Source organism: Stenotrophomonas sp. YJH_SMC_119 (assembly GCF_059368315.1).
Genome location: NZ_JCAFRP010000004.1, coordinates 57,000 through 167,321 on the forward strand (window position 1 = coordinate 57,000; position 110,322 = coordinate 167,321).

The 110,322-nt window shown below is 66.8% G+C and carries 107 protein-coding genes and 1 other RNA gene (2 of these 108 running past the window's edge); 63 read left to right on the forward strand and 45 right to left on the reverse strand.

The window, feature by feature from the left end; genetic code table 11:
* On the reverse strand, nucleotides 1–402 hold the 5' portion of the coding sequence (locus AC5P6S_RS07820; RefSeq protein ID WP_005409063.1) for a response regulator transcription factor. The gene continues 162 nt to the left of window position 1, outside the view; the window shows 402 of its 564 coding nt (coding positions 1–402); its start codon is at nucleotides 400–402; its stop codon lies off the left edge, out of view.
* Nucleotides 399–1,625, reverse strand: a complete 1,227-nt coding sequence (locus AC5P6S_RS07825; protein ID WP_005412965.1) for an ATP-binding protein — start codon at nucleotides 1,623–1,625, stop codon at nucleotides 399–401. Before AC5P6S_RS07825 ends, AC5P6S_RS07820 begins: the two co-directional genes overlap by 4 nt.
* Before the next feature lie 114 nt (nucleotides 1,626–1,739).
* Here AC5P6S_RS07825 and ispG point away from each other — a divergent pair, with 114 nt between their 5' ends.
* The 3 genes from ispG to AC5P6S_RS07840 all read left to right on the forward strand — a co-directional run bounded on the left by ispG (nucleotide 1,740) and on the right by AC5P6S_RS07840 (nucleotide 4,583).
* Nucleotides 1,740–3,005, forward strand: coding sequence for a flavodoxin-dependent (E)-4-hydroxy-3-methylbut-2-enyl-diphosphate synthase (gene ispG, locus AC5P6S_RS07830; protein ID WP_049402624.1), 1,266 nt, complete (start codon nucleotides 1,740–1,742; stop codon nucleotides 3,003–3,005).
* On the forward strand, nucleotides 2,986–3,735 hold the full coding sequence (locus AC5P6S_RS07835) for a phosphatase PAP2 family protein (RefSeq protein ID WP_099498285.1): 750 nt from the start codon (nucleotides 2,986–2,988) through the stop codon (nucleotides 3,733–3,735). Before ispG ends, AC5P6S_RS07835 begins: the two co-directional genes overlap by 20 nt.
* Before the next feature lie 200 nt (nucleotides 3,736–3,935).
* On the forward strand, nucleotides 3,936–4,583 hold the full coding sequence (locus AC5P6S_RS07840) for a response regulator (RefSeq protein WP_005409067.1): 648 nt from the start codon (nucleotides 3,936–3,938) through the stop codon (nucleotides 4,581–4,583).
* 295 nt (nucleotides 4,584–4,878) lie between these two features.
* Here the strand turns inward: AC5P6S_RS07840 and eda are convergent, their stop codons facing one another.
* The 5 genes from eda to zwf all read right to left on the reverse strand — a co-directional run bounded on the left by eda (nucleotide 4,879) and on the right by zwf (nucleotide 10,879).
* Nucleotides 4,879–5,538, reverse strand: a complete 660-nt coding sequence (gene eda, locus AC5P6S_RS07845; protein ID WP_005409068.1) for a bifunctional 4-hydroxy-2-oxoglutarate aldolase/2-dehydro-3-deoxy-phosphogluconate aldolase — start codon at nucleotides 5,536–5,538, stop codon at nucleotides 4,879–4,881.
* Between the two features lie 206 nt (nucleotides 5,539–5,744).
* Nucleotides 5,745–7,661, reverse strand: coding sequence for a phosphogluconate dehydratase (gene edd / locus AC5P6S_RS07850; protein ID WP_495204554.1), 1,917 nt, complete (start codon nucleotides 7,659–7,661; stop codon nucleotides 5,745–5,747).
* A gap of 58 nt (nucleotides 7,662–7,719) precedes the next feature.
* Nucleotides 7,720–8,442, reverse strand: a complete 723-nt coding sequence (gene pgl, locus AC5P6S_RS07855; protein WP_005412970.1) for a 6-phosphogluconolactonase — start codon at nucleotides 8,440–8,442, stop codon at nucleotides 7,720–7,722.
* On the reverse strand, nucleotides 8,439–9,446 hold the full coding sequence (glk, locus tag AC5P6S_RS07860; protein WP_005412971.1) for a glucokinase: 1,008 nt from the start codon (nucleotides 9,444–9,446) through the stop codon (nucleotides 8,439–8,441). The genes pgl and glk overlap by 4 nt, the downstream gene beginning before the upstream one ends.
* On the reverse strand, nucleotides 9,443–10,879 hold the full coding sequence (gene zwf, locus AC5P6S_RS07865; protein ID WP_005409072.1) for a glucose-6-phosphate dehydrogenase: 1,437 nt from the start codon (nucleotides 10,877–10,879) through the stop codon (nucleotides 9,443–9,445). The genes glk and zwf overlap by 4 nt, the downstream gene beginning before the upstream one ends.
* 352 nt (nucleotides 10,880–11,231) lie before the next feature.
* On the opposite strand from zwf, the gene AC5P6S_RS07870 reads away from it, so the two are divergent.
* Complete coding sequence (locus AC5P6S_RS07870; protein ID WP_005409073.1) at nucleotides 11,232–12,314, forward strand: ABC transporter ATP-binding protein; 1,083 nt, start codon at nucleotides 11,232–11,234, stop codon at nucleotides 12,312–12,314.
* A 124-nt stretch (nucleotides 12,315–12,438) separates the two neighbouring features.
* Here the strand turns inward: AC5P6S_RS07870 and ygfZ are convergent, their stop codons facing one another.
* Nucleotides 12,439–13,314 carry a CAF17-like 4Fe-4S cluster assembly/insertion protein YgfZ gene (gene ygfZ / locus AC5P6S_RS07875; protein ID WP_043035021.1) on the reverse strand — a complete coding sequence of 292 codons (876 nt, stop codon included), beginning with the start codon at nucleotides 13,312–13,314 and terminating at the stop codon, nucleotides 12,439–12,441.
* A 39-nt stretch (nucleotides 13,315–13,353) separates the two neighbouring features.
* Between ygfZ and AC5P6S_RS07880 the strand changes: the two genes are divergently transcribed.
* The 10 genes from AC5P6S_RS07880 (at nucleotide 13,354) to AC5P6S_RS07925 (ending at nucleotide 20,419) form a co-directional block, all read left to right on the forward strand.
* Nucleotides 13,354–13,524 (forward strand): DUF1674 domain-containing protein, encoded by a 171-nt coding sequence (locus AC5P6S_RS07880; protein WP_005409075.1) that lies wholly within the window; start codon nucleotides 13,354–13,356, stop codon nucleotides 13,522–13,524.
* 56 nt (nucleotides 13,525–13,580) lie between these two features.
* A complete protein-coding gene (gene sdhC / locus AC5P6S_RS07885; RefSeq protein ID WP_005409076.1) occupies nucleotides 13,581–13,973 on the forward strand; it encodes a succinate dehydrogenase, cytochrome b556 subunit in 393 nt (130 codons plus the stop codon).
* Nucleotides 13,970–14,356 (forward strand): succinate dehydrogenase, hydrophobic membrane anchor protein, encoded by a 387-nt coding sequence (gene sdhD / locus AC5P6S_RS07890; protein ID WP_005409077.1) that lies wholly within the window; start codon nucleotides 13,970–13,972, stop codon nucleotides 14,354–14,356. The genes sdhC and sdhD overlap by 4 nt, the downstream gene beginning before the upstream one ends.
* A gap of 31 nt (nucleotides 14,357–14,387) precedes the next feature.
* On the forward strand, nucleotides 14,388–16,178 hold the full coding sequence (sdhA, locus tag AC5P6S_RS07895; RefSeq protein WP_005409078.1) for a succinate dehydrogenase flavoprotein subunit: 1,791 nt from the start codon (nucleotides 14,388–14,390) through the stop codon (nucleotides 16,176–16,178).
* Nucleotides 16,179–16,244: 66 nt separating this feature from the next.
* Nucleotides 16,245–17,030 (forward strand): succinate dehydrogenase iron-sulfur subunit, encoded by a 786-nt coding sequence (locus AC5P6S_RS07900; RefSeq protein ID WP_005409079.1) that lies wholly within the window; start codon nucleotides 16,245–16,247, stop codon nucleotides 17,028–17,030.
* Nucleotides 17,031–17,128: 98 nt separating this feature from the next.
* The gene (locus AC5P6S_RS07905) at nucleotides 17,129–17,377 is read left to right on the forward strand and encodes an FAD assembly factor SdhE (RefSeq protein ID WP_005409080.1); all 249 of its coding nucleotides are present in this window, start codon (nucleotides 17,129–17,131) and stop codon (nucleotides 17,375–17,377) included.
* Nucleotides 17,328–17,777: a hypothetical protein gene (locus AC5P6S_RS07910; RefSeq protein WP_044569841.1), complete on the forward strand. Its 450-nt coding sequence runs from the start codon at nucleotides 17,328–17,330 to the stop codon at nucleotides 17,775–17,777. Before AC5P6S_RS07905 ends, AC5P6S_RS07910 begins: the two co-directional genes overlap by 50 nt.
* 23 nt (nucleotides 17,778–17,800) lie before the next feature.
* A complete protein-coding gene (locus AC5P6S_RS07915) occupies nucleotides 17,801–19,042 on the forward strand; it encodes a lipoprotein-releasing ABC transporter permease subunit (RefSeq protein ID WP_005409082.1) in 1,242 nt (413 codons plus the stop codon).
* Nucleotides 19,035–19,748: a lipoprotein-releasing ABC transporter ATP-binding protein LolD gene (gene lolD / locus AC5P6S_RS07920; protein ID WP_005409083.1), complete on the forward strand. Its 714-nt coding sequence runs from the start codon at nucleotides 19,035–19,037 to the stop codon at nucleotides 19,746–19,748. The genes AC5P6S_RS07915 and lolD overlap by 8 nt, the downstream gene beginning before the upstream one ends.
* Nucleotides 19,749–19,969: 221 nt before the next feature.
* On the forward strand, nucleotides 19,970–20,419 hold the full coding sequence (locus AC5P6S_RS07925; protein WP_005409084.1) for a DUF6491 family protein: 450 nt from the start codon (nucleotides 19,970–19,972) through the stop codon (nucleotides 20,417–20,419).
* 74 nt (nucleotides 20,420–20,493) lie between these two features.
* Here AC5P6S_RS07925 and AC5P6S_RS07930 read toward each other — a convergent pair whose 3' ends face one another.
* The 3 genes from AC5P6S_RS07930 to ftsY all read right to left on the reverse strand — a co-directional run bounded on the left by AC5P6S_RS07930 (nucleotide 20,494) and on the right by ftsY (nucleotide 23,295).
* Nucleotides 20,494–20,763, reverse strand: a complete 270-nt coding sequence (locus AC5P6S_RS07930; protein ID WP_005409085.1) for an oxidative damage protection protein — start codon at nucleotides 20,761–20,763, stop codon at nucleotides 20,494–20,496.
* Between the two features lie 5 nt (nucleotides 20,764–20,768).
* Complete coding sequence (gene mutY / locus AC5P6S_RS07935) at nucleotides 20,769–21,893, reverse strand: A/G-specific adenine glycosylase (protein WP_049395489.1); 1,125 nt, start codon at nucleotides 21,891–21,893, stop codon at nucleotides 20,769–20,771.
* Nucleotides 21,894–21,978: 85 nt separating this feature from the next.
* Nucleotides 21,979–23,295 carry a signal recognition particle-docking protein FtsY gene (gene ftsY, locus AC5P6S_RS07940; protein WP_099561638.1) on the reverse strand — a complete coding sequence of 439 codons (1,317 nt, stop codon included), beginning with the start codon at nucleotides 23,293–23,295 and terminating at the stop codon, nucleotides 21,979–21,981.
* A gap of 129 nt (nucleotides 23,296–23,424) precedes the next feature.
* Here ftsY and AC5P6S_RS07945 point away from each other — a divergent pair, with 129 nt between their 5' ends.
* Complete coding sequence (locus tag AC5P6S_RS07945) at nucleotides 23,425–23,724, forward strand: hypothetical protein (protein ID WP_099561637.1); 300 nt, start codon at nucleotides 23,425–23,427, stop codon at nucleotides 23,722–23,724.
* A gap of 197 nt (nucleotides 23,725–23,921) precedes the next feature.
* On the opposite strand, the gene htpG is transcribed toward AC5P6S_RS07945, so the two are convergent.
* Nucleotides 23,922–25,814 carry a molecular chaperone HtpG gene (htpG, locus tag AC5P6S_RS07950; protein ID WP_138969703.1) on the reverse strand — a complete coding sequence of 631 codons (1,893 nt, stop codon included), beginning with the start codon at nucleotides 25,812–25,814 and terminating at the stop codon, nucleotides 23,922–23,924.
* 640 nt (nucleotides 25,815–26,454) lie between these two features.
* On the opposite strand from htpG, the gene rsmD reads away from it, so the two are divergent.
* From rsmD to AC5P6S_RS07980, 6 genes are all read left to right on the forward strand, one after another.
* On the forward strand, nucleotides 26,455–27,051 hold the full coding sequence (rsmD, locus tag AC5P6S_RS07955; RefSeq protein ID WP_308150307.1) for a 16S rRNA (guanine(966)-N(2))-methyltransferase RsmD: 597 nt from the start codon (nucleotides 26,455–26,457) through the stop codon (nucleotides 27,049–27,051).
* A gap of 26 nt (nucleotides 27,052–27,077) precedes the next feature.
* Nucleotides 27,078–27,587, forward strand: a complete 510-nt coding sequence (gene coaD / locus AC5P6S_RS07960) for a pantetheine-phosphate adenylyltransferase (protein WP_005409091.1) — start codon at nucleotides 27,078–27,080, stop codon at nucleotides 27,585–27,587.
* Nucleotides 27,588–27,647: 60 nt separating this feature from the next.
* Nucleotides 27,648–28,139: a hypothetical protein gene (locus AC5P6S_RS07965; RefSeq protein WP_005409092.1), complete on the forward strand. Its 492-nt coding sequence runs from the start codon at nucleotides 27,648–27,650 to the stop codon at nucleotides 28,137–28,139.
* A 132-nt stretch (nucleotides 28,140–28,271) separates the two neighbouring features.
* The gene (locus AC5P6S_RS07970) at nucleotides 28,272–28,553 is read left to right on the forward strand and encodes a YfhL family 4Fe-4S dicluster ferredoxin (protein ID WP_004153175.1); all 282 of its coding nucleotides are present in this window, start codon (nucleotides 28,272–28,274) and stop codon (nucleotides 28,551–28,553) included.
* Nucleotides 28,550–30,280, forward strand: coding sequence for a gamma-glutamyltransferase (gene ggt, locus AC5P6S_RS07975; RefSeq protein ID WP_049395944.1), 1,731 nt, complete (start codon nucleotides 28,550–28,552; stop codon nucleotides 30,278–30,280). The genes AC5P6S_RS07970 and ggt overlap by 4 nt, the downstream gene beginning before the upstream one ends.
* A 121-nt stretch (nucleotides 30,281–30,401) precedes the next feature.
* The gene (locus AC5P6S_RS07980) at nucleotides 30,402–31,289 is read left to right on the forward strand and encodes an MBL fold metallo-hydrolase (RefSeq protein WP_005412984.1); all 888 of its coding nucleotides are present in this window, start codon (nucleotides 30,402–30,404) and stop codon (nucleotides 31,287–31,289) included.
* A gap of 308 nt (nucleotides 31,290–31,597) precedes the next feature.
* On the opposite strand, the gene AC5P6S_RS07985 is transcribed toward AC5P6S_RS07980, so the two are convergent.
* Nucleotides 31,598–31,891: a PsiF family protein gene (locus AC5P6S_RS07985; RefSeq protein WP_005409096.1), complete on the reverse strand. Its 294-nt coding sequence runs from the start codon at nucleotides 31,889–31,891 to the stop codon at nucleotides 31,598–31,600.
* Nucleotides 31,892–31,951: 60 nt separating this feature from the next.
* Here AC5P6S_RS07985 and AC5P6S_RS07990 point away from each other — a divergent pair, with 60 nt between their 5' ends.
* Both AC5P6S_RS07990 and AC5P6S_RS07995 read left to right on the forward strand, forming a co-directional pair.
* Nucleotides 31,952–32,377, forward strand: coding sequence for an ArsR/SmtB family transcription factor (locus AC5P6S_RS07990; RefSeq protein WP_227415832.1), 426 nt, complete (start codon nucleotides 31,952–31,954; stop codon nucleotides 32,375–32,377).
* The gene (locus AC5P6S_RS07995) at nucleotides 32,358–32,837 is read left to right on the forward strand and encodes an SRPBCC family protein (protein WP_495204555.1); all 480 of its coding nucleotides are present in this window, start codon (nucleotides 32,358–32,360) and stop codon (nucleotides 32,835–32,837) included. Before AC5P6S_RS07990 ends, AC5P6S_RS07995 begins: the two co-directional genes overlap by 20 nt.
* A 63-nt stretch (nucleotides 32,838–32,900) precedes the next feature.
* Here the strand turns inward: AC5P6S_RS07995 and upp are convergent, their stop codons facing one another.
* Nucleotides 32,901–33,533, reverse strand: a complete 633-nt coding sequence (gene upp, locus AC5P6S_RS08000; protein ID WP_005409099.1) for a uracil phosphoribosyltransferase — start codon at nucleotides 33,531–33,533, stop codon at nucleotides 32,901–32,903.
* A 216-nt stretch (nucleotides 33,534–33,749) separates the two neighbouring features.
* Between upp and AC5P6S_RS08005 the strand changes: the two genes are divergently transcribed.
* Genes AC5P6S_RS08005 through AC5P6S_RS08020 form a run of 4 tightly spaced genes read left to right on the forward strand, consistent with a single transcriptional unit; the run spans nucleotide 33,750 to nucleotide 39,391 of the window.
* Nucleotides 33,750–36,284: a TonB-dependent receptor gene (locus AC5P6S_RS08005; RefSeq protein WP_495204566.1), complete on the forward strand. Its 2,535-nt coding sequence runs from the start codon at nucleotides 33,750–33,752 to the stop codon at nucleotides 36,282–36,284.
* Nucleotides 36,281–37,399 (forward strand): phytase, encoded by a 1,119-nt coding sequence (locus tag AC5P6S_RS08010; RefSeq protein ID WP_495204556.1) that lies wholly within the window; start codon nucleotides 36,281–36,283, stop codon nucleotides 37,397–37,399. Before AC5P6S_RS08005 ends, AC5P6S_RS08010 begins: the two co-directional genes overlap by 4 nt.
* 14 nt (nucleotides 37,400–37,413) lie before the next feature.
* The gene (locus AC5P6S_RS08015; protein WP_495204567.1) at nucleotides 37,414–38,763 is read left to right on the forward strand and encodes a purple acid phosphatase family protein; all 1,350 of its coding nucleotides are present in this window, start codon (nucleotides 37,414–37,416) and stop codon (nucleotides 38,761–38,763) included.
* 13 nt (nucleotides 38,764–38,776) lie between these two features.
* Nucleotides 38,777–39,391: an inorganic diphosphatase gene (locus AC5P6S_RS08020; protein ID WP_012479786.1), complete on the forward strand. Its 615-nt coding sequence runs from the start codon at nucleotides 38,777–38,779 to the stop codon at nucleotides 39,389–39,391.
* 19 nt (nucleotides 39,392–39,410) lie between these two features.
* Here AC5P6S_RS08020 and AC5P6S_RS08025 read toward each other — a convergent pair whose 3' ends face one another.
* Nucleotides 39,411–39,995, reverse strand: a complete 585-nt coding sequence (locus AC5P6S_RS08025) for a hypothetical protein (RefSeq protein ID WP_062606080.1) — start codon at nucleotides 39,993–39,995, stop codon at nucleotides 39,411–39,413.
* 109 nt (nucleotides 39,996–40,104) lie between these two features.
* Between AC5P6S_RS08025 and AC5P6S_RS08030 the strand changes: the two genes are divergently transcribed.
* Together AC5P6S_RS08030 and AC5P6S_RS08035 are read left to right on the forward strand one after the other, a co-directional pair.
* Entirely contained in the window at nucleotides 40,105–41,520 is a 1,416-nt protein-coding gene (locus AC5P6S_RS08030) for a cryptochrome/photolyase family protein (RefSeq protein ID WP_065183326.1), read from the forward strand.
* Nucleotides 41,521–41,659: 139 nt separating this feature from the next.
* The gene (locus tag AC5P6S_RS08035) at nucleotides 41,660–42,355 is read left to right on the forward strand and encodes a YiaD family glycine zipper/OmpA-like lipoprotein (protein WP_005409106.1); all 696 of its coding nucleotides are present in this window, start codon (nucleotides 41,660–41,662) and stop codon (nucleotides 42,353–42,355) included.
* A 182-nt stretch (nucleotides 42,356–42,537) separates the two neighbouring features.
* Here the strand turns inward: AC5P6S_RS08035 and AC5P6S_RS08040 are convergent, their stop codons facing one another.
* Nucleotides 42,538–43,569, reverse strand: coding sequence for a LysR family transcriptional regulator (locus AC5P6S_RS08040; protein ID WP_005409107.1), 1,032 nt, complete (start codon nucleotides 43,567–43,569; stop codon nucleotides 42,538–42,540).
* Nucleotides 43,570–43,716: 147 nt separating this feature from the next.
* On the opposite strand from AC5P6S_RS08040, the gene AC5P6S_RS08045 reads away from it, so the two are divergent.
* From AC5P6S_RS08045 to AC5P6S_RS08070, 6 genes are all read left to right on the forward strand, one after another.
* Nucleotides 43,717–43,944, forward strand: a complete 228-nt coding sequence (locus AC5P6S_RS08045; protein WP_005409108.1) for a hypothetical protein — start codon at nucleotides 43,717–43,719, stop codon at nucleotides 43,942–43,944.
* On the forward strand, nucleotides 43,941–44,711 hold the full coding sequence (locus tag AC5P6S_RS08050) for an SDR family NAD(P)-dependent oxidoreductase (RefSeq protein ID WP_005412995.1): 771 nt from the start codon (nucleotides 43,941–43,943) through the stop codon (nucleotides 44,709–44,711). Before AC5P6S_RS08045 ends, AC5P6S_RS08050 begins: the two co-directional genes overlap by 4 nt.
* Before the next feature lie 91 nt (nucleotides 44,712–44,802).
* The gene (locus tag AC5P6S_RS08055; RefSeq protein ID WP_005409110.1) at nucleotides 44,803–46,026 is read left to right on the forward strand and encodes an efflux RND transporter periplasmic adaptor subunit; all 1,224 of its coding nucleotides are present in this window, start codon (nucleotides 44,803–44,805) and stop codon (nucleotides 46,024–46,026) included.
* A gap of 112 nt (nucleotides 46,027–46,138) precedes the next feature.
* Nucleotides 46,139–49,309 carry an efflux RND transporter permease subunit gene (locus AC5P6S_RS08060; RefSeq protein ID WP_005409111.1) on the forward strand — a complete coding sequence of 1,057 codons (3,171 nt, stop codon included), beginning with the start codon at nucleotides 46,139–46,141 and terminating at the stop codon, nucleotides 49,307–49,309.
* Between the two features lie 64 nt (nucleotides 49,310–49,373).
* Nucleotides 49,374–50,111 carry an SDR family oxidoreductase gene (locus tag AC5P6S_RS08065; protein WP_005409112.1) on the forward strand — a complete coding sequence of 246 codons (738 nt, stop codon included), beginning with the start codon at nucleotides 49,374–49,376 and terminating at the stop codon, nucleotides 50,109–50,111.
* Nucleotides 50,105–51,526 (forward strand): efflux transporter outer membrane subunit, encoded by a 1,422-nt coding sequence (locus AC5P6S_RS08070; RefSeq protein ID WP_076739253.1) that lies wholly within the window; start codon nucleotides 50,105–50,107, stop codon nucleotides 51,524–51,526. Before AC5P6S_RS08065 ends, AC5P6S_RS08070 begins: the two co-directional genes overlap by 7 nt.
* A 41-nt stretch (nucleotides 51,527–51,567) precedes the next feature.
* Here AC5P6S_RS08070 and AC5P6S_RS08075 read toward each other — a convergent pair whose 3' ends face one another.
* Nucleotides 51,568–51,945, reverse strand: coding sequence for a VOC family protein (locus AC5P6S_RS08075; RefSeq protein ID WP_285309887.1), 378 nt, complete (start codon nucleotides 51,943–51,945; stop codon nucleotides 51,568–51,570).
* A 139-nt stretch (nucleotides 51,946–52,084) separates the two neighbouring features.
* Between AC5P6S_RS08075 and AC5P6S_RS08080 the strand changes: the two genes are divergently transcribed.
* On the forward strand, nucleotides 52,085–52,348 hold the full coding sequence (locus tag AC5P6S_RS08080) for a hypothetical protein (RefSeq protein WP_005409115.1): 264 nt from the start codon (nucleotides 52,085–52,087) through the stop codon (nucleotides 52,346–52,348).
* Nucleotides 52,349–52,367: 19 nt separating this feature from the next.
* On the opposite strand, the gene AC5P6S_RS08085 is transcribed toward AC5P6S_RS08080, so the two are convergent.
* From AC5P6S_RS08085 to AC5P6S_RS08110, 6 genes are all read right to left on the reverse strand, one after another.
* The gene (locus AC5P6S_RS08085) at nucleotides 52,368–53,222 is read right to left on the reverse strand and encodes an endonuclease/exonuclease/phosphatase family protein (RefSeq protein ID WP_099526956.1); all 855 of its coding nucleotides are present in this window, start codon (nucleotides 53,220–53,222) and stop codon (nucleotides 52,368–52,370) included.
* Between the two features lie 138 nt (nucleotides 53,223–53,360).
* On the reverse strand, nucleotides 53,361–53,588 hold the full coding sequence (locus AC5P6S_RS08090; protein WP_229298723.1) for a hypothetical protein: 228 nt from the start codon (nucleotides 53,586–53,588) through the stop codon (nucleotides 53,361–53,363).
* A gap of 59 nt (nucleotides 53,589–53,647) precedes the next feature.
* Entirely contained in the window at nucleotides 53,648–53,884 is a 237-nt protein-coding gene (locus AC5P6S_RS08095; protein WP_024956430.1) for a hypothetical protein, read from the reverse strand.
* A gap of 86 nt (nucleotides 53,885–53,970) precedes the next feature.
* Nucleotides 53,971–54,675, reverse strand: a complete 705-nt coding sequence (locus tag AC5P6S_RS08100; protein WP_049397841.1) for a PA1136 family autoinducer-binding transcriptional regulator — start codon at nucleotides 54,673–54,675, stop codon at nucleotides 53,971–53,973.
* 5 nt (nucleotides 54,676–54,680) lie between these two features.
* Nucleotides 54,681–55,553, reverse strand: coding sequence for a glyoxalase III HchA (gene hchA, locus AC5P6S_RS08105; protein ID WP_024956432.1), 873 nt, complete (start codon nucleotides 55,551–55,553; stop codon nucleotides 54,681–54,683).
* An 84-nt stretch (nucleotides 55,554–55,637) separates the two neighbouring features.
* Nucleotides 55,638–57,659, reverse strand: coding sequence for an esterase/lipase family protein (locus AC5P6S_RS08110; RefSeq protein WP_049397840.1), 2,022 nt, complete (start codon nucleotides 57,657–57,659; stop codon nucleotides 55,638–55,640).
* Nucleotides 57,660–57,812: 153 nt separating this feature from the next.
* On the opposite strand from AC5P6S_RS08110, the gene AC5P6S_RS08115 reads away from it, so the two are divergent.
* On the forward strand, nucleotides 57,813–58,274 hold the full coding sequence (locus AC5P6S_RS08115) for a methyltransferase family protein (protein ID WP_005409122.1): 462 nt from the start codon (nucleotides 57,813–57,815) through the stop codon (nucleotides 58,272–58,274).
* Nucleotides 58,275–58,287: 13 nt separating this feature from the next.
* Here AC5P6S_RS08115 and AC5P6S_RS08120 read toward each other — a convergent pair whose 3' ends face one another.
* Nucleotides 58,288–58,770: a hypothetical protein gene (locus AC5P6S_RS08120; RefSeq protein ID WP_044569880.1), complete on the reverse strand. Its 483-nt coding sequence runs from the start codon at nucleotides 58,768–58,770 to the stop codon at nucleotides 58,288–58,290.
* A 154-nt stretch (nucleotides 58,771–58,924) separates the two neighbouring features.
* Nucleotides 58,925–59,278, reverse strand: a transfer-messenger RNA (tmRNA) gene (ssrA, locus tag AC5P6S_RS08125).
* A 219-nt stretch (nucleotides 59,279–59,497) separates the two neighbouring features.
* Between ssrA and AC5P6S_RS08130 the strand changes: the two genes are divergently transcribed.
* The gene (locus tag AC5P6S_RS08130) at nucleotides 59,498–60,070 is read left to right on the forward strand and encodes a hypothetical protein (protein WP_495204557.1); all 573 of its coding nucleotides are present in this window, start codon (nucleotides 59,498–59,500) and stop codon (nucleotides 60,068–60,070) included.
* A 124-nt stretch (nucleotides 60,071–60,194) separates the two neighbouring features.
* On the opposite strand, the gene smpB is transcribed toward AC5P6S_RS08130, so the two are convergent.
* Nucleotides 60,195–60,698: an SsrA-binding protein SmpB gene (gene smpB / locus AC5P6S_RS08135; protein WP_005409231.1), complete on the reverse strand. Its 504-nt coding sequence runs from the start codon at nucleotides 60,696–60,698 to the stop codon at nucleotides 60,195–60,197.
* 57 nt (nucleotides 60,699–60,755) lie between these two features.
* On the opposite strand from smpB, the gene AC5P6S_RS08140 reads away from it, so the two are divergent.
* Together AC5P6S_RS08140 and AC5P6S_RS08145 are read left to right on the forward strand one after the other, a co-directional pair.
* Nucleotides 60,756–61,181 carry a type II toxin-antitoxin system RatA family toxin gene (locus AC5P6S_RS08140; RefSeq protein WP_005409232.1) on the forward strand — a complete coding sequence of 142 codons (426 nt, stop codon included), beginning with the start codon at nucleotides 60,756–60,758 and terminating at the stop codon, nucleotides 61,179–61,181.
* 3 nt (nucleotides 61,182–61,184) lie between these two features.
* Complete coding sequence (locus tag AC5P6S_RS08145) at nucleotides 61,185–61,442, forward strand: RnfH family protein (RefSeq protein ID WP_005409233.1); 258 nt, start codon at nucleotides 61,185–61,187, stop codon at nucleotides 61,440–61,442.
* Between the two features lie 34 nt (nucleotides 61,443–61,476).
* Here AC5P6S_RS08145 and AC5P6S_RS08150 read toward each other — a convergent pair whose 3' ends face one another.
* On the reverse strand, nucleotides 61,477–61,869 hold the full coding sequence (locus AC5P6S_RS08150) for an outer membrane protein assembly factor BamE (protein ID WP_005409234.1): 393 nt from the start codon (nucleotides 61,867–61,869) through the stop codon (nucleotides 61,477–61,479).
* Nucleotides 61,870–61,972: 103 nt separating this feature from the next.
* On the opposite strand from AC5P6S_RS08150, the gene fur reads away from it, so the two are divergent.
* Nucleotides 61,973–62,380, forward strand: a complete 408-nt coding sequence (gene fur / locus AC5P6S_RS08155) for a ferric iron uptake transcriptional regulator (protein ID WP_005409235.1) — start codon at nucleotides 61,973–61,975, stop codon at nucleotides 62,378–62,380.
* A 63-nt stretch (nucleotides 62,381–62,443) separates the two neighbouring features.
* On the opposite strand, the gene AC5P6S_RS08160 is transcribed toward fur, so the two are convergent.
* The gene (locus AC5P6S_RS08160) at nucleotides 62,444–63,700 is read right to left on the reverse strand and encodes an SGNH/GDSL hydrolase family protein (protein ID WP_495204558.1); all 1,257 of its coding nucleotides are present in this window, start codon (nucleotides 63,698–63,700) and stop codon (nucleotides 62,444–62,446) included.
* A 97-nt stretch (nucleotides 63,701–63,797) separates the two neighbouring features.
* On the opposite strand from AC5P6S_RS08160, the gene AC5P6S_RS08165 reads away from it, so the two are divergent.
* A complete protein-coding gene (locus tag AC5P6S_RS08165; RefSeq protein ID WP_005409237.1) occupies nucleotides 63,798–64,715 on the forward strand; it encodes a LysR family transcriptional regulator in 918 nt (305 codons plus the stop codon).
* 109 nt (nucleotides 64,716–64,824) lie between these two features.
* Here the strand turns inward: AC5P6S_RS08165 and recN are convergent, their stop codons facing one another.
* Nucleotides 64,825–66,486: a DNA repair protein RecN gene (gene recN, locus AC5P6S_RS08170; protein ID WP_076739238.1), complete on the reverse strand. Its 1,662-nt coding sequence runs from the start codon at nucleotides 66,484–66,486 to the stop codon at nucleotides 64,825–64,827.
* Nucleotides 66,487–66,601: 115 nt separating this feature from the next.
* Between recN and hrcA the strand changes: the two genes are divergently transcribed.
* From hrcA to dnaJ, 4 genes are all read left to right on the forward strand, one after another.
* Nucleotides 66,602–67,666, forward strand: a complete 1,065-nt coding sequence (gene hrcA / locus AC5P6S_RS08175; RefSeq protein ID WP_005409239.1) for a heat-inducible transcriptional repressor HrcA — start codon at nucleotides 66,602–66,604, stop codon at nucleotides 67,664–67,666.
* Between the two features lie 63 nt (nucleotides 67,667–67,729).
* Nucleotides 67,730–68,245: a nucleotide exchange factor GrpE gene (grpE, locus tag AC5P6S_RS08180; RefSeq protein ID WP_049460534.1), complete on the forward strand. Its 516-nt coding sequence runs from the start codon at nucleotides 67,730–67,732 to the stop codon at nucleotides 68,243–68,245.
* Between the two features lie 182 nt (nucleotides 68,246–68,427).
* Entirely contained in the window at nucleotides 68,428–70,350 is a 1,923-nt protein-coding gene (dnaK, locus tag AC5P6S_RS08185; protein WP_059034049.1) for a molecular chaperone DnaK, read from the forward strand.
* A gap of 154 nt (nucleotides 70,351–70,504) precedes the next feature.
* Nucleotides 70,505–71,629: a molecular chaperone DnaJ gene (gene dnaJ, locus AC5P6S_RS08190; protein ID WP_005409242.1), complete on the forward strand. Its 1,125-nt coding sequence runs from the start codon at nucleotides 70,505–70,507 to the stop codon at nucleotides 71,627–71,629.
* 59 nt (nucleotides 71,630–71,688) lie between these two features.
* Here dnaJ and AC5P6S_RS08195 read toward each other — a convergent pair whose 3' ends face one another.
* Nucleotides 71,689–72,486: an AraC family transcriptional regulator gene (locus AC5P6S_RS08195; RefSeq protein ID WP_235643324.1), complete on the reverse strand. Its 798-nt coding sequence runs from the start codon at nucleotides 72,484–72,486 to the stop codon at nucleotides 71,689–71,691.
* A gap of 72 nt (nucleotides 72,487–72,558) precedes the next feature.
* On the opposite strand from AC5P6S_RS08195, the gene AC5P6S_RS08200 reads away from it, so the two are divergent.
* The 3 genes from AC5P6S_RS08200 (at nucleotide 72,559) to AC5P6S_RS08210 (ending at nucleotide 76,356) form a co-directional block, all read left to right on the forward strand.
* Complete coding sequence (locus tag AC5P6S_RS08200; RefSeq protein WP_235643323.1) at nucleotides 72,559–73,758, forward strand: MFS transporter; 1,200 nt, start codon at nucleotides 72,559–72,561, stop codon at nucleotides 73,756–73,758.
* Between the two features lie 568 nt (nucleotides 73,759–74,326).
* Nucleotides 74,327–75,235: a pyridoxal kinase gene (gene pdxY / locus AC5P6S_RS08205; protein ID WP_049395743.1), complete on the forward strand. Its 909-nt coding sequence runs from the start codon at nucleotides 74,327–74,329 to the stop codon at nucleotides 75,233–75,235.
* Nucleotides 75,232–76,356, forward strand: a complete 1,125-nt coding sequence (locus AC5P6S_RS08210) for a prephenate dehydrogenase (RefSeq protein ID WP_049395742.1) — start codon at nucleotides 75,232–75,234, stop codon at nucleotides 76,354–76,356. Before pdxY ends, AC5P6S_RS08210 begins: the two co-directional genes overlap by 4 nt.
* 230 nt (nucleotides 76,357–76,586) lie before the next feature.
* On the opposite strand, the gene AC5P6S_RS08215 is transcribed toward AC5P6S_RS08210, so the two are convergent.
* The 5 genes from AC5P6S_RS08215 to AC5P6S_RS08235 all read right to left on the reverse strand — a co-directional run bounded on the left by AC5P6S_RS08215 (nucleotide 76,587) and on the right by AC5P6S_RS08235 (nucleotide 80,785).
* On the reverse strand, nucleotides 76,587–76,781 hold the full coding sequence (locus tag AC5P6S_RS08215; protein WP_033834407.1) for a hypothetical protein: 195 nt from the start codon (nucleotides 76,779–76,781) through the stop codon (nucleotides 76,587–76,589).
* Between the two features lie 70 nt (nucleotides 76,782–76,851).
* On the reverse strand, nucleotides 76,852–78,624 hold the full coding sequence (locus tag AC5P6S_RS08220) for an ABC transporter transmembrane domain-containing protein (RefSeq protein ID WP_049395741.1): 1,773 nt from the start codon (nucleotides 78,622–78,624) through the stop codon (nucleotides 76,852–76,854).
* A complete protein-coding gene (locus tag AC5P6S_RS08225) occupies nucleotides 78,617–79,213 on the reverse strand; it encodes an IMPACT family protein (protein WP_005409249.1) in 597 nt (198 codons plus the stop codon). The genes AC5P6S_RS08220 and AC5P6S_RS08225 overlap by 8 nt, the downstream gene beginning before the upstream one ends.
* Nucleotides 79,214–79,253: 40 nt before the next feature.
* Nucleotides 79,254–80,270 (reverse strand): hypothetical protein, encoded by a 1,017-nt coding sequence (locus tag AC5P6S_RS08230; RefSeq protein ID WP_012479923.1) that lies wholly within the window; start codon nucleotides 80,268–80,270, stop codon nucleotides 79,254–79,256.
* Nucleotides 80,267–80,785: an RNA polymerase sigma factor gene (locus AC5P6S_RS08235; protein WP_229295586.1), complete on the reverse strand. Its 519-nt coding sequence runs from the start codon at nucleotides 80,783–80,785 to the stop codon at nucleotides 80,267–80,269. The genes AC5P6S_RS08230 and AC5P6S_RS08235 overlap by 4 nt, the downstream gene beginning before the upstream one ends.
* Nucleotides 80,786–81,077: 292 nt before the next feature.
* On the opposite strand from AC5P6S_RS08235, the gene AC5P6S_RS08240 reads away from it, so the two are divergent.
* Complete coding sequence (locus AC5P6S_RS08240) at nucleotides 81,078–83,876, forward strand: bifunctional diguanylate cyclase/phosphodiesterase (protein WP_224119423.1); 2,799 nt, start codon at nucleotides 81,078–81,080, stop codon at nucleotides 83,874–83,876.
* 19 nt (nucleotides 83,877–83,895) lie between these two features.
* Here AC5P6S_RS08240 and AC5P6S_RS08245 read toward each other — a convergent pair whose 3' ends face one another.
* A complete protein-coding gene (locus tag AC5P6S_RS08245; protein WP_005409253.1) occupies nucleotides 83,896–84,489 on the reverse strand; it encodes an LOG family protein in 594 nt (197 codons plus the stop codon).
* A gap of 183 nt (nucleotides 84,490–84,672) precedes the next feature.
* Nucleotides 84,673–86,169: an aminotransferase class III-fold pyridoxal phosphate-dependent enzyme gene (locus tag AC5P6S_RS08250; protein ID WP_049395739.1), complete on the reverse strand. Its 1,497-nt coding sequence runs from the start codon at nucleotides 86,167–86,169 to the stop codon at nucleotides 84,673–84,675.
* A gap of 211 nt (nucleotides 86,170–86,380) precedes the next feature.
* Here AC5P6S_RS08250 and queA point away from each other — a divergent pair, with 211 nt between their 5' ends.
* From queA to fabV, 6 genes are all read left to right on the forward strand, one after another.
* Nucleotides 86,381–87,448, forward strand: a complete 1,068-nt coding sequence (gene queA, locus AC5P6S_RS08255; RefSeq protein ID WP_012479927.1) for a tRNA preQ1(34) S-adenosylmethionine ribosyltransferase-isomerase QueA — start codon at nucleotides 86,381–86,383, stop codon at nucleotides 87,446–87,448.
* A gap of 177 nt (nucleotides 87,449–87,625) precedes the next feature.
* On the forward strand, nucleotides 87,626–88,756 hold the full coding sequence (gene tgt, locus AC5P6S_RS08260) for a tRNA guanosine(34) transglycosylase Tgt (RefSeq protein ID WP_005409256.1): 1,131 nt from the start codon (nucleotides 87,626–87,628) through the stop codon (nucleotides 88,754–88,756).
* Nucleotides 88,757–88,889: 133 nt separating this feature from the next.
* Nucleotides 88,890–89,234, forward strand: a complete 345-nt coding sequence (gene yajC, locus AC5P6S_RS08265) for a preprotein translocase subunit YajC (protein WP_005409257.1) — start codon at nucleotides 88,890–88,892, stop codon at nucleotides 89,232–89,234.
* Between the two features lie 62 nt (nucleotides 89,235–89,296).
* Entirely contained in the window at nucleotides 89,297–91,153 is a 1,857-nt protein-coding gene (gene secD, locus AC5P6S_RS08270; protein ID WP_180872412.1) for a protein translocase subunit SecD, read from the forward strand.
* 16 nt (nucleotides 91,154–91,169) lie between these two features.
* Nucleotides 91,170–92,150 carry a protein translocase subunit SecF gene (secF, locus tag AC5P6S_RS08275; RefSeq protein WP_005413022.1) on the forward strand — a complete coding sequence of 327 codons (981 nt, stop codon included), beginning with the start codon at nucleotides 91,170–91,172 and terminating at the stop codon, nucleotides 92,148–92,150.
* A gap of 688 nt (nucleotides 92,151–92,838) precedes the next feature.
* Nucleotides 92,839–94,098: an enoyl-ACP reductase FabV gene (fabV, locus tag AC5P6S_RS08280; RefSeq protein WP_005413023.1), complete on the forward strand. Its 1,260-nt coding sequence runs from the start codon at nucleotides 92,839–92,841 to the stop codon at nucleotides 94,096–94,098.
* A 106-nt stretch (nucleotides 94,099–94,204) separates the two neighbouring features.
* Here fabV and AC5P6S_RS08285 read toward each other — a convergent pair whose 3' ends face one another.
* From AC5P6S_RS08285 to AC5P6S_RS08295, 3 genes are all read right to left on the reverse strand, one after another.
* Nucleotides 94,205–96,274 (reverse strand): EAL domain-containing response regulator, encoded by a 2,070-nt coding sequence (locus AC5P6S_RS08285; RefSeq protein ID WP_005413024.1) that lies wholly within the window; start codon nucleotides 96,272–96,274, stop codon nucleotides 94,205–94,207.
* A gap of 91 nt (nucleotides 96,275–96,365) precedes the next feature.
* Nucleotides 96,366–97,550 (reverse strand): BaiN/RdsA family NAD(P)/FAD-dependent oxidoreductase, encoded by a 1,185-nt coding sequence (locus AC5P6S_RS08290; protein WP_005409262.1) that lies wholly within the window; start codon nucleotides 97,548–97,550, stop codon nucleotides 96,366–96,368.
* Nucleotides 97,547–98,095, reverse strand: coding sequence for a YaeQ family protein (locus AC5P6S_RS08295; RefSeq protein WP_005409263.1), 549 nt, complete (start codon nucleotides 98,093–98,095; stop codon nucleotides 97,547–97,549). The genes AC5P6S_RS08290 and AC5P6S_RS08295 overlap by 4 nt, the downstream gene beginning before the upstream one ends.
* Nucleotides 98,096–98,220: 125 nt before the next feature.
* Here AC5P6S_RS08295 and AC5P6S_RS08300 point away from each other — a divergent pair, with 125 nt between their 5' ends.
* Nucleotides 98,221–99,099, forward strand: coding sequence for a pseudouridine synthase (locus tag AC5P6S_RS08300; RefSeq protein ID WP_235643672.1), 879 nt, complete (start codon nucleotides 98,221–98,223; stop codon nucleotides 99,097–99,099).
* 6 nt (nucleotides 99,100–99,105) lie between these two features.
* Here the strand turns inward: AC5P6S_RS08300 and AC5P6S_RS08305 are convergent, their stop codons facing one another.
* A complete protein-coding gene (locus AC5P6S_RS08305) occupies nucleotides 99,106–99,594 on the reverse strand; it encodes a YaiI/YqxD family protein (protein WP_005409265.1) in 489 nt (162 codons plus the stop codon).
* A gap of 301 nt (nucleotides 99,595–99,895) precedes the next feature.
* On the opposite strand from AC5P6S_RS08305, the gene AC5P6S_RS08310 reads away from it, so the two are divergent.
* The 4 genes from AC5P6S_RS08310 (at nucleotide 99,896) to AC5P6S_RS08325 (ending at nucleotide 103,785) form a co-directional block, all read left to right on the forward strand.
* Nucleotides 99,896–100,105: a cold-shock protein gene (locus AC5P6S_RS08310; RefSeq protein ID WP_004153307.1), complete on the forward strand. Its 210-nt coding sequence runs from the start codon at nucleotides 99,896–99,898 to the stop codon at nucleotides 100,103–100,105.
* Between the two features lie 183 nt (nucleotides 100,106–100,288).
* On the forward strand, nucleotides 100,289–100,978 hold the full coding sequence (locus AC5P6S_RS08315) for a glutathione S-transferase family protein (RefSeq protein WP_033834915.1): 690 nt from the start codon (nucleotides 100,289–100,291) through the stop codon (nucleotides 100,976–100,978).
* Between the two features lie 32 nt (nucleotides 100,979–101,010).
* Complete coding sequence (locus AC5P6S_RS08320) at nucleotides 101,011–102,576, forward strand: protein adenylyltransferase SelO (protein ID WP_049395144.1); 1,566 nt, start codon at nucleotides 101,011–101,013, stop codon at nucleotides 102,574–102,576.
* Nucleotides 102,577–103,248: 672 nt separating this feature from the next.
* Nucleotides 103,249–103,785 (forward strand): adenine phosphoribosyltransferase, encoded by a 537-nt coding sequence (locus AC5P6S_RS08325; RefSeq protein ID WP_032964924.1) that lies wholly within the window; start codon nucleotides 103,249–103,251, stop codon nucleotides 103,783–103,785.
* A gap of 175 nt (nucleotides 103,786–103,960) precedes the next feature.
* Here AC5P6S_RS08325 and dbpA read toward each other — a convergent pair whose 3' ends face one another.
* The gene (gene dbpA, locus AC5P6S_RS08330; RefSeq protein WP_049397767.1) at nucleotides 103,961–105,337 is read right to left on the reverse strand and encodes an ATP-dependent RNA helicase DbpA; all 1,377 of its coding nucleotides are present in this window, start codon (nucleotides 105,335–105,337) and stop codon (nucleotides 103,961–103,963) included.
* 152 nt (nucleotides 105,338–105,489) lie between these two features.
* Nucleotides 105,490–106,569 (reverse strand): YeiH family protein, encoded by a 1,080-nt coding sequence (locus AC5P6S_RS08335; RefSeq protein ID WP_012479937.1) that lies wholly within the window; start codon nucleotides 106,567–106,569, stop codon nucleotides 105,490–105,492.
* A 102-nt stretch (nucleotides 106,570–106,671) separates the two neighbouring features.
* Here AC5P6S_RS08335 and AC5P6S_RS08340 point away from each other — a divergent pair, with 102 nt between their 5' ends.
* Nucleotides 106,672–107,547: a LysR family transcriptional regulator gene (locus tag AC5P6S_RS08340; RefSeq protein ID WP_038645894.1), complete on the forward strand. Its 876-nt coding sequence runs from the start codon at nucleotides 106,672–106,674 to the stop codon at nucleotides 107,545–107,547.
* 150 nt (nucleotides 107,548–107,697) lie between these two features.
* Nucleotides 107,698–109,575: an ATP-binding cassette domain-containing protein gene (locus AC5P6S_RS08345; RefSeq protein ID WP_049397764.1), complete on the forward strand. Its 1,878-nt coding sequence runs from the start codon at nucleotides 107,698–107,700 to the stop codon at nucleotides 109,573–109,575.
* Nucleotides 109,576–109,756: 181 nt separating this feature from the next.
* Here the strand turns inward: AC5P6S_RS08345 and AC5P6S_RS08350 are convergent, their stop codons facing one another.
* A complete protein-coding gene (locus tag AC5P6S_RS08350; protein WP_012479939.1) occupies nucleotides 109,757–110,218 on the reverse strand; it encodes a c-type cytochrome in 462 nt (153 codons plus the stop codon).
* A 9-nt stretch (nucleotides 110,219–110,227) separates the two neighbouring features.
* A protein-coding gene (locus AC5P6S_RS08355; protein ID WP_005413034.1) for a c-type cytochrome crosses the window boundary here: on the reverse strand, nucleotides 110,228–110,322 show its end. Its footprint extends 295 nt past the window's final position; 95 of the gene's 390 nt are visible here — the last part of the coding sequence; its start codon lies off the right edge, out of view; it ends in the stop codon at nucleotides 110,228–110,230.

The window sequence follows — 110,322 nt, forward strand, 5'->3', positions numbered from 1 at the left end:
CGCGTCGGGCACTTCCATTTCGCCATCGTCGGCCGGGCCGTCATCCTCCTCGCCCAAAGCGCGAAGGATCATCGGTACCGTGGCTGGCTTGGGCAGGTAATCGTCCGCACCGAGCTTGATCGCTTCCACCGCAGTGGCGATGCTGGCGTAGCCGGTCACCAGCAGGATGCGCATGTCCGCGCGCAGCGCACGCAGCGGCTGGATCAGCGCCAGGCCGGAATCGCTGCCCAGCTTCAGGTCGATCAGGGCGAACGCGGGTGGGTGCTGGCGGGCCAGTGCCAGCGCGCTGGCGGCATCCTGCGCGGTCTGCGTTTCAAGCCCCTTGCGGGCCAGGCTGCGCTGCAGGGTGCGCAGGTACAGTTCGTCGTCGTCGACCAGCAGGCCGAGGGTTGAGGCGCTCATGGGGTTTCCTCGCGTGGGGCCAGCGGCAGGCGGAAGCCGACGCGGCTGCCGGCCCCCTGGGCCGGGCGCATCCACATCTCGCCGTCGAGGCGTTCGATCGTGGCATGGGACAGGGCCAGGCCGACCCCCATGCCTTCACTCTTGCTGCTGCCGAACAGCTTGCCCGGCAGCACCGCGGCGCGCGCGTTGAAGCCGTGGCCGTAGTCGCGTACTTCGCCGATCAGATCGTCGCCTTCGATGCGCAGGTCCAGGTCCACGCGCGGCCGGCCGGCCTGTTCGCCGGCATCGGCGGCATTGTTGAGCAGGACCATCAGCAGGTGGCCCACGCCCGGGTCGAGCGGCAGCCGCAGCGGCGCATCGTCGTTGCGGTGCAGGTCGATGGTCGGTCGCACCAGGCGCCATTGCTCCAGCACCTGCTGCGCGCTGGAATGGCTGCGTCCGGGCGCATCGGCCGAGGCCGGTGCGGCCAGCGCCAGCACGCGCTCACGGCACTGCACCAGCAGCTCGCGCAGGGTTTCCATGTCCTCGCGCACTTCCGGCTCTTCACTGCGTTCGGCCACGTCGTCGGCGAGCAGGGTCATGGTTGCCAGCGGCGTGTTCAGCTCATGCGCCACCGAGGCGGCATGGGTGGCCAGAGCGACGATGCCCTCGTTGCGGGCGAAGCGTTCGCGCAGGGCCGAGAGTTCCAGTTCGCGCTGGCGCAGCGCCAGCGCCAGGCGGGTGGAGAAGGCCAGTACGACCGCCGCGGAAATCAGGAAATTGGCGACCACGCCCCAGCGGTTGAGGTCCTGCGCGCGGAAATAGCCGTCCGGCAGGGGCTGGCCGAAGATGCCGCTGGCGGCGTAGCCGAGCAGGCAGGCCAGCGCGACCGCCAGCGCCCAGCGCAGGGGCAGGGCGAACGCGGCCAGTGCGATCAGGATCAGGAACAGCGAGCTGAACGGATTGGCCATGCCACCGCTCCAGCCGACCATCCAGGTCAGGATGATCACGTCCACCAGAATGTGGCCGAATGCAGTCAGCGGTGCGGTGTCGGCCGCTTCCGGGCGCAGCTGGGTATAGATGTTGAACAGGGCCAGCACCGCCACGCCGGCCCACAGCGGCAGCTGCGGCAACGGCAGCCCCAGCACCCAGGTGGCGACCAGGATGGTGGCGGCCTGGCCGCCTACTGCAAGCCAGCGCAGGCTGCACAGGGTTCGGAGAAACGGGGCGTCGGGACCGGTCATTCACGCTCATCGTATGCGTTCGCGCGTGACCGTGCCTGCGACAATCGGCCGCAGCCGTGCCGCCGGCTGAATGCGAGTCACCCCGAATGCAGGGCCGGGCGGTAGAATGCGCCCATGCACGACGCCGTCACCCGCCCGACTCCGCCCTCCGATGCCACTGCCTGGCCGCGCCGCCAGACCCATGCCGTCCAGATCGGCGGAGTCACCGTGGGCGGAGGCAAGCCGGTGGTGGTGCAGTCGATGACCAACACCGACACCTCCGACGTCGCCTCCAGCGTGAAGCAGGTGGCCGAGTTGTGGCGTGCCGGTTCGGAGATGGTGCGGCTGACCGTCAATACCGTGGAAGCCGCTGCGGCGATCCCGCGCATTGTCGACAAGCTGGCGATGATGGGTATCGACGTGCCGCTGATCGGCGATTTCCACTACAACGGCCACCAGCTGCTGACTGCCGAACCGGCATGTGCCGAAGCACTGGCCAAGTACCGCATCAACCCGGGCAACGTCGGCTTCGGCAAGAAGAAGGATCTGCAGTTCGCCCAGCTGATCGAATTCGCCATCCGTTACAACAAGCCGGTGCGCATCGGCGCCAACTGGGGATCGCTGGACCAGGCCCTGGCGGCGAAGCTGATGGACGAGAACAACCTGCGCGAACAGCCCTGGGACGCCGGCCGCGTGCTGCGCGAGGCGCTGATCCGCTCGGCGCTGGATTCGGCCGAGCAGGCGGTGGAGCTGGGCCTGCCGCGCGATCGCATCGTGCTGTCGGCCAAGGTCAGTGGCGTGCAGGAGCTGATCGCGGTGTACCGCGACCTGGCGCAGCGCTCCGACTTCGCCCTGCACCTGGGCCTGACCGAGGCCGGTATCGGCAGCAAGGGCATCGTGGCATCGTCCGCGGCGCTGGGCGTGCTGCTGCAGGAAGGCATCGGTGACACCATCCGCATCTCGCTGACCCCGGAGCCGGGCCAGTCGCGCACGCAGGAAGTGATCGTCGCCCAGGAACTGCTGCAGACCACCGGCCAGCGTGCCTTCACGCCGCTGGTCACGGCCTGCCCGGGCTGCGGCCGTACCACCTCCGAGTTCTTCCAGGAGCTGGCCAAGGTGGTGCAGAACCACGTGCGCGAGAAGATGCCGCTGTGGAAGGTCCACCACCCGGGGGCGGAGAACATGACCCTGGCGGTGATGGGCTGCATCGTCAACGGGCCGGGCGAATCGCGTCACGCCAACATCGGCATCTCGCTGCCGGGCACGGGTGAGACGCCTGCGGCGCCGGTGTTCGTCGATGGTGAGAAGAAGGTGACCCTGCGTGGCGACAACATCGCCCAGGAGTTCGTCGCTCTGATCGACGATTACGTCGAACACACGTATGTCCGAAGCGCCGGATAAGCCTGCGATCCTCGCCGCACCGGAGTCAGCCTCCGGCTTCCGCCACTGGATGGCGCGCAACGCCTGGCGCCTGGTCCTGTTGTTCGGTGGCGTGCTGCTGCCGTTGGCAGGCTTTGTTGCCCTGGCGGACGAAGTGCACGAGTTTGAATCGTTCCATTTCGACGCGCCCCTGCTGTGGCAGATGCATGGCCTGCATTCGCCGTGGCTGGACCGCTTCTTCGTGCTCATCTCGAAACTGGGCTACGAGTGGTTCCTGATCCCGGCCGACGTGCTGATCATCGGCGTGCTGCTGGGCTACCGGCGCTGGCGCGAGGCGACCTTCGTCGCGGTCAGCTTCGTAGGGTCGGCGCTGCTGAACATGGGCAGCAAGCAGTTCTTCCAGCGGCAGCGCCCCAGCCTGTGGGAATCGATCGCGCCGGAATCGACGTTCAGCTTCCCCAGCGGGCATGCGATGGGTTCGATGACCCTTGCCATGACCTTGGTACTGCTCGCCTGGAACACCCGTTGGCGCTGGCCGGTACTGATGCTGGCACCCGCGTTCAGCCTGCTGGTAAGCGTGTCGCGGGTCTATCTGGGGGTGCATTACCCCTCCGACATCCTGGCCGGATGGTGTGCCGCGCTGGTTTGGGTGGTAGGGTGCTATCTGGTCATGTTCAGTCGCCGGCACCCTTGGCGACGTCACGGCCCGCCGCCAGCGAAGGCCAGCGAAGCACCAACACAGGGGGTTTGACGTGGATGGCCCTTGAGGGACGTCTACGTGATAGATCAGTTGTTTCGTTGCAGCAGGTTCTGCAAGACAGGGGGCAAGCACAACGCGCGGTACTGTGATGCGCAAGGCAGATCGCCGATGCCGCATTCCGGACGCGCTTGCAGGGTATCGGCACCCTGCCTAGCTTGACCTGCAATGGCCGCATTCGAAGAGGTACATGAATGACGATTCGAGTCTACCTGGTGGATGACCACGCGCTGGTCCGCACCGGTATGAAGATGATTCTGTCGGGGGAAACCGACATCGAGGTGGTGGGCGAAGCCGAGACCGGCGAAGACGCGCTGCGTGAAGTCCGCCAGCTGCTGCCGGATGTGGTGCTGTGCGACCTGCACCTGCCGGGCGTGAGCGGCATGGAAGTGACCGAGCGCATCGTCCGCAGCCACCGCAATACCCGCGTGGTGATCGTGTCGGTACTGGAAGACGGCCCGCTGCCCAAGCGCCTGCTCGAAGCCGGTGCGGCCGGTTACATCGGCAAGGGCTGCGATGCGCAGGAACTGCTGCGTGCGGTGCGTGATGTGGCGGCCGGTCGTCGCTACCTGGGCACCAGCATCGCGCAGAATCTGGCGCTGTCGACAGTGGAAGGCAATGGTTCGCCGTTCGACAACCTGTCGCCGCGCGAGCTTGAGGTGGCGCTGTTGCTGACCCAGGGCCTGCGCCAGGAAGACATCGCGCGGCGCCTGAGCCTGAGTGCGAAGACGGTGAACACGCACAAGGCGCGGTTGTTCGAGAAAATGGGGATCCACGACAACATCGCGCTGGCGCGGATGGCCAGCCAGTACGGGTTGGTGGATCCGGCACGGCCGCTGTAAGGGGTTCGGCCAACGGCTGAGCCCCTCGCGGTGGTGGTTCGGTTGGATTCTGGGGGATGGTCGGGCGGATGGGTTGAGCAGGGGACGCTGCAAGTACGTCCCTGTAAGCTCGGTCGCCGCATCCATGCGGCTCACGCCCCTGCACAACCCATCCGCCCGGCCACGGACAGTTTCCGTGCGCGTCCACCGCGGAATGAAGAAGGAAGAGCGGGAGCGGGTCGCGCGCTTTGCGCGCTCGTAGCTTGGAGTCGAATCCCTTTCCCGACGGGAAAGGGCTCTGACCCCGATCCTCTTGTCAGTGGCCGCGAACGCGCTGGATGATCTTCGCGGCGTCAGCGGCGCTGGCGCGCACCTTGTCCCATTCGCCATTGGCGATCCAGTTGCCCGGCACCATCCACGAGCCACCAATGCAGACCACGTTCTTCTGTTCGAGGTACTCGGCGGCGGTGTTTTCGGTGATGCCGCCGGTAGGGCACAGCTTGAGATCGGCGACCGGGCCGGCCAGGCCCTTGATCATCGCCAGCCCGCCCACGGCCGTGGCCGGGAACAGCTTGCACACGCGGAAGCCGCGGGCGTAGAGCGACAGCAGCTCGGTCGGGGTGGCCGCACCCGGCACCACCGGCAGCGGTGCAGCGGCCAGTGCATCAGCCAGTGCCGGCGGCGTACCCGGGGTCACCAGGAAGTCCGCACCCGCATCGATCGACTGCTGCATCTGCTCCACGGTCAGCACCGTACCGGCACCCACCACCACGTCCGGCAGCTCGCGCTTGAGCATCGCCAATGCTTCCATCGCCACTGGCGTACGCAGGGTCAGCTCGATCGCCGGCAAACCACCTTCCAGCAGCGCCGCACTGACCGCCCGCGCCTGGTCCAGCGTATGAATCGTCACCACCGGCAGGATGCCCGCCGCACGCAACAGCTCCGCCGCCTTCACCTGATGTTGTTCGATACCCATGCTTTTGCCCTTGCCTTTTGCTCTTCTTGATTCAGTGGCCGCAGCGCAAATGACGCGCCGGGAATTGTCCAAGGGCAGTAGAGCGCCCTGGCCGGGACCGTGAGCGGCATGGATGCCGCGACCGAGCCCCCATGGATGGGTTTACGGCGTGTCCCGGCCAGGGCGCTCTACTGCCCAGGCCGGGAAGCCTGCCGCGGCTTTTCGCTTCAGGCGTCCTTCGCCTCATGCGGCGCCGCCGCCGCTGCGGCATCGTGCCCCAGCTCATATTCCGCGTCGTACTCCCACGGCCCGCCATCAGCCGCCGCCGGCCCGCACGAAATCGAAATCGCGCCCTGGTCGGCCGGACCCACCACGCGACGGTTGATCGCGAACAGGTTGCGGCCCAGGTCATGCGCGGCAGGCGCGGTGTTCGGCGCCAGCGGGCGCGCGGCCCATTCGGCCGCGTTCACCAGCACTTCCAGCGTGCCAGCCTCGCCATCAAGGCGGATCATGTCGCCCTCGCGGACCTTGGCCAGCGGACCGCCGCGTGCCGCTTCCGGCGTCACGTGGATCGCCGCCGGAATCTTGCCCGAGGCGCCGGACAGGCGACCGTCGGTGACCAGCGCCACGCGCCGGCCCTGGTTCTGCAACAGGCCCAGCAGCGGCGCCAGCGAATGCAGTTCGGGCATGCCGTTGGCACGCGGGCCCTGGTAACGCACCACCGCCACGAAATGCTGGGGCAGCAGGCCACCGGCGTGCAGCTTGTTCAGCACCTGCGGTGCATCGACCACCACGGCCGGCGCTTCGATCGTGCGGTACTGCGGCTTTACCGCCGACAGCTTGATCAGCGACTTGCCGAGGTTGCCGCGCAGCAGGCGCAGGCCGCCCTGGTGCTCGAACGGATTGTCGACGCCACGCACCACTTCGTCATCGGCGCTGCGTTCCAGGCCCGGCAGATAGACCAGCTGGCCATCGCGCAGCTGCGGTTCGCGTGCGTAGTCGGCCATGCCGCCGCGCGCCACGCTGACCAGATCGCCGTGCATCAGGCCCGCCTTGATCAGCTCGCCGAACACGAACGCCGGGCCGCCAGCGGCCGCGAAGCGGTTCACGTCGGCCTCGCCGTTCGGATAGACGCGGGCCAGCAGCGGAATCAGCTGCGACAGTTCGTCGAAGTCGTCCCAGGTCAGCACGATTCCGGCGGCACGCGCCACCGCGATCCAGTGGATGGTGTGGTTGGTCGAACCGCCGGTGGCCATCAGCGCGATGACCGCGTTGATGATCGCGCGCTCGTCGATGATCCGGCCCAGCGGACGGAAGTCGTCGCCCAGTGCGGTGATGTCCAGTGCACGTTCGGTCGCTTCGCGGGTCAGCGCGTCGCGCAGCGGCGTGCCCGGATTGACGAACGACGCGCCCGGCAGCTGCACGCCCATCGCTTCCAGCAGCACCTGGTTGGAATTGGCGGTGCCGTAGAAGGTGCAGGTGCCGGCGCCGTGGTATGAGGCGGACTCGGCTTCCAGCAGCTCTTCGCGGGTGGCTTCGCCGGCGGCGTAGCGCTCGCGCACTTCCGCCTTCTGCTTGTTGGGGATGCCCGGGGTCATCGGGCCGGCCGGCACGAACACCGCCGGCAGGTGGCCGAAGGCCAGCGCACCGATCAGCAGGCCGGGCACGATCTTGTCGCACACGCCGAGGTAGACGGTGCTGTCGAACATATCGTGGCTGAGCCCGATCGCGGTCGCCTGCGCGATCACATCGCGCGAGAACAGCGACAGTTCCATGCCGCCGCGGCCCTGGGTGACGCCGTCGCACATCGCCGGCACACCGCCGGCCACCTGTGCCGTAGCACCGAGCTCGCGGGCGATCTCGCGGATCTGCTCGGGATAGGTCTCGAACGGCTGGTGCGCCGAGAGCATGTCGTTGTAGGCGGTGATGATGCCCAGGTTCGGCGTCACGCCGCCGCGCAGGCGGCTCTTGTCGGTGCCGCCACAGGCGGCGAATCCGTGGGCGAGGTTGCCGCAGCTCAGGCGGCTGCGGAACGGGCCTTCGCGCAGGGAGGCGTCGATCGCGGCCAGGTAGGCGGCACGCGAGGCGGCGCTGCGGCGGATGACACGCTCAGTGATGGCTTGCAGTTGCGGATGGAGGCTCATTGGCTACCGGCGTTCAAGGTGGCGAGAGGCAAGCGGCGGCAGGGCGCCGCCGCCGACATCAATCAGCCCAGTGGACGCGCAGGCGCGCGCCTTCCAGGTTGATCGCGTTGAGGATCGGGTACTGCTGGGCGTCGTTGCTGTCCAACGCCTGGCGCAGCACCTGCAGCTTCTGCTTGCCGCGCAGCAGCAGCAGGCGCTGGCGGCACTGGCGCAGCCCATGCGGGGTCAGCGTGATGCGCAGCGGCCACTGGTTCGCGCCCGGGCAGCCGGTGGCATCCAGCGCCGCGTAGGGCAGGGTGCTTTCCAGTGCGCGGGCCAGGTCCTTCGAGCCGGGGAACAGCGAGGCGGTGTGGCCGTCGTTGCCCATCCCCAGTGCCACCAGGCTCGGCGGCTGGCTGTGCTGGGCCTGCAGGTTGGCGGTGTACACACATTCCGGCAGGGGTTTGCCAATGCGCACCAGCGGATCGAAATGCGCACCCTCGGCGCGCTTGAGCAGGTGCTCGCGCACCAGCCATGCGTTGCTGTCGCGATCCTGCGGCGACAGCCAGCGCTCGTCGGCCAGGCTCACTTCAACCCGGTCCCAGTGCACGTCCAGTTCGGCCAGCGCCTGGTAGACCGGTGCCGGCGTGGTGCCGCCGGACAACAGGATGCGGGCGCGGCCCACTTCGTTGATGTCGTGGTTGAGGGTCTGCGCCATCTCGGCGGCTACCGCTTCGATCCAGCCGTCGGCATCGCCGTGGTGGATGAACTCGACGCGGTCGTCGTGGAAGGTGGGGCTCATGCGGCAACTCCAGGTGCGTCACGTTCGGCATCGGCGGCATAGGCGGCGGCGCCCAGCAGTCCGGCATGGGGATGCATCACGGCCAGCGACGGCACCCGCGCCATGATCGAAGAGAACCGCCCCTTGTGTTCGAAGCGCTGGCGGAACCCGGAGTGCTGCAGCGAATCGAGCATCTTCGGGGTCAGTCCACCGGTGAGGAACACGCCGTCCCAGGCGCCCTGGGTCAGTACCAGGTCGCCGGCAATGGCGCCGAACACGGCGCAGAACACATCGACGGTGCGCATTGCCTGCGGATCGCCATGCAGGGCGCGGGCGGTCACGTCCACCGGCTGCAGCTGGCCCGGGTCGATACCGGCCATCTCGCACACCGCGCGATGGATGTTGACCAGGCCGGGGCCACAGATCAGGCGCTCATTGGAGACGCGGCCGAATTGCTCGGACAGGATCTCCAGGATGCGGATCTCCTCCGGCGTTCCCGGCGGGAAGCTGACATGGCCGCCTTCGGTTTCCAGCGGGTAGCAGCGGCCGTGGCGCAGGATCAGGCCCCCGACGCCGAGCCCGGTACCGGGCCCGATCACCGCATAGTTGCGTGGCTGGCCCGGCTTGCCCGGGACCCAGGCGGCGCCACCGACCTGGACCACGTCCTCGGGTTGCAGCAGCGAGATCGCCATTGCCTGTGCGGCGAAGTCGTTGATCAGGTGCAGCTCGTCAAAACCAAGCATCGCCGCGGTGCGGCTGCGCGAGATCACCCACGGATGATTGGTGATGCGTGCCTCGTCACCGTCTACGCGGCCGGCCACCGCGAACACGCCGCGGCTGGCGGCAGCGCCGATCTGCTCAAGGTGATGGCGGGCGGCATCGCCAAGCGACGGGAACTCCGCCACTGCGTACTCGCGGATGCTCTCCTTCAGCAATGGCGCGTCCAGCGAGGTGTCGGCCAGGGCGAAGCGGGCGTTGGTGCCACCGATGTCGGCGACCAGCACCGGCTGCGAGTTGGCACTCATGCCGACGCCTCGCTGTCCGGTGCGTCCACGCCCTGCGGCAGGAACTCCGTTGCGTTGCTCGGGCCCCATTGGCCGGCGGGATAGGGTTCCAGCGGCAGCTTGGCCTCCTTCCAGGCGTCGGCCACGCTGTCGATCCACGCCCAGGCGGCGCGCACTTCGTCGTCACGCACGAACAAGGTGTGGTTGCCGTTGAACGCATCCAGGAACAGGCGTTCGTACGCGATGCGGCGATGCAGGCCGGTCGGCACCGACAGTTCCAGTTCCAGCGGATGCAGTTCCAGCGCACCCCATTCCGGGCCGGCCAGGCTGCTCATCAGTCCCAGTTCGATGTTCTCCTGCGGCTGCAGCTGGAACACCAGGCGGTTCGGTGCGGCCTGGGCGCGCTGCGGGCGCTCGAACAGCCAGTGGGTGACCGGCTTCAGCGTGACCACCACGCGGGTGGTGCGCTCGGGCAGGCGCTTGCCGGTGACCAGGTGGAACGGCACGCCGCTCCAGCGCCAGTTGTCGATGTGCGCGGTGACGCCGGCGAAGGTTTCCACGTCGCTGCCTTCCGGCGGCTGGTAGGCCTGCGCCGGCTGGCCGTTGATGGTGCCGGCGGTGTAGCGGCCGCGGATGCTGTCACGCGCGGCGTGCCTGGCATCGAGCGGACGCAGCGCGCGCAGCACCTTGACCTTCTCGTCGCGGATGCGATCGGCTTCCAGCGAGGCCGGCGGCTCCATCGCCACCATGCACAGCAGCTGCAGGATGTGGCTCTGCACCATGTCGCGCAGCGCGCCGGAGCGGGCGTAGTAGGCGTCGCGGCCATCCACGCCTTCGCTCTCGGCCACCAGGATGTGCACCGATTCGATGTAGTTGCGGTTCCATACCGCTTCCAGCAGCGTGTTACCGAAGCGCAGCGCGATCAGGTTCTGCACCGCCGCCTTGCCCAGGTAGTGGTCGAGACGGAACACACGGTCCTCGTCGATCCACTGGCCGATGGTGCTGATGATTTCCTCGGCGCTCTCGCTGTCGCTGCCGATCGGCTTCTCCAGCATCAGGCGTGCCGGCGCGGCGAGGGCGCCACCCTTGGCCAGGCCTTCGCAGGTGGAGATGTACAGGCCCGGCGGAATGGCCAGGTAGCTGACGCACTTGCGATGTACCAGATCGGAGACGGCGGCGGCGACCGAGTCGACGTCGCGCAGGTCGACCGAACGGTAGTCGATGCGGCGCAGCAGGCCGTTGATGTCGTCCTGCGAGGCCATCGGCATGGCCTGCTGCAGGCGCGGGCGCAGGATGTCATGGAAGGCTTCGGTGTCATGCCCGGACAATGCCAGTGCGCGGATGCGGAAGTCCTCCGGCAGCAGGCCGTCGCCAAGCAGGCGAAGCAGCGAAGGGAACAGGTAGCGCTGGGCCAGATCACCTGTGGCACCGAACAGGAAGAGGGTGTCGTGCATCGCTCGAGTTTCAGATCCGGGTGACATCGTTGTCAATCGCTTCATGGCTGGGTTCGGGGGACATCCGCGCAACTGCCTGTCCGAGGTTCGTTGGGGGCGTTCTCCGGGGCACCGGAAGACCGTTCCATTCGAAACCACTACCCCGGCGGAACCTTCGTTCAACCGCCGACGCAGATCGGTGCGCACCGATCATCGGATAGTGCCACGTGAAAACGTTTACATGGCAGAATGGGCAACTGTATTCGATTGCAGTGCTCGCCGTCATGCGGCAAGCGCGCAATCATCACTGCCATCGGGAGGGCCGAGGCAGTCCCAAAAGACAGCCCGGCTTCGGGCGGACCGGATAGGTGATATGGCAAAAGTGCAGTTGCAGGGTGTGCGCAAGGTCTATGACAACGGCCAGGTCGCGGTGAAGGACGCCACCTTCGAGGTCGCCGATGGCGAGCTGATGGTGCTGGTCGGTCCCTCCGGCTGTGGCAAGTCGACCCTGCTGCGGATGGTGGCTGGCCTGGAAGAGATCAGCGGCGGCACGCTGACCATCGGTGATCGCGTGGTCAACGATGTGGCGCCGAAGGATCGCGACATCGCGATGGTGTTCCAGAGCTACGCGCTGTACCCGCACATGACGGTGGCCGAGAACCTGGCCTTCGGCCTGAAGCTGCGCGGCCATGACAAGGCCACCATCGACAAGCGCATCGCCGAGGCGGCGCAGACGCTGGGCCTGACCGAGATGATGGACAAGCTGCCCAAGGCGATGTCCGGCGGCCAGCGCCAGCGTGTTGCGCTGGGCCGGGCGCTGGTGCGCGAGCCGGCGGTGTTCCTGCTTGACGAGCCGCTGTCCAATCTGGATGCCAAGCTGCGCCACAGCGTGCGTACCGAAATCGCGCAGCTGCACCGCAAGCTGGGCACCACCATGATCTACGTGACGCACGATCAGGTCGAGGCGATGACCCTGGGCCAGCGCATCGTGGTGCTGAAGGATGGCATCATCCAGCAGATCGATACGCCGATGGCGCTGTACGACCGTCCGGCCAATCTGTTCGTGGCCGGCTTCCTCGGCAGCCCGGCGATGAACGTGCTGCGCGGCACGCTGCAGGGCGATGCCGGCGGCGTGACCGTGGTCGACGGCGACTGGCGTGCACCGCTGGGCCAGGCCACGATCGATCCGGCGTGGCTGCAGAAGCCGATCGCGGTGGGCGTGCGTCCGGAGCACCTGCAGCCGGCCAGCGCCGATGATGCGCATGCGTTCACCGCGCGCATCGAAGGCATCGAGCCGGTCGGCAACGAGATCTTCGTGAATCTGAGCAGTGGCCAGCACGCGCTGACCATGCGCGTGGCGCCGCAGGCGCTGCCGGCGGTGGGCGAGCAGATCCGCGTGGCGATCCACCCGCAGGGCCTGCATTTCTTCAGCGCGGAAACCGGCGAGCGCCTGTAACGGGTAGTGCCGGCCGCTGGTCGGCAGCCTCAACCGTGCTTGGTTGCCGGCCAGCGGCCGGCACTACCATTTCAGGCGTGCGGACCAGCGGTCCGCACCCACCAGATGCGGTTTCCCAACAGATTCAGCGCGCCAACCCATCCAGCAACGGCACGCGCTGCGCGATGGCATCACCCACCTGCAGGTCAGCATCACCCGCCTCCAGTGGCAGCACCGCCAGTGCCAGGTCGCCGGCCACGCAGGCGATCGTGCCCAGCGCCGCGCCGTCCTGCTGCACGCCATCGCCGGCCTGCGCCGGTGCCGCGGTATGCAGCAGCTGCACCGCGCGCTTGGCCTTGCCGAGGAAGTGGGTGCGGGCGACGATTTCCTGTCCGGGATAGCAGCCCTTCTTCACGCTGTAGCCGTTCAGGCGGTCCAGGCCCAGCTGCTGCGGGGTCCACACCTCGCGCTGGCCTTCTTCCAGCCGCGGCAGCCCGTAGCGCAGGTCGGCCTGGCGCCAGGCCAGGGCGAAAGCGGCCTCATCGGTTTCGCTGCCGGCTGCAAAGGCATCGGCGGCGCCGATGCGCAGGGTGCGCGGCAGGGCATCGCTGCCCAGGTCCAGTTCCCAGCCATCACCTGCGGCCTGCGCAATCGCAGCGCCGCTGGCGGCCTCGGGCGCAGTGAATGCCCCGGCCGCCGCCAGATCATCGCGCACCAGCACCTTCACCTTGCGGCGGAACACGAAGCGCTGCAGTTGCGACGCAATCGCATCGGCATCGCCATCCGCCAGCACCAGCATCAGGTGGTCGTCGGCCAACCGCAGCAGCTGGAACACCGCCAGGGTGCGGCCCTTGGCGCTCAACCAGGCACTCCACTGCCAGTGCAGCAGGGGCAGGGCGGTGACATCGCTGCTGAACTGGGCGTGGGCAAAGACAGCCGCATCCGGGCCCTGCAGGCTCAGCAGCTGGTGGCCGGGCAGGCGCGGATATCCGACGAAAGCAGGGGGCAGGTTGTCAGGCACGTGAACGAGGTCTAAAATTTGTGCGTTGCGAGACCGAACATGATAGGCCAAACAACCCCCACTCCCGACGACGAATCTGAAGCCCCGCTGGTCCCCGCGGCACCCGTGCCCGTGGAACAGGAAAAAGCAGAAGAATTCGGCGGCCGCGGCGGACTTGATCCGGTGCGGTATGGCGATTGGGAGAAAAACGGACGCTGCATCGATTTCTGATCAGCATTGAGCCAACGCGGCCGCGTGCCGCCCAGCCGAGACAACGAGCCCAGCGAATGGCGACCAGACAACGCCCACTTTCCCCGCACCTTCAGGTGTATCGCTGGCAGATTCAGATGGCCACCTCGATCCTGCATCGAGCCACTGGCGTCTTTCTGTCTGTTGGTGCCCTCATCATCGCTGCCGGCCTGCTGGCCCTGATGATGGGGCCCGAGTCCTGGAACTGCTTCACCGGCCATGCCGGGGCCTGGTATGGCCGCGTGTTCCTGTTCGCGTGGACATGGTCGTTCGCCTATCACCTGTGCAATGGCATCCGCCATGTGGTGCAGGACTTCGCCATCGGCTTCAGCATCCCCGCCTTCATCCGCAGCAGCTGGCTGTCGGTCACCGGCAGCCTGGTGATCACCCTGCTGGTGTGGGCCTATGTGATGTTCGGAGGTGCCGCGTGAGCAAGTTCCGTACCCCGTTGAAGAACGTGCGTGGCCTCGGCTCGGCCAAGACCGGCACCGAGCACTTCGTGCATCAGCGCCTGACCGCCGCCGCGCTGGTGGTGCTGGGTATCTGGTTCCTGGTCTTCGTGCTGGGCCTGCTGGGCTCGGACTACGCGACCGCCGCCGCCGCCGTGGCCAAGCCGTGGAACGCAGTGCCGCTGATCGGCCTGCTGATCGCCATGTTCTGGCACGCGCAGCTCGGCATGCAGGTCGTGCTGGAAGACTACATCCACGAATCGCTGCTGGCCCTGGTGCTGCAGACCGCGGTGAAGTTCGTCGCCGTGCTCGGCATGATCGTCAGTGTGTTTGCGGTGGGCCGCATCGCCCTCGGCGTTGCCTGAGCCCAGGCACCAACACAGGAATCCAGATTAGATGTCCGCTTACAAGATCACCGAACACAAGTACGACATGGTCGTGGTCGGCGCCGGCGGCGCCGGCCTGCGCGCCACGTTCGGCCTGGCCGCCAAGGGCCTGCAGACCGTGTGCCTGACCAAGGTCTTCCCGACCCGTTCGCACACCGTTGCCGCCCAGGGCGGTATCTCGGCCGCACTCGCCAACATGGGCGAAGACGACTGGCGCTACCACTTCTTCGACACCATCAAGGGGTCGGACTGGCTGGGCGACCAGGACGCCATCGAATACATGTGCCGTGAGGCCATCCCGGCCATCATCGAGCTTGAACACTACGGCGTGCCGTTCTCGCGCACCGCCGAAGGCAAGATCTACCAGCGTCCGTTCGGTGGCATGACCACCAAGTACGGCGAAGGCCCGGCGGCGCAGCGTACCTGCGCGGCGGCCGACCGTACCGGCCACGCGATGCTGCACACCCTGTACCAGCAGTCGCTGAAGCACGATGCGCGCTTCATGATCGAGTACTTCGCGCTCGACCTGATCTTCGACGACGAAGGCGCCTGCCGCGGCGTGCTGGCCCTGGACATGTCCGACGGCACCCTGCACCTGTTCCGCGCCCAGGGCGTGGTACTGGCCACCGGCGGCTACGGCCGTGCCTACTTCAGCGCCACCTCGGCACACACCTGCACCGGCGACGGTGGCGGCCTGGCCATGCGTGCCGGCATCGCCATGCAGGACATGGAGTTCGTGCAGTTCCACCCGACCGGCATCTACGGCGCCGGCTGCCTGATCACCGAGGGTGTCCGCGGTGAAGGTGGCATCCTGCGCAACAGCAGCGGCGAGCGCTTCATGGAGCGCTACGCGCCGCACTACAAGGACCTGGCCTCGCGCGACGTGGTCAGCCGTTCGATGACCATCGAGATCCGCGAAGGCCGCGGCGTCGGCGAGCACAAGGACCACATCCTGCTCGACCTGACCCACCTCGGCCCGGGCGTGATCGACGACAAGCTGCCGGGCATCGCCGAAAGCGCCCGCATCTTTGCCGGCGTCGACGTGCACAAGCAGCCGATCCCGGTCATCCCGACCGTGCACTACAACATGGGCGGCATCCCGACCAACTACCACGGCGAAGTGGTGCAGAAGGTCGGCGACAACGACAATGCCGTGGTGCCGGGCCTGTACGCCATCGGTGAAGCGGCCTGCGTGTCCGTGCACGGCGCCAACCGACTGGGCTCGAACTCGCTGCTGGACCTGGTGGTGTTCGGTCGTGCGGTGGCCAACCGCTGCGCCGAGACCATCAAGCCGGGCGCATCGCACAAGCCGCTGCCGGCCGATGCCTGCGACAAGGCGCTGGGCCTGCTGGACAAACTGCGCCACGCCAACGGCGATACCCCGACCTCGGTCATCCGCGATCGCATGCAGCGCACCATGCAGGCCGACGCGGCCGTCTTCCGCACCAGCCAGACGCTGAAGGAAGGCTGCGAGAAGATGGACAAGATCTTCGACTCGTTCCAGGACGTGAAGGTCTCCGACCGTTCGCTGGTGTGGAACTCGGACCTGATCGAGACCTACGAGCTGAACAACCTGCTGCTCAACGCGGTGGCGACGATCAACTCGGCCGAACAGCGCAAGGAAAGCCGTGGTGCGCATGCGCACGAGGACTATCCGGACCGCGACGACGTCAACTGGCAGAAGCACACCCTGGTCAGCGTCGACGAGAAGGGCAAGTGCAGCTTCGACTACCGTCCGGTGCACATGTACACGTTGACCGACGACGTGTCCGTGGTTCCGCCGAAGCCGCGCGTGTACTGATCCGACCCCGCCTACCATGCAATCCGCGCCCAAGGGCGCGGGCCGCCTGAGCCAACGAGAGCAGCCATGGCCGAGTTTTCACTCCCCAAGAATTCGAAGATCACGAAGGGCAAGCACTTCCCCGTCAAGAACGGCGGCAAGAACGTGCGCACCTTCAAGATCTACCGCTGGAGTCCGGACGACGACAGCAACCCGCGCACCGATACCTATGAAGTCGATCTGGACGCCTGTGGCCCGATGGTCCTGGACGCCCTGATCAAGATCAAGAACGAGATCGACCCGACCCTGACCTTCCGCCGCTCCTGCCGCGAAGGCATCTGTGGTTCGTGCGCGATGAACATCGACGGCACCAACACCCTGGCCTGCACCCGAGCCATCTCGGACTGCGGCAAGAAGGAAGTGCCGATCTACCCGCTGCCGCACATGAACGTGGTGAAGGATCTGGTTCCGGACCTGACCCACTTCTATGCGCAGTACGCCTCGATCAAGCCGTGGATCCGCACCCAGACCCCGGCACCGCCGGACCGTGAGCGCCTGCAGTCGCCGGAAGACCGCAAGAAGCTGGACGGCCTGTACGAGTGCATCCTGTGCGCCTGCTGCTCGACCAGCTGCCCGAGCTACTGGTGGAACGGCGAGCGTTACCTGGGCCCGGCGATCCTGCTGCAGGCCTACCGCTGGATCATCGACTCGCGCGATGAGGACACCGGTGCGCGCCTGGACGATCTGGAAGATCCGTTCAAGCTGTACCGCTGCCACACCATCATGAACTGCGCCCGGACCTGCCCGAAGGGCCTGAACCCGGCGCTGGCGATCGCCGAGATCAAGAAGCTGATGATGGAACGCCGCGCCTGATCGGCTCTGGCCGTACCCGGTAGAGCCACGCCATGCGTGGCTGTGCCACCGCAGTAGAGCCACGCCTTGCGTGGCTTTGCTGTATCTGGAGAAACACGATGGAAGAAGACGTTCTGCTGAAGAAGCTGCGCTGGCGCTGCCGCCGCGGCATGCGTGAGCTGGACCAGCTGTTCGGCCGTTATCTCGACCACGAATGGAGCACTGCGCCGACCGAGGAGCGCGAGGTTTTCCTGTTCCTGCTCGACTGCGAGGACGATAAGTTGTGGCGCTGGTTCATGGGCTATGAGGCCTGCCCGCATGCGCACGCGATCCCCCTCATGCAGAAGATCCTCGCCCTCAAGCCTTGAGTGGCGCCCCTCGCGGCTGCAGGCCGCCGCCCAGCTGGCGGTGCTGCTGGCCGCACCCTGGCTGCTGCGCGCATCGGATCTGCCGCCCAGGCTGCTGACGCCGGCGGTGTTGCTGGCCTGGGGCATCGGGTTGGCCGAACTGGCCTGGCGCCAGCGCAGGCCGCGCGTGCAGGTGCTTCTGCCGGTACCGCCCGAGCTGCTGCAGGTGGCCGGGCAGGACGTCGATGCACCACAACTGGTCGTGCGTGGGCCATGGCTGTTGTTGCTCTGGCGTGAGGATCGGCGCCGCCGGCGCCTGCTGTTCTGGCCCGATGTGCTCGATTCCAGGCAGCGACGTGAACTGCGACTGGCCGTGGCCGCACGCGGCGTTTCCCGTAGGCCCCGGTCGATGGCACCATAAGCTGAATTGACCGGCGTGCCTGCATGTTCAAACCCATTCCCGTGGCCATTGGCCTGCGCTACCTGCGCGCCAAGCGCCGCAACGGCTTCATCTCCTTCATCTCGATGGCATCGATCCTGGGCATCGCGCTCGGCGTTACGGTGCTGATCACCACCCTGGCGGTGATGAGCGGTTTCCAGAAGGAAATCCGCAGCCGCCTGCTGCAGATGACCGCGCACACCACCATCAGCCGCGATGGCGAGCCGATGCCGGACTGGATGCGCGTGGTGGACGTCGCCCGCAAGGACCCGCGCGTGGCCGGTGCCGCGCCGTACATCGAGATCCAGTCGATGATCAGCGGCCCGCGCGTGCAGGGCGCAATCATTCAGGGCATCGATCCGGCGCTGGAGCCGAAGGTGTCGGTGATCGACAAGAAGGTCACCAAGGGCAGCTATGACAGCCTCAAGCCGGGCAGCTTCAACGTGCTGCTGGGCAAAGAACTGGCGGTCTGGCTGGGCGTGGACGTTGGCGACCAGGTGCTGGTGACCTTTGCAGAAGTGCAGGGCACGCCTGCTGGCGCAGTGCCGCGGATGAAACGCTTCACCGTCAGCGGCATCTTCGAGGCCGGCTACAACGAGGTCGACCGCGGCGTCGGCTTCGCCAACATGCAGGACCTGGAGCGCGTGCTGCGTTCCGATGGCGCTACCGGCGTGCGGCTGAAACTGCACGACATGGACCGCTCGCTGGAAGTGGGCGTGGACCTGGCGCAGAGCCTCGGCGGCGCGTACCGGGTAAGTGACTGGACCCAGCAGAATGCCAACCTCTACCACTCGCTGCGCATGGAGAAGGTAGTGATGGGCATCCTGCTGTCGCTGATCATCGCCATGGGCGCTTTCAACCTGGTGTCGTCGCAGGTGATGCTGGTCACCGACAAGCAGGCCGACATCGCCATCCTGCGCACCCTTGGCCTGACGCCGGGCGGGGTGATGCAGGTGTTCATGGTGCAGGGTTCGCTGATCGGCATCTTCGGCACGCTGGCCGGCCTGATCGGCGGCATCACCCTGACCCTCAACCTGGAACGCATCCTCGGCGCCATCGAGAGCGTGTTCAACGTCAAGCTGCTGCCGGAGGATGTGTACTACATCACCGGCCTGCCGACCGACATGCAGACCGGCGACGTGGTGGCGATCACCGTGGTCGCGCTGCTGATGAGCTTCCTGGCCACCCTGTATCCCGCCTGGCGGGCAGCACGCACCCAGCCGGCGGAGGCCCTGCGTTATGAATAAGGTCTTCAACCGCGGCGACGAAGTGATCCGCGCCGAAGCACTGGGCAAGACCTACGCCGAAGGGCGCATGCAGACCCCGGTGTTCGATGGCCTGGACCTGACCGTGACCGCCGGCGAGACGGTGGCGATCATCGGTGCCTCCGGCGCCGGCAAGAGCACGCTGCTGCACCTGCTGGGCGGCCTGGACATTCCAACCGCCGGCGAGGTCTACGTGACCGGGCAGCGCATGTCGGCGCTGTCGGATACCGCGCGCGGTCTGCTGCGCAACCAGGCGCTGGGCTTCGTCTACCAGTTCCATCACCTGCTGCCGGAGTTCACCGCGCTGGAAAACGTGATGATGCCGGTACTGCTGGCTGGCACTGCGGTAGCAGAAGCGAGCAGCCGGGCCACCACGCTGCTGGAAGCGGTCGGCCTCGGCCACCGCCTGGATCACAAGCCGGGCGAGCTGTCTGGTGGTGAGCGGCAGCGTGCTGCGGTGGCGCGGGCACTGGTCAATCACCCGGCCTGCGTGCTGGGTGACGAGCCGACCGGCAACCTGGATGACCGCACGGCCGCCACGGTGTTCGAGCTGATGCTGGAACTGAATCGTGCGCGTCACACCAGCCTGGTGCTGGTCACCCACGACCGCAGCCTGGCGCGCCGCCTCGACCGGGTGCTGGAGCTGCGCGAAGGGCGCTTGCACGCCCTGGCCCACGCCGACGTCTGAGGCGCCGGGGCCGCTTTTGTGGAAGCCGACCCTGGTCGGCTGCTCCTGCAGGGCAGGCGCCAGCCAAGGTTGGTGACTTCCGGAATCCGGGGCCTTGGGTCTGCTTTGGTAGAGGTCGGCCTTGGTCGACCGCCGACCAGCGCCTGAATGGGGCTGTCGGTCGTCGCGCCGCCGTTGCCGGCCCGGGCGCATGATGGCGACAGTTCCCCGAGGAGATCGCCATGAAGACCCCGTTCCTGGTGGCCGGACTCTGCCTGGCGCTGGCCGCGTGTGCGACCACTGGCCGGCTCAGCAGCGCCGAGAAGCTTGACCTGTACCGTGCCCACGCCGGCGCGCCGCAGAACGACATGCAGTTCTTCGGCACCCTCAATGGCTGGACCGAGCTGGGTGACAGCGCGCTTGCGGTATGGACGCGTCCCAGCGAGGCCTACCTGCTGGAGTTGAGGGGGCCCTGCCAGGACCTGCCATATGCCACCGCCATCGGCCTGACCAGCCAGATGAATCGTGTTTCGGCGCGTTTCGACAAGGTGCTGGTGCGCGACCCTACCGGCGGCCCGCGCCTGCCGTGTTTCATCGACAGCATCCGCAAGCTGGATGTGAAGGCACTACGCGCTTCCGAGCAGGAGCTGCGCCAGGCGCAGGTGCAGGAGCGCGAGGAAAACACGAAATAGCGCGGTCGTGCCGGCCGCTGGCCGGCATCGCGCAGATGCCAGGTTGCCGGCCAGCGCCCGGCACTACCTGTGCGTCAGGCTTCCGGAGTGAAGCCGGCCGGCTTTTGCGCGTCCTTCTCGAACAGGAACTTGACCAGTTCGCCTTCAAGGAACGCGCGATGTTCCGGCGTACGCGGCGACAGGCGGTTCTCGTTGATCAGCATGGTCTGGTGCGCCAGCCACGCAGCCCAGGCCTGCTTGCCGATGTTGTTGAAGATGCGCTGGCCCAGCTCGCCGGGGTAGGGCACGAAGTCCAGGCCCTCGGCATCGCGTTGTTCGTACTGGCAGAAGACGGTTCGGGGCATGGCACTCACTCGTGGTTGCGGGGTTTCTTGGAAGTTCGTTTTGGCGTCTTGATCGTCGCGCCGTCGAGCAGTTTGCGGATCGGCGCGGGCAGGCCCAGCGCGCGCAGTTCATCGTAGGCGACCCAGCGCAACGTGGGTTCTTCCACGCGCAGGCCGTTCACCTGGCGCGACAGTACCTGCAGGTGCAGCCTGTAGTGACTGAAGGTGTGCTGCAGCACTGGCAACTCCTCGGCGTCTTCCAGCGAACCTTCAACATGCGCATCGAACCAGTCCTGCAGGTCGCTGCCGGCCTCGGCCTGCGGCAGCGTCCACAGTTGCGCCCAGATGCCGGTGTCCGGCCGCTTCTGCAGCAGCACGCGCTGCTGGGGGTCGCGCAGCAGCAGGGCCACTGCTTCTCGTTCGGGCAGGGTCTTGCTGGGCTTGGGCGTCGGCAGTTCGGCAGTGCGGCCTTCGCGGCGCGCCACGCACGCGTCCTGCAGTGGGCAGATCACGCAGGCGGGTCTGGCGCGGCTGCACACGGTCGCGCCCAGGTCCATCTGCGCCTGGGTGTAATCGGCCATGCGCCCGGTCGGCACCTGCGCCACGTGCGCCTCGGCGATCGCCCACAACTGCTTCTCGATGGCCGGAAGGCCCGGGAAGCCGTCGATGCCGTGGTAGCGGCTGAGCACCCGCTTGACGTTGCCATCGAGGATCGCGAACGGGTCGTTCCAGGCCTGGCTGAGGATCGCACCGGCGGTGCTGCGGCCGATGCCGGGCAGGGCATGCAGCGCGTCGAAGTCACGTGGCAGGTCGCCGTCGTGCAGTTCCACGCAGCGCTTGGCTGCCGCGTGCAGGTTGCGTGCGCGGGCGTAGTAGCCGAGCCCGGCCCACTGCGCCATCACCGCGTCATTGCCGGCGGCGGCGAGGTCGGGCAGGGTCGGGAAGTGCTGCAGGAACCGCTGGAAGTACGGGATGACCGTACTCACCTGGGTCTGCTGCAGCATGATTTCCGACAACCAGACCCGATAGGGGCTGCGCGGATGCTGCCAGGGCAGGTCGTGGCGGCCGTGGTCGTCGAACCAATGCAGCAGGTGGGCGACGAAGTCGTCGGTCTGCGTGGTTCCGGCGCTGGCGTGCGGCTGGCGGGGCATCGGTATTCCGGAGGTGGGCAGCCACCCATGGGGGGGGCTCTACCGGGCTGCAGTAGAGCCACGCCATGCGTGGCTGCACGGTCTATCAGGCACCCAGCGCTTCGGGCAGCAGGGCGTCAACGAAGGCTTCCGGATCGAATACGCGCAGGTCTTCCGGGCGCTCGCCGATGCCGGCGAAACGGATCGGAATGCCGAACTCGCGGGCCAGCGCGAACACCACGCCGCCCTTGGCAGTGCCGTCCAGCTTGGTCACCACCAGGCCGGTCACGTTCACCGCGGCATTGAACTGGCGCAGCTGCGACAGCGCGTTCTGGCCGGTGGTGCCGTCGATCACCATCAGTACTTCGTGCGGTGCAGTGGCGTCGATCTTGCCGAGCACGCGGCGGATCTTGCCCAGCTCGTTCATCAGGCCGGACTGGGTGTGCAGGCGGCCGGCGGTATCGGCGATCAACACCGAGGTGCCACGGGCCTTGCCGGCCTGCAGCGCATCGAATGCCACCGAAGCGGCATCGGCGTTCTGCCCTTGGGCGACCACGGCCACGCCGTTGCGCTCGCCCCAGGCCTGCAGCTGTGCGACGGCGGCGGCGCGGAAGGTGTCGCCGGCGGCAAGCATCAGGCTGTGGCCTTCATCCTTGAAACGCTTGGCCAGCTTGCCGATGGTGGTGGTCTTGCCAACGCCGTTGACGCCGACGGTCAGCACCACGAAGGGCTTGGCATTGCGGTCGATCACCAGCGGCTTGGCCACCGGCTGCAGGATCGCGATCAGCTCGGCGCGCAGCGCGGCCAGCAGCGCATTTGCATCTGCGAACTCGCGCGACTTCATGCGCTTGCGCAGCCCCTCGACCAGATCGGTGGTGGCACCCACGCCGACGTCGGCGGTGATCAGGGCGGTTTCCAGCTCGTCCAGCAGGTCGTCGTCGAGTTTTGGGTTGCGCGAGAACAGGCCACCGAAGCTGCGCGCGATGACGCTGTTGCGCAGGCGTTCGCGCCAGCCGGGCTTGCCGGCAGGAGCCGGAGCAGCGTCGACCGAGGCGGCAGCAGGCAGGTCGTCGGTGACCGGTGCCGGGGTGGGCTCGGGCAGCGGTGCGGGTGCCGGTTCGATGGCCGGGGTCGCGATGGGGGCGACGTCAATCTGCGCCGTCGGCGCAGGAGCTGCCGGAACCGGTGCGGCTGGGGCCGGAATCACCGGGGTGGGCTCGGCAGCGACCGGAACGGCGGTTGCCGGGGGCGGCTCGACCGGTGCAGGCTCGGCCGGTACGGCTACCGGTGCCGGCTCCTTGTCCTCGACCGGCGCGGCCGACGGAAACGCCGCCGCCAGCTCTTCAGCCGAGTAGTGCTGGGTCTTGGGTGCCTCCGTTGCGGGGGCATCCTGGGGCTTCTTGCGGCGGAAAAAACTGAGCATTGGCAAAAGGCGCTGAAATCAGAGGGATATGCTACCACTCAGGCCTGTCGGGCCGATGTGGACTCAAGGTCGCGGCCGGCCGGCCGTTAACCGGTCCGGAGGGCTGCGCAGGGCGGTCCGGAGACCGCCATGAACAACGGAATGGGAATCGCCCTCGGCGGGATGCGTGCGGCCCAGCAGGGCGTGCAGGTGGCCGCGCACAACGTGGCCAACCTGGCGACTCCCGATGCCCAGCGCTTGCAGTTGCAGCGCAGTACGGTGGAGCAGGGCGGGGTGCAGGCCGCGGTGACTCCTACCGGCACCGATGTCAGTGCGCCACTGGGTGATCTGCTGGCAGCGAAAGCCGAGGTGGTGGCTTTCGCTTCCAACGCCGCGGTGATCCGACGCCAGGACCAGATGCTGGGCTCGCTGCTGGATCGCGAGGCCTGAGCCTCCCGGCCTTGGTGGGTGTCAACCTTGGTTGACACGCTCGACCCGCCTGGTAGGTGCCAATCCTGGTTGGCACTCACCACCCGCCCCGGTAGGTGCCAACCTTGGTTGGCACGCTTTTTGGGCGCCAACCAAGGTTGGCTTCTACCAGAGCATCGCCGGGTAAGCCGGGCCATGCCCGGCCACCACCTTGTCGATCAGGCCGACAGCTCCAGCAGCAGCTTGTTCAGGCGCGCCACATAGGCGCCCGGATCCTTCAGGCTGTCGCCGGCGGCCAATGCAGCCTGGTCGAACAGCACCCGGCCCAGATCGTCGAAACGCGCGCCATCGGCTTCAGCATCCAGCTTGGCGATCAGCGGATGGCCCGGGTTGATCTCCAGCACCGGCTTGCTGTCCGGCACCTTCTGCCCGCTGGCTTCCAGAATCTGGCGCATCTGCAGGCCCAGGTCCTGTTCGCCGATGGCCAGCACCGCCGGCGAATCGGTCAGGCGGTGCGAGACGCGCACGTCGGCCACGTCATCGCCCAGCACCGTCTTCAGTCGCTCGACCAGGCCCTGCTTGTCCTTGGCCGCTGCTTCCTGTTGCTGCTTGTCCGCTTCGGTTTCCAGCGCGCCCAGGTCGAGGTCGCCGCGGGCGATGTCGACGAAGCCCTTGCCGTCGAAATCGGTCAGGTAGCCCATCAGCCACTCGTCTATGCGGTCGGTCAGCAGCAGCACTTCCACGCCCTTCTTGCGGAACACTTCCAGGTGCGGGCTGTTGCGCACCTGGCTGTAGCTCTCGCCGGTCAGGTAGTAGATCTTGTCCTGGCCTTCGGCCATGCGGCCGAGGTAGTCAGCCAGCGACACGTTCTGCGCATCGCCGTCGCCACGGGTAGAGGCGAAGCGCAGCAGGCCGGCCACCTTCTCGCGGTTGTTGTAGTCCTCGGCCGGGCCTTCCTTCAGCACCTGGCCGAATTCTTTCCAGAACGTGGCGTACTGCTCCGGCTTCTCTGTGGCCAGCTTTTCCAGCATGTCCAGCGAGCGCTTGGTCAGTGCGGCCTTCATCGAATCGATGACCGGGCCGGACTGCAGGATCTCGCGCGAGACGTTCAGCGACAGGTCGTTGGAATCGACCACGCCCTTGATGAAGCGCAGGTACAGCGGCAGGAACTGCTCGGCCTGGTCCATCACGAACACGCGCTGCACGTACAGCTTCAGGCCCTTGGGCGCATCGCGGTGATACAGGTCGAACGGCGCGCGGCCGGGCACGTACAGCAGCGAGGTGTATTCCAGCTTGCCTTCGACCTTGTTGTGGCTCCATGCCAGCGGATCGCTGTGGTCGTGTGCCACGTGCTTGTAGAACTCGGTGTACTCGGCGTCGCTGATCTCGGTGCGCGGGCGGGTCCACAGCGCGCTGGCGCGATTGACGGTTTCCCATTCGACCGCGGCGCCTTCTTCGCCACCTTCCTTCGGCATCTGGATCGGCAGGCCGATATGGTCCGAATACTTCTTGAGGATGCCGCGCAGGCGCCAGCCATCGGCGAAGTCGTGCTCGCCGTCCTTCAGGTGCAGCACGATGCGGGTGCCGCGCTCGGCCTTGTCGATGGTGGCCACTTCGAAATCGCCTTCGCCGCGCGAGGTCCAGCGCACGCCTTCGCCTGCAGCCAGGCCGGCGCGGCGCGAGGTCACTTCCACTTGGTCTGCAACGATGAAGGCACTGTAGAAGCCGACGCCGAACTGGCCGATAAGCTGCGAATCCTTTTTCTGGTCGCCGGACAGCTGGCGCAGGAAATCGCCGGTGCCGGACTTGGCGATCGTGCCGAGGTGGGCAATGGCCTCGGCGCGGCTCATGCCGATGCCGTTGTCTTCGATGGTGATGGTGTGGGCGGCGGAGTCGAAGCTGACGCGCACGCGCAGCTCGCTGTCACCTTCAAGCAGGGCCGGCTGGGTCAGGGCTTCGAAGCGCAGCTTGTCGGCAGCGTCAGCGGCGTTGGAGACCAGCTCGCGCAGGAAGATCTCCTTGTTGGAGTACAGCGAGTGGATCATCAGCTGCAGCAGCTGCTTGACTTCGGTCTGGAAGCCAAGGGTTTCGGTCTGGGTGGTCTCGGTCATCGATAGGGCTCCATGTGCAATGCCGCGCCAGCGCGTGCGGCCTCGCCAAGGGGTATGGCTGATTGTCCCGAAATCAAGGGGTTGGTCGGCAGGGCTTGCAGCCCTGCACCTGCAGAGGCCGAAGCAACAGCAACAGCAACAGCAACAGCAACAGCGGGCTATCCGTGGGATGGCGGGGCGGTGTGGGTTGGCAGGACCGTTGGCGCCATGGATGGCGCCATCGAGCCCCCAGGGACGGGTTTACGGCGTGTCCTGCCAACCCACACCGCCCCGCCTCTGACAGGTTCACGCGGCTGTTGGCAGGTGTCGACCTTGGTCGACACATCTGTCAGATATCGATACATCAAATGGGGTCAGATCCGTTTTCCGCAGGAAAACGGATCTGACCCCAAGAGACCTTCCGGCAGATCGCAGGAAACTGTCGAAGGCGGGGTGGGGCAGGTTGTGGGGGTGTCCGCGGCATGGATGCCGCGGCCAAGCCCCCATGGACGGGTTTACGGCGTCCCCCACAACCTGGCCCACCCCGCCTACCCACAGGGAACCAGCTTTTGCCGTTGCTCTGGCTGTTGCTTCGGTCTCTGCGGGTTCCGGGCGCCGCCCGGACGACTACAATCCCGCTCATGCTGAATTTCTTGAATACATCCCGCCGGGGGCGCCTGTGAGCGGCCGTGGGAGCAATGACGGCCAGGTCCGCATCATCGGCGGTCGCTGGCGCAATACCCGCCTGCCGGTGCCGACCCTGCCGGGGCTGCGGCCCAGCAGTGACCGCGTGCGCGAGACCCTTTTCAACTGGTTGATGCCCAGACTGGGCGGCGCGCGGGTGCTGGACCTGTTCGCCGGCAGTGGCGCGCTGGGCCTGGAGGCGGTCTCGCGCGGTGCCGCCCACGCCACCCTGGTCGAGCGCGACGCGCAGCTGGGACGCAATCTGACCGCGGCCGTGGCCAAGCTCCAGGCCGCCGACCAGATCACCGTGGTGCAGGCCGATGCCCTGCGCTGGCTGCAGGGCGCGCCCGCGCAGCAGGCCGATCTGGTCTTCATCGACCCGCCGTTCGCCGATGGCCTGTGGCAGGACGTGCTGGCGCAGCTGCCGCGGCACTTGGCCGCCGATGCCTGGCTGTACCTGGAATCGCCGGCCGGCCACGTGCCGGTGCTGCCGCCGGACTGGCTGCTGCACCGCGAGGGCGGCACCCGCGAGGTGCGCTTTGCCCTGTACCGCCGCGCCACTGCTACACTTTGACCTCATCTGAACATCTGCATCCGCCCATGACCGTGGCCAACCGCCGCATTGCCGTCTATCCCGGCACGTTCGACCCGATCACCAACGGTCATATCGACCTGGTCAGCCGGGCCGCGCCGCTGTTTGAAAAGGTCGTGGTGGGCGTGGCGCAGAGCCCGTCCAAGGGCCCGGCGCTACCGCTGGAGCAGCGCGTGCAGCTGGCGCGTGGCGCACTCGGCCACCATGGCAACGTCGAGGTCATCGGCTTCGACACCCTGCTGGCCCATTTCGTCCGTTCGGTCCAGGGTGGGGTGCTGCTGCGCGGCCTGCGCGCGGTGTCCGACTTCGAGTACGAGTTCCAGATGGCCAGCATGAACCGCCACCTGATCCCCGAGGTCGAGACCCTGTTCCTGACCCCGGCCGAGCAGCACAGCTTCATTTCGTCCTCGCTGGTCCGCGAGATCGCGCGCCTGGGCGGCGACGTGTCCGGCTTCGTGCCGGCCGCGGTGCTCGAAGCCCTGCGCAAGGTCCGCGAAGCGAAGGCGGCACAGTCGTAAGCCCCGCTGTACCCGCACCCCATTACGTACAACACCACGCACCATTCCGGGAGGAAACCCATGAACACCACCATGCGCGCGATGCTGATCGCTTCGTTGGCCCTGGCCTTCACCGCCTGCAAGAAGGAAGAGGCCGCTCCGGTCGACGAGGCCAAGCAGGCTCTGGTCGCCCCGGCCAAGGATGATGATGCAGGCTGGAAGAAGTACCTGCAGGAAGTGGCCATCCAGAACATGGGCAATATCACCAACAGCCCGTTCCTGTACTACCTCTCGCCGGAATCGGACCCGGACTTCCAGGCCAAGTACGAGCGCCAGACCGAGAGCGCGACCCAGGCCGTGGCCCGTGGCGTGCAGCCGGGCAACATGCTGGCCTTCGGTTCGTCGGCCTCGGGCAAGATGGCTGACATGATCCAGGCCGTGTTCAAGGACGTGTCGCCGGATTCGATGAAGGGCGTGCGTGTCGTCTTCATCGGCCAGTCGGCCGACAACGCCCGCGTGCAGGCTGCCATCCAGCCGACCGGTGCCGAGTACATTTTCGTCGAAGCCAAGTAATACCGAGCCATGGCGGCCATGCTCCGGCATGGCCCGGGCGGCGTCCTGCAAGGGCGCCGCCGATGACCTGACCGGCCCGCGCGCCCGCGCTGGCCGGTCCTTTGTCCCAGGGCGCGGGCGAGGAGTATCGCCGTGTCGCTGAAAATCAACGAGCTCTGCGTCAACTGCGACGTATGCGAGCCGGCCTGCCCGAACCAGGCCATTGCGATGGGTGAAACCATCTACGTGATCGACCCTGCGCGCTGCACCGAATGCGTGGGTCATTTCGACGAGCCACAGTGCGTGGTCGTCTGCCCGGTCGAGTGCATCGATCCGGACCCGGAGATCGTGGAAACGGAAGACCAGCTGCTGGCCAAGCTGCGCCAGCTGCAGCACGATCACCCCGAACTCTATGCGGAGCCCCCATCCGAATGAAGACGCTGATCGTCCGCCCCCTGTTGCTGCTCGGCCTGCTGCTGAGCCCGATTGCCTGGGCCGACAGCCCGGCCCGTGCCGAGCGCCCCGACGGCGCGGCCATTGCCAGCGGCCACGCGCTGGCCACCCAGGCCGGCATCGACATCCTGGCGCAGGGCGGCAACGCCTTCGACGCCGCGGTGGCGGTATCGTCCACGCTGGCGGTGGTCGAGCCGATCAGTTCCGGGCTGGGTGGCGGTGGCTTCTTCCTGCTGCACGACGCGGCCACCGGCAAGGACGTGATGCTGGACGCGCGCGAGACCGCGCCGGCCGCGGCAACGCCGCAGGCCTTCCTCGACAAGCAGGGCAACCTCGACCGTGACCGCTCGGTCAACGGTGCGTGGTCGGCCGGTATTCCGGGCCTGCCTGCGGCGCTGGTCGAGCTGTCGGCCAGGCACGGCAAGCTGCCGCTGTCTGCATCGCTGCAGCCGGCGATCCGCATCGCGCGCGAAGGCTTCCCGGTCTACGACCGCATGGCCAAGGGCTATGCCTCTCGCCGTGAGGTGATGGAGCGCTATCCCGGCACCCGTGAGGTCTACCTGCGCAACGGCAAGCCGATCACCAGCGGTGACCTGTTCAAGCAGCCGGAGCTGGCACAGACGCTGGAGCGCTTGGCCGCAGGTGGCTTCGATGGCTTCTACAAGGGCCAGACCGGAAAGCTGTTGCTGGCCGGCGTGAAGCAGGCCGGCGGCCAGTGGACCGCTGAAGAGCTGGCCGGCTATCGCGTGAAGCAGCGCGAACCGATCGTGTTCAACTACAACGGCTGGAAGATCACCACCGCTCCGCCGCCGTCGTCCGGTGGCATCGCGCTGGCCAGCATGCTGCAGATCCTGGAAGGCTGGGACATCAACAAGATGGACCCGGCGCACCGCACCCACCTGGTGGTGGAGTCGATGCGCCGTGCCTACCGCGACCGCACCTTCTTCCTCGGCGATCCGGACTTCGTGCAGATCCCGCAGAAAGTGCTGACCAGCAAGGACTACGCACAGGGCCTGCGGGCGACCATCCATCCGGAGAAGGCCACGCCCAGCGACCTGCTGTCGGGCAACCCGACGCCGCTGGAAGACGACGAGACCACGCACTTCTCGATCATCGACCGTGACGGCAACCGGGTCGGCGCGACCCAGACCGTCAACCTGCTGTACGGCTCGGGGCTGATTCCGAAGGGCACCGGCGTGCTGCTGAACAACGAGATGGACGACTTCGCGCTGAAGCCGGGCACGCCCAACGCGTTCGGCGTGATGGGCTACGAGGCCAATGCGCCGAAGGCGGGCAAGCGCATGCTCAGCTCGATGACCCCGACCTTCATGGAGAACGCCGACAAGGTGGTGGTGCTGGGCACCCCGGGTGGCAGCCGCATCATCACCATGGTGCTGCTGGGCATCCTCGGCTACGACGCCGGCCTGGACGCGCAGCAGGTTGCCGCGCTGCCGCGCTATCACCACCAGTGGCTGCCGGACCTGATCGAAGCCGAGGACGATGCATTCGACGCGGCCACGGTGAAGCAGCTGCAGGCGATGGGTCACAAGATCGACCTGCCGGGCAATGTGGCCGCCGGGGGCCGCGGGTCCAGCCACGTGTGGGGCAACCTGCAGACCGTGGAATGGGACCGGAAGGCCAACAAGCTGTTTGGCGGCAGCGACCCGCGCAACCCGGTGGGCAGCGCCCTGGTCGTGCCGGCACGCTGATCCGGTCGTGCCGGCCGCTGGCCGCCAATCTGGCTGTTTACCGAAAACCCCGCCCTTGACGGCGGGGTTTTCTGTTTCCTTTCTAGCGATTATTTAACGAGCCGGCGCCGATAATCGACACATGAAACTCTGGTCTATTCGTGGAAACTCGCAGCGCCTCGACGGCGGCGCGATGTTCGGCAACGCGCCGCGCGCGTTGTGGGAAAAATGGGCGGCACCGGACGAGCTCAATCGCATCGAGCTGGCCTGCCGTGCGCTGCTTGCCAGCCCGCTGGAAGGCAAGACCGTGCTGTTTGAAACCGGTATCGGGGCGTTCTTCGATCCGCGCATGCGTGAGCGCTATGGCGTGCAGGAAAGCCAGCACGTACTGATCGATTCGTTGCGCGAAGCAGGTTTCGAGCACGAGGACATTGATGTCGTCGTGCTCAGCCACCTGCATTTCGATCATGCCGGTGGCCTGCTGGCGGCATGGAGCGAAGGGCGTGAGCCGGAACTGCTGTTCCCCAATGCGACTTATGTGGTCGGTGCGCAGCATTGGCAGCGCGCCATGCAGCCGCATCCGCGCGACCGTGCCAGCTTCATTCCGGAGCTGCCTGGCCTGCTGCAGGCCAGCGGTCGCCTGGAAGTAGTGGACGGCGAGTATTCGAAGGTTCTGGGTCGCAGCGTTCGCTTCAGCTACAGCGATGGCCACACGCCGGGGTTGATGCTGGCCGAGATCGTCGGCCACGCGCACGCCGGCGAAGATGCGCACGGCGGGGTGGTGTTCTGTGCCGACCTGATCCCGGGGCGCTCATGGGTACACGTGCCGATCACCATGGGCTACGACCGCAATGCCGAGCTCCTGATCGACGAGAAGCGGCAGTTCCTTGAGGACAAGCTGGCGCGCAACGTGCATCTGTTTTTCACCCACGACCCGCAGGTGGCGCTGGCGCAGCTGGGTCGCGATGACAAGGGGCGTTTCGTGACCCTGCACGAGCAGGGTGAATTGAAGGCGCGCGCGCTGGGGTGACGGGTGTTCGGCAGGGCTGTTCCCTGCACCTGCAGAAGCCGAAGCAAGATCAAGAACGGCATTCCGTGGGATGGCGGGGCGGTGTGGATGGTCAGGACACGCCGTAAACCCATCCATGGGGGCTCGATGGCGTCATCCACGGCGCCTGCCCACCCACACCGCCCCCACCTCTGACAGGTGGCCGGTGGCTATTGGTGGGTGCCGACCGTTGGTCGGCACATCTGTCAGATATCGATATTCAAATGGGGTCGAATGCCATTGCTGTGCAACGGGCTCTGCCCCCATTCGATTGAACTGGACGAGCGATGCTACGACGCCTTCAGGCAGCTGCTCATGAAGGTCTTGCGCGCGTCACCGGCCAGCTTCTTGGCACCCGCGTCAGCGTTGCACTTGCGCATGCGTTCCTGTTGCGCGTTGGCCGGCTTGGCTTCGGCAGCGTGGCCACTGAGGCAGGAACTCTGCGCGGTCTTGTAGGCGTCACCCTTCAAGCCCTTGTTCTTGGCCGAGCAGTCGGCCATGCGCTGCTGCTGCGGCGTGGTGGCATTGGCAGCCAGGGGCAGGCCGACCAGCAGGGCAGCGGCCAGCAGGAAAGAAGCTTTCATCGAGAGCACTCCAAGCGGTGGCGGGTGCGCGGAGCATTGGCCTGCAGGCAGCAAGGCCACGTGAAGAATCGTGCCTCGGCAGCGACCGCTTGCAGGGGCATTCAGATCGGCGTATTACTTAGCCAGATGGGTAAGTATGATCCCGCCATTCAAGACGTGTTCCAGGCACTGGCCGACCCCACCCGATGCGCGATCGTGGCGGCGCTGGGGCAGGGGCCGCGCACGGTGTCGACCTTGGCCGAGCCTTTTGAGATGGCCTTGCCCTCGCTGATGAAGCATCTGGCCGTGCTGGAGCGCAGTGGCGTGGTGCGCAGTCGCAAGCAGGGGCGTGTACGCACCTGCGAACTGGTGCCGGAACGGTTGGGCCAGGCCGAGCAATGGCTGGCCGCGCAGCGCGTCGTGTGGGCAGCGCGCGCCGACCGCATGGTCGAGTTTGTCGAAACCCTTCACCGACAGGAGCAGGCCCATGGCCGTAGACGCAGGTAGCAACCCCGAGACCGATCTGGTCATCAGTCGCGTACTGAACGCACCGCGCGCCGCCCTGTGGCGGGCGTGGACCGACCCGGAGCTGCTGCGCCAGTGGTGGTGCCCGAAGCCGTGGTCCACCGAAGTGCGTGCCTTCGACCTGCGCCCGGGCGGCGCCTTCCACACCTTCATGCAGGGCCCCGACGGCGGCAGCAGTGACAACCCGGGCAGCTTTCTGGAGATCGTGCCGCAGCAGCGTCTGGTGTTCACCTCGATGCTGGGACCGGGTTGGCGGCCGCAGTCACCGTGGCTGGGCTTCACCGCCATCATCTCGATGGAGGATGACGGCCAGGGCTGTCGTTACACCGCGCAGGTGATGCACCCGGACAAGGCCCTGCGCGACCAGCACGAGCAGATGGGCTTCTTCGACGGCTGGAACACCGTCATCGGCCAGCTGGAAGCGTTCGCGGCCGGCCTGTAGGCCGGCATCCGGGGTGGGGTCAGAGCCCTTTCTGCGAAAGGGATCCGACCCCGGTTCACCGGATCAACCGACGCGGGTACCGAAGATGCGGTCACCGGCATCGCCCAGGCCGGGCAGGATGTAGCCCTTGTCATTGAGCTGGGCATCGATGGCGGCGGTGTAGATTTCCACGTCCGGATGCACGGCCTTGACTGCTTCGATGCCTTCCGGCGCGGCCACCAGGAAGATGCCCTTGATGCGGCGGGCGCCGGCACGCTTGAGCATGTCGATGGTGGCGATCAGGGTGCCGCCGGTGGCCAGCATCGGGTCCAGGATCAGCGCGTCGCGCTCTTCCAGGCGGCCGGTCAGGCGCTCGAAGTAGGGCACCGGCTGCAGCGTTTCCTCATCGCGCTGCAGGCCGACCACGCTGACGCGTGCCGCCGGGATCAGCGACAGCACGCCGCTGAGCATGCCCAGGCCGGCGCGCAGGATCGGCACCACGGTGATCTTGGCACCGGCGATGCGCTGCACGGTGACCGGGCCGGCCCAGCCGGGCAGGGTGTGCGGCTCGGTGTCCAGGTCGGCGGTGGCCTCGTAGGCCAGCAGCGTGCCGAGCTCGTTGGCCAGTTCGCGGAAATCCTTGGTGCTGAGCGCAGCGTTGCGCATCAGGCCGATCTTGTGCTGCACCAGCGGGTGGCGCACTTCGACGATCTTCATGGTCGGGAAGGGGGATAAGGAGAGAGGACGCCATTTTGCCGGATTGGGCGCCCAACCCCAAACCGGGGCCGGAGACGGCCTGCATGAAATGTGCAGATGCATGTCATTGCCATGCAACCTTGCGGACATACCGTGCAGACCCATTCTTAACAGGAATGGGGATTCCCAGTGCATATCAAGACTCCGTTGGCCGTTGCCATCACCCTGACCCTGGCGATGGGGGCTGCTGCACCACTGCAGGCCGCCGGGCAGCAGGCGGTCGCCGCCACCGGTGCAGTGGCCGCCGATGCGGTCGACCTGGACCGCATTGAAGTGCGCGCCCAGCTTGAATCGCAGATCCGCGCGGTGGACCTCAAGCGCAGCAGCAACGCCATCGAGGATGCGGTGTCGTCCGACGCGCTGGGCCAGTACCCGGACAAGAACGTGGCCGAGTCGCTGCAACGCCTGCCGGGCATCAGCGTGACGCGCGACCAGGGCGAGGGCCGCTTCGTGGTCGTGCGCGGACTGGATGCCAACCTCAACAGCGTCAGCGTCGACGGCATCGCCATCGGCACACCGGACAACTCCAGCCGCGCCGCACCGATGGACGTGATCCCGTCCGATTCGACCGAGCGCCTGCGCGTGGTCAAATCACCGACCCCGGACATGCCGGGCGACGCCATTGGCGGCGCGATCCTGGTCGAGACCGCCTCGGCGTTCGACCGCGAGGGCCGCAGCCTGCGTGGCAAGATCGAAGGCAGCCACCAGCAGCTTTCGGGCGAGACCAGCCCGAAGGCCGCTTTCAACTACAGCGAAGTGTTCAACGACACCTTCGGCATCGCCGCCGGCGTGAACTACCAGAAGCGGACGTTCGAATCGGACAACAGCGAAGTGGAGTACGGTGATGTCAGCGGGAACAAGGATCCGACCACCACCCGCCCGGGCGAAATCACCGCGCTGAACCTGCAGAACCGCAAGTACGAGATCGAGCGCAAGCGCATCGGCGCCAACCTCAATTTCGACTGGCGCCCGAACGAGGACAGCCGTTACTACCTGCGCACGCTGTACAGCCAGTTCGACGATGCCGAAACCCGCCAGCGCGTGATCTTCAACTTCAACAGCGCCGACATGATCGCCACCGGCACCGACCAGTATCGACTTGCCGGCATGCCGAAGGATTCGATCGACAAGCGCATGCGCTACCGGACCAAGGAAGAGAACACCTTCGCCGCCAGCCTGGGTGGCGAGAACAAGCTGACCGACGCGGTACTGGACTACAAGATCGGCTATACCCGTACCGAAGAACGCGTGGACGACGAGATCGAGTCGCGCTTCAAGCTCAACGGCAAGGCCTTCAATGGCACGTTGGACCAGCGCAGCCGCCTGCCCACCTACACCTTCGACAACGATCAGTGGCTGGACAACGCCAACTACAAGTTCGACCGTGTGGTGGCCAAGCCGAAGAAGGTGGACGACGAGGAGCGCAGCGCGCAGGTCAACATCCGCTTCGACGGCGACAACAGCAGCTACAAGTTCGGCCTGCTCGGGCGCTGGCGCGACCGTGACGTGAATGTCGATGAGGCGTCGCTGCGCGTGGGTCCGGCGATCAAGCTCAGTGACTGGACCACCGGCTCGCCGGAACATCGCCACGGCCCGATGGGGCAGGGCATGGACTCGTCGGCGATGCGCAGCTACTGGTCGCAGCACGGTGGCGAATACAGCGCGCGTCCGCAGGATGTCGGTGGCAACGCCGCGACGTCTCTGGAAGGCGACTACACCGCGCGCGAAGACGTGTTCGCCAGCTATGCGATGGGCACCTGGGACATCGGTGCGCTGCGCGTGATCGGCGGCGTGCGTGTGGAGAACACCCGCTTCAGCGCCACCGGCAATCGCGTGGACGTGGCCAAGGACGGGCGCTCCTACACCGCGACCCGGGTCACCGCCAGCAAGAGCTACAACAACGTACTGCCGGGCCTGCACCTGCGTTACGACGCCAGCGACGACTGGGTGTTCCGCTTCGCCGCCAACAAGACGGTGGCGCGCCCGGGCTTCGGCGATGCCTCGCCGCGCATCGGCCTGGCCCGCAACGACAATGAAGTGCGTTTGGGCAACCCGGAGCTGGATCCGTACGAGTCGACCAACATCGACCTGTCGGTGGAGAAGTACATCGGCGACAGCGGCATCCTCTCGCTGGGCGTGTTCCACAAATCGATCGACGGCTACATCGTGCAGGTCCGCCAGGCTGGCGCCGACGGCATCTACGACGGCCTGCCGGTGGTGACCTCGATCAATGGCGACAAGGCCAAGGTGCGCGGCGCCGAATTCAACTGGCAGCAGCAGCTGTCGTTCCTCCCGGCTGGCTGGGATGGCCTGCTGGTGGGTGCCAGCGGCACCTGGCTGGACACTGATTTCGACCCGGGCCTGGCCAAGCGCGCGGGTGAGGACTTCACCCTGCCGCGCGCCTCGAAGAACGTGTACAGCGCGCACATCGGTTACGAGAAGTACGGCCTGAGCACCCGCGTGGCAGCCGTGCACCGCAGCGAGTACCTGGATACCCTTGGTGCCGGCCGTGCCTTCGACATCTACGTAGCGCCGAACACCCAGCTCGACTTCTCGCTTGACTACAGGTTCACTCCGCGCGTGAGCATGTATTTCGAGGCACAGAACCTGCTGGACAAGCCGCTGGAGCTGTACCAGGGCGCGCGCTCGCGCACCCTGCAGATGGAAGAATATGGCCGCACCTACGCACTGGGCCTGAAGGTGGCACTGTGAGCGGGCCTCGCATCACCCTGCTGGCCACCCTGCTGGCCGTGACGCTGGTGGCCGGCTGCACGCCGGCCAACGGCAATGATCCGGCCGTGGCCAAGCCCGGAGCGAAGGCCACGAACGAGCGTGCGGTGACCACCATCGCCGAGGCATTCCTTTCACCGATGACGCCGGCTGACAACATCGATTCGCCTGCCGCCTGGCGTGCACCTGACGGAAAGCTGTGGCTGATCGCCACTGCCAAGGCCACCGACAAGCTGGTGGTCTACGACGGCAGCAGCGGCCAGCACCTGCGCGACGTAGGCAGCAGCGGCACCGCGCCAGGGCAGTTCGATCGCCCAAACGGCATCGCGGTGACCGACGATCTGCTGTGGATCGTGGAGCGCGACAATCACCGCGTGCAGGTACTGAGCCTGCCGGACTTCACTCCACTGGCGACCTTCGCTGCGGACGACCTGCGCAAGCCGTACGGGCTGTGGGTCGACCGCCGTGCCGATGGCTACAGCGTCTACGTGACCGACTCCTGGGACAACGGCGAGGATGCACAGGGCCGTGACATCCTGCCGCCGCTGACCGAGCTGGACAAGCGCGTGCGCCAGTACCAGGTGACCCGCGATGGCGCGAAGATCGAAGCGAAGCTTGTGGCCAGCATCGGTGATACCACTGAGGCGGGTGCCCTGCGCGTGGTCGAGTCGATCTGGGGCGACCCCGAGAACGATCGCCTGCTGATCGCCGAAGAGGACGAGGGCTACGCCAGCGAGTTCAAGGTCTACACGCTGGCCGGGCGTTTCACCGGCACCACCTTCGGCCGCGACGTGTTCAAGGCGCAGGCCGAAGGCGTAACCCTGCGCACCTGCGGCAAGGATGGTTGGTGGATCACCACCGAACAGGGCAAGCAGCGCAGCGTGTTCCACCTGTTCGACCGCCACACCCTGAAGCCGGTCGGCGCGTTCCAGGGCAATACCGTGGCCAACACCGATGGCATCTGGATGATGCAGCAGCCCAGCGCGCGCTTCCCGCACGGCGCGTTGTATGCGGTGCATGACGATCAGGGCGTGGTGGCGTTCGACTGGGAGAGCATCGCCAAGCAGTTGGCATTGCCGCTGGAGTGTGGTTCGTGAGCGGTCGTTGCCTGATGCGTACGTTGGCGCTGGGCCTGCTGCTGGCGGTGCCGTCGTTGTGCTTCGCGGCGGCTGAAGCGAACACCCAGGTGCCGGCGGGCAGCCGCCACTACGCAGCGACGACGGTGCCGGACCGCATTGTCGCTTCGCCGGCAGTCGATCCCGGCCATGGGTTCGCCGTGGCCTGGCGCACCGACGGCAGCGTGCAGGCGCCGCTGCTGGAGATTGCCCTTGCCGGTGATTCACCGGCCATCGAGGGCATCCGCCAGGTGCGCGCCACGACCCGCGCGCTGCAGACCGAGAACGGGCTGTCGCACCACCACCGCGCTGATGTCAGCGGCCTGCGGCCCGATACCCTGTACGTCTACCGCGTGCAGGGCAACGGCAGCTGGAGCGCCTGGAACCAGCTGCGCACGCTGGCTGCGCCCGACCAGCCGCTGACCCTGCTGTACTTTGGAGATACCCAGAACAAGAACGTGAGCCATGTCAGCCGCGTGGTGCGCGCCGCGCAGAAGGCCGCACCCGAGGCGCGCCTGAGCCTGTTCGCTGGCGATCTGGTCAGTGGGGGCGATGGTGCCGATGACAGCGAGTGGGGCGAATGGTTTGCCGCCACCGGATGGCTGGCGCAGGAAACCCTGGTCGCGCCGGCGATCGGCAACCACGAGTATGTCGAGGAGTTCGAGGACACTCCGCAGGAACGCCGCGTGCTGGGCAGGCACTGGCCGGTGACGTTCGCGCTGCCGGGCAATGGGGCATCCGCCGCACAGCAGACCAGCTACTGGTTCGATGCGCAGGGCGTGCGCGTCGCCGTGGTCGATGGCACGTCGGCACTCGACCTTGGCACGGCCAAGGCACAGGCGCAGTGGCTGGACAAGGTACTGACCGGCAATCCGCAGCCGTGGACACTCGTGCTGCTGCACCAGCCGTTCTATTCGCCGCGCGAAGGGCGCGAGAACGCCGCATTGCGTGACGTGCTGCTGCCGGTGGTACGTCGCCACAACGTCGATCTGGTGCTGCAGGGCCACGATCACACCTATGGCCGCCGTGGCGAAGGACAGGCCGCGACGCCGCAGTACGTGGTGACCGTGGCGGGGCCGAAGCAGTACCGTCTCTCCGACGAGGCACGTAGGACGATGGATCCGGTGGCCGAGGACACCCAGCTGTTCCAGGTGTTGCACATCGATCCGCAGCACCTGCGCTATGAAGCCCGCACGGTGACCGGGCGACTCTACGATGCCTTCGAGCTGCGTCGCGACACCAAGGGCGGCAAGCAGCGCACGGAGCTGACCGAAGGCCGCATCACGCCGCGTGACTGCCCGCGCGCGCAGACTGCCAAGGGCCGCGCCGATCGCTGCTGGGAATGAGGAGGAGATCCAGATGAAAACCGTACACCGTCTTGTCCCCATGGCTGCCATCGGCGGGGCCCTGCTCCTGCTGGCGACCGCGGTGGCCGCCGCCGATGGCGTGCTGCACCCGTTCCTGGTGGCGCAGCCGAAGCAGGCGCCGCAGGAAGTGAACCTGGCGGTGGAGATTCCGGCCGGCAGCTTCACCAAGTACGAGATCAAGGAGGACGGCCTGGTGCACGTGGATCGCTTCCAGTCGATGCCGGTCGCCTATCCGGCCAACTACGGTTCGATGCCGCGCACGTTGGCTGGCGACAACGATCCGCTGGACGCGCTGGTGCTGACCCGTGAACCCCTGCATCCGGGCGTGATCGTGCGCTTCCGGCCGATCGGCTACCTGAAGATGGTCGACGGCGGCGAGCACGACGAGAAGATCATCGGCGTGCCGACCGACAAGGTTGACCCGACCTACGCCAACATCCGCGACCTGGCCGATCTGCCGGAGATCGAACGACAGCGCATCGAAGCGTTCTTCCGGGTCTACAAGGACCTGCCGGCCGGGCGCAACCCGGTGCAGCTCAACGGTTGGGGCAACGCTGCCGAGGCGCGGACGCTGATCAGCGAAGCGATGAAGCGCTTCGAGAAATAGATCCACGCCATGGCTGGATTCAGTCCAGCAACGTCTCGATGAACAACTCGGCCTGCAGGCGGTCGCCCAGTACCCGGGCCACCGCCTGTACGGCTGCCTCCCGGTGTTCAGGACGGATGCCGCCATCGTCATCGTCGTTGTAGAGGTCATCGCCGGCATCGAGGTACACCGTGCCTGCAGCAGCCAGAGCCGCCATCAAGGTTGGCACATCGGCAGTGATCTCGCCGGCATCCAGCAGGCCGGCGCCGTGGTGGCTGAACAGCACACGGCCGTCGTCCAGGTCGAGGATGAACGGATCAGCGCCGCGATCGGCAATCACCAGCCAGTTCGATGGCCAGTCGTTGATCCGTTCGCCGCTGACGCCATGCCATCGATAGCCGGCCTGCTGGCTCCACAGGCGCTGCAGTGGCGGTATCCAGACATCAAGGCCGGGAACGGTGATGCCGGCGCGGCCAACCTTGGCATTGATCTCTTCGCCCAGCGGCCCGACCTGCGCGTAGAACGACGCCAGTGCCGTGGGCAGCGGGAACGGGCCCTGCCAGTCACGCTCGTGCTGCGCATGCAGCAGCCCGAAGCGGGCGAATGAGGCGTGCAGATCATCCATGTCAGAGTCCAACGGGTAGCGGCCGTGCAGCCTAGCAGACGGCGTCTGCGCGCATCCCCTTCACCACCGCTGGCTATCATGTGCGCCTTCCACAACGAAGGCAGTACCTGTGTCGGTAGCGTTGGTATGGTTCCGCCGTGATCTGCGGCTGCAGGACAATCCGGCCCTGCAGGCCGCGCTGGATGCCGGCCACGACGTGGTGCCGGTCTACATCCATGCGCCGCACGAAGAAGGTGAGTGGGCGCCGGGTGCCGCCTCCGATGCGTGGCGCCACCGTTCACTGGCCGCGCTGGATGCGGACCTGCGCACGCGCGGTTCCTCGCTGGTGCTGCGCAGTGGTGACAGCCTGCCGGCCCTGCAGTTGCTGATCGCGCAGACCGGCGCCGAGGCGGTGTACTGGAACCGCAAGTACGAACCGGCCACCCAGCCACGCGACGCCACCATCAAGCGCATGCTGCGCGAGCAGGGCATCGACGCGCAGAGCTGCAATGGCAGCCTGTTGTTCGAGCCTTGGGACATCGCCACCCAGCAGGGCCAGCCGTACAAGGTATTTACGCCGTACTGGCGCAATGTACTCAGTCATTGGCGCCTGCCGCCACTGCAGGCCGCACCGGAAGCACTGGCGCCGCACGCGGTCGACAGCCTGGCATTGGATGATCTCCAGCTGGCGCCGACGCTGGACTGGGATACCGGCTTCTGGGAGCACTGGCAGCCGGGCGAAGCCGGTGCGCTGGAAGCACTGTCCGTCTTTGAAGACGGTGCCCTGCGCGGGTATCGCGAGCAGCGTGACCTGCCGGACCGTGTCGGGACCTCGCGGCTGTCGCCGCACCTGCATTTCGGCGAAATCGCACCCTGGCGGATTGCCCATGCGCTGGAAGGGCTGCGTAGCGCCGGCACCGACGCCGACATCGACGGCTACCTGCGCCAGCTGGGCTGGCGTGACTTCGCCTACCACCTGCTGCATCACTTCCCGAAGACGCCCACTGACAACCTCAACCCGCGTTTCGATCGCTTCCCATGGGCAACGCCCAGTGAGGCGCAGCTGCACGCCTGGCAGCGCGGCAACACCGGCGTGCCGATCGTCGATGCCGGGCTTCGCGAGCTGTGGCACACCGGCTACATGCACAACCGGGTGCGGATGATCGTGGCCAGTTACCTGTGCAAGCACCTGCGCGCGCACTGGCTGCATGGCGCACGCTGGTTCTGGGACACCCTGGTCGATGCCGACCTGGCCAACAACACCATGGGCTGGCAGTGGGTGGCCGGGACCGGTGCCGATGCGGCACCGTACTTCCGTGTGTTCAACCCCGTGACCCAGGCCGAGAAGTTCGATCCGCAGGCACGGTACATCAGCCGCTGGGTGCCCGAACTGGCCGCGCTGCCGGTGAAGGCCCGGTTTGCGCCCTGGCAGCATCCGCTGCTGCTGGCGACACATGCCCCGGGCTATCCGCCTACGCCGCTGGTGGACCTGGCCGCGGGCCGCGACGCCGCATTGGCGGCTTACCGCCAGTCGGGGGCGGGGTAAAGGGCGACCTGAGCGATCTGGTCAGTTAGCTGAACGCGGCCCTGTCGGTGAGCCCGATCATCATTCCGGCATCGCATCGGGCTGTTTATTCTCTTTGCGCCCGCAGGCCGCCGGCCGACCGGAAACCAAGGAGAACCTCATGATCCGCAACACCACCCGCAACGTCGCACTGGCCCTGATGAGTGCGGCCGTCCTGTCGGCCTGCGCCACCGGCGGCTCCTACGTACAGAGTGACCAGTACGGCAACCCCACCGAGCAGCAGAACCGCACCGGGCGCAACGCCCTGATCGGTACCGCCATTGGCGTGGCAGCCGGCCTGCTGACCGGCGACAGCGCCACCGAGCGCCGCCAGCATGCCCTGATCGGCGCCGGTATCGGTGCGCTCAGCGGCGCCGCCGTCGGCCAGTACCAGGATCGCCAGGAACGCGCACTGCGCGAGCGCACTGCCAACACCGGCATCGATGTGCAGCGCCAGGGCGACAACATCATGCTGAACCTGCCGGACGGCATCACTTTCGACTTCGGCAAGTCGACCCTGAAGCCGCAGTTCTACGGCGCGCTCAATGGCGTGGCAGGCACCCTGCGTGACTACAACCAGACCATGATCGAAGTGGTCGGCCACACCGACAGCATCGGCAGCGATGCGGTCAACAACCGCCTGTCGAAGGAACGTGCCGACTCGGTCGCGCAGTACCTGATCGGCCAGGGCGTGCAGAGCGTGCGCATCGAAACGCTGGGCGCCGGCAAGTCGTACCCGATTGCCGACAACAGCACCGACGCCGGCCGCGCCAAGAACCGCCGCGTCGAGATCCGGGTGATTCCGCTCAAGCAATAACGCGTAGCGTTACTGCTTGAGCCGGCGGTCCGGCCATCGGCCGGAACGAAAATGCCGCCCTTGCAGGCGGCATTTTTGTGGGTGCCGAGCGTTGCTCGGCACGCCGATAGCGCATCCCTCTGTAAGCCATGCCGACCAAGGTCGGCAACTACCAGGAGATGGGTAGGCGCTCTTGTTGCAGGCTACGCCGCAGAAGCGGCCACCTTCTCCAGGATCCGCTTGCCGCTGCTTTCCAGAGCGGCGTCTTCCTTTTCCTTCTGCTGCTGCGCCAGCTTCGCACCCGGGCACTGCGCCAGCATGTAATTGGCGTCGAAGTTGAGCTTTTCGACCAGGAAGTCGACGAACGCACGCACCTTTGGCGAGACCAGGCGGCCGCCGGCGAACACGGCGTTGAAGTCCACTTCCGGGCCGGTCCAGCCGGCCAGCACGCGGCGCACCATGCCCGATTCAACGAACGGCTTGGCCATCACGTCGCCGGTCAGCAGCAGGCCTTCGCCACAGACCAATGCACCATTCAACGCAGACATGTCGTTGGCGGTCATCAGCGGGGTGACCGGGAAGTCACGCAGCTCGCCGCCGTTCTCGCCCAGCTGCCAGGTGAAGCGCGGCGAATTGCCGGTGTGGTACGGCTTGCGCATCGCCAGGATGCGATGGAACTGCAGCTCCTCCGGATGCAGCGGCTCGCCATAGCGCTCGATGTAGGCCGGGCTGGCGAACACCTGCGTGCGCAGGCTGCCGAGCTTGCGTGCGACCAGATTGGAATCGGGCAGGGCCCCCACGCGCAGCGCAAGGTCCGCTTCACCTGCAATCAGGTCCAGCTTCTCGTTGCCCATGTGCATGTCCAGGCGGATTTCCGGGTACTGCGCATGGAACTGGCCCAGCAGCGGGGCGATCCAGGTGATGCCGATCGAATAGGGCACGGTGAAGCGCAGCCAGCCGCGCGGGCCGGACTGCAGCTGGCTCACCGCGCTCTCGGCCTCTTCCAGTTCGCGCGCGATGCGCTGGCAATGTTCGTGGTAGATCGAACCGGCTTCGGTCAGGCCGAGGCGGCGCGTGGTCCGGTGCAGCAGGCGCGCGCCCAGGCGCGTTTCCAGCTCCTGCACTTTGCGGCTGACCGTGGTCTTGGGCAGGCCGAGCGATTTGGCAGCGGCAATGAAGCTGCCTTGCTCGACCACTTTGACGAAGATCAGCGTCTCGTTGAGATCGTGGGACATGGTCGGGGATCCTGGACGTCGGGGATGGGACAATCGTGACAGAACGATTGGACCGGGAGCGGGATGATTATTCCCCTTAATCAGGACTAATCAAGTAAAGGTTTGAGGTCTATCGTGGCGCCATTCGTTAATTGGAGCCCGTCCGCCATGAGCCTGCGCAACATTCTTGCCCGACTCCGGAACGCCGGCCAGAACACCCTGGACCTGGCGATGACCGTCGAAGCCCGTCCGAGTTCCTTGGTACACAAGGACTTTCGTGAGTTTACCGCGCCCATGCGTCAGCAGCGTGGCGGTGCCATCCGCCTGGCCCCTCACAAGGGTGACCGCCTGCGCCGAATCGGGACTATCCCGGATTTGGGAGGAAATGTCCCGTGAATGGGATGCTGACGCCTGAAGTCCTGGTCCTGGGCGGCACCGGTGCCGTCGGCCAGGGTGTGGTTGGCGCGCTGCTGGAGGCCGGCAGCCCGGTACTGGTTGTCGGCCGCGATCCGAGCCGGCTGGCGGCGCTGCACGAGCAGTTCGCTGACGAGCCGGGCCTGGAGACGCTGCTGGGGTCGCTCAGCGACGACGGATCGGCGCGCGCGCTGGCCGAACGCATCGCGCAGCGCCCGCGCCCGTTGGCGGCGGTGATCGCCGCAATGGGTGGACCGTACCGCCGCGGTCGCGTGGTCGACCGCAACGGTGACGAACTGATGGGCGCGATGCAGGCCGATCTGATGCCGCACGTGCACGCGGTGCGTCACCTGCTGCCGCTGCTGCAGGACAACGTGCATGCGCGCCGCTACGTGATGATCGGCAGCCCGGCCAACGCAAAACCATGGGCGGGCTACGGCGAGACCTCGATCACCACCGCCGCGCTGCGCATGTACGCGCAGGTCGTGCACCAGGAAGCGCAGGCGCTGGGCGTGCGCGCGCAGATGCTGGAAGTCTGCAGCCCGGTGTGCACCCCGGCCAATGCGGCCAATGCCTGCATCGAGTGGCCCAGCTCGCTGCTGGTGGGTCGTCGCGTTGTGTCGCTGCTGGATGGTTGCCGCGACAACCGTGCCATCGTCCGCTGTGACAGCAGCGATGCCGAGCTGCCGCGTGGCCTGCTGCACCTGGAAGTTCCCCCTTTGTGGCGCGATACCGCAGGCGTTGCTTGACCTCGACCATGGTTGAGGTCGCAGGATACGCCGCCGATTTTTGCAACACGTTCTCATATAGCTGTACCACCCCTCCGTACGGATGCATGCCATGACTTCCCCCAATACCACCCCACATCGTTTCGGCCATCGCATTGCGATGGTCGGCGTGTCGATCCTCGCCGCAGCCGTGCTTGCGGCCTGCAGCGGCGGCCACGCCGAAGAAGCCGGTGCACCGCCGCCGCCGCAGGTCAGCGCCGCGCCGGTACTGGTCAAGCAGGTCAGCCAGTGGGACGAGTTCAGCGGCCGCGTCGAAGCGGTGCAGAGCGTTGAACTGCGCCCGCGCGTGTCCGGCTACATCGACAAGGTCAACTACGTCGAAGGCCAGGAAGTGAAGAAGGGCGAAGTGCTCTTCACCATCGACGCGCGCAGCTACCAGGCCGAGTACGATCGAGCGGCTGCCGAGCTGGCCCGCGCCCGCACCCAGGCCACGCTGGCCCGCAGCGAGTCCGAGCGCGCCAAGCGACTGTCCGAGCAGCAGGCGATCTCCACCGAGACCGCCGAACAGCGTCGCGCGGCCGCCGACCAGTCCGGTGCCGCCGTGCAGGCCGCGCAGGCTGCGCTGGACGCGGCCCGGCTCAACCTGGAGTTCACCAAGGTGCGTGCACCGATCGACGGCCGTGCCGGTCGCGCGATGGTCACCGCCGGCAACCTGGTCACCGCCGGCGACAGTGCCAGCGTGCTGACCACGCTGGTCTCGCTGGATACCGTCTTTGTCTACTTCGATGCCGACGAAAGCACCTTCCTGCGCTACGCCCAGATGGCACGCAAGGGCGAGCGCCCGAGCGAGCGTGACAGCGAACTGCCGGTGAAGGTTGGCCTGTCCGGCGAAGAGGGCTACCCGCACTCGGGCAAGGTCGACTTCCTCGACAACCAGGTCGCCCGCAGCACCGGCACCATCCGCGTCCGCGCACTGCTGGACAACGCCGACCGCCAGTTCACGCCGGGCCTGTTCGCCCGCGTGCAGCTGCTCGGCAGCGGCCAGTTCCAGGCGCTGCTGATCGATGACAAGGCCGTGCTGACCGACCAGGACCGCAAGTATGTCTACGTGGTCGACAAGGATGGCAAGGCCCAGCGCCGCGACATCCAGCTCGGTCGCACCGCTGATGGCCTGCGCATTGTCGAACACGGCCTGGCCGCGGGCGACAAGGTGATCATCGACGGCGTGCAGAAGGTCTTCATGCCGGGCATGCCGGTGCAGGCCAAGGCGGTGGCGATGCAGCCACAGCCGGCGCCGGCACCGGGCCGCGATGCCACCGCCGCCCTGAAGCACTGATCCGCGTCCCCGCTTAGCTGCCGGCGCCAGCGGCAGCCTTCCCTGCCTTCGTCATTTCGGCGAGGGGCAGGGTGGCTGTTGCCCGCCGAATGCCTTTCCCAGGAATTCCTCCATGGACTTTTCCCGTTTCTTCATCGACAGGCCGATCTTCGCGGCGGTGCTGTCGATCGTGATCTTCGCCGCAGGCCTGATCACGATTCCAATCCTGCCGATCAGCGAGTACCCGGAAGTGGTGCCGCCGTCGGTGGTCGTGCGCACGGTCTATCCGGGCGCCAACCCCAAGGTCATTGCCGAGACCGTCGCCACGCCGCTTGAAGAAGCCATCAACGGCGTCGAAGGCATGATGTACCTGAAGTCGGTCGCCGGTTCCGACGGCGTGCTGCAGATGACCGTCACCTTCCGCCCGGGCACCGACCCGGACGCAGCGGCGGTGAAGGTGCAGAACCGCGTGGCGCAGGCGCAGGCGCGCCTGCCCGAGGACGTGCGCCGGCAGGGCGTGACCACGCAGAAGCAGTCGCCGACCTTCCTGATGGTGGTGCACCTGACCTCCCCGCAAGGCAAGTACGACACCCTGTACCTGCGCAACTACGCCCGCCTGCACGTCAAGGATGCGCTGGCACGCATTCCGGGCGTCGGTGATGCGCAGATCTTCGGTGGTGGCGACTACGCCATGCGCGCCTGGCTGGATCCGGACAAGGTGGCTTCGCGCGGCCTGACCGCCAGCGACGTGGTGCGCGCCATGCGCGAGCAGAACGTGCAGGTGTCGGCCGGCCAGCTCGGCGCCGAACCGCTGCCGGACAGCAAGTTCCTGACCCTGATCAATGCCCAGGGCCGGCTGAAGACCGAAAAGGAATTCGGCGACATCGTGCTCAAGAGCGGCACCGATGGCGAAATCGTGCGCCTGTCCGACGTGGCCCGCCTGGAGCTGGGTGCGGGCGACTACACCCTGCGCTCGCAGCTGGACGGCAAGAACGCGGTCGGTATCGGCATCTTCCAGTCGCCGGGTGCGAACGCGCTGGAAATCCGTGACCAGGTCATCTCGACGATGGACGAGATGCAGAAGACCATGCCGGCCGACGTGAAGTACGAAGCGGTGTATGACACCACCATCTTCGTGCGCGACTCGATCAAGGCCGTGGTCTCCACGCTGCTGGAAGCGATCGCGCTGGTGGTGCTGGTGGTGATCCTGTTCCTGCAGACCTGGCGTGCCTCGATCATCCCGTTGATCGCCGTGCCGGTGTCGGTGGTGGGTACCTTCGCCGCGCTGTACCTGCTGGGCTTCTCGATCAATACGCTGAGCCTGTTCGGCCTGGTGCTGGCGATCGGCATCGTGGTCGACGACGCGATCGTGGTGGTGGAGAACGTCGAGCGCAACATCGAGGAAGGTCTGTCGCCCACCGCCGCGGCCCACCAGGCCATGCGCGAAGTGTCCGGCCCGATCGTGGCGATCGCGCTGGTGCTGTGTGCCGTGTTCGTGCCGATGGCGTTCCTGTCCGGTGTCACCGGCCAGTTCTACAAGCAGTTCGCGGTCACCATCGCCATCTCCACGGTGATCTCGGCGATCAACTCGCTGACCCTGTCGCCGGCCCTCGCCGCGCGCCTGCTGAAGGCCCACGGCGCACCGAAGGATGGCCCGAGCCGCCTGATCGACCGCCTGTTCGGCTGGGTGTTCCGTCCGTTCAACCGCTTCTTCAAGTCCAGCTCGGAGAAGTACGAACGTGGCGTGGCCCGCATCCTCGGCCGACGTGGCGCGGTGTTCGTGGTCTACGCGATCCTGCTGGTCGGTACCGGCGTGATCTTCAAGCTGGTGCCGCCGGGCTTCATCCCGACCCAGGACAAGCTGTACCTGATCGCCGGCGTGAAGCTGCCGGAAGGTTCGTCGATCGCGCGTACCGATGAAATGCTGCGCAAGGTGGCCAAGATCGCCCAGGAAACCGATGGCGTGGCCCACACCATCTCGTTCCCGGGCCTGAACGCGCTGCAGTTCACCAATACGCCCAATACCGGTGTGGCGTTCATTCCGCTCAAGCCCTTCGCCGAGCGTCATGGCCGTACCGCTGCGCAGATCAATGCCGAGATCAACCAGAAGATCGCCGGTCTGCAGGAAGGCTTCGCCTTCGCGATGATGCCGCCGCCGATCCTCGGTCTGGGCAACGGCAACGGCTACCAGATGTTCATCGAGGACCGCGGCAACCTGGGCTACGGCGCGCTGCAGAATGCGGTGCAGGCGATGCAGGGCACCGTGGCGCAGACGCCGGGCATGGCCTTCCCGATTTCCAGCTACCAGGCCAACGTGCCGCAGCTGGATGCCGAGGTCGACCGCGTCAAGGCCAAGGCACAGGGCGTGCAGCTCACCGAACTGTTCGACACCCTGCAGACCTACCTGGGTTCGGCCTACGTCAACGACTTCAACCAGTTCGGCCGTACCTGGCAGGTGATCGCCCAGGCAGACGGTCCGTTCCGCGAGACGGTCGAGGACATCGGCAAGCTGCGTACCCGCAACGACCGCGGCGAGATGGTGCCGATCGGTTCGATGGTCACCATCAAGCAGACCTTCGGCCCGGACCCGGTGCTGCGCTTCAATGGTTACCCGGCAGCGGACCTGGCCGGTGAAGCCGACCCGCGCCTGCTGTCCTCGGCCGAGGCGATGACCAAGCTGACCGAGATCGCCGGCAAGGTGCTGCCGGTGGGCATGACCACCGAATGGACCGACCTGAGCTACCAGCAGGCGACCCAAGGCAAAGCCGCCTTCATCGTGTTCCCGGTGGCGATCATGCTGGCCTTCCTGGTGCTGGCCGCGCTGTACGAGAGCTGGTCGCTGCCGCTGGCGGTGATCCTGATCGTGCCGATGACCCTGCTGTCCGCGCTGTTCGGCGTCTGGCTGACCGGCGGTGACAACAACGTGTTCGTGCAGGTCGGCCTGGTGGTGCTGATGGGCCTGGCGTGCAAGAACGCGATCCTGATCGTCGAGTTCGCCAGAGAACTGGAGATGGGCGGCAAGGGAATCGTTGAAGCTGCGCTGGAAGCCTGCCGCCTGCGCCTGCGCCCGATCGTGATGACCTCCATCGCGTTCATCGCCGGCACCGTGCCGCTGGTGCTGTCGCACGGTGCAGGTGCCGAGGTGCGCTCGGTGACCGGTATCACCGTGTTCGCCGGCATGCTGGGCGTGACCCTGTTCGGCCTGTTCCTCACCCCGGTGTTCTACGTGGCCCTGCGCAAGTTCGTCACCCGCAACGGTGGTGGCCAGCTGGTGCAGCACGGCGAGCCGACCATCCACCACTGACATGAAACCCCGTCGCCGCCGGTCAATGGCCGGCGGCGGCTTCCCCCTCACAAGGCATGCATCCATGAATACCCATCAGAACAAGATCGCGCTGGTCACCGGCGCTACCCGTGGCATCGGCCTGGAAACCGTGCGCCAGCTGGCCCAGGCGGGCGTGCACACGCTGCTGGCCGGTCGCAAGCGTGAGACCGCCGTTGAGCTGGCGCTGAAGCTCCAGGCTGAAGGCCTGCCGGTTGAAGCCCTGCAACTGGACGTGACCGACGCGGCCAGCATCGCCGAAGCGGTCGAGCAGGTACGCCAGCGCCATGGCCGCCTCGACATCCTGGTCAACAATGCCGGCATCATGATCGAGAATCCCGCGCAGGCGCCGTCGGAGCAATCGCTCGAGACCTGGAAGCGTACCTTCGACACCAACGTGTATGCGCTGGTGGCGGTCACCCAGGCATTCCTGCCCCTGGTCAAGCAGGCCAAGTCCGGCCGCATCGTCAATGTGTCCAGCATGCTCGGCTCGCAGACCCTGCACGCGGATCCCTCCTCGGGCATCTATGACTTCAAGATTCCGGCGTACAACGCCTCCAAGGCCGCGGTGAACAGCTGGACCCTGAGTCTGGCCTACGAACTGCGCAACACGCCGATCAAGGTCAATACCGTGCATCCGGGTTACGTCAAGACCGACATGAACGGCGGCAACGGCGAGATCGAAATCAGTGAAGGTGCACGCTCCAGCGTGGAAATGGCACTCATCGGTGAATCCGGTGCCAGCGGCAGCTTCACCTACCTGGGTGAGGTGCTGCCATGGTGATCCGCACGTTGGCGATGGCCGTCTCCAGCCTGGTGCTGGCGGGCTGTGTCAGCGTCGGCCCGAACTACAAGGCGCCGGTGCAGGAACCGGTGGTGCTGCAGGGGGCGCAGCAGCCTGTGTTCAGCACTACCTCGCCGGTGGCCAGCTGGTGGGCGCAGTTCGATGATCCGGTGCTGGAAGAACTGGTGCACGGTGCACTGTCGGATAACCTGGACCTGCGCGTGGCCGTGGCCCGCGTCAGCCAGGCCCGTGCGGTGTTCGTCGAAAGCCGCTTCGACCAGGCCCCGCACATCACCGCGGGCGGCAGCTACGACCGCCGCAAGCAACCCGATCCGCAGCTGGGTGGGCAGCGGGTGTTCAGTGAAAGCTACCAGCTCGGCTTCGATGCCGGCTGGGAGCTGGATCTGTTCGGCCGCAAGCGCCGTGCAGCAGAAGCCGCGCGCGCCGACCTGGACGCCGAGCAGGCCAACCTGGCCGATGCGCAGGTACTGGTCGCCGCCGAAGTGGCACGCAACTACTTCGAGCTGCGCGGTACGCAGAAGCGCATCGCGGTGGCCCAGCACACCCTGGTCAACCTGCGCGATACGCAGAAGCTGACCGAGGCGCGCTGGGAGCTGGGCGCCGGCAGCGAGCTGGACGTGCAGAGCAGTCGCGCCCGGCTGAAGGCGATCGAGGCCGATATTCCGCTGCTGGAAGTGGCCGAAACGCAGTCGCGCAATCGCCTGGCGGTTCTGCTGGGCCAGCGTCCGGAAACGCTGACCGCCATGCTTGCGCCGCACGACGTGCCGGCATTTGCCAAGGCGCTGCCGCTGGGCGATACCCGCGAGCTGCTGCGCCAACGCGCCGACGTGCGCGTGGCCGAGCGTCGCCTGGCCGCTGCCACCGCGCGGGTGGGCGTGGCCACTGCGGACCTGTTCCCGCGGCTGTCACTGTCCGGTTTCGTCGGCTTCCTTGGCGGCGACGCCAGTGGCCTGGTCAATGGCAACAACAAGGCCTGGTCGCTGACGCCGTCGCTGAGCTGGGCCGCGTTCGACTTCGGCACCGTGCGTGCACGCCTGCGTGCCAGCAAGGCTGAAGCCGAGGGTGTGGCTGCGCAGTATGAGCAGGCCGTGCTGCTGGCGCTGGAAGACACCGAGAACGCGCTGACCCGCTATTCCAAGCAGCAGGCGCGGCTGGCGATCGTGGTCGAGCAGGCGCAGGCGGCACGCCGGGCTGAGTCGCTGGCGCAGATCCGCTACCGCGAGGGCTCGGAAGACTTCCTGACCCTGTTGGATGCGCAGCGCACGCAGCTGGCGGCCGACGATGCGTTGGCGGCGGCTGAGTCCGAGGTCAATGTCAGCGTGGTGGGCGTGTACAAGGCGCTGGGTGGCTGGGGGCAATCGCCGCAGCAAACCAGCGTGGCGCAGGTGCAGTAACCGCACGGGACGGAAGCAGTGGCTTCCGTCCCTTTCTTCTGTCAGGGCCAGTGATTGGCCGGTGTGTCGCGCTCGCGCATTCGCACGATGCAGAAGCGATGGCCGGTGGGTGCTTCCATCACCCACCAGCGTTTGACGAAGCTGATCCGGCGCGCGCCGAGTTTTTCCAGTCGATCTGCCTCGGCATCGATGTCGTCGCTCTCGATGTCCAGGTGCACCCGTGAGGGGTGAGCGACACGTTGCACTTCCACGTTCAGGCCTGCGGGTGCGCCCTGCAGGTCGGCGTACTCGGCGCCATCTTCGCCATACGATGGCTGCGCCTGCAGACCGAGGGCGGCCGCCCAGAAGCGTGCGCCTTCGTCAGCGGGCGTGTCCTGGCAGTCGATGATGAATCCGGCCAGACGGCTCTGGTGCGCCATGACGTCCTCCGCAGATTGGGAATGGAGGAAGGGTAGCGCGTCGCGTGCTGTGGACGTTGTCACAGTCATGACGTTTCTGACTCTGCCAGAACCGGGGCCTGCGGTGTAACTAGTGGGGCAGATTCCGGGAGGGATGGCGATGAGCGACGACAAACGTGATACCCAGCGCATGCTGTTTGGTGATCCGGGACCGCCTGGCGCAGGGCTGTCGGTAGCGGTCGTAGTGCTGATGGTGTTGGCTACCATGGCGGCTGCGATCGGCTTCATGCGCCTGCCGGACCAGATGCTGGGGCTGGGCCTGATCGGCATCTCCGTGTTTCTGGCGGTCGGTGCCCGCATCTGCCAGGCACGCAACCAGCATCAGGCGCTGTACCGGCTGATGTCGCGACAGCCGCCGCCGTAGCTGCGGCTGCCGTACAGGTTCAGTGCTTCGGCCAGTCCAGCTCGACCACCAGCGGGAAATGATCCGACGGCAGCACGCCGTCGATGCGACGGTCATCGGTCAGGAAGCTGCGTGCATGGAAGCCACGCACCAGCACCCAGTCCAGCTGCACGGTGGCCTTGCCGGTGAAATCGTGGAAGGTCAGGCGTGGCCCCTGCGGAACCTTCACCTGGGTACGGGTGTCCTGCAGCAGGCGGGTGAATGCCTTGTAGGTGTCACCACCGGGCTCGCTGTTGAAGTCACCCGTCAGGACCACCGGCAGATCGGCCGGCAGGGCTTCCACGCGCTTGCCGATCAGCTCGGCACCCTTCACCCGGCGCGGTTCATCCTCGTCGCGGTAGGGCAGGTGGGTATTCATGAAATAGAAGCGACGGCCATCGTCCAGGCGGCGGAACAGGGCCCAGGTGACCATGCGCGGGTACAGGTTGCCCCAGGTGATGCTGCCGGGTGCGTCGGGTGTATCGGACAACCAGAAGTTGCCGGACTCCTCGATGGCCAGCACCTTGCTGTCGTAGAACACGCCCATGTGTTCGTCACCGCTGCCACCACGGCGGCCTTCGCCGAACCAGCGGTAGCCGGGCAGGTGTTCGGACAGGTAGTCGGCCTGCTCCTTCACCAGTTCCTGGGTGCCGATCACAGCCGGGTGCGCATCGAGGATGACCTTGACCATGGCATCGCGGCGGTCGGGCCAGCGCTTGCCCGGTTCGGTATCGGCCGGGGTGCGTACGTTGAACGACATCACTTTGAGTGGCGCCGGTGCAGCAGCCCAGGCGGCGGCAGGCAGCGCAAGCGCCAGCAGCGCACACAGCGCGGGGCGACGGAAACGCGACAACATCGTGAAATCCCTCCATTCCATGAAAACGGTTTCATGAAGCATGCCATGGAAGGCGAGGGCAGCGATATGCCGGGATGGGCGACTGGGAGATGCCGGACGGGCGCTGGACGCTCCGCCCGGCAGATGCCCCTTGCCCGATCAGGGGTCGTAGATCATCCCGTTCTCGTCGCGGTTGTAGTGGTCGCTGACTACGCGGGTGCCCTCGTCATGGACCACGTACAACGTGCAACGCTGGTGGAACACGTTGCCGCTGATGCGGAAGGGCACGCACTCCTCCTGCAGGCCGACCTCTTCGGCTGCATTCGCCGGCGGCGAGGGCACCAGGGCGGCAAGTGCAACTACTGCAGCGAAAGAAAAAGCGGTCATTCGATTGTGCAGCGTCATTGATCACACTCCTTGGAGTCGTAGTCGGTGTCCGATGCAGATCAGTCTGCCGGGAGGTACCACTGACCGTTCTCGTCTATCCAGTACACCGACGTGAGAACGGTGCCGTCTGCCAGAGTGCGGGTGACGGTGCAGCGCTGATGCACGAGGTTGGGCCCAAGCCTTACGGGTACGCAATCGGTCGTCGATCCGGGGGACCCGGCCGCGTGGCCGGTTGCCGGTACCACACTACCCAATGCCAACATCAATGCGGCCATCGCGGCCAGTTGCAGTTTCATAAGCATCATCCTTGCTTCTGCAATCGCGCACATGCGCATGGCGTGTGTAACACGCGAACCAGGCCGCCGGAAGTGTCTCGCCGTGATCAGTCTTCGATCTCGCCGCGACGGCTGGCAGCACGCACTGCCTGCGCGGTGGTCGCCACACCCAGCCGTTGCCGCGCGTGGCGCAGGTGGTTCTCCACGGTGCGCGTGGAAAGCCCAAGCGTGGCCGCGATCTCAGCTTGGCGACGGCCAGCGGCGACCCAGCGCAGCACTTCGCGCTCGCGGTTGCTCAGTGCGCTTCCCGAAAGCTCGGCAGGCGATTCGGCCAGATGGCGCGCGGCACGGAATGCTGCAGCTGCAGCAGCTTCCAGCTGCAGTCGCGCGCTGGCCGATGCATCGATCGCTGTCCCGGCAAAACTGATCGCGCCTTCCAGACCGGTGGTGCCGAACACCGGCACCTGCAGACCGTGCAGGCCTTCACCACGTGGCTGCTTCACCACCTGATAGCGTTCGCCGCGAACACCCTGGCGCTTGCTCCAGAAGAACGGCGCGTCACTGTCCAGTACGTGGCGATTGACCGGGCAGGCGTGCAGGTAGCGCGCGAGGTCGGTACTGCTGCCGTCGCCGAACCAGTCGCCCTCGATCCAGTACACGCGCTGTGTACCGCGCTCCAACCCCGTGCCGGTGGCGAACACCAGCACGCGGTCGTAGCCGAGCGGTGCAGAGATGCTGCGTAGTACGGAGCCCACCGCACTCAGTGAGCGGGCGCGTTCCAGTTCCAGCAACGCCTGCACCAGTTCGCTCATCCGGGTCAGCGGCTGGCCAAGGCGTCGAGCAGCGTGCGTGCGGCCAGCTTGCCCAGCGCATTACCGGCCAGCGGGCTGTCGCCGGTCAGCAGCAGGCGATCCTGCAGCACGCTGCCATCGATGCCGTCATTGACGATCTGCACGCCCTGCTGCGCCAGGCGCTCACCGAAGAACCACGGCAGCTGCCCGGGCATGTAGCCGATCTCCGGCGTCTGCCGGTCCATCGCATCGGGGAAGGCACAGATGCGGTAGCCGCGGAACAGCGAACCACCATCGGCCTCGTCCACGCCTGCGGCCAGCAATGCGGCCGGGCCGTGGCAAAGGGTGATGATGTGACGTTGCTCGGCCATCGCCCAGTGCAGGGCTGCCTTTACCGCGCGACTCTGCGGCAGTCCGATAAGGGCGCCATGGCCACCGGGAATGAACACGGCGGCATAATCCGATGCGGCATCGAGGCCTGCCACCACCTCATCCAACGGCAGCGGCTGGCGGAAGCGCGACTCGTAACGTTCGTACAGTCCACCGATCTCCGTGTCCTCACGCGGGAACGCCCACCACTCGAACTTGGCGGCGTTGCCCGACAGCGTGGCCACATCGATGTCGAAGCCGGCCTTGTCCAGGTGGTACATCGGCAGCAGGGTTTCCACCGGATGGTTGCCGGTGGAGAACAGGTGGCCGTTGGCAGTGGGCAGATAGCGTTCGTCCGCAGCGATCATCAGCACCTTCCAGCGGCCATCGCGGCGTGCGTCCGGATAGTCGGCACCGGACAGGTTGCTCTTGGGCGATGTGAACTGCGACAGCGAGTAGGGCGACGGGAAGAAGGCATCGCGCTCGGCCGGGTCGGGGCTGGGCTGGCGGCTGGGCTCTTGCGTGTTCATGCGGACCTCCAGTGGGGTGGTGGAATCCAGCATAGAAGGGCTGATGCGTACAGGCGATGAGGGTTTTCCCTCAGCCGCGCGCAGCTACTTCACCGTGGCCGAATGCTGCTGCATGTCTTCATGCAGGATCCGCCGCAGTTCGACGATGGCCGGCGTGGCTTCCTGCACGCTGTGCCCGGATACGATCACCTTCTCCGAATCCGCGTGCGGCAGGTGCGAGCTCCAGTAGGGCACCAGCCCGTCGTCGGTCTTTTCCAGCGGCCCATCGGCCTTGGCGCGCGCGATGATCGAGTGGTAGTGCACCTTCGGCGACATCGGCAGGTCGGCCACCGCGCGGACGAAAGGATCGTCCTTGTCCAGATTCTGGATGCTGTTCATCTGGTAACCGTGCTTGCCATCATTGCGGTCGATCTGGCCGTCGTTGGCGATGGTGGCGACGTCTTCCAGCACGGTCAGCGGCAACCGCACCAGGCGACCGATCCAGCGGCCCAGGCGGGTGCCCGCCACGTCGGTGCCGCGGTGTGGCGTGGCGATGAATACCACGCGCGATACTTCCGGTTCCGGCAGGAAAGTCAGCACCGGTGCGCCCTTGGTACGCAGCAGTTCACGCTGTGCCGGCGTCATCTGCGCAGTCTCCAGCAGGGTGTCGACCAGATGATCGCCGGAAGAGGAGATCATCAGCCGCGCGATCACGCCACCCATGCTGTGCCCGACCAGCACCATGTCATGCGAAGCCTGCGCCTTGCCGCTGGGGTCGAAATGCTTGAGCACTTCGGACAGCGTATGACGCATCGCATCGTGGCTCATCGCGATGGGCATGTTGGTCGGGTAGTAGAACTGCCAGACCTGGAAGTCCTGGCGGATCTCGTCGTCGCGCATCAGTTCGTTGGCGACGTTCACCCAGGCTTCCGGGCTGCTGGCCAGGCCATGGATCATCAGCAGCACGCGGCGGTTCGGATCGTAGGGCTGCATCATGTACAGGTGCGGCGTGTCGATGCCGCCCTTGCCACCGAAAAGCGAGCGCAGCGACTGGTGGCTGAAGTTGGAACGGGCCAGCCACAACGCATAGCCGGCGGTGAAGTTCGCGGCCAGCGGAACCTGTTGGCCATGCAGGGTGACTTCCGTGACCTGGTAGGGATCGTGGATCTCCAGCTCCGGCTCGTCGTCGTGCAGCACTTCCCACAGGTTCTTTCCCGAGAAGCGCAGCAGCACCGTCATCGAAGGGGAGGGCATCTCGCTCCAGCTCTGCGCGGCCGAGGTGCTGGCCTGCGCGGCGGGCGTCGCTGCCGAAGGCGGGGTCGCCGTGCTGCCAGCTGGATCGTTCATCACCGCCACCAGTTCGGCACCGAAGCCATCGCGGCGATGCACGCTGCGCAGCGTGCCAGTGAACGACAGCGAGGCCGCCGGTACCAGTTCGGTAGGGGTACGCGTATCCAGCGGTGATGCTTCGCCTGAAGGGGCCAGCACGAAGGTCCAGCGGCCCAGCTGGAAGTGGCTGGCCTGGCCGTGCACGCGGCCCGTGGCATAGGCGTCGTACAGCTGTACCGAGGCTTCCTGCACGGCCAGGTTGTAGTAGTCGCGCACCTGGGTCTGGCGATCTTCGAAGCCGCGCTGGTTGGCGGTGCGCTCGGTGAAGAAAAGATAGGCATAGGCCTGGCGCGCGACCTGCATCCACGCATCCAGGCGCGGTTGAAAATCGGCATCCAGCTCGGTGATCGCGCTCTTGGCGCGGCCGGATGCCGAGTACTCACGCTTCGGCGCCGGCAGGGTCATCGCATACTGCAGCCACAACTCGGCCAGGCTGGAGCGTTTGTCTTCCTCGCGCACCACGATGCTGCTTTCCATCGCCTCGATGCAGGGCAGGCCCGGTTTGGCGCATACGCCTTCATCGAGGCCGGCCACCCGCAAGGTCTCCGTGGTCGCCGCGCTGAGCTTGCCGGAAGTAAGGATGTCACCGCGCTTGAGCGCGATGTACTGGCCGGGCGTGACCGAGGCCACCTGCACCGACGGCCCGAACTGGCGCAACGTGGCGCAGCCGCCCAGGGTGAGCAGCACAGTGATGATGAGGGTCGTGCGGCCGATGAAGCCCAAGCCCGTGGTTGCCATACGATCCTCCTGCGCGGTGGCGCCACTCTAGCGGTCGGCATGTCAAAGCGGAAGATACCGGGCGGTCGGTTTGGGGCGCTCAGGCGCTGCCATCCAAGCGATTCAGCCGGTTCCGTGTGACACTGGGGTGAATGGGGTTATGCAGGGACTGCGATGACGTGGCTTGAGACCCGGATCCCGCCGCCGCTGGTGATGCTGCTGTGCGCGGGGATCGGCTGGCTTGGGAGCCGACTGTGGCCGGAGGCGGTCTTGCCACTGCCGATGCGGGCCCTGATGTCAGGCGGGGTGATGGGGATCGGTGTGGCGCTGAACCTGCTGCCGAAGCTTGCGTTCCAGCGGGCGCGCACCACGGTCAATCCGCTGCGCCCTTCCGCATCAAGCGCGCTGGTCACGCGCGGCATGTACCGTTACACGCGCAATCCGATGTATCTGGGCCAGGCAACGATCCTCACTGGCGCAATGTTGTACCTGCAGAACACGATCGCGTTGCTGGCTGTGCCGTTGTTCGTGCTCTACATCACCTGGTTGCAGATCATGCCGGAAGAGCGGGCGTTGCTGGCCCGCTTCCCCGACGTGTATCCGATGTTCCGCCAACGTGTGCGGCGTTGGCTGTAGCGGGCTTCACCCGTTATCGAGAAATCTGGCACTTCACGGCAGCGGAATAGCCTTCGTAGTCATCGCCTGCGATCACGTGCAGGGTGTGGCGCTTGTCGATGGTCTTCACGTATGAAGGTTCCTCCGTGTCGGCGTGTTCGTTGACCGTGTTCACTGACCACGCTTTGGCCAGATGCGTGGCGTCAACGCCGTTCAAGTAGACGAAGAGGCTCTTCTCGCCCTCGGCCACGTTCACATCGGCACTGGTGACGGTACCGCCGAGCAGGGCGACCGGCTTGTCCTCCGGCTCGAAGGTGCCACCCGGTTTCCTGGCCAGGCCAGCGGCCTGCAGTGCATCGATGGCGTCGGCCTCGCTGAAGTCCGAGCCGGCCTTGCAGGCCAGCAGGGCTTCCAGCGTGGCGGTGCCGGGGGGCGCGATGGCCGGTGCCGCGGCGTGGGTGGCTGGGGTTGCGGCGAGGGCGGTAAGGAGTACGGAAATCGTGAGAGCAGCTTTCATGGCAGATCCTTCTGGCGGTCGCGGGGTGGGGCTGCAGTGTGGAGGTGTCATCCCGATTATGCGCCACGCGTCCTGCGCGACGTGCAGGCACAAAAAAGCCGGAACTCCATTGACGGGAGATCCGGCTTCTTGCGGCCTCGACAGGCCATACAGATGGTGGAGGTGGGCGGAATTGAACCGCCGTCCGAAGGCACTCCATCCCCAGCACTACATGCTTAGCTCACCGTTGGATCTCGTCCCCGAACAGCACGGCGTGCAAAGCGCATCCGGGAACCAGCCTGTTGTGTTCTAGTGCCGGACTGACAGGCAGCCACCCAGCGCGATTCCATGATAGTGACTCTACACCGCGAGCATGGACACAAGCGGTTTCGAGGCTTAGGCCTTAAGCGGCCAGAGCGTAGTTGTCGTCGTTGGCAACTAGAGTTTTGCAGCTGGATTTACGAGGAAAGCTACCCCCTCGGCATGCGCCAGGCGACTTCACAACCCCCGTCGAAACCAATGCACCCCCGGTTTCTACAGTGCTGCAAGGTACAGGGCCGATCCCGCGTTGCCACGGTCAGGGCCTGCCCAACGGTTGCAATGCTACGGCAAAACAGCTGAACAGTCACCTTTGCAATCCACAACACGTTGTAGAGCCGCCGTCATAGCGGATTGGTAACGTCATTGGCACGAATTTGCGACACACTGGCGACGACCATCCGAGCCAGGACAGACACGGAGACTGTGGGTGACCGATGCAAGCCAACAACGCAGCCTGCGACAGCTGATCGGGCCGGTCGGTGCCGACTATCAGCGGCGCGCGTTGCCGCCCGGCTGGGTCTGGGCCGTGCTGGCGGTGCTGCTGGCGGCCACCTGGGTGACGGAGTTGCCGGCCACGGCCGCAGCGGCACTGGTCGCCAGCGCGGTGGTGGTGCACTGGTCGCGGCGCGGGCGCATCCATTGGCTCGGCTGGCGCCTACCGGGCCTGGCCGTACTGGCGGCCCTGCTGTGGGGGCCGGAAGTACTGTCGCAGTGGTTCGAGCACGGGCTGGCCGTGGTCCTGATGTCGCTGGCCAGTCTCAGTATTGGCGTGCACGTGTGGCAGTCGCGGCAGTTGGCGCGCCAGCTGCAGGGCGCCGCCGATGCGCTGGATGATGCCCAGTTGCTGTCGTTGCTGCCCGATGATGCCGCGCAGCTGGCCCAGCAGTGGCGGGAAGGCGATGACCGCTACGCGCCGGAACTGGCGGTGGTGATGCACCTGGCGGTGATGCACGCGGCGCTGGCGCCGCGCATGCGCGGGCAGGGCATGCTGGCGGGGTGACCCGCCTTTTGTAGCGTCGAGCCATGCTCGACTGCTTTTCTTACCGAAGCCGAGCATGGCTCGGCTCTACAGAAGACCAAGACAGCCGAGCATGGCCCGGCTTTACAGGTGATGCGCTGCGGCCTTACGCGTCGCGGTTGCCGCGACGCATCACGCGCTGCTTCTCGATCGCCCAGTCGCGGTCCTTGGCGGCATCGCGCTTGTCGTGGGTCTGCTTGCCCTTGGCCAGCGCGACTTCGAGCTTGATCTTGTTCTTGCTCCAGTACATCGCGGTGGGCACGATCGTGTAGCCATCGCGCTCGACCTTGCCGACCAGCTTGTCGATCTCGCTCCGGTGCAGCAGCAGCTTGCGCTCGCGCCGGTCGTTGGCCACCACGTGGGTGGAGGCCTGGATCAACGGGGTGATCTGGGCGCCGATCAGGAAGATCTCGCCGTGCTTCACGTAGGCGTAGGCATCGATGATGTTGCCGCGGCCAGCGCGGATCGACTTCACCTCCCAGCCCTGCAGTGCCAGGCCGGCCTCGAAGCGTTCTTCGATGTGGTACTCGTGGCGGGCACGCTTGTTCAACGCGATGGTCTTGTTGGCCGTCGCGCTCTTTGCTTTATCCTTGCCGCTGTTCTTGCTCATTTCCGTATTGTCTCCGATTCGGGCCCGCCCGGTCGATTGCCGAAACGCCCTGTATTCATGCCTACTATCCGCCGCAGCGCCCTGGTCGAACATTCGTCCGCGCGCATGTTCGACCTGGTCAACGATGTCCAGGCCTATCCGCGCCGCTTCCGCTGGTGCTCGGCTGCCCAGATCCTGGAGCAGGGCGAGGACCGGCTGGTGGCGCGCCTGGACCTGGGCCTGGGTTCGTTCAGCACCTGGTTCCAGACCGAAAACACCCTGCAGCGCCCGCACAGCATCGACATGCAGCTGCGCGATGGCCCGTTCAAGCAGTTGCACGGCCGCTGGGAATTCCATGCGCTGGCCGAGGACGCCTGCAAGGTCACCCTGACCCTGGAATTCGAGCCCAGCTCGCGCCTGCTGGGGCCGGCCCTGGCGATCGGCTTCCAGGGTCTGGCCGATCGGATGGTCAATGATTTCGTCCGCGTCGCCGACGAGGCCTGAGCGATGATCGAGGTCGAGGTGGTGCTGGCCTGGCCGCAGCAGGTGCTGTCGCGCCGGCTGCAGCTGGACGAGGGCGCGACCGTGGCCGATGCCATTGCCGCCGCCGCGCTGGAAGGCAGTGACCGATGCCCGGCCGTGGCCGTGCATGGCGTACTGGCGCGCCCGCAGCAGGTGTTGCTGGAGGGTGACCGCATTGAGCTGCTACGCCCGTTGCTGGCCGACCCCAAGGACAACCGCCGGCGACGCGCGCTCGGCGGTTGATGCCCGCAACCCGTCCGTGGGGACGGGCAGGGCCTCAGCGGCCCTTCTTCTTCTTGTCCTTCGGCAGGTTGCGGCCGAACTGGCGCACGGTCTGCTGGGCCAGGGCCTTGTCGTTGCCCGGGAAGTAATCGCCTTCCCAACGGGTCACGGTGTCATTCTCGAAGAACACCACGAAGTTCTTCACTTCAGTACGTCCCAGGCGGTTCACCCGCTGGCTGGAGGTGTAGTCCCAGCGCTGGGCGTGGAACGGATCGGGAATGGACGGGGTGCCCAGCAGCGCGGTGACCTGCTGCTTGCTCTGCCCGACCTGCAGCTTGGCCACGGCATCTTCCCGGATCAGGTTGCCCTGATAGATGGGTTGCTTGTAGATGATGCCGCACCCGGTGGTGGACAGGGCGACGGCGGCGACCAACAGGAGATTGCGCATCGGGACTGGCGGTTGGGGAAATCAAACCGATGATACACTCCCGGCGTGCCACCGCGACCCAATCCGAGGCAGCTGGCGCTAAATCGCCAATGAACGGAGACCTATGGAAACCCACGACCTGCGTAAAGTCGGCCTGAAGGTGACCCATCCGCGGATGCGGATCCTGGCGCTGCTCGAGCAGCGCAATGCCCAGCACCACATGACCGCCGAAGACATCTACCGCCAGCTGCTGGAGCATGGCGACGAGATCGGCCTGGCGACGGTGTACCGGGTGCTGACCCAGTTCGAGGCCGCCGGCCTCGTGCTCAAGCACAATTTCGAGGGCGGCCAGGCGGTCTACGAGCTTGACCGTGGCGGCCACCACGACCACATGGTCGACGTGGACAGCGGCAAGATCATCGAGTTCGAGAGCCATGAGATCGAGGAGCTGCAGCGCAAGATCGCAGCCGACCACGGCTACGAACTGGAAGAGCACTCGCTGGTGCTGTACGTGCGCAAGAAGCGCAAGTAAGCCGATCCAGCCAGCCAGATGCGACGAAACCCCGGGCCTGCCCGGGGTTTTTCGTTGCTGGGGTCAGGGCCCTTTCCTGAAGGGAACAGGCCCTGACCCCTTGCGACCCAGCAGGACCTCCAGATCCACCGCCTCGGCCATCGCCCGGTTCCCCGCATCACCCGGATGCAGGTGGTCGCCGGAATCGTAGGCGGCGGCCATCCGTGACGGATCGGCCGGATCGCGCAGGGCCGCGTCCAGGTCGATCACCGCGTCGAACGGCCCGTCGGTGCGCAGCCAGGCATTGAGCTGGCTGCGCAGGGCGTCCTTGTCCGGGTGGTGGTAGTCGTCCAGCGGCGTGCCGGGCAGGGCGCCGGCGAACGGCATCAGGGTGGCGCCGAGGATGCGTAGACCCCGCCGATGGGCCTGTTCGGCCAGGGCGCGGTAGCCCGCCTGCAGCTCGGCAAGCGTGGGCCGCGCCTGCTTGCGCGCGAAGGCGGTGCCGGGCCAGCTGATGTCATTGATGCCAACCAGCACGATCACGCTGGACACGCCAGGCTGATCCAGTGCATCGCGTTGGAAGCGGGCGAGCGCGGATTCCCCCATGCCGTCGTGCAAGAGGCGGCCACCGGAGATGCCGGCATTGACCACGGCGATGCCCCGCGGTGCCAAACGCGCGGCCAGATGGTCGGTCCAGCGCTGGTCCTGGTCGAGGCTGGCGGTGGCGCCGTCGGTGATCGAATCGCCGATCACCACCACGCTGCGTGCGCTGGTCGGCGCCTCGACCTCGATGCCGGCCAGGAACAGGCGGGCCGTGGTGCTGCTGGCCCCGCTCAGTGCCTGGGCCTGGCTCTGGTCGCCAGGCGCAATCCAACTGGTCTGCCTGCCCTCCCAATGGAACGTCTGCACCGGCATCGGCCCCGGCACGAAGACGCTGACCTGCAGCGCCTGCCGGTCAGCCGTGGTCAGTGGCAGCGGATCGCTCAGCCGTTCCTGCCCGGGGCCGATCAGTACCCCGGGCTGGCCTTCGAAACTGAGCGGCTGCGGGGTGTCCCCCGCCCGGGCGGCCACGCTCGCCGCCCCGATCCGCAGTGGTTGGGTGCCGTAGGCATTGCTCAGCCGCACCCGCAGCCGAGACCCGCCCAGGCTGATACGTGCCGTCTGGCGGAAGGTCTGGTCCTGCAGTGCAGCCGGGACCAGGGTCGGAAACAGGAATTCCGGGCCCCAGACCGGTTGCGGGCTGGCCTGCCAGCTGGCGACCCAGTGTGGCGCAGGGGCGGCGCTGGCGGCACTGGACAGGCCGATCAATGCGGTGGTGACGAGCTGGCTGAAGCGATTCATCGGGCAATCCCGGGTGGAGGGAAGGCCATGGTGATTCCGTACTCATCTGTGAACTAGACTGCGCATGGACAATCATCTGTGAACTGGATTCATTGCCATGGCGCGCTCCGACATCAACCGATCCGGCGAACTGGAAGTGTTCGTGCGGGTGATCGAGACCGGGGGCTTTTCCGCAGCCGCCCGAACGTTGGAGATGACCCCGTCGGCGGTCAGCAAGCTGGTGGCGAGACTGGAACAACGGCTGGGGACGCGCCTGCTGCAGCGTTCCACCCGCCAGCTGCAGCTGACTCCGGAGGGCTGCGCGTTCTACGAGCGCGGCCTGCGCGTGCTGGCCGACCTGGACGAGGCCGAGCGCTGTGCCAGTGCTCACGCCGAGCCGCGTGGACGCCTGCGGGTCAATTCCAACGTGCCGTTCGGCCAGCATTTCCTGTTGCCGTTGCTGCCGGCGTTCCTGCAGCGCAATCCGCAGGTAGGCGTGGACCTGACCCTCAACGACGAGGTGATCGACCTGCTGGAGCAGCGCACCGACGTGGCGGTGCGGGCCGGTCCGCTGAAGAGCTCGAGCCTGGTGGCGCGGCGGCTGGGCGCGACGCGGATGATGATCGTGGCTGCACCGGCCTACGCGCAGCGGCACGGGCTGCCACGCACTGCCGAGGAGCTGCAGTCGCACAACCGGCTGGATATCGGCCATGCGCGCGCGATGCAGGGCTGGCCGCTGCTGCAGGACGGGCGCGAACGCATGCTGCTGCCCAGTGGCAACGCGCGCGCCAGCAACGGCGATGCGCTGCGCCAGCTGGTGCTGGGTGGGTTGGGCATGGCGCGGCTGGCAGCATTCCAGGTGCAGCAGGATATTGCCGCCGGGCGCCTGCTGCCGGTGCTGGAAGAGGCCAACCCCGGTGACCTGGAAGAGGTGCACGCGGTGTTCCTGGGGCAGGGCGGCTACCTGCCGCTGCGGGTGCGCGCGTTTCTTGATTTCCTGGTGGAGAACGTCGACCTGACGCAGCCACGGGGGTAGTGCCGGGCGCCGGCCGGCAACCTCGCGATCTTCGACCCCTCGCATCGGTTGCCGGCCAGCGGCCGGCACTACCGTGCGGAAGCCGGGCCCACGCTCTGCTCTGCCGGCCTCAGGCCTGCAGCAGCTTGCGCGCGGCGGCGCGCGCTTCCTTGCTCACTTCCACGCCGCCGAGCATGCGCGCCAGCTCTTCCTCGCGCGCCTTGCTGTCCAGCTTTTCCACGGCGCTCTGGGTCATGCCTTCCACCGGGGCCTTGCTGACCCGGTAATGGGCATGGCCCTTGGAGGCAACCTGCGGCAGGTGGGTCACGCACAGCACCTGGCGCTTCTCGCCGAGCGCGCGCAGCTTCTGGCCGACGATGTCGGCTACCGCGCCGCCGATGCCGGAGTCGACTTCGTCGAACACCATGGTCGGTACGGCATCCAGGTCCAGCGCGGCCACTTCGATGGCCAGCGAGATGCGTGACAGTTCGCCGCCGGAGGCCACCTTGCGCAGGGCGCGCGGCGGCTGGCCGGCATTGGCTGCGACCAGGAATTCCACGCGCTCGGCGCCCTGCGGGTCGGGCTTGCCGGCGTCCTGCGGTTCCAGCTCGATCAGGAACTGGCCGCCGCCCATGCCCAGCTCGGCGATGATGCCAGTGGTGGTGGCCGACAGCTCGGCAGCAGCGCTGCGACGGCTGGCGGTCAGCACTTCGGCCTGTGCGCGCCAGGCGGCGGCGGCCTTGTCGATCTCGCCGGCCAGGCGCTGCAGGCGTTCGTCGGCGCCGCGCAGCTGTTCCACTTCGGCGTGCATGCGCTCGCGCTGCGCACCCAGCTCGTCCATCGGCACGCGGTGCTTGCGGGCCAGGTCGTGCAGACGGCCGAGGCGGCGCTCGTTCTCCTCGAACTGTTCCGGGTCGGCGTCGAGGTCGTCATGCACCCGATCCAGCAGCGACAGGGCTTCGTGCAGCTGGATCGAAGCGTTCTCGATCAGGCCATCCACCTCGCCCAGGCGCGGGTCGTGCTCGATCAGGCGCGACAGCTCGTGGCGCACCTGCTGCAGCAGGTCCAGCGCGGAGTTTCCGTCGTCGCCGTTGAGCTGGTTGCTGGCGGCCTGGCAGGCGCTCAGCAGGGCGCTGGCATGGGCCTGGCGGCGGTGGCTGGCGCCGAGTGCGGCAATCGACTCCGGCTCCAGGTCTTCACGGTCCAGCTCGCGCAGCTGATGCTCCAGGAAGCCGATCCGGTCACTGACGTCGCCCTGTTGCGACAGCGCCAGCGATTCATCGACCAATGCCTGCCAGGCCGCGGCGGCGCGTCGCACCTGGCGGCGTTCGTTCTCGTTGCGCGCATAGGCGTCGAGCAGGGCCAGCTGCGACGGGCGTGTCAGCAGGGCCTGCTGTTCGTGCTGTCCGTGGATCTCCACCAGCAGCGAGGCCAGGTCGCCCAGTTGCGCCAGGGTCACCGGGCGGCCGTTGATCCAGGCCCGCGAACCGCCATCGGCGCGGATGACCCGGCGCAGCTGGCACTGCTCCTCGTCGTCCAGCTCGTTGTCGGCCAGCCACTGGCGTGCAGCCTGCAGCTGCTCCAGCGCAAACTCGGCCGAAAGCTCGGCGCGCGCGGCGCCGTGGCGGACCACGCCGCTGTCGGCGCGCAGGCCGGACAGGAAGCCCAGCGCGTCGACCATCAGCGACTTGCCGGCGCCGGTCTCGCCTGAAACCACGGTCATGCCTGGCCCGAACTCCAGTTCGGTGGCGCGGACGACGGCGAAATCCTTGATCGAAAGATGTCTGAGCATGGGTAAGGGGGTATCAGCAGCCGCGCAACGCTAGCACGCGGGCGAGGGAGGTCCAATGACTTGCCAAGGTGATGCGCCGCCATTATCTAGTGTCCGTGTCTCACAGGTTGATTCCATGCACGGTTCTCCCGACCAGCTTGCCCCGCGTGCGCGCCATCTGCTGCGCACGCTGATCGCGCGTTACATCCAGGACGGCGAGCCGGTCGGCTCGCAGACGCTGGCGCGCGTGGCCGGGCTGGAGGTCAGTCCGGCCACCATCCGCAACATCCTGGGTGACCTGGAAGACCTGGGGCTGCTGGCCTCGCCGCACACCTCCGCCGGGCGCGTCCCGACCGCACATGGCTACCGGGTCTTCGTCGACAGCCTGCTGCAGATGCAGCCGCCGGGCGAAGGCGAGCTGGCCCGGTTGCGCCAGGAACTGGCTGGCGGCGGCAGCACCCAGGCCCTGCTCGGCAGCGCCTCGGAGCTGTTGTCGGCGATGAGCCACTTCGTCGGCGTGGTCAGCGCGCCGCGACGCGAGCAGTTCGCCTTCCGCCAGATCGACTTCGTGGCGCTGGACGGGCGCCGGGTGCTGGCGATCCTGGTGTTTGCCGACAACGAGGTGCAGAACCGCGTCATCGAGACCCGGCAGGAGTTCGCGCCGGGCCAGCTGGAGCAGGTCGCGAACTACCTCAATGCCCATTTCGCCGGCCTGCCGATGGCCGAGATCCGCACCCGACTGCTGCTGGAACTGCGCGATGCCCGCTCCGAGCTGGAACAGCTGCTGGCGCACAGCATCGAGCTGGCCGAGCAGGCCCTGCAGCCGGCGGCCGACGACATGCTGGTGGCCGGCCAGACCCGCCTGATGGGGGTGCAGGACCTGTCCGACCTGGAGCGCCTGCGCGAGCTGTTCGAGCTGTTCTCCAGCAAGCGCGAGATCCTGCAGCTGCTGGAGCGGACCATCCAGGCGCCCGGCGTGCGCATCTTCATCGGCGAGGAGACCGGGATGATGCCGCTGCAGGGCGTCTCGCTGGTCACTGCCCCTTACACGGCCAATGGTCAGGTGCTGGGCGTGCTGGGGGTGATCGGCCCCAAGCGGATGGCCTACGACCGCGTGATCCCGCTGGTCCAGGCTACCGCCGATGTGCTGGGCGCGGCGTTTTCGCCAGCCGGCCGCCCGCCGGGAACATCCGACGCTTGAAACGCAGCATCCCGCCCACACTAGGGTGGGTGGAGGCGGAGATTGACCGCCAGGGACCCAGACATGAACCACGAACAGCCAGATATCGAATCCCAGCAGAGTGCCGCCGATGCGGCCGCCACCGCCGGCGTCAACGACGAAGTCGAGCGCCTGCGCGCCGAAATCGAACAGGTCAAGGCCGATGCCCTGCGTGAGCGCGCCGACCTGGAGAACCAGCGCAAGCGCGTTGCCCGTGACATCGAACAGGCCCGCAAGTTCGCCAACGAGAAGCTGCTGGGCGATCTGCTCCCCGTGTTCGACAGCCTGGATGCCGGCCTGAAGGCCGCCGGCGACGAACCGCACCCGCTGCGCGAAGGCCTGGAGCTGACCTACAAGCAGCTGCTGAAGGTGGCCGCCGACAACGGACTGGTCCTGCTGGACCCGATCGGCCAGCCGTTCAACCCGGAACACCACCAGGCCATCAGCCAGGTGCCGACGCCGGGCGCCGCCCCGGGCAGCGTGGTGACCGTGTTCCAGAAGGGCTACCTGCTCAACGAGCGCCTGCTGCGGCCGGCGCTGGTGGTGGTGGCCGCCGATTGATGGACCAGGCCGGGCTTTGCCCGGTCCCGGTTGTGCCAGGCCATGCCTGGCAAGGTTTTCCAGGCGCTGAACACAGCGTTCGGGAGACGGCTTGAATGTTCCACGAGCCTCCCCCACATCGTATTCATCCACCGGCCGAACGGCCGGACTGACACCAACAAGCATCCTCAGGAGTCTCCCCCATGGGCAAGATCATTGGTATCGACCTCGGCACCACCAACTCGTGCGTGGCGATCATGGACGGCGGCAAGGCCCGCGTCATCGAGAATTCGGAAGGCGATCGCACCACCCCGTCGATCGTCGCCTACACCAAGGACGGCGAAGTCCTGGTCGGCGCCTCGGCCAAGCGCCAGGCCGTGACCAACCCGAAGAACACCTTCTACGCGGTGAAGCGCCTGATCGGCCGCAAGTTCACCGACGCCGAAGTGCAGAAGGACATCGCGCACGTCCCGTACAGCATCCTGGCCCATGACAATGGCGACGCCTGGGTGGCCACCAGCGACGGCAAGAAGATGGCCCCGCAGGAAATCTCGGCCAAGGTGCTGGAAAAGATGAAGAAGACCGCCGAGGACTTCCTCGGTGAGAAGGTCACCGAAGCGGTCATCACCGTGCCGGCCTACTTCAACGACAGCCAGCGCCAGGCAACCAAGGACGCCGGCCGCATCGCCGGCCTGGACGTCAAGCGCATCATCAACGAGCCGACCGCGGCCGCGCTGGCCTATGGCCTGGACAAGGGCGACAACAAGGATCGCAAGATCGTGGTGTACGACCTGGGCGGCGGCACCTTCGACGTCTCGGTGATCGAGATCGCCAACGTCGACGGTGAAAAGCAGTTCGAAGTGCTGGCCACCAACGGCGACACCTTCCTGGGTGGCGAAGACTTCGACAACCGCGTCATCGAGTACCTGGTTGAAGAGTTCAACAAGGACCAGGGCATCGACCTGCGCAAGGATCCGCTGGCCCTGCAGCGCCTGAAGGATGCTGCCGAGCGCGCCAAGATCGAGCTGTCCAGCGCCCAGCAGACCGAAGTGAACCTGCCGTACGTCACCGCTGACGCGTCGGGTCCGAAGCACCTGAACATCAAGCTGACCCGCGCCAAGCTGGAAGCCCTGGTGGACGACCTGATCAAGAAGTCGATCGAGCCGTGCCGCGTCGCCCTGAACGATGCCGGCCTGCGTTCGAGCGACATCAGCGAAGTGATCCTGGTCGGCGGCCAGACCCGCATGCCGAAGGTGCAGCAGGCGGTGACCGAGTTCTTCGGCAAGGAACCGCGCAAGGACGTCAACCCGGACGAAGCCGTGGCACTGGGTGCTGCGATCCAGGGCGGCGTGCTGGGCGGCGACGTCAAGGACGTGCTGCTGCTGGACGTGACCCCGCTGTCGCTGGGCATCGAGACCATGGGCGGCGTGTTCACCAAGATCATCGAGAAGAACACCACCATCCCGACCAAGGCCTCGCAGGTGTTCTCCACCGCCGAGGACAACCAGTCGGCCGTGACCGTGCACGTGCTGCAGGGTGAGCGCGAACAGGCCCGCTTCAACAAGTCGCTGGCCAAGTTCGACCTGTCCGGCATCGAGCCGGCCCCGCGTGGCCTGCCGCAGGTGGAAGTGTCCTTCGACATCGACGCCAACGGCATCCTGCACGTGTCGGCCAAGGACAAGAAGACCAACAAGGAACAGAAGGTCGAGATCAAGGCCGGTTCGGGCCTGTCCGAGGAAGAGATCGCGCGCATGGTCGCCGACGCGGAAGCCAACCGCGAAGAAGACAAGAAGTTCCAGGAACTGGTGCAGGCCCGCAACCAGGCCGACGCCCTGATCCACGGTACCCGCAGCGCCATCACCGAGCACGGCAGCAAGGTCGGCGGCGATGTCATCGGCAAGGTCGAGGCGGCCCTGGCCGACCTGGAAACCGCGATGAAGGGTGACGACAAGGCACAGATCGAGGCCAAGTCGAAGGTGCTGGAAGAAGCCGGCCAGTCGCTGTTCGCCGCTGCTTCGGCCGACCAGGGCGGTGCCCCGGGTGCCGACGCCGGCAATGCCGGCAAGGCGCAGGACGACGTGGTCGACGCCGAGTTCACCGAAGTCAAGGACGACAAGAAGTCCTGATCCGGACCGACACGGGACGCTGGCCACCAGCGTCCCGTTGTCGCATCAGGGTCCTGACCGCCCACCGGCGTGTCGGGGCGCCCGACGCAAGAGCGGACCTGGTTCCGCTCTTCCGCTTTGACGAATCCCGACTTTCCGGAACCAGATCCACGATATGAGCAAGCGCGATTATTACGAAGTGCTGGGCGTTGCCCGCACCGCCACCGACGACGAGCTGAAGAAGGCGTACCGTCGCTGCGCGATGAAGTTCCACCCGGACCGCAACCCGGGTGATGCGGCGGCCGAAGCCTCCTTCAAGGAGTGCAAGGAAGCCTACGAAGTGCTGTCCGACGGCAACAAGCGCCGCATGTACGACAGCCATGGCCACGCGGCGTTCGAGCACGGCATGGGCGGCGGCGGGCCGGGCGGCCCGGACATGAACGATATCTTCGGCGATATCTTCGGCAACATCTTTGGCGGCGGTGGCGGTGGTCCGCGCCAGGCGCGTCGCGGCGCCGATATCGGCTACGTGATGGAGCTGGACCTGGAAGAAGCCGTGCGCGGCGTCGAGCGCCGCATCGAGATTCCGACCCTGGCCGAGTGCGGCGACTGCGATGGCAGTGGCTCGGAAGACGGCAAGGTCGAAACCTGCAATGTGTGCCATGGCCGCGGCCAGGTGCGCATCCAGCGCGGCATCTTCGCCATGCAGCAGGCGTGCCACAACTGCGGCGGCCGTGGCCAGATCATCGCCAAGCCCTGCAAGACCTGCCACGGCAACGGCCGTGTCGAGGAAGACAAGGTGCTGTCGGTGAAGGTGCCGGCCGGCGTCGATACCGGCGACCGCATCCGCCTGCAGGGCGAGGGCGAAGCCGGTCCGGCCGGTACGCCACCGGGCGACCTGTACGTGGAAGTGCGCGTGCGCGAGCATGCGATCTTCCAGCGCGATGGCGACGACCTGCACTGCGAAGTGCCGATCCGCATCTCGCAGGCGGCACTGGGTGACACCGTGCGCGTGGCGACCCTCGGCGGCGAAGCGGAGATCCGCATTCCGGCCGAGACCCAGACCGGCAAGCTGTTCCGCCTGCGCGGCAAGGGCGTGCGTTCGGTGCGCAGCCGCAGCGAGGGCGACCTGTACTGCCGCGTGGTGGTGGAGACTCCGGTCAACCTCACCCCTGAGCAGCGCAAGCTGCTGGAACAGTTCGAAGCCACCTTCGTCGGCGAGGAAGCACGCAAGCATTCGCCGAAGTCGGCCACCTTCATGGATGGCGTGAAGGGCTTCTGGGACCGGATGACGTCCTGAGTTTTCAACGCAAGTGTTGAACGGTAGCGCCGGGCCATGCCCGGCGTTCTCGTTTGCGATCAGCGGAAAAACGCCGCCGGCGTCTGCCCCAGCTGGCGCTTGAACATGCTGGTGAACGCGCTGGGGCTGTCGTAGCCCATCGCCAGCGCGACATCGATGACCTTGTCGCCGACCGCCAGCCGCTCCAATGCGGCCAGCAGTCGCGCCTGCTGTCGCCACTGCCCGAAGGTCATGCCCAGCTCGTGGGCGAAGTGGCGCTGGATGGTTTTCACGTCAACTTCCAGCGCCTGTGCCCAGTCCTGCAGCGTGGCGTCGTCGCCGGGGTGCTTCTGGATGTGCTGGCAGATCCGCTGCAGGCGCGGGTCGGTGGGCGAGGGCAGGTGCAGCGGCAGCACGTCCATGCGATGCAGTTCGTCCAGCAGCAGGCGCACCATGCGGCCATCGCGGCTGTCTTCGATGTGCTCGCCCTTGATCAGGGTGGCTGCCTGCAGCAGTTCGCGCAGCAGCGGTGCCACCTGTACCGCGAACGGTTCGGCCGGCAACTGCGGGGCGAACGACGGATCGATGTACAGGCTGCGCATGTGCACGGCGGCAATGCAGTCCACCGCGTGCACCATGCCCGCCGGCATCCAGATCGCACGGGTGGAGGGCACGACCCAGCGACCGACTTCCGAGCGCACCACCATCAGCCCCGAGATGGCATAGACCAGCTGGTGGCGCTGGTGCTTGTGGCCTGCGATATGGGTGCCTGCCGGGTACTGGGTAACCCGGTAGGTGACCGGACGATGCAGTGGCACATCACGCCACGGCGCAGCCGGGTCGACATCGCCGGCAATGTCCTTTTTGCGATAGGCCATGACCCGAACGCGGCAGAAGGGAGTGGGGGCCCACCGTAGCATGCGTGGCTCGCCCCCAACCTGACTGTGTCCATGTCGACCTTGGCTTCTCCCGCAACGACCTCACGCCCGGTGGCTCCCGGCGTGCTGGCCGCCATCTCCACCTCGCATGTCGTCAACGACATGATGCAGTCGCTGATCCTGGCCATCTATCCAGTGATCAAGGGCGGCTTCAACCTGAGCTTCACCCAGATCGGCCTGATCACGCTGACCTACCAGCTGACCGCTTCGATCTTCCAGCCACTGGTTGGCGCCGCCACCGACCGTCGCCCGGCGCCGTACTCGCTGCCGATCGGCATGGCCTCGACCCTGTGCGGCATGCTGCTGCTCGGCTTCGCGCCGAACTATGCGGTGGTGCTGATGGCTGCGGCGATGGTCGGCATTGGTTCGGCCATTTTCCATCCGGAAGCATCGCGCATTGCGCGGCTGGCCTCGGGTGGCCGCCATGGCTTCGCGCAGTCGGTGTTCCAGGTGGGTGGCAATTTCGGTACCGCGCTCGGTCCACTGATTGCTGCAGCCGTGATCGTGCCGCATGGCCAGCATGCCGCGTCGTGGTTTGCCGGCGCCGCGCTGATCGGCATTGCACTGCTGACCTATGTCGGCCGCTGGTATGCGCTGCACCTGGGCACCCCGCGCCCGGCCAGCACCGCCTCGATGGCGCCGCGCCATCCCTCGCGCACCGTGGCCAAGGTGCTGGCGATCCTGCTGGTGCTGATCTTCAGCAAGTACTTCTACATGGCCAGCATCGGCAGCTACTTCACCTTCTACCTGATCCACCACTTCGGCATTCCGGTGGCGCAGGCGCAGCTGCATCTGTTCGCATTCCTGGTGGCGTCCGCCGCCGGCGGCTTCCTCGGCGGCCCGCTGGGTGACCGCATCGGCCGCAAGCCGATCATCTGGACCTCGATCCTGGGCGTTGCCCCGTTCGCCCTGATGCTGCCGCATGCGGATCTGTTCTGGACCACGGTGCTGGCGGTGCTGATCGGTTTCGTGCTGTCCTCGGCGTTCTCGGCCATCGTGGTCTATGCGCAGGAGATGATGCCGCACCGCATCGGCATGGTGTCCGGCCTGTTCTTCGGCTTCGCCTTCGGCATGGGCGGGCTGGGTGCTGCCGTGCTCGGCCTGCTGGCGGACAAGACCAGCATTGAGTACGTCTACCAGTTGACTGCGTTCCTGCCGCTGCTCGGCATCGTGGCGGCGTGGCTGCCGCCGTCGCGGCCTGCTGTTCACTGAGGGGTTTTGGTTTGCAGGGCTTGCAGCCCTGCACCCGCAGAGGCAACGGCAACAGCCGAAGCGCGCTATCCGTGGATTGGCGGGGTGGGGTCGGTTGAGGGGGACACTGCAAGTACGTCCATGTAGCTCGGTCGCGCCGTTTTCCGCGATCTGTCGGAACAGCGTTCTGCTTTGGTGGGTGCCGACCGTTGGTCGGCACGGGGTCGGATATCGATATTTGACAGACGTGTCGATCAACGGACGACACCTACCAACAGCCGCAGTTGCCAGTAGAGCCACGCCATGCGTGGACGAATCATTCGGTATCCGACAGATGTGCCGACCAACGGTCGGCACCCACCAGCAGCTGTCGGCCAACTGTCGAAGGCGGGGCGGTGTCGGCGTGCGGGGTGTCAGCGGCATGGGTGCCGCTGCCAAGCCTACAAGGACGTACTTGCGGCGTCCCCGCACTCCGACACCGCCCCGCCATCCCACGGATAGCCCGCTCTGGCTTTTGATGTTGACGTTGATTCTGCAGGCGCAGGGCTGCAAGCCCTGCCGAAAACCCCCTTGAGCGTAGAATGCGGCCATGAGCGAATCCCTTGATAACCACCTGGTCCACGGCCGCCGCCAGCGGCCCGACGGCCCGTCGCCGATCGATGTCATCTCGGTCCAGTCGCAACTTGTCTACGGCCACGCCGGCAACAGCGCCGCCGTGCCGCCGATGCGCGCTCTCGGCGTGCGCGTAGCAGAAATTCCGACCGTGTTGCTCAGCAACGCGCCGTTCTACGACACCACGCGCGGTCGCGTGCTGCCCGCCGACTGGTTCGCCGACCTGCTGCTGGGCACCCACGAGCGCGGCCTGCCGCAGCGGGCGAAGATGCTGGTGTCCGGCTACTTCGGCAGCACCGCCAACGGTGCGGCCTTCGCCGACTGGCTGGATGACATCCTGCCGGCCTGCCCGCAGCTGCGTTACTGCCTGGATCCGGTGATTGGTGATACCCACACCGGCCCCTACGTGGAACCGGGCCTGGAAGCGATCTTCGCCGATCGCCTGCTGCCGCATGCCTGGCTGGTGACCCCGAACGCCTTTGAACTCAATCGCCTCACCGGTATGCCGGCGCTCGCCGAGGCCGATGCCATCGCCGCCGCACGCACGCTGCTGGATCGTGGCCCGCACTGGGTGATCGCGCACAGCGTGGGCGGCACCCCGGGTGAACTGGTGACCCTGGCTGTCGGCCGCGAGGAGAGCTGGCGCTGGACCTCGCCCCTGCTGCCGGTGGACGTGGCTGGTACGGGTGATGTGCTGATGTCGCTGGTGGTGTCGTTCCTGCTGCGCGGCGAATCGATGCAGCAGGCGATCTCGCGTGCGATTGCCGGCACCCATGCGGCCCTGGAGGCGACCCTGGACAACGGCTTCGAAGAATTCGACGTGATCGCTGCAGCGCCTGCCGCGTTGGCCGAGGGGACGCGCTTCCGCGCCGAACGCGTGGCATGAGTGGCTTGCTCGAACGCACGCCGCGCACGGTCGGCATCGTCGGAAGTGCAGGCGCCTACGGGCGCTGGCTGACCCGCTTCTTCCAGCAGCACATGCAGTTGCGGGTAATCGGCCATGATCCGGCTGATCCGGGCTCGCATACGCCGGAACAGCTGCTCGCGCAGGCCGATGTGCTGGTGTTCTCGGCGCCGATCCGGCATACGCCCGCGTTGATCGCCGAGTACGTGCGGCAGTCGGCCGGCCGCGAGCAGGACCGGCTGTGGCTGGACGTGACCTCGGTGAAGGAGGCACCGGTGCAGGCGATGCTGGCCTCGCAGGCCGAGGTGGTCGGGCTGCACCCGATGACCGCGCCACCGAAAGCGCCGACACTGAAGGGCCGGGTGATGGTGGTCTGCGAAGCGCGGCTGCGGCACTGGCAGCCATGGGTCGATTCGCTGTGCACGGCGCTGCAGGCTGAGTGCGTGCGGGCCACGCCACAGCATCACGACCAGATGATGGCGCTGGTACAGGCGATGGTGCATGCCACCCACCTGGCCCAGGCCGGCGTGCTGCGCCAGTATCAGCCGCAGCTGGGCGACCTGGCCGCGATGATGCCGTACCGGTCGGCATCGTTCGAACTGGATACGGCGATCATCTCGCGCATCCTGTCGCTGAACCCCGCGATCTACGAGGACATCCAGTTCGGCAACCCGTACGTGGCGCCGATGCTGGAGCGCTTGGTCGGCCAGCTGCAGGCCCTGCAGGCCCAGGTCGGACAGGGCGACGACACTGCACGCAATGCATTCCGTGAGCAGCTGCTGTCGGCCAACCGCAGTGCCTTCGGCGAGCAGGCACTGGCCGAGGGCAACTACACCTTTGAACGCGTGGGCTATCTGCTGGCTGACCTGACCGAGCGCAATGCGTTGTCGGTGCACCTGCCGGAAGACCGGCCGGGCTCACTGCGTGAGCTGCTGAACGTGTTCGAGCAGCACCGCATCAGCCTGGCCTCGATCCATTCCTCGCGCACGCCTGGCGGCGAAGTGCATTTCCGGATCGGGTTCGTGGCCGGCAGCGATCCGGGGGCGATCAGTCGCGCGGCCGCCGAAGTGCACGCCAGCGGCATCGGGCGGGTGCTGGGCTGAGCACATTCATCCACAGGCGGTGTGGATGATTTCTGAGCAAAGGTGTGGATAACCTCGCTCAGCCCTTGGTAGCAAAGGCTGTCAAGATGCTTGGTCAAAAATTGATCACGCTTTTTGTAGGTTCGAGCCATGCTCGACCGCCTTTGGCAAAAAGCGTGTCGACCAAGGTCGACACGCACCAGAGCGGAGCGGTACGAAATCCGGTGGCGCCGGGCCATGCCCGGCGAACCTCAGATCGTCAGCCTCAGCTCACCGCCACTGGTGGTGAACTCGCGGCCGTCGCGTACCAGCGGCCGTCCATCATCCAGTTCGTAGCGTGGCGTGGCTTCGGAATGGTGCCCGCTGCCATTCGCCTCGGGCTTGAACTCGATGATGATGTGGCTTTCGCCGTTGCTGTCGATGGCGGGGAACTGACGGAACGACATCGTGCACCTCCTTCAGCGGATGCTGCTGTTGCGCGGCCAGCTTGGCCGCGCCGATGTTAGGCGGACGTCATCAATCGATGAACTGCAGGCGTGCAAGTTCAGCGTACAGTCCGCCTTCGGCCAGCAGTTGCGCGTGCGTGCCCTCGGCGACGATGCGGCCCTGGTCCATCACCACGATGCGGTCGGCCTTGAGCACGGTGGCCAGACGGTGGGCAATGACCAGCGTGGTGCGGCCCGCCATCAGGCGTTCCAGCGCTTGCTGCACGCTGTGCTCGCTCTGCGCGTCCAACGCGCTGGTGGCTTCGTCCAGCAGCAGGATCGGCGCATCCCTCAGCAGTGCGCGGGCAATCGCCACACGCTGCTGCTGGCCACCGGACAGGCGGGCGCCGCGCTCGCCCAGTTCACTGTCATAGCCCTGCGGCAACGCGCGCAGGAATCCGTCCGCCTCGGCGGCGCGTGCGGCATCTTCCACCTCGCTGTCGCTGGCCTGCAGGCGGCCATAGCGGATGTTGTCGCGCGCACTGGCGGCAAACAGCGTCGGCTGCTGCGGAACCAGCGCCAGCTGTCCGCGCAGTTCGGCCGGGTCGACCTGGCGCACGTCGATGCCATCCACGCAGATGCGGCCACTGGCCGGATCGTGGAAGCGCAGCAGCATCGACAGCACCGTGCTCTTGCCTGCGCCGGACGGGCCAACCAGGGCCACGGTCTCGCCCGGGCGCACGTGCAGGCTGAAATGGTCCAGCGCCGCCTGGTCTGGCCGCTGCGGGTAATGGAACACCACGTCGTCGAACCGGATCTCGCCCCGCAGCGGCTGCGGCAGCACGTGCGGCTGCGCCGGCGCGCGGATCTCGATGTCTTCCTGCAGCAGTTCGCCGATGCGGCCCATGCCGCCGGCCGCGCGCTGCAGTTCGTTCCAGACTTCGGCCAGCGCACCGACCGAGCCACCACCGATCAGCGCGTACAGCACGAACTGGCCAAGGGTGCCTGCGCTGAGGCGGCCGTCGATGACATCGTGCGCGCCCAGCCACAGCACGCCGACGATGGCGCCGAACACCAGCAGGATGGCGCTGGCGGTGACCAGCGACTGCGCACCGATGCGGCGGCGGGCGGCCTTGATGGCATCGCCCAGTGCATGGTCGAAGCGGCCGCGCTCGTAGGGTTCGCGTGCATGCGCCTGCACCGTCCTTACGGCGCCCAGGGTCTCGCTGGCCAGGCTGTTCGCATCGGCGATGCGGTCCTGGCTGCTGCGCGCGACGGTGCGCAGCTTGCGCGCACCGATGATGATCGGCAATACCGCAAGCGGAATACCCAGCAGCGACCACGCCGCCAGCCGCGGGCTGGTGACGAACAGCATCGCCAGGCTGCCGACCACCGTGACGCTGCTGCGCAATGCCACCGACATGGTCGAGCCGACCACGCTGCGCAGCAGCTCACTGTCGGCGGTCAGGCGCGAGACCAGCTCACCGCTGCGGCTGCGGTCATGGAAGCCGGCACCGAGCTGGATGAGGTGTGCGTAGAGGCGGCTGCGCAGGTCAGCCACGACCTTTTCGCCCAGCAGCGACACGAAGTAGAAGCGCGCGGCGGTGGCCAGGGCCAGCACCACGGCCACCAGCATCAGCAGGGCGAAGGCACGGTTGATCTGGCCGCCGCTGCTGAAGCCATGGTCGATCATCTGCTTGACCGCCGGCGGCAGGCTCAGCGTGGCCGCCGAAGACACCGCCAGGGCCATCAGCCAGGCGGTGAACAGGCCACTGTGGCGGCGCACGAACGGCCATAGCGTGCGCAGGCTGCCAAGGCGGCGCAGCGGCGGGGGCGAGGCGGGGGCGCCGTCCTTGTCAGTCATCCTGGTGGTCGTCTTCTATGCGGATACGGTCACGAGTGGCGTCGCGCAGGCGGATTTTCAATGCGTCGACCTGATCGGCCGGCAATTCGACCCGCAGGCACACCCCGTTCGCGTCGAACTGTTCATCGCGCTTCTCCGCGCCGAACCCCGGAAGGGCCGCATGCAGGGTGCCCAGGTCTTCGAAGCCGGCCTGCAGCTGCAGCCGTGCCATGGCGACCAGCGCCAGCCGCGGCGCGGTGCGCAGGCATTCTGCGGCGGCGCCACCGTACGCCCGGACCAGGCCGCCGGCGCCGAGCTTGATGCCACCGAACCAGCGCGTCACCACCACCATCACCCGGTCGAAGCCCTGCCCGTCGATCGCGGCCAGGATCGGCCGCCCGGCGGTGCCTGCCGGCTCGCCATCATCGCTGGAGCGGTAGTCCTGGCCATGCCGGTAGGCCCAGCAGTTGTGCGTGGCGTCGGCCACGGCAACCTGTTGCAGGAACGCCAGCGCTGCGGGGGCGCCGTCGATCGGCGCGGCATGGGCGATGAAACGGCTGTGTTTGACTTCCAGCGTGTGGCTGACGGGCTGGGCGAGGGTATCGAGCATTCCCGCCATTCTACGGTGTTGCCGGGTACCCCCGCCCGTTTCAGTCGTCCAGCAGCGGGCGCAGGTCGCGCGGCAGGCGCGCTTCCGGATATTGCTGGATGTAGCGCTCCAGGCTGGCGCGGGCGAGGTCGCGCTGGTCCTGGTCACGGCGCTCGCGGATTTTCTGCAGCCACTGCCGGCGTGGCAGGCGCGCGTCGGCGTCCACCTCGGCCTGCACGGTATCCGCGCTCAGGCCCGCATCGCTGCCGCGGCGCATGATGCCCGGAGCCGAACGGCTGGGAGCCTCACGCTTCATCGAGGTGATCTCCACCCGATCCAGCGCCTCCGCCCGCTCGACCTCGGCGGCATTGGCTGCCGGTGCAGGTGCCGCGGCCGTGCGTGCTTTCAGTGCCCCGGACGCTGCCGGCGCGAATGCCGGTGCAGGTGCCGAGTAGGCGGCGGGTGCCGGTGGCGCAGGCGGCGCTGCTGCCGGCGCTGCCGGTGCTGCCGTCGGCGCCGGCGGGAGGGCCGCAAAGGCGGTATCGGCGGCCGCATCCGCAGCCATCGATCGTGCAGCCTGGGCCGGCGCTTCAGCGGTTTCGGCCGGCGCCGGCTCGGGCGCGCGTGCGATGGACGGTGCCGGGGCAGCGGCAACAGGGGCGGCCTCGGGTGCTGCGGGCGCAGCGCTTGGTTGGGCGGCCGCCACAGCGCTGTCGGCTGCACTGCGGTCAGCGGCCTGATCGGCAGCCGCAACGTCTTCTGCCGCTGCCGGTGCCGCAGCAACAGCGGCCTCACCGGCCGGAACCGGCGGCGGTTCCGGACGCAGCTGCCAGGCGATGCCGATGGCAAACACCATCGAGGCGGCGATGCCGAACACCGCCGGCCAACGCGGGCGTGTGCGCTGCGTGCGCGGCGCCTCGGGAGAGGCGACCGCATCGGCCGCCGGCGCGTCCACGGCAGCGCGGGCTGCGGCCAGGATGGCAGCGTCCAGTGCGGCGGGCGGAGCCTGCTCGGCGCGACGGCCGAGCAGCCGGGCCAGCTCGCGTTCTTCCGGCGTCAGCGGTTCGTCTCGGTTCATGCGTTCAATCCCGCACGCAGCTTGTCCATCGCATAGCGCAGCCGCGATTTCACGGTTTCCCGGCCTACGCCGGTGATCTGGCCGATCTCCTCCAGGCTCAGTTCCTGATCCAGCCGCAGTTGCAGCACTTCGCGCTGCTCAGGCGGCAGTTGTTCCATCGCCAGCTGGATGCGGCGACGTTGTTCGAATTCGGAAAGCTCGCCTTCCGGGGTCTGCCCATCCTCGATCGCGGCCAGGCGCAGATCGGCATCGGCCGGGGCAGCCGGGCGGTGGCGGGCGGCGCGCCAATGGTCGTTCAGGCGGTTGTGGGCGATGCGGAACAGCCAGGTGCTGAACGCCGCGTCCGGTTGCCACCCGGCACGGGCGCTGATCACCCGCTGCCAGACGTCCTGGAAGATCTCCTCGGCCAGCGCGGTGTCGCGCAGTTGCCGCAGCAGGAAGCCGAACAGGCGCTTGCGGTGGCGCCCATACAGGCTTTCGAACGCGCGCAGGTCGCCACCGGCCCAGGCCAGCATCAAGGCTTCATCGGTTGGCAGTGCGCTGGCTTCCACGGCGTACAGGGTAAGGCCTGCAGGCGGTGGCGCATAGCCGGTGGCAGGGGCGGGCAGGGAGAGGTTCATGGCATGGAAGCAGCTACGGACAGCACGAAAAACGTACGGGCGCACGATTCGGGGTTTACGGGCTTCCATTGCCCCCCGGGTGGCGCGCTATGCTCGGCGGCTCAGGGGAGGCGACGCACAGACGGCGCCAAGAGATTGTCATTTGTCCACGCATGCTGAATCGGCGGAAGAGCCACTACACGAGGCCGTGTTGAGCACGGCGCTGGTGCGCGCGTTGCATGCGCTTTTGCCGGAAACGGCCGTGGTCCGCGTTGGCTGGGACGACCCGCAGCTGGGGAGTGGCCGAGGGGGCTGGCCCTTGCCTGCGATTGACAGCGCTGCGTCCGTGGAGCCCGCCACCGGCGATGGCCAGCACGGCTGGGAGTATGACGGTGCGCGGCTGCTGCTGTCGGTTGCGGGCGCGGTGCCTTCACCCGCGTGGTGGGGGCTGGCCCGGCAGGCGATGGAGCTGGCGCTGCAGCGCGGCCGCCAGGCCGGCCAGATCAAGGCACTGGAAGAGGCCGAACGGCTGCAGCAGGCCCTGTTCCAGATTGCAGATCTGGCCGGTGCCGACCTGGAAATGCCCGAGATGCTGCGCCACGTGCATGGTGTGCTGGGCACGCTGATGTATGCCGAGAACTGCTACATCGTGGAATACGACGATGTGCGCGACCAGATACGCTTCCTGTACTTCGCCGATCAGGTCGATGACTTCGTCGCCGATCCCACGCAGAGCCATGACGCCAGCGAGATGCCGCGCAGCCTGACCGTGGCGCTGTTGCGCCATGGCAAGCCGCTCAGTGGTCCCTCGCGCAGGCTGCTGGCGCAGGTGATGGAACAGGAGCACGACCCGCAGCGTGGGCCCGAAAGCCTGGACTGGCTGGGCGTGCCGATGCTGCGGGACGGCCGCGTCTGCGGCGCCATCGTGGTTCAGAGCTATGAACAGGCAGCCCGCTATGGCGAGGCCGAGCGCGCATTGCTGGGCTTCGTTGCGCAGCACGTACAGACCGCGATGGACCGGCGCCAGGCGCAGGTGCGGCTGGAGCAGCAGGTGGCGCGGCGCACCCAGGAACTGCAGCGCGCCAACCGCAGCCTGCAGGATGAGGTGGCAGAGCGTCGCCGTGCCGAACAGTTGCAGACCGCGCTGTACAACATCGCCGAGATGGCGATGTCTGCCGACAGCCTGGACCAGTTCTATGGTCAGGTGCATGGGGTGGTCGGGCGCCTGCTCGACGCACGCAATTTCTACATCGCCCTGGTCAACCCGGCCGGCAACGGCCTGGACTTCGTGTATTCGGTGGACGAGCACAATGCCAGCCGCGCGCCACGGCCGTTCAGCCGGGGCCTGACCGAATACGTGGTGCGCAACCGGCGCCCGCTGCTGGCGTCACGCGCGCAGATCGATGCGCTGCTGGCCAGTGGTGAAGTGCGCGAGTCAGGTGCGCGCTCCCATTGCTGGCTGGGCGTGCCGTTGCTGCGCGACGATGAGGTGGTGGGTGCGATCGTGGTGCAGAGCTACAGCGAGAACAGCACGTTCAGCGTGCACGATCAGCGGCTGCTGACCTTCGTTGCGCAGAACATCGGAACCGGGCTTGCGCGCCAGCGCGACCAGCAGCGGCTGCGTTCGGCACATGCCGAGCTGGAAAAGCGCGTTGAGGAACGCACCCGCGAACTGGCCGAGGTCAACGAAAAGCTGCTTGGGCAGATCGGTGAGCGCCTGCGTGCCGAGCAGCGCCTGACCCACCAGGCCATGCACGATGCGCTGACCGGCCTGCCCAACCGCCTGCACCTGCTGGATCGCCTGCAGGATTCACTGGCGCTGGCCAAGCGTGAGGGCGGACCGGTGTTCGCCGTGCTGTTCCTCGATCTGGACCGCTTCAAGCTGGTCAACGACAGCATCGGCCATGCCGCCGGCGACCGCATGCTGGTGGAAGTGGCCAAGCGCATCGTGTCGATGGCAGGTGCCGAAGATGTGGTGGCCCGGCTCGGCGGTGATGAGTTCGCTGTGCTGCTGCAGTGCCCGCAGGGCCTGGCGCAGGCACTGGATTTCGGCCAGCGGCTGCTGCTGGCGTTGCAGGAATCGATGTGGATCGCCGGGCGCGAACTGTTTCCGTCCGGCAGCCTGGGCATTGCCCTGTGGAATCCGCGCTACCGCACCGGAGAAGAGCTGCTGCGCGATGCGGATGCGGCCATGTACCGGGCCAAGGCGCAGGGCCATGACCGCTGTGCGATCTTCGACGAGGACATGCGCGAAGAAGCCATGCGCAGCCTGGACCTGGAAGCCGACCTGCGCCGTGCGATCAACAACCGCGATTTCGTGCCGTTCTACCAGCCGATCGTGCGCTTGTCCGACGGCGAAGTGGTCGGTCACGAGGCGCTGCTGCGCTGGCAGCATGAGCGCCGTGGCCTGCTGCTGCCCGGCGCGTTCCTGGAGCTGGGTGAAGAGAGCGGCCTGATCGAACAGGTGGACTGGCTGATCTACGAGCAGGTCATCGCGGGGCTGGCACGGGGAGGCGAAGGCTACGTCTCGGTGAACGTATCGCCCCGGCATTTCCGCTCGGCAGAGTTCAGTGATCGCCTGTTCGGCCTGCTCGACAGCTGTGGTGCCGATCCGCGCCGGCTGCGCCTGGAAATCACCGAGGTGGCGTTGCTGGACGACGGCCCGCACACGCTGCGTATCCTGCAGGGCCTGCGCGAGCGCGGCATCCAGGTGCAGCTGGACGATTTCGGTACCGGGTTCTCCGCGCTGTCCTACCTCCACCGTTTCCCGATCAGCACGCTGAAGATCGACCAGAGCTTCATCGCTGGCCTGCACGGTCCGGAAGTGCAGAGTACGCGGGCGCTGGTGGAAGGCGTGCTGTCGCTGGCGCGCACGCTGGGCATTGAGACCATCGGCGAAGGCATCGAGACCGACGCGCAGCGGCAAACCCTGCGTGAACTGGGCTGCGACTACGGCCAGGGCTACCTGCTGGGGCGGCCCGCGCCGTGGGCGCACGCGGCGGGCTGAGCCACCGCGTGCAGCCGCATCATCGCAGGGCGGCGCGGCGCTTCTCGTCGATCCACTTCGAGGCCTGGGCCGGCTGGTAGTTCTTCATCCACTCCAGCATCTCTTCGATGTCCGAGCCGTACCACAGGTCCTGGCGCTGGTCCGGATGCAGGAAGCGTTCTTCCACCATGCGGTCGATCATGCCGATCAGCGGGGCGTAGAAGCCGTCCACATCGAGGAATGCGCATGGCTTGTTGCCGATGCCCAGCTGGCGCCAGGTCAGCATCTCGAAGATCTCTTCCATGGTGCCGAAGCCGCCGGGCAGGGCGACGAAACCGTCGGCAAGATCGAACATGCGCGACTTGCGCTCATGCATCGAACCGACGATCTCCAGTTCGGTCAGGCCACGGTGGGCCACTTCCCAGTCGGCCAGCTGGCGCGGGATCACGCCGGTCACCTCGCCGCCAGCGGCGAGCACGGCATTGGCCACGGTTCCCATCAGGCCGACGTTGCCGCCGCCATACACCAGGCGCAGGCCGTCGCGGGCGATGCGGTCACCCAGGGCAATGGCGCGTTCGGTGTAGGCCGGCTTGCTGCCAGCGTTGGAACCACAGTACACGCAGATCGATTTCATGGATCTTCCTGTCTCTTGGCCGGAAACGAAAACGCCCCGTCGCCAACCGCAGGGCGGTCGGGGACGGGGTGTTCTTGGATTATGAGCCCTTCTGTAGAGCCGAGCCATGCTCGGCTGCTCTTCGTTCAGATCGCGGCAAAGGCCGAGTCGAGCACGGCTCGACTCTACAAACGCCAAGCAGACTTACGCGGCAGCGGCCTGCTCGCGGCGCGGGCCTTCACGCAGGGCGCGGCCGACCATGCCCACCAGCAGGTCCAGCTCCTCGCTGTCCATGCCGAAGTGCGGGGTGAAGCGCAGCGAGTTCTCGCCGCCGTGGATCACGTTGATGCCGTGCTGACGCAGCCATTCCTCGGTCGAGTTGGCACCGTAGCACTTGAACTGCGGGGCCAGCTCGCAGGAGAACAGCAGACCGGTGCCCTGCACCTTGGTGATCAGCCCGCCCAGCTCGTTCTTCAGCTGTTCCAGCTTGTGCACGGCCTCGGCACCGCGTTCGGCGATGTTGGCGCGCACCTGCGGGGTCAGCTGGGCCAGGGTGGCGCAGGCCACGTCCAGCGCACGCGGGTTGCTGGTCATGGTATTGCCATAGATGCCCTTGCGGTACAGCTGCGCGGCATGCTCGGTCACCGCCAGCACCGACAGCGGGTACTGCGCGGCGTTGAGGGCCTTGGAATAGGTCTCCATGTCCGGCGGGTCGAGGCCTTCGAAGCCCGGGTAATCGACCACCGACAGCACGCCATGCGCGCGCAGGCCGGCCTGGATCGAGTCGAGCAGCAGCAGGCTGCCGTGGGCACGGGTCAGTTCGCGGGCAACGGCATAGAACGACGGCGGCACCGAACGCCCCGGGTCGCCTTCGCCCATCACCGGTTCCAGGAACACCGCCTCGATGAACCACTGGTTGCGTGCGGCGTCCTCGAACACCTTGCGCAGGCCGGCTTCGTCGTACGGCGCCACGGTGATCACGGAGTCCTCACCGCGGTAGCTGGCCAGGTGCTGCATGTAGCTCTTGCGGCTGGAATCGGAATACAGGGCAGGGCGGTCGGTACGGCCATGGAAGCTGCCCTTGACCACCACGCGCTTGATCGCAGCGCCAGCGTGGCGCGCACCCGGGTCGGTCTGCAGCTTGGCGTTGACATCGGCGATGCGGGCGGCCAGGCCAACCGCTTCGGAACCGGAATTCAGGCACATGAAACGGGCGAACGGGCAGCCGCCACGGCGGTGGCCGATCTCGGCGCGCAGGGCGGTGATGAAGCGCTGCTGCGACAGGCTGGGGGTCATGATGTTGGCCATCACCTGCGGGCGGGCCATCGCCTCCAGCACGGCGTCAGGGGTGTGCCCGAAGCCGAGCATGCCGTAGCCGCCGGCGTCGTACAGCACGGCGCCCTTCAGGGTGACCACCCATGGGCCGCGCGCAGCCAGTGCCACGTACGGGGTCACCGCGTCATCGGCATAGAAATTGACGAAACCGTCCTGCATCGCGTCGATCTGCGCCTGTTCGTCCTGCGCCAGCAGCGGCCCCAGGTCGGCCTGCACGCGCGCGAATTCCTCGGCAGCGGCGTCCACCGCAGCGATCAGCTGCGGGTGGTTGGCGGACAGGGCGGTCAGGGTGGCATCGTCCAGCCCGGTGGTGAGACGGGTGCCGGGCTGGCTGCGCAGGGGGGCGAGGCGTTCGATGAAGCTCATTGCAGATCTCCTGAAACAATGGGTCGCACGGGTCTTCAAAAGCAAAACGCGCGTCATCACGCGCGCTTGGGGGCAGGCTCGTGCAGCGGACTTCCGGCTCGATGCTAGCACTTGTTTTTTTGCGCGATAACCCCGCAGAAACCTGTTGCATAGCAGCATTTTCCGCGACGTTCGCCGCGAAGCACGCCGGCTCGCAGACGCTGGACGTACAATGCGCGCCATTGTCGACCTGTTGCCGCCCACTGCCTTGAAGAAGTCCGATTTCCATTACGACCTGCCGGCTGAACTGATCGCGCAGGCCCCGCTGGCCGAACGTTCCGCAAGCCGCCTGCTGCTGGTACCGCCGGCGCCCGATGCCTTCACCGACCTGCAGGTGCGCGACCTGCCGTCGCTGCTGCAGCCGGGCGACCTGCTGGTGTTCAACGACACCCGGGTGATCCCGGCGCGCCTGTTCGGGCAGAAGGCCAGCGGTGGCCGCGTGGAGATACTGATCGAGCGCCTGCTGGGCGGCCAGCAGGCACGTGCCCAGGTGGGCGCCAGCAAGTCACCGAAGGCCGGCAGTCGCATCGCGCTGGATGCCGGCGGTGAAGCAGAAGTGCTGGGCCGCGATGGCGAGTTCTACGTACTGCAGTTCCATGTGCCGGAATCGCTGGAACAGTGGCTGCTGCACGCCGGCCGCCTGCCGCTGCCGCCGTACATCCAGCGCGAGCCGGGCGTGGACGACCGCGAGCGCTACCAGACCGTGTTCGCGCGCGAAGTGGGCGCGGTGGCGGCGCCGACCGCCGGCCTGCATTTCGACGAACCGCTGCTGGCCGCGCTGAAGGACAAGGGCGTGGAGTTCGGCCACGTCACCCTGCACGTGGGTGCAGGCACCTTCCAGCCGGTGCGTGCCGATGACCTGAAGGACCACGTGATGCACCGCGAGTGGCTGAACGTCGGCGCCGAGCTGGTGCAGCAGGTGCGGCGCACGCGCGCCGCCGGTGGCCGGGTGATCGGCGTCGGCACCACCGTGGTGCGCGCGCTGGAAAGCGCGATGCGTGATGGCGAACTGCTGCCGTTTGCCGGTGAAACGCAGATCTTCATCACCCCGGGCTACCGCATCCGCAGCGTCGACGCGATGGTGACCAACTTCCACCTGCCGGAAAGCACCCTGCTGATGATGATTTCCGCGTTTGCCGGCAAGGAGCGCGTGTTCGAGGCCTACCGGCACGCGATCGAGCAGCGCTACCGCTTCTTCAGCTACGGCGACGCGATGCTGCTGTTCCCGCAGGCGGGGTAGGGCGCTGACCTCTGCCTGCTTGTGGTGGGTGCGCACCGTTGGTGCGCACTTGCAGGTGCCTGGAGACCAGGAAAGCCACGCATGGCGTGGCTCTACTGCCGTGCCGTTCCGGCCTGAATGGGCGGCCGGCCCGGTTTTGGGAGACAATAGGCAACTATTTGCCTGAACGACCGCTCCATGTCCCGATTGCAGTTCCAGCTCCAGACCCGCGACGGCCGTGCCCGCCGTGGCCGCCTGACCTTCCCGCGTGGCACGGTGGAAACACCGGCCTTCATGCCGGTCGGGACCTATGGCTCGGTCAAGGGCATCCTGCCGGACCAGGTGCGTGCGCTGGGCGCCGAGATCATCCTCGGCAATACCTTCCACCTGTACCTGCGCCCGGGCCTGGACATCATCGCCGACCACGGCGGCCTGCACGGCTTCTGCCGCTGGGATGGCCCGATCCTGACCGACTCCGGTGGCTTCCAGGTGTTCTCGCTGGCCCACCGCCGCAAGATCACCGAGCAGGGCGTGACCTTTGCCTCGCCCACCGACGGCGCCCGTGTGTTCCTGGGCCCGGAAGAGAGCATGAAGATCCAGAAGGTGCTCGATTCGGACGTGGTGATGATCTTCGATGAGTGCACCCCGTACCCGGCCACCGAGGATGTGGCGCGCCGGTCGATGGAGCTGAGCCTGCGCTGGGCCCAGCGCAGCCGCAACGCGCATGACGAGCTGGGCAATGACGCGGCCCTGTTCGGCATCGTCCAGGGCGGCGTGCACACCGACCTGCGCAGCCGCTCGGCCGAGGCCCTGCAGGCGATCGGCTTCGACGGCTATGCCATCGGCGGCCTGGCTGTGGGCGAGCCGGAGCACGAGCGCAACGCCATGCTCGACCACCTGGACCCGGAGCTGCCAAGCGACCGTCCGCGCTACCTGATGGGTGTGGGCCGGCCGGAGGACCTGGTCGAGGGTGTCGCACGTGGCGTGGACATGTTCGACTGCGTGATGCCGACGCGGAACGCCCGCAACGGCCACTATTTCACCTCGTTCGGCACCGTTCGCATCCGAAATTCCCAGTACGCGCGGGACATGGACCCGATCGAGCCGGGCTGCGGCTGCGTGGCCTGCACCGGCGGTTACACGCGTTCCTACCTGCGCCACCTGGACCGCTGCAACGAGATGCTGGCGCCGATGCTCGGTACCCTGCACAACCTGTTCTATTACGAAAAGCTGATGGCCGACATCCGCGCGGCCATCGAGGCGGGAACCTTCCTGGCCTTCCGCGAGTCCTTCTACGCGGCACGCGGGGCGGTGGCCCCGCCCCTGTAACCCGAACGCCCCTGCCAAACGGCCCAAGGACGAACGCCCGGGGCCGTGGCATACTTCAAGGCTGACCCAGATCCGCGGTCGACACCTCGTGCCCGTGAAAGGGCCGAAGCGCCGCCCAACCAAAGGACCAACGATGAACCTGCTTGCTTTCCTGATTCCCGCCGCCCACGCCCAGGCCGCCGGCGGCCAACCGCAGGGCATGGGCCTGACCACGCTGCTGTTCCCGGTCATCCTGATCGCCATCATGTACTTCCTGATGATCCGCCCGCAGATGAAGCGGCAGAAGGAGCACAAGGCCATGCTGGAGAAGATCAAGCGTGGCGATGAAGTGCTGACCAACGGCGGCATCGCGGGCATCGTCACCGACATCGGCGACAACTTCATCACCATTGAAGTGGCTGACAACGTGCGCATCCGCGTGCAGAAGGGCGCTGTCGGCAACGTGCTGCCGGCCGGTACCCTGAAGTCGGCCCAGTAAGCCACTCCCTTTCCGATGCACAACCGCGGCGCCGGGGATGGCGCCGCGCGGGACCCCAAGCAATGCTCGAATTTCCACGCTGGAAGTACGTCGTCATCCTGATCGTACTGGCGCTCAGCGCGCTGTACGCGCTGCCCAACATCTACCAGAAGGACCCGGCCCTCCAGATCACCGCCAACCGTGGCGGGCAGATCGACGATGCGCTGCGCGACCGTGTGCTGGCCGACCTGAAGACGGCCGGTGTCACCCCCGTCGGTGTCGAGAAGGAAGGGGAAAGCCTGATTGTCCGCCTGCCGGACCTGAAGGCGCAGTCCGCTGCCAGCGACGCCCTGCGCGACACCGTCGGCGAAAAGTACACCGTGGCCCTGAACCTGGCCTCGACCGTGCCGGACTGGCTGGCCAACCTCGGCGGTCGCCCGATGGTGCTGGGCCTGGACCTGCAGGGTGGTGTGCACTTCGTGCTGCAGGTCGACCAGAAGGCCGCCCTCGACAAGCGTCTGGACGCCTACACCGAAGACGTGCGCAGCACCCTGCGTGACGCGCGCATCGCGTACCAGTCGGTGGAGCGTCGCGCGGACAACAGGATCGTGGCCAACCTGAGCCCGTCCGCCGGTGATGACGCCGCACAGCGTGCCCGTGCGGCGCTGGTGAAGGCGCAGCCGACGCTCGGCTACGACGTCAGCGGCAACCGAATCACGGTGACCGTGCCGGAGACCGAGATCGCGCAGATCGCCAATGGCGCCATCGAGCAGAACATCAACACCCTGCGCAACCGCGTGAACCAGCTCGGCGTCGCCGAGCCGATCATCCAGCGCCAGGGTGCCGACCGCGTGGTCGTGCAGCTGCCCGGCGTGCAGGACACTGCCGAAGCCAAGCGCATGATCGGCGCCACCGCCACCCTGGAATACCGCGCGGTGGTCGAGGGCAATGCCCAGGACGCCATCGACTCCGGCCGCATTCCGCCGGAAGCGAAGGTCTATCAGCGCCGTGACGGCGGCGGTCCGATCCTGCTGAACAAGCGCGTGATCGTCACCGGCGACCAGATGGTCGGCGCGCAGGCGGTGACCGACTCCACCAGCGGTGCCCCGGCGGTCAGCGTGACGCTGAACAACGTCGGCGGCCAGCGCATGTTCGACTTCACCAGCGCCAACGTGAACAAGCCGATGGCGGTGGTGTATACCGAACGCGTGCCGACCGTGACCCTGGTTGACGGCCAGGAAGTGCGTGGCTTCAAGGTCAACGAGGAAGTGATCTCGGTGGCCAACATCAACGGCGTGTTCGGCAAGAACTTCCAGACCACCGGCCTGCAGAAGAAGGAAGCCGACGACCTGGCCAAGCTGCTGAAGTCCGGCTCGCTGGCCGCGCCGATGGACTTCGTCGAAGAGCGTGTGGTCGGCCCGAGCCTCGGCGCCGAGAACGTCAAGAACGGCATGCGCGCAGTGGTGTTCGCGTTCCTGTTCACCCTGGTGTTCTTCAGCGTGTACTACCGCATGTTCGGCGTGATCACCTCGGCAGCGATGCTGTTCAACCTGCTGATCGTGGTGGCGGTGATGTCGCTGTTTGGCGCGACCATGACCCTGCCGGGCTTCGCCGGCCTGGCGTTGTCGGTGGGCCTGTCAGTGGACGCCAACGTGCTGATCAACGAGCGTATCCGTGAAGAGCTGCGTGCCGGCGTGCCGGGCAAGACCGCGATTGTGACCGGTTACGAGCGTGCCTCGGGCACCATTCTCGACGCCAACCTGACCGGCCTGATCGTCGGTGTGGCGCTGTTCGCATTCGGTACCGGTCCGCTGAAGGGCTTCGCACTGACCATGATCATCGGTATTTTCGCCTCCATGTTCACCGCGATCACCGTGTCGCGTGCGCTGGCGACGCTGATCTACGGCCGTCGCAAGAAGCTCCAGAACGTGGCCATCTGACGGGACGACACGCACAATGAAACTGTTTCCGCTGCACATCCTCCCGAACGACACCAAGATCGACTTCATGCGCTGGCGCCATGTCGCCATGGCAGTCACCATCGTGGTGTTCCTGGCCTCGGTCGCCATCATCGGCATCAAGGGCTTCAACTACGCGCTGGACTTCACCGGCGGCACCCTGATCGAAGCCCGCTTCGACAAGCCGGTGGACGTCGAGCAGGTCCGCAACAAGCTCGAGCAGAGTGGCTTCGAAGGCGCCCAGGTCCAGAGCGTCGGTGGCAACACCGACCTGCTGATCCGCCTGGCCCCGCACGGTGAGCATGCGCCGGGTACCGGTGACGCCGCCGCCGAGGACAAGGCCACTGCTGCCGCAGTAGTGAAGGCGCTGTCTTCTGCCGACAACCAGGCCACCGTGCTGCGCAACGAGTTCGTCGGCCCGCAGATCGGCAAGGACCTGGCGATGAATGGCCTGTACGCGACCATCTTCATGCTGGCCGGCTTCCTGATCTACATCGCGGTGCGCTTCGAGTGGAAGTTCGCGGTCACCGCCAGCATCGTGGCGATGTTCGACCTGATCGTGACGGTCGCTTACGTGTCCCTGCTGGGTCGTGAGTTCGACCTGACCGTGCTGGCCGGCCTGCTGTCGGTGATGGGCTTTGCGATCAACGACATCATCGTGGTCTTCGACCGCGTCCGCGAGAACTTCCGCAGCCTGCGCGTGGACTCGATGGAAGTGCTGAACCGTTCGATCAACCAGACGCTGTCGCGTACGGTGATCACCGCGGTGATGTTCTTCCTGTCGGCGCTGGCCCTGTACCTGTACGGCGGCAGCTCGATGGAAGGCCTGGCCGAGACGCACATGATCGGTGCGGTGATTGTGGTGCTGTCCTCGATCCTGGTGGCGGTGCCGATGCTGACGATCGGTTTCCTGCGTGTCAGCAAGCAGGACCTGCTGCCGAAGGCGAAGGACGTCGAGGCCCTGGCCCGTCGCCCGTAAGCGTTCGCGCTGCACGCAATGCACAGAGAACCCCGCGCAAGCGGGGTTTTTTGTTGGCAGGGCTTGCAGCCCTGCACCTGCAGAGGCAGCAGCAACAGCAACAGCGGGCATTCCGTGGATTGGTGGGGCGGTGTCGGAGTGCGGGGGCGCCGCAAGTACGTCCCTGTAGGCTTGGCAGCCGCATCCATGCGGCTGACACCCCGCACTCCGACACCGCCCCACCTTTGACAGATTCCTGCGGCTGTCGGTAGGTGTCGACCTTGGTCGACACATCTGTCAGATATCGAATGAATTCAACCGTGTCGACCAAGGTCGACACCTACCAAGGCCGCACGCCGTTCCAACAGATCGCGGAAGTCTGTCGAAGGCGGGGTGGGTCCGGTTGAGGGGGCGTGAGCCGCATGGATGCGGCGACCGAGCTTACATGGACGTACTTGCAGCGTCCCCCTCAACCGGACCCACCCCGCCGACCCCCAGGAACCCAGCTTTTGACGTTGCTCTGGCTCTGGCCGTTGCTCAGGCCTCTGCGGGTGCAGGGTGCAACCCTGCAAAAGAAACACCACCCTACGCCAGCGTCGGTTGTGCATTCGGCCCCCGCGCACTACGATCCTGCGGTTCGCGCGCGCAGGCGCGCGCCCGTATTCCTGCTGAGCGCCCCGTGCGCCGCATCTGCCAACCCGAGGTATCCATGGTCATCAAACCGCGCGTCCGCGGCTTCATCTGCGTCACCACCCACCCGACCGGCTGCGAGGCCGCAGTCAAGCAGCAGATCGACTACATCCGCGCGCGTCCGCCGATCCAGAACGGCCCCAAGCGCGTGCTGGTGATCGGCGCCTCCACCGGCTACGGTCTGGCTGCGCGCATCACCGCTGCCTTCGGCAGCGGCGCCGCGACCCTGGGCATCTTCTTCGAGCGCCCGGGCAGCGAGAGCAAGCCGGGTACTGCGGGCTGGTACAACTCGGCTGCGTTCCACAAGTACGCCGACGAAGCCGGCCTGTACGCCAAGAGCATCAACGGCGATGCCTTCTCCGATGAAGTGAAGGCGAAGACCATCGAAATGATCAAGGCCGATCTCGGCCAGGTCGATCAGGTCGTCTACAGCCTGGCGGCGCCGCGTCGCAAGCACCCCAAGACCGGTGAAGTCATCAGCTCCACGCTGAAGCCGATCGGCGAGCCGATCACCCTGCGCGGCCTGGATACCGACAAGGAAGTAATCACGGAAACCACCCTGCAGCCGGCTACCCCGGAAGAGATCGCTGGCACCGTCGCGGTGATGGGTGGCGAAGACTGGCAGATGTGGATCGACGCGCTGGCCGACGCCGGCGTGCTGGCCAACGGCTGCACCACCACGGCCTTCACCTACGTGGGCGAAGAGATCACCCAGGCGATTTACTGGAACGGCTCGATCGGCGCCGCCAAGAAGGACCTGGACACCAAGGTGCTGGGCCTGCGCGAGAAGCTGGCGAAAATCGGCGGCGACGCTCGCGTGTCGGTGCTGAAGGCCGTGGTCACCCAGGCCAGCTCGGCCATTCCGACCATGCCGCTCTACCTGTCGCTGCTGTTCAAGGTGATGAAGGAAAAGGGCACCCACGAAGGCTGCATCGAGCAGCTGGACGTGCTGTACGACATCCTCTACGGCGGCAAGGCCGACGGCGTGGCGATCGATCGCCTGCGCCACGATCTGGTCGATGGCGATGGCCATACCGTCGCGCTGGTCGACGAGGAAGGCCGCCTGCGTGCCGACTACAAGGAAATGGCGGCAGACGTGCAGGGCAAGGTGGTCGCGCTGTGGCCGCAGGTCACCAATGAGAACCTGTACGAGATCAGCGACCTGGCCGGCTACAAGGCCGACTTCCTGCGCCTGTTCGGTTTTGGCGTGGAGGGTGTCGACTACGAGGCCGACGTCAATCCGGACGTGAAGATCGATAATCTGGTCGACATGACCTGACCAATGAAAAGGCCGGCGAAAGCCGGCCTTCTCTTTTGGTGGGGCCGGCCGCTGGCCGGCAACCCTGGGGACCAAGGACGCCGGCCAGCGGCCGGCACTACCGCGGTCACCCGAACTCGAACCCCATCTCCGGCAGCGCCGGGCCGACGAAGTCGCCCTGCACGTAATCCACGCCGGCACTGAACAGCAGGGTCATCGAATTGGCGTCGCTGACGAACTCGGCGATGGTGCGGATGCCGGCCTCCTGCGCGCGTGCGGTGATCTGGCTGATGCGGTCGATGTTCTCGCGGGTGGCCGCCAGATCGCTGGTGAAACCGCGGTCCAGCTTGAGGAACTGCGGCTGGAAGTGGGCGAGCAGCTGGAACGAGTCCAATCCCGAACCGAACTGCTCCAGCCCGATGCGGCAGCCCAGTGGCGCCACTTCGGCAAGGAACTGCTGCGCACTGCGCAGGTGGGTGAACACCTTCGCTTCCGGCGCATGCAGCCACAGCCGTTCGCCGGGCACGCCCTGCGCCTGCAGCTCGCGCCGCAGGGTGGCGATCATCTCTGGGTCGTCGAACGATTCCGGCGTCACCTTCACCAGTACCTGGGTGGCGTGGCCCTGGCGTGCGCGCTGACCCAGTACGGCGATGGCCTGCGAAACCACCCAGCGGTTGATCTCCGCCAGCAGGCCGTACTCCTCGGCGATGCCCAGGAACGCGGTCGGACTCAGCAGTTCGCCGTTGTGCTCCAGGCGCAGGTAGGCCTCGTACAGCTCCAGCGGCTCGCCCTGCAGGTTCAGCACCGGCTGGTAGTGCAGCTGGAAGCCGTCGCCGGCCAGTGCTTCACGGATACGGGTGACCCAGCGCAGCACGCGTTCTTCCTCGACGCGGTCGGCCGCAGCCGGGTCGAAGATGCGGCAGGTATTGCCCAGTTCGGCGGCGGCATGCGTGCACTCGCTGGCGCGTGCGAGCACCTGGCCGATGCTGGCGATCTTCTCGCCCACCTGCACGCCACCGATGCTGACCGTCACCGTAGCCGAGCGCGCGCCGATGCTGAACACATGCGCTGCATACGCTTCGCGGATGCGCTCGGCCAGTGCCACGGTCTGCGCGTAGGGCCCGGCCTGCAGCACGGCGAAATTGTGTTCGCCGAAGCGGGCCAGCTGCGCGTCCTCGCCAACGACCTCGGCCAGCAGGCCGGCAAGGGCGCCGATCAGCGCGTCGGCCGAGGCCAGGCCGATGTCCGGCAGCAGGCGCGCGTAGTGGTCCGGCTCGATCAGCAGCAGGCCGAACTGGCCTTCGCTGCGCCCGGCCTGTGCCACTGCGCTTTCCAGCTGCAGCATGAAGGTCGGGCGGTTGAGCAGGCCCGTGACCTGATCGCGCTGGCGCAGGTCCTCGACCTCGCGGGCCAGCTCCGGATCGAACTCCATGCGGCGGCGAAGCACCACCTGCAGGCAGGATTCGCCTTCGTAGGTGGCGGCGGTGAATTCCATGGTTGCCGCGAACGTACTGCCATCCTCGTGGCGGGCATCGAGCTGGTACTGCGGCGGCGGCGCCTCGCCACGGCTCAGGCCCTTCAGCAGCTGCTTGAAGCCTTCCACATGCTGCGCGGCGACCATGTCCAGCAGCGAGATGCCTTCGATGTCGTCGAACTGCTCGTAGCCGAACATTTCCAGGTAGGCATCGTTGGCACGGATGTGCATCCCTTCGTGCACGTAGGCGATGGGATCGCGCGAAGAGGCGATCAGCGCATCGCAGCGGCGCTCGGTCTCGCGCATCTGCGCTTCGATGCGGCGCAGGCCGCGACGGGCCTGCAGGTCCACCCATTGGTCGCGGACCACGGCCAACAGATGCTCGGAGCGCTGGCGCAGGGCGAGGGCACGGATGCCGTGGCTGCTGGCCTGCACCAGCTCGTCCTCGTCGATGCGATCGGCCAGCAGCACCAGCGGAATGTCCTTGCCGCTGGCGGCGATGTGCTGGGCCACCAACGGCAGCGGGATGCCCTGCGAGGGGGACGCCAGCACCAGGTCGATGGCCTGGCTGGACAGCACCTGGGACAGCTCGGCCGCATCCTGTGGACGCCAAGGGCGCACCGCGATGCCGCTGTTGCGCAGCGTGCTGACAATGGCTTCGGCATTCTCGCCGCTGTCATCGACGATCAGCAGGCGGATGGTGATGTCGTTCGCGTTCTGCATGCACTGCTCCCCAATCTGCGAATCTAGATACACGATGCGCGGCGAACCGTCCATGCGCGCGCCCCTTGCACGCATCGAACGGCGATCTGGTTCACACCACGCCACCGGCCGCGTGGCCGCTGGCCCAAGCCCACTGGAAGTTGTAGCCGCCCAGCCAGCCGGTCACATCCAGCACCTCGCCGACGAAATGCAGGCCGGGTACGCGCTTGGATTCCATCGTCGAGGACGACACCTCAGCTGTATCCACGCCGCCCAGGGTGACTTCGGCGGTGCGATAGCCCTCGGTGCCGCTGGCCACCAGCGGGAACGCGCCCAGCAGCTGCGCGGCCTGGCGCAGCACCGGCTCGTCCAGCTGGCGCACGGGCCGGTCGGGCAGCCAGTGCTCGCACAGGCGCTGCGCCAGCCGCTTCGGCAGTACCTCGGCCAGCACCGTGCGCAGCTCGGCGGCCGGGCGCTCGCGCTTCATCTGGCGCAGCCACTCGCCGGCATCCTGGCCGGGCAGCAGGTCCAGCTCCAGCGCATCGCCGGGTTGCCAGAACGAGGAGATCTGCAGGATCGCCGGGCCGCTCACGCCGCGATGGGTCAGCAGCATGAAGTTCTGGAAGCTCTTGCCGTTGCAGCGCGCCTCGATCGGCAGGGCGACACCACTCAGGTCGGCCAGCCGTTCCTGGTGCTTGCCGCTGAGTGTCAGCGGCACCAGCCCGGCGCGGGTCGGCAGCACCTGATGGCCGAACTGGCGGGCAATCTCGTAGCCAAAGCCGGTGGCGCCCATGCTCGGAATCGACAGGCCGCCGGTGGCAACCACCAGCGAGGCGCAGTGGAACAGGCCCTGCGTGGTGTGCACGCGGAACCCGTCGCTGCCGTGCTCGATGCGCTGCACGCTGCATTCGGTGCGGATCTGGGCACCGGCCGCCTGGCATTCGTCCACCAGCATCTTCACGATCTGCTTGGACGAGATGTCGCAGAACAGCTGGCCAAGCTCCTTTTCGTGATAGGCGATGCCGTGCTTGCTGACCAGCTCGATGAAGTGCCAGGGCGTGTAGCGCGCCAGCGCCGATTTGCAGAAGTGCGGGTTGGCCGACAGGAAGTTGGCCGGGGTGGTGCCGGTGTTGGTGAAGTTGCAGCGGCCACCGCCGGACATCAGGATCTTCTTGCCGACCTTGTTGGCATGGTCGATCACCTGCACCTGGCGGCCGCGCTGGCCAGCCGTGATCGCGGTCATCAGCCCGGCCGCGCCGGCGCCGATGACCACCACGTCGCAACGGATCGTGCTCATGCCTTGGCGCGCTTGCGCCAGTTCGGGACCACGTCGAGCTGCATCTGATCGTTGAGCAGCTGCACTTCACCGTCCTGGATCAGCACGCTCCAGCGCATCGCGCGCTGGATCTGCTGGCCCCACAGTTCGACGAAGGCACCATCGAGGTCAACCACCGACAGGTTGTCGAAGCGCGCCAGGCCCTTGCCCTGCTTGCCCCACCAGATTTCCGAGGCGTTGCCGCCGTAATTGACCACCTGCACCTGCCGGCTGCGGTTGCTGGCCTTGCGGATGCGGGATTCGTCGGGATGGCCCAGGTCGATCCATTGCAGGATGTCGCCGGTGTAGTCGTGTTCCCACAGGTCCGGCTCATCGTCGGTACTCAGGCCGCGGCCGAATTCCAGGCGGTCGCCGGCGTTCAGCGCGAAGGCGAGCAGGCGCACCATCAATCGTTCGTCGGTCTCGGACGGGTGCTGGGCCAAGGTCAGGTTGTGGGTTGCGTAGTAGCCGCGATCCATGTCGCTGATCTGCAGTTCGGCCTTGCGGATGGTGGCGGTAAGAGCCATGGGGGATCCGTGGACTAAAGACGTCAATGATAGAGGTTTGCTCCAAGGGTGTCCGTTGCCGGGCTGTCTGCGCAGCGTCAACGGTGGCACTCTTGGCGCTCTTTCCCGTGGCCGGAATGGACGCCATGACCCTGCCCAGCCACCTGCAGCTGCCCCCCGGCCACTGGCCCAGCCTGCTCGATGGCCTGTGCGCGCGTTTCCCTCGCATCGGTCGCGCGCAATGGCAGGACCGCTTCGCCCGAGGCCGTGTGCAGGATGCGCAGGGCAGGGCACTGGCGCCGGACATGCCCTGGCAGGTGGGGCTGGAAATCCAGTACTTCCGCGAGGTTGCCGACGAGCCGGTGATTCCCTTCGTCGAGACCATCCTGCATCTGGATGCGCACCTGCTGGTGGCCGACAAGCCGCACTTCCTGCCGGTAACGCCGGCCGGTGGGTATGTGCGCGAAACCCTGCTGTCGCGCTTGGTCGCACGCACCGGCAACACCGAACTGGCGCCGTTGCACCGCCTGGACCGGCTGACCGCCGGCGTGGTGCTGTTCTCGACCCAGGCAGCCACGCGCGATGCCTATCAGCGGCTGTTCCGCGAGCGGCGCATCGAGAAGACCTATGAGGCGCTGGCACCGGCGCTGCCCGGGCTGGCGTTTCCGTTGCAGCGGGACAGCCGTCTGGTGCCGGGGGAGCCGTTCTTCCGCATGGCCGAAGTGCGGGGCGAGCCCAATGCGCGCAGCCTGATCGAGCCGATCGAGGCCGAAGGGCCGGTCTGGCGCTACCGGCTGAAGCCGGAAACCGGTCGCAAACATCAGCTGCGCGTGCATATGGCGATGTTGGGCGCCCCCATCGAGGGCGATGACCTGTATCCGCAGCTGAGGCCGCGCCGGGATGACACGTTCGAGTCGCCCCTGCAGCTGCTGGCGCAGGGGCTGGCCTTCGATGATCCGCTGACCGGGGAACCGCGGCGGTTCAGCAGCCAGCGCCGCCTGTGCCTGCCCGCCCAGAGCGGGTAGGGCCGTTCAGCGAACCGGGCGCCGCGCCAGCCAGCGGTCCAGCTCGGCGGCGAACAGCTGCCGGTCGCGCTGGCCCAGTGGCGGCGGGCCGCCGGTCTGGACCCCGGCGCCGCGCAGTTCTTCCATGAAATTGCGCATCGACAGCCGCTCGGCCATGTTGTTCGGCGTGTACAGCTGGCCGCGCGGGTTCAGCGCCACGGCCTTCTTCTCCAGCACCAGCGCGGCCAGCGGGATGTCCTGGGTGACGACCAGGTCTCCGGCAGCGACCCGTTCGACGATGGCGCTGTCGGCCACGTCCAGGCCCTGGGGCACCTGGATCGAACGCAGCCAGCGTGAGGGCGGGGTGCGGATCCACTGGTTGGCAACCAGGGTCAGTTCGATCCCAACGCGTTCAGCGGCACGGAACAGGATGTCGCGAATGACGGTGGGGCAGGCGTCCGCGTCCACCCAGATGCGGGGGAGGGCGGGTTCAGCTTGGGTTTCAGCTTCAGTCATTTACCCAGTGTAGGGTAGGAAAATCCTGAATGGGGACTCGGGGTTAGCCTCGATCGGCTGCCAGCCCTTGTCACGTCTAGCGGGCGGGGCCAGCCGATGAACGTCCGGGCTATCGCTTTTTGCAGAAAACACGCGTATCGTTCGTCCCACTGTGTTTGCTAGGGTCACCGTGAATCGTGGCCTGGTGCAGTTGATCTCACGATCCGCTCATCGATCCGCTTTACCAACGCCTGCAACTCAGTCTCGGCCCCGATACCCGGTGGCTGCGATTTTTTCAACATGTGTTTCAGGAGTTAGTCAAATGTCTGATCGTCAGACCGGCACCGTCAAGTGGTTCAACGACGCCAAGGGCTTCGGCTTCATCACCCCGGAAAGCGGCCCGGACCTGTTTGTGCACTTCCGTGCCATCCAGGGCACCGGCTTCAAGACCCTGCAGGAAGGCCAGAAGGTTACCTTCATCGCCGTCCAGGGCCAGAAGGGTATGCAGGCTGACCAGGTGCAGGCGGTCTAATCCGTCTGCTACCGTTTGGTAGCCAGAACGCCGGAAGCGAAAGCTTCCGGCGTTTTTTATTGCCTGCTGCTTTGTAGAGTCGAGATTGCTCGACTGTCTCTGGAAAGCAGTCGAGCACGCTCGACTCTACAAAGGGCATGCAGCTGGCGCGGTACGATGCAGGCCTCCCCAAGGATCATCCCCATGCGCATCGTCCACCACCTGGAAAACTCCCGTTCCCTGCGTGTGCTGTGGATGCTGGAGGAGCTGGGGCTGGACTACGAACTGCGCCGTTATCCCCGGGATCCGAAGACGCTGCTGGCACCGCCCGAACTGCGCAACGTGCATCCGCTGGGCAAGTCGCCGGTGCTGCAGGATGGCGAGCTGGTACTGGCCGAGTCCGGCGCGATCCTCGACTACCTCGCAGACCGCTACGACACCCAACGCCAGCTGTCGCCGTCACCGATGCCGGCCGATGGCGCCGAGCGCATCGCCTACCGCTACTGGCTGCACTACGCCGAAGGCTCGGCGATGCCGCCGCTGCTGCTGACCCTGGTGATGGGCCGCATCCGCAACGCGCCGATGCCGTTCTTCGCCCGCCCGATTGCGCGCAGCATCGCCGACAAGGCCGAGCGTGGCTTCATCGGCCCGCAGCGACGACTGCACCTGGACTGGATGGAGCGCCGCCTGTCCGAAAGCCCGTGGTTCGCGGGTGAGCGGTTCAGCGCAGCCGACATCCAGATGAGCTTCCCGATCCAGGCTGCGGCCGCACGGGGTGGTGGCCTCGACGACAAGCCGGCGCTGCGTGGCTTTCTCAAGCGTATCAGCGAGCGGCCGGCCTATCAGCGCGCCGAAGCCCACGGCGGTCATCTGCAGGCGCTCAGCGGCAATTGAGGCGGGCGGCGGTCGCCCCCATCTCCAATCCCATGGATACCGACAGCCCCCGTTTCGACAACCGACTGCTGCATGCCCTGCCGGGCGACCCCGAATCCGGCCCGCGCCGCCGCGAAGTGCTGGGCGCGGCCTGGTCGCCGGTGATGCCGACTCCAGTGGCGGCGCCCACGCTGCTGGCCTGGGCGCCGGACGTCGCCGCGATGCTTGGCTTCGATACCGCTGAAGTCGAAAGCGAAGGCTTCGCGCAGGTGTTCGGCGGCAATGCGCTGTACGCCGGCATGCAGCCGTGGGCGGCCAATTACGGTGGCCATCAGTTCGGCCACTGGGCGGGCCAGCTCGGCGACGGCCGCGCGATCTCGCTGGGCGAACTGGTCGCACCGGATGGCCGTCATTGGGAACTGCAGCTGAAGGGTGCCGGTCCCACGCCGTATTCGCGGGGTGCTGATGGCCGCGCAGTGCTGCGCTCATCCATCCGTGAATTCCTGTGCAGCGAAGCGATGCATCACCTGAGCGTACCGACCACGCGCGCGCTGTCGCTGGTCGGCACCGGCGAAGACGTGGTACGCGACATGTTCTACGACGGCCACCCGCGTGCCGAGCCCGGCGCCATCGTGTGCCGGGTATCGCCCTCGTTCCTGCGCTTTGGTTCATTCGAACTGCCAGCGTCACGCGGCGAAACTGCCTTGTTGCGGCAGCTGGTCGACGCGTGCATCGCCCGCGACTTTCCGGAGCTCGAAGGGCAGGGTGAGGCGCTGTACGGCGACTGGTTCGCGCAGATCGCGGTGCGCACTGCCGAGATGATCGCGCACTGGATGCGCGTCGGTTTCGTGCATGGCGTGATGAACACCGACAACCTGTCCGTGCTCGGCCTCACGCTCGACTACGGTCCTTATGGCTGGGTCGAGGACTTCGACCCGGACTGGACACCGAACACCACCGATGCCCAGGGGCGTCGCTACCGCTTCGGTACACAGCCGCAGGTGGCGTACTGGAACCTGAGCCGATTGGCACAGGCGTTGTCACCGTTGTTCGCCGATGTCGAACCGTTGCAGGCAGGATTGGCCGCGTACCAGTCCACCTTCGTCGCCTGCACCCGTCGCGATGCCGCAGCGAAACTCGGCCTGGCTGCGGCGGATGATGAAGACCTGCAGTTCTACCTGCGCTGGCAGCAGTTGATGCAGGACGGCGCAATGGACATGACCCTGGCCTGGCGCGCGCTGATGCGCGTTGATCCAGCGTCGCCCGATGTGGGTGTGCTGGACGCGGTGTACTACGACGAGGCACGCCAGCAGTCGGTGCAGGCACCGTTGCAGCAGTGGCTGCAGGATTACGCGGCGCGGCTGCGCGTGGATCCGCTGTCGGCCAGCGAGCGCACGGCGAAGATGGCCGCGGCCAATCCGCTGTACGTGCTGCGCAACTGGCTGGCGCAGGAGGCCATCGATCGCGCCGAACAGGGCGACCTCGGCGGTGTTCATGCGTTACAGGATGTGCTGCGCGATCCGTATACCGAGCGCGCCGGCCTGGAGCACTATGCCGGCAAGCGGCCGGCGTGGGCCGACAACCGCGCCGGCTGCTCGATGTTGTCCTGCAGTTCCTGAGGGTGGGTTTCGGCAGGGCTGCGCCCTGCACCCGCAGAGGCCAGGTCAACAGCCAGAGCAAAAGCTGGATTCCGTGGTTTGGCGGGGCGGTGTCGGAGTGCGGGGACGCCGCAAGTACGTCCGTGTAGGCTTGGCAGCCGCTTGCTCGTGTGCGCTTTCCTGCGCACACGGCAAGACCGGGGTTGGGCGTCCTGCCCAACCCGCCCGAGGCATGCCTCGGGCCCATGCGGCTGACACCCCGCACTCCGACACCGCCCCGCCTCCGACAGATTCCCGTTGCTGTGGGTAGGTGTCGACCTTGGTCGACACGGTCGATCCACGCCATGCGTGGATGCTTTTTGTTCAATTCTCGAAATATTCGATTTCGATGAAGATTCATCCACGCATGGCGTGGATCTACGACAGGTCGCAGGAAACTGTCGAAGGCGGGGTGGGTCCGGTTGCGGGGGCGTGAGCCGCATGGATGCGGCGACCGAGCTTACATGGACGTACTTGCAGCGGCCCCCGCCACCGGACCCACCCCGCCATCCCACAGGAAACCCGCTTCTGCCGTTGCCGTTGCCGTTGCTTGAAGCCTCTGCAGGTGCCGGGCGCAGCCCGGCCGAACACCCCCAACAGGCAGCCGGCGCCCGGAACAGGTACCCTATGCCGCCATCAGATAGCCAATGTGACATGACCGACGCCCTCGTCGCTCCGCAGTGGGCCTCCCGACTGCGCGACATCGCCGACTTCCCCAAGCCCGGCATCCTCTTCAAGGACATCATGCCGCTGCTCGCCCATAGCGAGGACTTCCGCGGTGCCATCACCGCGATGGCCGACCGTTGGCGCGACCAGAAGCTGGACGCGGTGATCGGTATCGAATCGCGTGGCTTCATCCTCGGCGCCGCGATGGCGCTGGAACTGGGCGTGGGCTTCGTGCCGGTGCGCAAGCCGGGCAAGCTGCCGGGCCAGGTGCTGCGCGAGGAATACACGCTGGAATACCGCAGTGACTGCATCGAAGTGCACGCCGATGCGCTGCCGGCCGGGGCCCGCGTGGCGATCATCGACGACGTGCTGGCCACCGGCGGCACGCTGGTCGCTGCGCTGTCGCTGGTGCGCCGCCTGGGCGTGAACGTGGTCGGTGCCGGTGTACTGGTCGAACTGGACGGCCTGGGTGGTCGCGCCCGCTGGGAATCGGATCTGCCGCTGCACACCGAACTGGTGTTCTGATCGAAGGGCAGGTGCCAACCAAGGTTGGCATCTACCAGAGCGAATGGCCGGGAACCGGTAGTTGCCAACCGTGGTTGGCAGCGCCTTTCGCGACTGACGCCGCGGAATGGGCCAACCAAGGTTGGCCACTACCAGGTCAGATCGTTGCCAACCGTGGTTGGCAACGCTGCTTCAATCACATCATCCGCACGCGGAAACGACGGCCCTTGATCTTGCCGGCTTCCAGCTTGGCCACGGCCTTGGTGGCCTGCTCACGCGCGATCGCCACGTAGGAGCGGGTCGGGAAGATCGCGATCTTGCCGATGAACTTGCTCGACAGGCCGGCATCACCGGTCAGTGCACCGAGAATGTCGCCTGGGCGCAGCTTGTCGGTCTTGCCACCGTCGATCCGCAGCGTGCGCATCGCGGCCTGCGGCAGTTCGGCCGGGCGCGAGGTTGCCAGCGGCGTCTTCTGCCAGTCCAGCGGCTGCCCCATCTGCGCTTCGATGGCTTCGGCACGGGTCTTCTCGCGACCGGCCACCAGGCTGATCGCCAGGCCGCTGGCACCGGCACGGCCGGTGCGGCCCACGCGGTGCTGGTAGCTCTCCACGTCGGTCGGCAGCTCGTAGTTGATCACCGCCGCCAGCTCTTCCACGTCCAGGCCGCGTGCGGCCACGTCGCTGGCCACCAGCACGTTGCAGCTGCGGTTGGCCAGCAGCAACAACACTTCCTCGCGGTCGCGCTGTTCCATGTCGCCATGCAGAGCCAGTGCGGAGAAGCCGAACTGCTGCAGCGAGTTGGCAACTTCGTCCACGTCCTTGCGGGTGTTGCAGAACACCACCGCCGATTCCGGGGTGTACTTCAGCAGCAGGCCGGCCAGCGCCTTCTGGCGGTGCGCCGGTTCCACCTCGCAGAACAGGTGGCGGATCGCCGGTGCCTGGTCGGCGCCTTCCACCGTTACTTCCACCGCGTCGCGCAGCAGGTCACGCGCCATGGCGCGGATGCTGTCGGGGAAGGTGGCCGAGAACAGCAGGCTCTGGCGGTCCTTGTGGGTGCGGCCGGCGATCTCGCGGATCGGCTCCTCGAAGCCCATGTCGAGCATGCGGTCGGCCTCGTCCAGCACCAGCGTGCGCACCGCGCCAAGATTCAGCGCGCGCTTGCGTGCCAGCTCCTGCACGCGGCCGGGCGTGCCCACCACAACGTGTGGGTCATGGCCTTCCAGCGAGGCCAGCTGCGGGCCCAGCGGCACGCCGCCGACCAGCAGCAACAGCTTCAGGTTGGGGATGCCGGTGGCCAGCTTGCGGATCTGCTTGCCGACCTGGTCGGCCAGTTCGCGGGTCGGGCACAGCACCAGCGCCTGCACGCGGATCAGGCTGGGGTCGATGGACTGCAGCAGGCCCAGGCCGAAGGCGGCGGTCTTGCCGCTGCCGGTGGGTGCCTGTGCGATTACATCGCGGCCATCCAGGATGGCCGGCAGGCTCTGCGCCTGCACGGGGGTGAGGGTGGTATAGCCGAGGGCATCCAGGCCGGGCTGCAGGGCCGGGCTCAGCGGCAGGGTCGAGAAGTCAGTCATGGCGCATTGTACCTGCCTGCACGGCCGGTCCCGCCCAATGGGGTGGGGACGGATCCCTTTCCGCAGGAAAGGGCTCTGACCCCGTCGGAGTCGTCATCCACGCACGGCGTGGATCTACTGGTATGTGCCGCCCCTGGTCGGCACGCTCCTGATCAGCCCAGCACCGCCAGCACACCCTGGTGGATTGCCAGGCCACCGAACAGCAGCCAGGCGAACAGGATCAGCGCCAGCAGCAGCGGCTTCAGTCCTGCCTGGCGCAGCGCCGAGACGTGGGTGGTCAGGCCCAGCGCGGCCATCGCCATCGCCAACAGCACCGTGTCCAGCTGCACCAGCCCGGCCTGCAGGCCGGCCGGAAGCAGATGCAGCGAGTTGAAACCGGCCACGGCCACGAAACCGAACGCGAACCACGGCACCACGATGCGCGCCTTGCTGCCATCGGCGCTGGCCTTGCCGCCACGGGCCAGCCACAGTGACAGCGCGATCAGGAACGGCGCCAGCAGCATCACCCGCACCATCTTGGTGATCACCGCCGTGTCAGCTGCCGCTTCGTTGACCGCACGGCCGGCCGCCACCACCTGTGCCACTTCGTGCACCGTCGCACCGGTGAACAGGCCGTACTGCCGCGCGTCCATTGCCAGCCAGCCGTGCGACTGCACCAGTGCATACAGCGCCGGGTACAGGAACATCGCCAGCGTGCCGAACACCACCACCGTCGAGACCGCGACGGTGACATGCGCAGCGCGGCCACGCACCACCGGCTCGGCGGCCATCACCGCTGCCGCACCGCAGATCGCGCTGCCAGCGCCGATCAGCATGGCTGCCTCGCGCTCCATCTTGAACACGCGCACGCCCAGCCAGCAAGCCAGGCCGAAGGTGCTGGCAACCACCAGCACGTCCATCAGCACGCCAGTGACGCCGACATGGCCGATGTCCTGGAAGGTCAGGCGCAGCCCGTACAGCACGATGCCGGCGCGCAGCAGCCAGTGCTTGGAGAAGCCGACACCGGCCGCGCTGCCCGGTGCCAGCCGCGGGTAGAAGGTGTTGCCGACCACGATGCCGGCGACGATCGCCACGGTCAGCGCGCTCAAGCCATGTGCCTGCAGCCACGGAAGCTCGGCCAGATACAGCGACGCCGCCGCGATCAGGCCTACCAGCACGAGACCGGGCAGACGCGGCTGCCAGCGTTGGCGCAAGGCGGGCAGGGACCAGGGGGAGAGGGCAGGGGCATTCATGGCAGGGGCAAGGCTGGAGTGATGGGGCAAGCGTGCGCGTCTGTCGCTGACCTGTAAAACGAATAATATTGGTGAAACCTACCCATCAAGAAGGTAAGTGCCATGCGCCTGACCTTGCGCCAGCTGCAGGTCTTCGTCGCCATCGCCGACCATGGCAGCACCACCGCTGCCGGCCAGGCCATTGCGCTCTCGCAGTCGGCCAGCAGCGCCGCCCTGCAGGAGCTGGAGGCGCACTTCGGCACCCCGCTGTTCGACCGCATCGGCCGCCGTCTGGCGCTGAACGGGCATGGCCGCGCACTGCTGGAGCCGGCGCGCACCTTGCTGGTCAACGCCGCCGACCTGGAGCGTCAGCTGGCCGCCGGCGGCGACCCATCGCAGGGGGCACCGCTGCGGCTGGTGCTGGCCGCCAGTACCACCATCGGCAATTACCTGCTGCCGCCACGCATCGCCGAACTGCTGCGCCAGGCGCCGCAGGCCGAGGTCGACCTGCGCATCGACAACAGTGCCGGCGTGGTCGCTGCCGTGCAGCGCCTGGACGTGGACGCCGGCCTGATCGAAGGCCCGTGCCACGAGCGCGGCCTGCAGGTGACCGCCTGGCAGCAGGACCCGCTGGTGATCGTGGCTGCCGCCGATGCCCCCGCCAGCTGGTCGCTGGACGAACTGCGCCGCGCACGCTGGCTGCTGCGCGAGCCAGGCTCCGGCACCCGCGAAGCCGTCGAACAGGCGCTGCTGCCGCACCTGCGTGGCTTCGCCCAGACCCTGCAGCTGGGCAATACCGAAGCAATCAAGCAGGCCGCCATCGCCGGCCTCGGCCTGGCCTGTCTTTCGCGTCACGCGCTGGAAGAGCCATTGGCCCTGGGCCGCCTGCGCGTGCTCGAAACCCCGCTGCCGGCCCTGCAGCGCACGCTGTGGCTGGTACGGCATCCCGGCAAGCAGTGGCTGCCGGGGTTGCAGGCGCTGCTGGGGGACGTGGAATAAGCCATCAGATCCCCAGTCGATTCCAACCATCCCGCCATCCCACAGGAAACCAGCTTTTGACGTTGCCGTTGACGTTGCCGGCCAGCGGCCGGCACTACCGCGGGTGCCGGGTGCAACCCGGCCGACGCCCCCAACCCGTACAATATCCGGATGCCTCTGATTACTCTGCAGAACGTCGACTTCAGCGTCGGCGGCCCGTTGTTGCTGGAAAAGGCCGAACTGTCGATCGAGCCGGGCGAACGCATCGCCCTGATCGGCCGCAACGGCGCCGGCAAATCCACCCTGCTCAAGCTGCTGTCCGGCGACCACAAGCCCGATGACGGCGAAGTCCGCGTGCAGCAGGGCGTGCGCGTCACCCGCCTGGAGCAGGAAGTGCCGCACGGCGCGGCCGGCTCGGTGTTCGACGTCGTCGCCGACGGCCTTGGCGAGCTGGGCCAGTGGCTGGCCGAATTCCACCACCTCAGCCATGCCGAAGTCTTCGATGGCGAAGCCCTCGGCAACGTGCAGGCCAAGATCGATGCCGCCAACGGCTGGGGCCTGGACCAGCGCGTCAGCGAAACCCTGACCAAGCTCGACCTGGATGGCGAGGCCGAGTTCGGCCGCCTGTCCGGCGGCATGAAGCGCCGCGTGCTGCTCGCCCGCGCGCTGGTGTCCAGCCCCGATGTGCTGCTGCTGGACGAACCGACCAACCACCTGGACATCGAGGCCATCGACTGGCTCGAAGCGTTCCTGAAGGGCTGGAGCGGCAGCGTGGTGTTCGTCACCCATGACCGTCGCTTCCTGCGTGCCCTGGCCACCCGCATCGTCGAGATCGACCGCGGCCAAGTCACCAGCTGGCCAGGCGACTGGGCCAACTACGAGCGCCGCCGCGAAGAGCGCCTCAACGCGCAGGCGCAGGAGAACGCCCGCTTCGACAAGCTGCTGGCGCAGGAAGAAGTCTGGATCCGGCAGGGCATCAAGGCCCGTCGCACCCGCGACGAAGGCCGCGTGCGCCGCCTGAAGGCGATGCGCGTGGAGCGTTCGCAGCGTCGCGACCTCAGCGGCAACGTCAAGATGGAAGCCGCACAGGGCGTCAGTTCCGGCAAGAAGGTCATCGATGTCAAGGACATTTCGTTCGCCTTCGGCGAGCGCACCATGGTCCGCGATTTCACCACCACCATCATGCGCGGCGACCGCATCGGTCTGATCGGTCCCAACGGCAGCGGCAAGACCACGCTGCTCAAGCTGCTGCTGGGCGAACTGCAGCCGGCCAAGGGCGAAGTCAACGCCGGCACCAACCTGCAGATCGCGTATTTCGACCAGTACCGCGCGGTGCTGCGCGAAGACTGGAGCGCGATCGAGAACGTCGCCGAAGGCCGCGATTTCCTCGAGTTCAACGGCAAGCGCAAGCATGTGCATGCCTACCTGCAGGACTTCATGTTCACCCCGGAGCGCGCGCGTGCGCCGATTACCCGCCTGTCCGGTGGCGAGCGCAACCGCCTGCTGCTGGCCAAGCTGTTCGCGCAGCCGTCCAACCTGCTGGTGATGGACGAACCGACCAACGACCTGGACGTGGAAACGCTGGAGCTGCTGGAAGAGCTGCTGGGCGAATACACCGGCACCCTGCTGCTGGTCAGCCATGACCGTGACTTCATCGACAACGTGGTCACCTCCACGCTGGTGATGGAGGGCGATGGCGTGATCGGCGAGTACGTGGGCGGCTACAGCGACTGGCAGCGCTATGCGGCCAGCGTGGCGACGCCTGCCGCGGCTCCGGCAGCCAAACCGGCCGCCGCCGCACCGGCTGCAGCTGCGGCACCTGCCGCACCCAAGCGCAAGCTGGCCTACAAGGAAGCGCGCGAACTGGAGCAGCTGCCGAAGACCATCGAGAAGCTGGAAGGCGATGTCGAAGGCCTGACCTCGGCGATGAACGACCCGTCGTTCTACACCCGCAGCAGCGCCGAAGTGACCGCGCACACCCAGCAGCTGGCGAAGGTGCAGGCCGAGCTGGATGCCGCTTACGCGCGCTGGGAAGAGCTGGAAGGCTGAGTATCGGTCGGCGCCAGCAGTGCGCCGATTGATCGAGTCGAGAATCAGTAGATCCACGCCATGCGTGGATGGTGGCATCAGTGCGGACCAAGGTCCGCACCCACCGAAGCCGGTTACACCTCCGTACGGACCAACGGTCCGCACCTACCAATCAACGATCCGCACCCACCGGGGCCTGCGGTCATTTGACCCCGTGCAGATCCCGCAGCTGGCTCGGCCGGCTGCCGAAATACGCCGCCAGATCGGCGATGTCCTGATCACTCAGGTCCTTCGCCTGTGGCGTCATCAACATGTGCTGGCGGTCACCGGCGCGGTAGGCCTGCAGCGCATGCGCCAGGTAGTCACCGTACTGCCCACCCAGCTTCGGATAGGTCGGATCGATCGGCGCATTGCCATCGGCCCCGTGGCAGTCGATGCAGCTCTGGTTGGTGGCCTTGCCCTTCACCTTGGCGCGGGCTTCACCGGCGGCCTCGCGACCTGCAGGCAGGCCAGCCGAAGAAGAAGAGCCGTGTTCGCCACTGGCATGGCCCGGGTCGGCGGCGGATGTCTCGCTGTTTTCCACCTGCGACTGTGAACAGGCCGCCAGCAGCAGGGCAACGGACAGGGCGATGGCGTGACGCAGCGGATGCGCGGCTTTCGACATGGGCGGGCCTTACTTGACGGTGGACAGGTAAACAGAGAGATCGGCGATCTCCTGTTCGCTGAAACTCATCGACTGCGCCTGCATCGTCGGATGCCGGCGCTTGC

Coding starts and splice junctions, on each gene's coding strand:
- AC5P6S_RS08250 (WP_049395739.1), bottom strand. CDS start 86,169: ATGAGCTTCATCGAACGCCTCGCCCCCCTGCGCAGCCAGCCCGGCACC.
- AC5P6S_RS07995 (WP_495204555.1), top strand. CDS start 32,358: ATGGCCGTAGACGCAGGTAGCAACCCCGAGACCGATCTGGTCATCAGT.
- tgt (WP_005409256.1), top strand. CDS start 87,626: ATGTCCCGATTGCAGTTCCAGCTCCAGACCCGCGACGGCCGTGCCCGC.
- AC5P6S_RS08055 (WP_005409110.1), top strand. CDS start 44,803: ATGACTTCCCCCAATACCACCCCACATCGTTTCGGCCATCGCATTGCG.
- AC5P6S_RS07900 (WP_005409079.1), top strand. CDS start 16,245: ATGGCCGAGTTTTCACTCCCCAAGAATTCGAAGATCACGAAGGGCAAG.
- AC5P6S_RS08345 (WP_049397764.1), top strand. CDS start 107,698: ATGCCTCTGATTACTCTGCAGAACGTCGACTTCAGCGTCGGCGGCCCG.
- upp (WP_005409099.1), bottom strand. CDS start 33,533: ATGAAGATCGTCGAAGTGCGCCACCCGCTGGTGCAGCACAAGATCGGC.
- glk (WP_005412971.1), bottom strand. CDS start 9,446: ATGAGTGCCAACTCGCAGCCGGTGCTGGTCGCCGACATCGGTGGCACC.
- AC5P6S_RS08025 (WP_062606080.1), bottom strand. CDS start 39,995: ATGGATGATCTGCACGCCTCATTCGCCCGCTTCGGGCTGCTGCATGCG.
- AC5P6S_RS07835 (WP_099498285.1), top strand. CDS start 2,986: ATGTCCGAAGCGCCGGATAAGCCTGCGATCCTCGCCGCACCGGAGTCA.
- htpG (WP_138969703.1), bottom strand. CDS start 25,814: ATGACCGAGACCACCCAGACCGAAACCCTTGGCTTCCAGACCGAAGTC.
- fur (WP_005409235.1), top strand. CDS start 61,973: ATGGAAACCCACGACCTGCGTAAAGTCGGCCTGAAGGTGACCCATCCG.
- AC5P6S_RS08305 (WP_005409265.1), bottom strand. CDS start 99,594: ATGACTGAAGCTGAAACCCAAGCTGAACCCGCCCTCCCCCGCATCTGG.
- AC5P6S_RS08160 (WP_495204558.1), bottom strand. CDS start 63,700: ATGAATCGCTTCAGCCAGCTCGTCACCACCGCATTGATCGGCCTGTCC.
- AC5P6S_RS08065 (WP_005409112.1), top strand. CDS start 49,374: ATGAATACCCATCAGAACAAGATCGCGCTGGTCACCGGCGCTACCCGT.
- AC5P6S_RS08035 (WP_005409106.1), top strand. CDS start 41,660: ATGATCCGCAACACCACCCGCAACGTCGCACTGGCCCTGATGAGTGCG.
- AC5P6S_RS08145 (WP_005409233.1), top strand. CDS start 61,185: ATGATCGAGGTCGAGGTGGTGCTGGCCTGGCCGCAGCAGGTGCTGTCG.
- AC5P6S_RS08110 (WP_049397840.1), bottom strand. CDS start 57,659: ATGGCAACCACGGGCTTGGGCTTCATCGGCCGCACGACCCTCATCATC.
- AC5P6S_RS07825 (WP_005412965.1), bottom strand. CDS start 1,625: ATGACCGGTCCCGACGCCCCGTTTCTCCGAACCCTGTGCAGCCTGCGC.
- AC5P6S_RS07910 (WP_044569841.1), top strand. CDS start 17,328: ATGCGCACGCGATCCCCCTCATGCAGAAGATCCTCGCCCTCAAGCCTT.
- dnaJ (WP_005409242.1), top strand. CDS start 70,505: ATGAGCAAGCGCGATTATTACGAAGTGCTGGGCGTTGCCCGCACCGCC.
- zwf (WP_005409072.1), bottom strand. CDS start 10,879: ATGCACGACACCCTCTTCCTGTTCGGTGCCACAGGTGATCTGGCCCAG.
- hchA (WP_024956432.1), bottom strand. CDS start 55,553: ATGAACACGCAAGAGCCCAGCCGCCAGCCCAGCCCCGACCCGGCCGAG.
- sdhA (WP_005409078.1), top strand. CDS start 14,388: ATGTCCGCTTACAAGATCACCGAACACAAGTACGACATGGTCGTGGTC.
- ggt (WP_049395944.1), top strand. CDS start 28,550: ATGAAGACGCTGATCGTCCGCCCCCTGTTGCTGCTCGGCCTGCTGCTG.
- AC5P6S_RS08215 (WP_033834407.1), bottom strand. CDS start 76,781: ATGTCGTTCCGTCAGTTCCCCGCCATCGACAGCAACGGCGAAAGCCAC.
- AC5P6S_RS08195 (WP_235643324.1), bottom strand. CDS start 72,486: ATGGCCTATCGCAAAAAGGACATTGCCGGCGATGTCGACCCGGCTGCG.
- smpB (WP_005409231.1), bottom strand. CDS start 60,698: ATGAGCAAGAACAGCGGCAAGGATAAAGCAAAGAGCGCGACGGCCAAC.
- AC5P6S_RS07840 (WP_005409067.1), top strand. CDS start 3,936: ATGACGATTCGAGTCTACCTGGTGGATGACCACGCGCTGGTCCGCACC.
- coaD (WP_005409091.1), top strand. CDS start 27,078: ATGACCGTGGCCAACCGCCGCATTGCCGTCTATCCCGGCACGTTCGAC.
- AC5P6S_RS07945 (WP_099561637.1), top strand. CDS start 23,425: ATGAACAACGGAATGGGAATCGCCCTCGGCGGGATGCGTGCGGCCCAG.
- AC5P6S_RS08310 (WP_004153307.1), top strand. CDS start 99,896: ATGTCTGATCGTCAGACCGGCACCGTCAAGTGGTTCAACGACGCCAAG.
- AC5P6S_RS08290 (WP_005409262.1), bottom strand. CDS start 97,550: ATGAGCACGATCCGTTGCGACGTGGTGGTCATCGGCGCCGGCGCGGCC.
- AC5P6S_RS07965 (WP_005409092.1), top strand. CDS start 27,648: ATGAACACCACCATGCGCGCGATGCTGATCGCTTCGTTGGCCCTGGCC.
- fabV (WP_005413023.1), top strand. CDS start 92,839: ATGGTCATCAAACCGCGCGTCCGCGGCTTCATCTGCGTCACCACCCAC.
- AC5P6S_RS08200 (WP_235643323.1), top strand. CDS start 72,559: ATGTCGACCTTGGCTTCTCCCGCAACGACCTCACGCCCGGTGGCTCCC.
- AC5P6S_RS08020 (WP_012479786.1), top strand. CDS start 38,777: ATGAAAACCGTACACCGTCTTGTCCCCATGGCTGCCATCGGCGGGGCC.
- AC5P6S_RS08300 (WP_235643672.1), top strand. CDS start 98,221: ATGACCCTGCCCAGCCACCTGCAGCTGCCCCCCGGCCACTGGCCCAGC.
- sdhC (WP_005409076.1), top strand. CDS start 13,581: ATGGCGACCAGACAACGCCCACTTTCCCCGCACCTTCAGGTGTATCGC.
- eda (WP_005409068.1), bottom strand. CDS start 5,538: ATGGGTATCGAACAACATCAGGTGAAGGCGGCGGAGCTGTTGCGTGCG.
- mutY (WP_049395489.1), bottom strand. CDS start 21,893: ATGCCCCGCCAGCCGCACGCCAGCGCCGGAACCACGCAGACCGACGAC.
- AC5P6S_RS08220 (WP_049395741.1), bottom strand. CDS start 78,624: ATGACTGACAAGGACGGCGCCCCCGCCTCGCCCCCGCCGCTGCGCCGC.
- AC5P6S_RS08080 (WP_005409115.1), top strand. CDS start 52,085: ATGAGCGACGACAAACGTGATACCCAGCGCATGCTGTTTGGTGATCCG.
- ispG (WP_049402624.1), top strand. CDS start 1,740: ATGCACGACGCCGTCACCCGCCCGACTCCGCCCTCCGATGCCACTGCC.
- AC5P6S_RS08120 (WP_044569880.1), bottom strand. CDS start 58,770: ATGAAAGCTGCTCTCACGATTTCCGTACTCCTTACCGCCCTCGCCGCA.
- AC5P6S_RS08165 (WP_005409237.1), top strand. CDS start 63,798: ATGGCGCGCTCCGACATCAACCGATCCGGCGAACTGGAAGTGTTCGTG.
- AC5P6S_RS08060 (WP_005409111.1), top strand. CDS start 46,139: ATGGACTTTTCCCGTTTCTTCATCGACAGGCCGATCTTCGCGGCGGTG.
- secF (WP_005413022.1), top strand. CDS start 91,170: ATGAAACTGTTTCCGCTGCACATCCTCCCGAACGACACCAAGATCGAC.
- AC5P6S_RS08350 (WP_012479939.1), bottom strand. CDS start 110,218: ATGTCGAAAGCCGCGCATCCGCTGCGTCACGCCATCGCCCTGTCCGTT.
- AC5P6S_RS07980 (WP_005412984.1), top strand. CDS start 30,402: ATGAAACTCTGGTCTATTCGTGGAAACTCGCAGCGCCTCGACGGCGGC.
- AC5P6S_RS08295 (WP_005409263.1), bottom strand. CDS start 98,095: ATGGCTCTTACCGCCACCATCCGCAAGGCCGAACTGCAGATCAGCGAC.
- AC5P6S_RS08005 (WP_495204566.1), top strand. CDS start 33,750: ATGGGGGCTGCTGCACCACTGCAGGCCGCCGGGCAGCAGGCGGTCGCC.
- AC5P6S_RS07905 (WP_005409080.1), top strand. CDS start 17,129: ATGGAAGAAGACGTTCTGCTGAAGAAGCTGCGCTGGCGCTGCCGCCGC.
- AC5P6S_RS08100 (WP_049397841.1), bottom strand. CDS start 54,675: ATGAGCGAACTGGTGCAGGCGTTGCTGGAACTGGAACGCGCCCGCTCA.
- AC5P6S_RS08075 (WP_285309887.1), bottom strand. CDS start 51,945: ATGGCGCACCAGAGCCGTCTGGCCGGATTCATCATCGACTGCCAGGAC.
- ftsY (WP_099561638.1), bottom strand. CDS start 23,295: ATGCTCAGTTTTTTCCGCCGCAAGAAGCCCCAGGATGCCCCCGCAACG.
- AC5P6S_RS08015 (WP_495204567.1), top strand. CDS start 37,414: ATGCGTACGTTGGCGCTGGGCCTGCTGCTGGCGGTGCCGTCGTTGTGC.
- lolD (WP_005409083.1), top strand. CDS start 19,035: ATGAATAAGGTCTTCAACCGCGGCGACGAAGTGATCCGCGCCGAAGCA.
- AC5P6S_RS08070 (WP_076739253.1), top strand. CDS start 50,105: ATGGTGATCCGCACGTTGGCGATGGCCGTCTCCAGCCTGGTGCTGGCG.
- AC5P6S_RS07925 (WP_005409084.1), top strand. CDS start 19,970: ATGAAGACCCCGTTCCTGGTGGCCGGACTCTGCCTGGCGCTGGCCGCG.
- AC5P6S_RS08045 (WP_005409108.1), top strand. CDS start 43,717: ATGAGCCTGCGCAACATTCTTGCCCGACTCCGGAACGCCGGCCAGAAC.
- AC5P6S_RS08150 (WP_005409234.1), bottom strand. CDS start 61,869: ATGCGCAATCTCCTGTTGGTCGCCGCCGTCGCCCTGTCCACCACCGGG.
- queA (WP_012479927.1), top strand. CDS start 86,381: ATGCGCGCCATTGTCGACCTGTTGCCGCCCACTGCCTTGAAGAAGTCC.
- AC5P6S_RS08320 (WP_049395144.1), top strand. CDS start 101,011: ATGGATACCGACAGCCCCCGTTTCGACAACCGACTGCTGCATGCCCTG.
- AC5P6S_RS07915 (WP_005409082.1), top strand. CDS start 17,801: ATGTTCAAACCCATTCCCGTGGCCATTGGCCTGCGCTACCTGCGCGCC.
- AC5P6S_RS08285 (WP_005413024.1), bottom strand. CDS start 96,274: ATGCAGAACGCGAACGACATCACCATCCGCCTGCTGATCGTCGATGAC.
- edd (WP_495204554.1), bottom strand. CDS start 7,661: ATGAGCCTCCATCCGCAACTGCAAGCCATCACTGAGCGTGTCATCCGC.
- grpE (WP_049460534.1), top strand. CDS start 67,730: ATGAACCACGAACAGCCAGATATCGAATCCCAGCAGAGTGCCGCCGAT.
- dbpA (WP_049397767.1), bottom strand. CDS start 105,337: ATGACTGACTTCTCGACCCTGCCGCTGAGCCCGGCCCTGCAGCCCGGC.
- AC5P6S_RS08140 (WP_005409232.1), top strand. CDS start 60,756: ATGCCTACTATCCGCCGCAGCGCCCTGGTCGAACATTCGTCCGCGCGC.
- recN (WP_076739238.1), bottom strand. CDS start 66,486: ATGCTCAGACATCTTTCGATCAAGGATTTCGCCGTCGTCCGCGCCACC.
- secD (WP_180872412.1), top strand. CDS start 89,297: ATGCTCGAATTTCCACGCTGGAAGTACGTCGTCATCCTGATCGTACTG.
- AC5P6S_RS08095 (WP_024956430.1), bottom strand. CDS start 53,884: ATGAAACTGCAACTGGCCGCGATGGCCGCATTGATGTTGGCATTGGGT.
- AC5P6S_RS07930 (WP_005409085.1), bottom strand. CDS start 20,763: ATGCCCCGAACCGTCTTCTGCCAGTACGAACAACGCGATGCCGAGGGC.
- pgl (WP_005412970.1), bottom strand. CDS start 8,442: ATGAGCCCCACCTTCCACGACGACCGCGTCGAGTTCATCCACCACGGC.
- AC5P6S_RS08315 (WP_033834915.1), top strand. CDS start 100,289: ATGCGCATCGTCCACCACCTGGAAAACTCCCGTTCCCTGCGTGTGCTG.
- AC5P6S_RS08230 (WP_012479923.1), bottom strand. CDS start 80,270: ATGAACCGAGACGAACCGCTGACGCCGGAAGAACGCGAGCTGGCCCGG.
- AC5P6S_RS08340 (WP_038645894.1), top strand. CDS start 106,672: ATGCGCCTGACCTTGCGCCAGCTGCAGGTCTTCGTCGCCATCGCCGAC.
- yajC (WP_005409257.1), top strand. CDS start 88,890: ATGAACCTGCTTGCTTTCCTGATTCCCGCCGCCCACGCCCAGGCCGCC.
- AC5P6S_RS08245 (WP_005409253.1), bottom strand. CDS start 84,489: ATGAAATCGATCTGCGTGTACTGTGGTTCCAACGCTGGCAGCAAGCCG.
- AC5P6S_RS08040 (WP_005409107.1), bottom strand. CDS start 43,569: ATGTCCCACGATCTCAACGAGACGCTGATCTTCGTCAAAGTGGTCGAG.
- AC5P6S_RS07880 (WP_005409075.1), top strand. CDS start 13,354: ATGATAGGCCAAACAACCCCCACTCCCGACGACGAATCTGAAGCCCCG.
- AC5P6S_RS08335 (WP_012479937.1), bottom strand. CDS start 106,569: ATGAATGCCCCTGCCCTCTCCCCCTGGTCCCTGCCCGCCTTGCGCCAA.
- pdxY (WP_049395743.1), top strand. CDS start 74,327: ATGAGCGAATCCCTTGATAACCACCTGGTCCACGGCCGCCGCCAGCGG.
- AC5P6S_RS08090 (WP_229298723.1), bottom strand. CDS start 53,588: ATGACCGCTTTTTCTTTCGCTGCAGTAGTTGCACTTGCCGCCCTGGTG.
- AC5P6S_RS07985 (WP_005409096.1), bottom strand. CDS start 31,891: ATGAAAGCTTCTTTCCTGCTGGCCGCTGCCCTGCTGGTCGGCCTGCCC.
- hrcA (WP_005409239.1), top strand. CDS start 66,602: ATGCACGGTTCTCCCGACCAGCTTGCCCCGCGTGCGCGCCATCTGCTG.
- AC5P6S_RS08210 (WP_049395742.1), top strand. CDS start 75,232: ATGAGTGGCTTGCTCGAACGCACGCCGCGCACGGTCGGCATCGTCGGA.
- AC5P6S_RS08115 (WP_005409122.1), top strand. CDS start 57,813: ATGACGTGGCTTGAGACCCGGATCCCGCCGCCGCTGGTGATGCTGCTG.
- dnaK (WP_059034049.1), top strand. CDS start 68,428: ATGGGCAAGATCATTGGTATCGACCTCGGCACCACCAACTCGTGCGTG.
- AC5P6S_RS08235 (WP_229295586.1), bottom strand. CDS start 80,785: ATGCTGGCCTGGGCCGGTGGCGACCTGCGCGCGTTCGAAAGCCTGTAT.
- AC5P6S_RS08085 (WP_099526956.1), bottom strand. CDS start 53,222: ATGTTGTCGCGTTTCCGTCGCCCCGCGCTGTGTGCGCTGCTGGCGCTT.
- AC5P6S_RS07870 (WP_005409073.1), top strand. CDS start 11,232: ATGGCAAAAGTGCAGTTGCAGGGTGTGCGCAAGGTCTATGACAACGGC.
- AC5P6S_RS08325 (WP_032964924.1), top strand. CDS start 103,249: ATGACCGACGCCCTCGTCGCTCCGCAGTGGGCCTCCCGACTGCGCGAC.
- AC5P6S_RS08225 (WP_005409249.1), bottom strand. CDS start 79,213: ATGCTCGATACCCTCGCCCAGCCCGTCAGCCACACGCTGGAAGTCAAA.